We start from the raw sequence: 115343 nt of genomic DNA on the forward strand, positions 1-115343 counted from the left end.
GCACCGAACGATTCGAGACGATCGGTGACCGGGGAGCTCTTGAGGTCAGAGCCAGAAACTTCGTAACCCAGGTTCAGCAGCACTTCGGCAATGCCGCACATGCCCACGCCGCCGATACCGACGAAGTGGATGCGACGGATACGGCGCATTTCAGGTTGTGGCATGGCGCGTTGATTCTCAACCATGAGCCACCTCCACACAGATATCCACAACAGCGTTGGTGGCATCGGGCCTGGCCAGGCGACGTGCAGTGCGGGCCATGCTGTTCAATTGTTCGGGTTGCATCAAAACCTCTTTCAGGCGTGCGGCCATCTCGGCGGCGCCAGTTGTCGCTTGTGGCATGACGAAGGCTGCGCCTTCTCGGGCCAGATAGTCAGCGTTACGAGACTGATGGTCATCAATCGCGTGGGGCAGTGGTATCAGCAACGACGGCAGACCGGCGGCGGCCAGTTCACTGATGGTCAATGCGCCTGCGCGGCAGACCACCAGGTCGGCCCAGCCATAGGCTTGGGCCATGTTCTGGATAAATGGCGCGACTTGCGCCTCGACGCCTGCGGTGCGATAGCGCTCTGCAGTAACGGCGTCATGATTCTTGCCCGACTGATGAAACACTTCGGGCTGGATGTCCTGAGGCAGCCGGGCCAGCGCCTCGGGCAGCAGTTTGTTCAAGGGTTCCGCGCCCAGGCTGCCGCCCAGTACCAACAGACGAGCCTTGCGTCCGGCCAGCGCCTGACGCGGAGTTTCCAGAAACAGCTCGACCCGCACCGGGTTGCCCGTGGTGCGACGCTTGGCAGATGCAGCGAACGTGTTCGGGAATGCTTCGCACACGCGGCTGGCAAACGACGCCAGGCTGCGATTGGCCGTTCCTGCAACGGCGTTCTGCTCATGAATGATCAACGGTACGCCCGCCAGCTTCGCCGCCAGACCGCCTGGGCCTGTGACGTAGCCACCAAAACCGACCACGCAGACCGGCTTTAACTGGCGCACGACCTTGCGGGCCTGCATCAGGGCCTTGAGCAACATCAAAGGGGCCTTGAGCAACGACAAGCGACCCTTGCCACGCAGACCGGTGACGTTGATCAGGTGCAGCTTCAGACCGGCCTGGGGCACCAGCTCGTTTTCGATGCCGCGTGGCGTGCCCAGCCAGTGGACGTTGTAGCCACGTGCCTGGAACTCGCGTGCGCAGGCAAGCGCGGGGAACACATGCCCGCCGGTACCACCCGCCATGATCAGCACGTTAGCGTCCATTGGGCGTGTCCTCGGCGAAATCGCTTTCCTGGAACTCGGCTTCTTCGCTGCCCATGTTGTTGCGCGATTCCCATTCGATGCGCAGCAGCAGGCCCAGGCTTGCACAGCAGATGACCAGCGAGCTGCCGCCATAACTGAGGAAAGGCAGCGTCAGACCCTTGGTCGGCAGCAGACCGACGTTCACGCCGATGTTGATCAGGAACTGACCGATCCACAGGAACGACAGGCCGTAAGCCACATAAGCGCCGAAGAACTGCTTGGCTCTTTCTGCCCACATGCCGATGTACATGCCCCGAATACTGACAAACAGGAACAGCGCGACAGTCAGCAGCGAGCCGACAACACCCAGCTCTTCGGCGAGTACCGAGAACACGAAGTCGGTGTGCGCTTCTGGCAGGTAGAACTGCTTCTGTACGCTGTTGCCCAGACCGACGCCGATCCACTCACCGCGCCCAAAGGCGATCAGCGCCTGGGTCAATTGGTAGCCGGAGCCGAACTGGTCAGCCCACGGGTCAGTAAAGTTGGTCAGGCGCGCCATGCGGTATGGCTGTGCCTGAACCAGCACCACCACCGATGCCACTGCCAGCACCACCATCAGCGAGAAGCGGAACAGGCCGACGCCACCGAGAAACAGCATCGCGGCTGCCGCGCCCATCATTACGACAGTTGCACCGAAGTCTGGCTCCATCAACAACAGGCCAGCCATCGGCAACAGCACGATGAACGGTTTGAAGAAGCCCATCCAGCTTTCACGCACTTCCTGCTGCTGACGAATCAGGTAGCCAGCGAGGAAGATCACCACAAATACCTTGGCGATTTCGGATGGCTGCACGTTGAACGCGCCGAAGCCGATCCAGCGCATAGAACCGTTCACCTCGCGTCCGATTCCCGGCACCAGCACCAGCAGCAACAGGCCAAAGGCACCGAGCAGCATCAGCCAGCCCAGACGTTGCCAGGTGGCGACCGGAATCATCATGGTCACGCCGCAGACGCCCAGACCGATCAGCAGGTACACCAGGTGGCGGGTCATCATGTACAGCGTATTGCCGGACTGCACGGCAGCCACTTCCGACGAGGCAGAAGTAATCATCACCAGGCCAAGGCCCAGCAGAGCCAGACAGCCGACCAGCATCGGGAAGTCGAGGTCGATGCCGCGCCCGCTGATCAGTGGCGATGGATAAGGCTTGATCACACCGAAGATCATGACAAGCACTCCACTGCCTGCGCGAACACACGTCCGCGCTCTTCATAATTCTTGAACATGTCCAGGCTGGCGCATGCGGGGGAAAGCAATACAGCGTCGCCGCCTTGAGCCAGCGATGCGCTGCGCTCTACTGCGGCCTGCAACGTGTCGACGCGGATCAGCGGAACTGCATCCCCCAACACCTGAGCAATCAGTTCGGCGTCGCGACCCAGCAAGACGACCGCGCGGCAATGTTCTATCACTGGTGCGCGCAAACCGCTGAAGTCAGCACCCTTGCCATCGCCACCAGCGATCAGGACCAGCTTGCCATCGATGTCCGAACCCAACCCCTTGATGGCAGCCAGTGCAGCGCCAACGTTGGTGGCCTTGGAATCGTTGTAGTAATCCACACCGTCATGCTCGCGCAGCCATTGGCAGCGATGCTCCAGCCCGGTGAACTCGCGCAGGCTGGCAAGCATGGCCTCGAATGGCAGGCCCACAGCGTGCCCCAGCGCCAGCGCAGCGAGTGCATTGGCCTGATTGTGCGCACCGCGCACTTTCAGATCACGCACCGGCATCAGGTTTTCGAACTGGAACGCCAAGTACTTTTCGCCGTTCTCTTCGCGCAGACCGAAACCGTGAAAATCAGGCTTGTTGAGGCCAAACGTCCAGCAAGGCAGACCTTCGCCGATCAGCGGGCGGGACAGCGCGTCCTGACGATTGACCACCACTTGCCGGGCACCGCGGAATATCCGGTGCTTAGCCTGATGGTAAGCAGGCAGACCGGTATAACGGTCCATGTGGTCTTCGCTGATATTCAGCACGGTCGCCACTTCAGCATTGAGCTGGTCGGTGGTTTCGAGCTGAAAGCTGGACAGCTCCATCACATACAAATCGATGTCATCACTGAGCAGGTCGAGCGCCGGAGTGCCAAGGTTGCCGCCCACCGCGACGCGCTTACCTGCGGCCTTGGCCATGTCGCCGACCAGCGTGGTGACTGTGCTTTTCGCATTCGAACCCGTGATGGCGATAATCGGTGCCTCCGCGTAACGCGCGAACAGCTCGATATCGCCAGACAGCTTCACGCCGCGTGCATGGGCCTGCTGCAGCGCCGGGGTGGCCAGCGCCAGACCGGGGCTGACATACAGCTCGTCGGCACGGCAGAGGAAATCGACGTCCAGCTCGCCACAACGCACTTCCACCTGCGGATACTCACGACGCAAGGTCGCCAGCTCAGGAGGATTCTCCCGCGTGTCGGCCACAGCAAAGGACACGCCCCGGTTCGCCAGGAAGCGAACCAGTGACATGCCACTTTTGCCAAGCCCCACAACAATGCGGAAGCGGTCGGAAACGATCAGGGACACTCGTTTTACCTCAGTTTCAGTGTGGCAAGGCCGATGAGCACCAGAATCACGGTGATGATCCAGAAACGGACGATCACGCGTGGCTCGGGCCAGCCTTTGAGTTCAAAGTGGTGGTGAATCGGCGCCATGCGAAACACCCGGCGGCCGGTAAGTTTGAAAGACGCAACCTGAATGACCACTGAAAGTGTTTCCATCACGAACACGCCGCCCATGATGAACAGGACCATTTCCTGACGCACGATAACGGCCATGGTGCCCAACGCAGCGCCGAGCGCCAGCGCACCGACGTCGCCCATGAAAACCTGTGCCGGATAGGTGTTGAACCACAGGAACCCGAGCCCCGCACCAATCAGCGCGCCGGAGAACACGATCAGTTCACCCGCCCCCGGAACATAAGGAATCAGCAGGTACTCAGCGAACTTCACGTTACCCGACAGGTAGCAGAAGATGCCCAGCGCGCCGCCGACCATCACGGTCGGCATGATTGCCAGGCCGTCCAGACCATCAGTCAGGTTGACGGCGTTACTGCAGCCCACGATCACGAAATAGGTCAGCACGATGAAGCCGATGCCCAGCGGAATACGAACATCCTTGAGCATTGGCACGATCAGCGTGGTTTCAGTTGCTGAAGGCGCAGTCGTATAAAGAAAGATGGCTGCGCCAAGGCCGAACACCGACTGCCAGAAGTACTTCCAGCGGCTCGGCAAGCCCCGAGAATTCTTTTCGATCACTTTGCGGTAGTCATCGACCCAGCCGATGGCGCCGAACAGGAAGGTCACCAGCAACACAACCCACACGTAGCGGTTGCTGAGGTCAGCCCACAGCAAGGTGCTGATGCCGATGGACGACAGGATCAGCGCCCCGCCCATGGTCGGTGTGCCGGATTTCGACAAGTGCGACTGCGGGCCGTCATTGCGGACCGACTGGCCGATCTGGCGCATCTGCAAAGTGCGGATCATCCATGGACCCAGGCACAGCGACAGCGTCAGTGCGGTAAGCACGCCAAGGATCCCGCGCAGAGACAGGTACTGAAAGACCGCAAAGCCTTTGTAGAACTGTTGTAGAAACTCGGCCAACAGCAGCAGCATTAATGTTTCTCCAGGCTAGAACCGCACAAGGCAGCTACGACGTTTTCCATCGCAGCGCTACGCGAGCCCTTGATCAATAAAGTGGTATTAGGGTCCTGCTCGGCGCCCAGCGCTGCGATCAGCTCTGCCTGACTGGCAAAGTGATAGGCATGTTCACCAAAGGCGCTGACGGCATGAGTCATCAGTGGGCCGACGGCATACAGGGCCGACACTTTGCCAGCGGCGTAGGCACCCACTTCGCGATGTCCCTGCTCGGCCCAGTCGCCCAGTTCGCCGATATCGCCCAGCACCAGTACGGTACGGCCGGTGAAACCGGTTAGAACATCGACGGCAGCGTTGATCGACGCAGGGTTGGCGTTGTAGGTGTCATCAATGACGCGAACGCCATTGCTGGCGATCTGCGCGACCGCCCGGCCCTTGACCGGTTGCACGTTGTTCAGACCGGTGACGATGCCTTCCAGCGACACGCCCAGGGCACACGCAGCAGCCGCAGCGGTCAGGGCGTTAGTGACGTTATGCGCACCCAACAGGTTGAGTTGCACCTGTGCTTTGCCCAATGGGCTGTTGAGCGTGAAACCCGGGCAGCCTCTGGCATCCCGGCTGAGGTCACTGGCGTACAGATCGGCGGCCGTGTCAGCCAGTGCGAAGGTCAGCACAGCACGATTGCCTGCACGCTTGCGCCAGATCGGAAACGCCTTGTCTTCCAGGTTCAGCACAGCCGTGCCGGTAGCGTCCAGACCTTCAAGGATCTCGCCCTTGGCCTCGACGATTTTGTCCGGACCGCCGAACTCGCCCACATGGGCAGACCCGGCGTTGGTGATCATGGCCACATGCGGCTTGGTGAGGCTGACTGTGTAAGCGATTTCACCGACGCGCGAGGCGCCCAGCTCAATTACAGCCGAGGTGTATTCGGGAGCCAGCTCCAGCAGGGTGAGCGGCACACCGAGCTCATTGTTCAGGTTGCCACGCGTCGCCAGCACAGGCCCGCGCGTGCGCAGGATGCTTGCGAGCATCTCCTTGACCGTGGTTTTGCCACTGGAACCGGTGACTGCAGCAACAGGCTTGTCGACAAACGCATTGCGATTCATCGCGCCCAGCTGGGCAAGGGCCTTGCGGGTGTCGAGCACAACCAGTTGCGGCAGCGTTGCGCCTTCAACCTCGCGCTCGACCAACGCGCCGACTGCACCTTTGGCCGCTACTTGTTCAAGGTATTCGTGACCGTCGAAACGCGGACCGGTCAGGGCGACAAACAGTTGCCCCGCCTGAATACCACGGCTGTCGGTGCTCACGCCGTCGAAACTGCAATCGCCACCGACCCTGCGGGCATCAAGCGGCACGAGCAACTCAGCGAATGTCATGGGCTTAAGCATTGGCAGCCTCCCACGCGGCAAGCGCTCGGGCAGCTTCTTCAAGATCAGAAAACGGCTGACGCTGGCCGCTGATTTCCTGGTAGTCCTCGTGCCCTTTGCCAGCAAGCACTACAACATCATCAGCGCTGGCACCGGCGATCAACTCGGCAATGGCCTGAGCGCGTCCCTCGATGAAGCTCACCTTGTCGGCGGCCGCAAAGCCCGGACGGATGTCGGCGAATATCTGAGAAGATGATTCGTTGCGAGGGTTGTCGTCAGTGACGCAGATACCGTCGGCCAGTCGCTCGACCACTTCCGCCATCAGCGGACGCTTGCCGCGATCGCGGTCGCCACCGCAACCGAAAAGGCACAGCAAGCGACCTTTGGCATGAGGGCGCAGTGCTTCGAGCACTTTTTCCAGCGCGTCCGGGGTGTGCGCATAGTCAACGACGACCAACGGCTTGTCAGCACCACCCAGACGCTGCATGCGTCCGACCGGGCCTTCGAGTTTTGGCAGTACCTTGAGGATTTCGTCCAGCGCGTAATCCAGCCCCAGCAAAGCGCCGACCGCAGCCAGCACATTGCTCAGGTTGAACCGGCCCAACAGGCTGCTGCGCAGAAAATGCTCGCCTTGCGGCGTAACCAGCGTGGCGCGCACGCCATCGTCATCGAATTTGGCTTCGCGACAATACAGATACGCTGAGCTGTCGAGCTGGCTGTAGGTGATCAGACGCGATTCCTGCTTGAGACCAGCCATCTGACGGCCGAAATCGTCGTCAAGGTTGATCACCCGGCAGTTCAGATTTGGCCATGCGAACAATTTGGCCTTGGCAGCGCCATAGGCTTCCATAGTGCCGTGATAATCCAGATGATCACGAGACAGGTTGGTCAGCACCGCCACGTCGAACGCCAGCGCGGTTGCCCGTCCCTGATCCAGACCGTGGGACGACACTTCCATCGCCACAGCTCGCGCACCAGCTTTTTTCAGGTCAGTCAGCGTCGCCTGAACCGCAATAGGGTCAGGCGTGGTGTGGCGACCGCTTTGCAGCGAACCATAGAAACCGGTGCCCAGCGTGCCGACGATGCCGCAGCGCTGACCCAAGGCGTCAAGCGCCTGGGCAACCAGCTGAGTGACACTGGTCTTGCCATTGGTGCCAGTGACGCCAACCAGGTTCAGCCTGCGGCTTGGATCGCCGTAAAAACGACCTGCGATGTCAGAAAGCTGCGCAGCAAGCCCCTTGACCGGAATCAGCGGCACGTCGGTGAGCGGCAGAACGTTGGAGCCTTCTACCTCATACGCCACTGCCGCCGCGCCGCGCTTGAGCGCATCGGCAATGTGCGCGCGACCATCAGCCTTGATGCCCGGCACAGCCAGAAACAGATCGCCCGGACGCACGTTACGGCTGTCCAGGGTCAACTCGCGGATCAGTGGATCGCGGTCGGTATGATTAGCGAAAATTTTGCTCAGACTCAAGGTCATCAACCACGCCCTCCTTTGGCTGCGGGTGCTGCATTGACTTGCTCCGGTGGCGCAAGGTTGTCAGGCGTCACGTTCATCAGACGCAACGTGCCGGACATGACCTTGCTGAACACTGGCGCAGAAACCAGACCGCCGTAGTAGCCGCCCTTGCTCGGTTCGTCGATGACGACCACGATGGCGTAACGCGGGTTACTCATCGGTCCGAAACCGGCGAACAGCGAGCGATAGGAGTTTTCCGCGTAGCCCTTGGTGCCTATGGACGTCTTGCGTGCGGTACCGCTCTTGCCACCAACGTGATAGGACGGCACACGGGCGCGATACACGCCGCGCGGGTCTTCGATCACCTGCTGGAGCATGCCCTGCAGTGTCTTGGCGGTTTTCTCTGGAATGGCCTGAGTCGACTCTGGCTCTTTGTCTGTCTTCAAAATGGTCAGCGGTACGATCCGGCCGTTGTTGGCCAGCGCGCCATAGGCGTGTACCAGTTGCAACGCGGTGACCGACAGGCCGTAGCCATAGGACAGCGTGGCGGTTTCTGCCTTGCGCCATTCACGGTAGTTGGGCAGGTTGCCAACGCGCTCGCCAGGGAAGCCAAGACCGGTGTACTGACCGAAACCGACACGCTGCATGGCACGGAAAATCGCTTCGCCGCCCACATCGAACGCGACTTTACTCATGCCGACGTTACTGGAGTTGATCAGAATGCCGGTCAGGTCGAGGATCGGCCCTTCGGTCTTGGTCACGTCACGAATGGTGTATTTGCCGATCTGCAAAGTGCCCGGATAAACCTCGACCTTGTCGGTCGGCTTCCAGCGACCGCTGTCCAGCGCTGCAGTCATGGAAATCGGCTTCATGGTCGAACCTGGTTCGAACACGTCAATTATTGCCCGGTTGCGCATGGCGGCGGGCACCATCGTGCGACGGTTGTTCGGGTTGTAGGTCGGCTGGTTGACCATCGCCAGGACTTCACCGGTCTTGACGTCCATGATCACCATGCTGCCGGCCTTGGCCTCGTTCTCTACGATCGCGTTGCGCAGCTCACGGGTTGCCAGATACTGCAGACGCAGGTCAATGGACAACGCCAAGGTCTTTCCGGCCTTGGCATTCTTGGTCACCTGAACGTCCTTGATCAGCCGTCCACGCCGGTCCTTGATGACCTGACGCTTGCCGGGCACGCCGGCAAGCCAGTCGTCGTAGGCCAGCTCTACACCTTCACGACCGTGGTCGTCGAGGTCGGTAAAGCCGACCATGTGTGCGGTCACGTCGCCTGCCGGGTAGAAACGGCGGAATTCTTCGATGCCATAGACACCTGGCACTTTCAGATCCAGCGCAGCCTGACCCTGCTCAGGCGTCATGCCGCGAACCAGATAGATGAACTCCTTGGTGGACTGCGCTTCAAGACGCTCGGTCAGGGCTTTAAGGTCCTGCCCTGTCGCCGCTGCAAGCATTGGCCACTTGGACTTGTCCTGCTGCATTTCGCGCGGGTTGGCCCACAGGGTGGTCACCGGCGTACTCACGGCAAGCGGCTCGCCGTTGCGATCGGTAATCAGACCGCGGTGAGCAGGAATAGGGATATGCCGAAGACTGCGCGCGTCGCCCTGCTCCTTGAGGAAGGTATGGTCGATGACTTGCAGGTCGACGATGCGCCAGCAAATGGCAAGCACCAGCGAGACAAGAAGCCCTACGACTACGCGGAAACGCCACGGATAGAGTGCGCCCTCAAGCTTCATCATGGCGCCACCATCCGTACTTCAGCGGCGCTTGGAATGCGCATCTTCAGTTGCTCGGTGGCCAGTGTCTCGATGCGGCTGTGCGCGGTCCAAGTACTTTGTTCAAGGATCAGACGCCCCCATTCTGCCTGCGCCTTGTCGCGCACGCTCATCTCCGAATACAGCGAGTTGAGCAGTTGGCGGTTCCAATGGGCACTATAGGAAACGCCGATGGCCGAAATCAGGACAGCAATAAACAGCAGCAGCATAATGAAGCTGCCGCCGGGCAGAGGTTTCAGGAACAGCCGGCTCACCTGAGCTTCTCCGCTACACGCATGACAGCACTGCGCGAGCGTGGGTTGGCCTTGGTTTCGGTATCGGAAGCGAATTGAGCCTTGCCGTGAATCTTGATTTTCGGCTCGAATGCCTTGTATTGAATAGGCAGGTTGCGCGGCATGTTGTCAGCTTCGCCCTTGGCGAGCTTACGCATGAACAATTTGACGATGCGGTCTTCAAGCGAATGAAAGCTGATGACCACCAGACGTCCACCCACTTCCAGAGCTTCCATTGCCGCTTCGAGGCCAGCTTCCAGATCGCCCAGCTCGTTGTTGACGTGAATGCGCAAGCCTTGAAAGGCTCGCGTTGCAGGATTTTTGCCTTTTTCCCAGGCAGGGTTGGCCACCTTGAGAACTTCAGCCAAGTCGGCCGTGCGCTCGAAAGGCTGGATTTCACGGCGCTGGACTACGGCGTTGGCCATGCGTTTTGCAAAGCGCTCTTCACCGTATTCCTTGAACACGCGGGCGATTTCTTCGGCGGGGGCGCTGGCAATGAACTCGGCAGCACTGACGCCACGAGTCGGGTCCATACGCATGTCCAGAGGACCGTCATTCATGAAGCTGAAGCCGCGCTCCGGGTCATCCAGCTGCGGGGACGACACACCCAGATCCAGCAGAATACCGCTGACCTTGCCTGCCAGGTCACGCTCCAGAGCTTCCGAACCCAGCTCGGCGAAGCTGCGCTGCACAATGACAAAGCGGCCGTCTTCGGCCGCTAGCGCTTGCCCGGTGGCAATCGCTTGAGGGTCCTTGTCGAAACCCAGCAGCCTTCCGTCAGGACCGAGATGGCTCAGAATAAGACGGCTATGCCCGCCACGCCCGAACGTGCCGTCCAGATAGCAGCCATCAGCGCGCACCGCGAGAGCCTCCACGGCTTCTTCGAGCAGCACGGTAATGTGAGTAAAGCCGCTATTCATAGTCACAGGATCAAGTCACGTAATTCGTCGGGCATCGCGCCAGGTTTTTGAATGGCAGCCAGGTCAGCATCAGCAAGAGCGTTCCAGGCGTCCTCATCCCACAGTTGAAACTTGTTGAGTTGGCCTACCAACATCACGCGCTTGTCCAGCCGCGCGTACTCGCGCAAGCGCGGAGGCACCAGAAAACGCCCGCTGCCGTCCAGCTCCAGGTCGACAGCATTACCAATCAAAAGCCGCTGCAGCCGACGGTTCTCTTCACGAAACGTCGCCAGATCACGAAGTTTTGCCTCTATCAGCTCCCATTCGGACAGCGGATAGAGGCACAGGCATGGGTCTACAGCATCGATGGTCACGATCATTTGCCCCGCGCTACGCGAATCCAACTCGTCACGGTACCGACTCGGCATAGCGAGACGGCCCTTGGCATCGAGATTGATTGCGTTGGCACCACGGAACACAGGCGCATTCTCCGAATATTAGCTTTTTGCGCTAAAAAAACCCACTTCGTGCCACTTTCTGCCACTTGCGCACACTATAGGAACCCGCCTGCCACACCGTCAAGGCACGGTCTTAAGGAAAACCCTTACATTTCGGAGATTTAGAAGCGGTATCGGACGAGAAAGGGTAATTTCACGAAGGTTCTGACGGATTAATCCCACACAGCTCAAACCATTGCGGCTCGAAGTTAATGTGATTTATGAGCTGTAAGATTTTTTTGGTATTACGAAGGGGATTTGCTGCTGAAAAGCGGAGGGTATGAAAAAGGTGGAGAGTCGATCTGTAAGCCGGGTTCTGTCGAGGACAGTCATTCCTCTACGACGGCCATCACTGGACGTCTTTAGCAACCTACCCGGTTCCAGCGCGGGCCACGCCTAGGAACCCTATTTGGTCTTGCTCCGAGTGGGGTTTACCTTGCCACGAACTGTTGCCAGACGTGCGGTGCGCTCTTACCGCACCTTTTCACCCTTACCGGCACCGAAGTGCTTAGGCGGTTATTTTCTGTGGCACTTTCCGTAGGCTCGCGCCTCCCAGGTGTTACCTGGCACTCCGCCCTATGGAGCCCGGACTTTCCTCCCCCCCTTGTTGCGGAACAACAAGAGGCAGCGACTGTCCAATCGACTCTCCGCCGACAAGGTTAGCGGCACACGCCTTCGAGAACAAGCTTTAATAGTACCTCCAGCCCTTCCAGGAACAGCTCGTCAGCCCTTTTGAGCCTCCAGCGCCACCTGATAGAGCAGGTTCTTGCGCACACCGGTGATCTCGGCAGCCAACGCGGCAGCCCGCTTCAGCGGCATCTCTTCGAGCAATAAACCCAGAACCCGGCGGGCCTCCGCCCCTACCACATCGTCTTCTTCCGGCTGCGTCCAGCCAGCCACCAGAACAACGCATTCGCCGCGCTGCTGATTGCTGTCGCTCTCGACGAATGCGCGCAGCTCACCCAAAGGCAGACCCTTGAGTGTTTCGAAAGTTTTGGTTATTTCACGAGCCAGCAGTGCATGACGGTCGGCGCCGAAGACCAGCTCCATATCCTGCAGGCATTCCAGGATCCGGTGCGGCGCTTCGTAATAAATAAGTGTACGCGGCTCTTCCTTCACCTTCTCGAGCTTTGCCCTGCGACCCACGGCCTTGGCTGGAAGAAAGCCTTCGAATATGAAGCGATCAGAAGGCAGACCAGCCGCCGAAAGCGCTGCAATCAGGGCACAGGCACCCGGCACCGGAACCACCGGCACGCCCGCGGCACGTGCCTGGCGCACAAGGTGATACCCGGGATCAGAGATCAGGGGCGTTCCAGCATCGGAAATCAGCGCGATATCGTCGCCCGCCAGCAGGCGAGTGATGAACCGGCTACCCTCGTCCCGTTCGTTATGCTCGTGGCAGGCAGCCAAAGGCGTTGATATCCCGAAGTGCTGCATCAGACGCGCAGAGTGACGCGTGTCTTCTGCCGCGATCAGCGCAACTTCACGCAACACCTTCAGCGCTCGCACGCTCATATCGTCCAGATTGCCGATAGGAGTCGCCACAACATAAAGCGAACCCGGAGTGGAATTCGAAACAACCGGAACAGTCAAAACGCAAACCTCATATGTTAAAGCTGGGTGTGTCTAGTCCTGAAATAGGTTTACACCTGTTTCACGCTCAAAATGCCCGATGCACCGCATCGGGCGTTTTGTATTTCAGAGCTAAGTGTGGCCGCTCCCCATTGTAGATCTGCACTGATTCATCAACCATTTTCACTGCATCTGCCAAGTCTTTAGGGCGACGGAGTAGAAACTCGGTCTTCAAAATCCCGTTTACTCGCTCGGCCATAGCGTTCTGATAGCAGTCATAGCCATCCGTCATCGAGCACCGGATTCCATGCCTGGTATGCAGCTGCTGATAGAGATCGGAACAGTACTGGACGCCGCGATCTGAATGATGAATCAGCATCTGATCGGTTTTTCGCTCTCCTACCGCTTTTTCCAGTGCCTTTATCACCGATTGGGCATGCAGGCTTTCATGCACGTGATGGCCAACGATCTTGCGTGAGTACGCATCTGTTACAAGGCTCATGTAGGCCACGCTTTCCTGCGTAGGCAGGTAAGTTATGTCTGCAACCCAGACCTGTTCGGGTCCATGGGCCACGACTTGTTGCGGACCTGCTTTGAGCAGGTTGGGGTGGCGACGGAAGCGATGATGGCTATGAGTGGTCTTGTGATAAGCCCGTTTGCGCGGAACCAGCTCGCGCGCATCACGAAGGATGGTAAACATACGATCTCTACCCACGCACAACGACGCAGGAGCTTCGACGCTCATCAAGTAGTGCAGCTTGCGCGTTCCCAGCCTGGGCTGGCGACGCCGCTTTTCCAAAACGAAGTCCACCACCTCTTGGTCTCGGCAGACCCTCGCGTCAAAAGCGCGATTACGCTTGTAATACGCTTGGCGCGAAATCCCCATGAACAGGCAAGCCCTGGTAATGCTCAGGTCTTGGATTTGCCCTTGCGAGAGGACTTGCCGGGTCGCTTTTTTACGACAGAAACGCCGTAGTCATTTTTCAGAACGTTGACGACGGCTTCAAAGAACTGAGCCTTCTGGTTGCTCAGCGCCAGCTGTTCTTCAAGCTCTTTAATCCGCTGCTCGGGTGTCGGCGGGAGGGTTGGCTCGGTCATGGACCTGCTCCTCTGCTCTCGAATTGATGCGCCTTGGCTCCAATCCTGTCGACCGTGCTTTCGTAACCAGACCAGCACCGTCGACCGGCCTTGGATGCCATAGCGTCGTTGGGCTTCTTTATAACTCAACTCGCCTTTTTCAACTTGATCTACGACCGATAATTTAAAGGCTAGCGTGTAATCGCGCTGGCTGCGCCTTTTACCCGAATCCATTGAGTCCTCCTGAGGAAAGTTCAGAAGGTGTAAACCTTATTCAGGACGGGACAGTGCCTGGAAAAAAGCATTGTACAGGCTGCGGCCCATATCAACGGTTCGCGCACCAGGGATGCCGATAAAAAGGGAATGAAAACATGATTACGTCCAACCGTGGAGTACGGCATCCCTCTCGAATTGAACGATTTGGCCGACAGATGACCTTAACGCGGCCAATATCATGGCTTTAAACACCTTCGACGTCGCACCCCGGCCGGCGCTTGGGTACAATTCTCCGTTAATTCGCTCGAGTCTCAGGAACATACCAATGATCGCTTGTCTGCGGCTGCTCTCTGCCCTCTGCCTCGCTGCCCTCCTAGCAGCGTGTGCCAGCTCGCCCTCGTCCAGCCTTGGCGAGCTGCCTCGTACTCCTGACGCCAGCATCGAGCAATTGCTCGATCAGGCCGCCAGCGCCAAAACACCCGAGCAGGCCGCAACGCTGCGCTTGAGTGCCGCCGACCTGGCCAGCCGCCAGAATGACGCAGGACGCGCTGCGCAAATCCTCGGACAGGTACAACTCGATCAGCTCAAACCCGGCCTTCAGGTGTATGCCAGCACGCTGTCCGCCGAACTGGCGATGGGCCGCAATCAACCCAAAGCGGCACTGACAGCGCTGAATCACCCAAGCATGCAGCGCCTGGGTGAACTGTCGGTCGAGCAGCAGGTTCGCACACACATGGTCAAAGCCCGCGCACTGGAAGCCGATAACCAGATGCTGGCGGCCGTTCATGAGCGGGTCTATGCAGGCCCGCTCCTGCAAGGCGCGGACGCCAGCGCGAACAACGACGCGATCTGGACACTGGTCTCCGCCCTTCCAGCCGACCAGCTGCAAAGCACAGCAACCGACGACCTGGGCGGCTGGCTGAACCTTGCACGCTCGATCAAAGGCGCTGGCACGCTGGAGCAACAGCAAACCGCCATCGACAACTGGAAAGCGCAAAACCCGAAACACCCCGCCGCACTGCAATTGCCCACCGCACTTGCGAAACTGCGCGCCCTGACCAGCGAGCCAATTACTAAAATAGCGTTACTGCTGCCGCAGGATGGCCAACTGGCAGCGGTTGCCAAGGCGCTTCGTGAAGGCTTCATGGCGGCGCACTTCCAGGCGCAGCAGGCCGGAGAGAATCCGCCCGCCATCCAGGTCTTTGACAGCTCGCGCGTCACGTCCATGGATGAGTTCTACCGTCAGGCTCAGGCCGCAGGCGCGCAACTGGTCGTCGGCCCGCTGGAAAAGAATCTCGTCAAACAACTGAACAGCCGCCAGCAACTGCCGATTACCACCCTCGCCCTGAATTACAGCGACACCAGCACCGAAGGCCCTGCGCAGCTGTATCAGTTCGGCCTCGCCGCCGAAGACGAAGCACGCGAAGTGGCCCGTCGTGCCTGGGCTGATGGCAAGCGCAGCGCCGTTGCGATGGTGCCGAAGGGTGAATGGGGCGACCGCGTTCTGGATGCGTTCCGCAAGAGCTGGCAGGCCAAAGGCGGCACCCTGATCGCTGCCGAGCACGTTGATCAGCCTGTAGAGCTGGCCCAACAGGTTGCCGACCTGTTCCAGCTGCGCAACAGCGAAGGCCGTGCCCAGCGCCTGCAAAGCACAGCTGGCACTCAGGTTGCCGCTCAGCCAAGCCGTCGCCAGGACATCGACTTCATGTTCCTTGCCGCAACACCCCAGCAAGCGCAACAGATCAAACCGACCATGGTCTTCCAGTACGCCGGTGATGTTCCGGTCTACGCCACTTCGCACCTGTTCACCAACAGCAATGATCACGCGCAGTACATGGACCTCAACGGTGTGCGCTTCTGCGAAACGCCCTGGTTGCTCAATGCCGATGACCCGCTGCGCCAGCAGGTCACCGCTCAATGGCCACAAGCAGCGGGCAGCCTCGGTCGCCTCTATGCAATGGGCATCGACGCCTATCGTCTGGCTCCGCGCCTTGGCCAGCTCAAGGCAATGCCAGAGAGCCGCATCGACGGCCTGTCCGGCAGCCTGAGCATGAACCCGGATCGTCGCATCGAACGCCAACTGCCTTGGGCAGAGTTCGTGGACGGCAAAATCCAGCGCCTGCCGGACACAGCCCCTTGATGCAACGCGGCACCCGCCAGCAAGCAGGGCGCGAGGCAGAAGCCTACGCCCTGCAGTATCTGCAACAGCAGGGTCTGCGCCTCATCGAACAAAACTGGTTGTGCACACGCGGCGAGCTTGATCTGGTCATGCTTGATGGCGATACAGTAGTATTCGTCGAAGTTCGCTACCGCCGCCATTCCGGATGGGGCGGCGCGACGGAAAGCGTCGATTTTCGCAAGCAAGGTAAACTCGTCATCGCCGCGCAGCTTTTTCTTCAACATGCACCAGGCTGGGCCAGCCATCCCTGTCGTTTCGATGTGATCGCCATTGAGGGCGACCCTGGCAATGCTGCACCGTTGAACTGGATCAAAAGCGCGTTCGACAGCTGACATGCTCGACGCACGGCAGCCTGAACGCGCTGACGACATGTGCCAGGCTTTTACCTTCATTGATTTCGCTATTTGTTTTGCCGGCTGCACACCGTGTGTGCCGGATAGCGTCCGGGAGAGCCCGGCGCGTCCGCCCCGCCGCCGTACGCTCTAATAAGGTCACATTGATGGACATGCAATCCCGAATTCGCCGGCTGTTTCAGGCCAGCATCGAAACCAAGCAACAGTCGATGGAAGTCCTTGCACCCTTTATCGAGCAAGCCAGCCAGGTGATGGTCAATGCCCTGCTCAATGAAGGCAAGATGCTCGCGTGCGGCAACGGCGGCTCGGCGGGCGATGCGCAGCATTTTTCCTCGGAACTGCTCAACCGCTTCGAGCGCGAGCGGCCCAGCCTGCCTGCCATCGCACTGACCACCGACAGCTCGACGATCACCTCGATCGCCAACGATTACAGCTACAACGAAATCTTCTCCAAACAGATCCGCGCACTGGGTCAGCCGGGCGATGTGTTGCTGGCGATTTCCACCAGCGGCAATTCGGCGAATATTATTCAGGCCATCCAGGCCGCACATGATCGTGAAATGATTGTCGTAGCATTGACGGGACGCGACGGCGGCGGAATGGCCTCGCTGCTGCTGCCCGAGGATGTAGAAATACGCGTACCGGCCAACGTCACAGCACGTATACAAGAAGTCCATCTGCTGGCGATCCATTGCCTCTGCGATTTGATCGACAGCCAACTGTTCGGGAGTGAAGAATGACCCCTAATCGTCTCAGCCTACTGGTTCTGACACTGTGCCTCAGCATCACCGGATGCAGTTCGGTGATCACGGCCTCACGCGACAAACCGATCGAAGACGATCGCGGCACGCGTACCTTTGGCAGCAAGATCGATGACTCACTGATCGAAACCAAAGCAGCAGTCAACATCTCCAAGGCCAACCCGGACCTGGCCGAGGGCTCGCACATCGTCGTGACCAGCTTCAACGGCATCGTGCTGCTCGCCGGCCAGACACCGCGAGCTGACCTCAAGGCCATGGCCGAACAGGCCGCCAGCTCAGTCCAGCGCGTCAAGAAGGTCAACAATGAACTTCAGGTCATGGCGCCGTCGTCCTTGCTGGCACGTAACAACGATGCCTGGCTGACCACCAAGATCAAAGCCGAGATGATCGCCGATGCATCGATCCCCGGCTCACGCATCAAAGTGGTGACCGAGAACGGTATCGTATTCCTGCTGGGCCTGGTGACCCAGGACGAAGCCAATCGCGCCGCCAACCTTGTACAGGGCGTTTCCGGCGTGCAAAAGATCGTCAAACTGTTCGAGTACATCGACTGACGCCCAAAAGGCAGACGTGAAAAAGGCGATCCGAGGATCGCCTTTTTTTATTTCACCACTTTCAGACTCGGCCTGCCGCTTGGACGCGGCGGCTCGCTGTCTGGCGGCGTATCGTCTTCGATCTCGACATCATCAGCCTCTTCCATGGAAGGCTCCAGATCGAAAACCATGCCCTGCCCATTCTCCCGGGCATAAATACCCAGAATGGCGGCAACCGGCACGAAAAGCGTATGCGGCACGCCGCCGAAGCGGCCTTCAAAGCTGACAGCTTCGTTATCCATGTGCAGATGACGCACTGCACTGGGCGACACGTTCAGGACAATCTGACCATCATTGGCAAACCCCTGCGGGACCTGCACAGCGGGATACTCCGCATTGACCAGCACATGCGGGGTGCAATCGTTATCGACGATCCACTCATAGAGAGCGCGAACAAGATAAGGGCGACTGGAGTTCATTAACGGCTCCTTAAGCCTTAGCGCATTTCACGTTCGGCAGCAGACAGACTCGCCTGAAAAGCCTCACGCGCAAATTGGCGCTCCATGTAATCAAGCAACGGCTTGGCAGGCCGCGGCAGTTCAATACCCAAAATCGGCAAACGCCAGAGTATGGGGAGTAGACAGCAGTCAACAAGACTTAGCTCGTCGCTCATGAAAAAAGCTTTTTCCGCAAACAGCGGGGAAACCCCCGCCAGACTTTCACGCAGCTCCTTGCGCGCCTGAACACGGGCCGGCTCTTTGCTGCGCGAGTCGAGAATCAGGTCGACAAGACCGCACCAGTCACGCTGAATGCGATGGATCAACAGACGGCTGTTGGCACGAGTGACAGGATAGACAGGCAACAAGGGTGGATGCGGATAACGCTCATCCAGGTATTCCATCACCACCGTCGACTCGTACAACGCCAGGTCACGATCGACCAGGGTAGGTACGCTGCCGTACGGATTGACTTCAATGAGCTGCGGCGGGTGCCGACCTGCAACAACCTCAATGATTTCGGCGCTGACACCTTTCTCCGCGAGCACGATGCGCACGCGATGGGAATAGTGGTCGGCGGGGTCGGAGTAACAGGCCAACCGGTTGGTCACGCCCATGGCGATCCTCCTCGCTTGTTAAAATTTATCGGACAGACGAACGAACGCGCCTCATGGGCGCCTCCGATAATGAACGCAACAGGACAGGTGTTCGTCGCGGGCGACAAGATAGCTCATTTAGCGAAGTAAATTCTTTAATCTTCGTCGACAGGCGCATAAACATCGCAATATCCACGTTGAACGCCCACCTTGGAAATACCTGACCAGTAAAAATTACACCCATAAAAAAACGCCCAGCCCCGCGAAGGGCTGGACGTTCTTTCTTGAACGAAGAGCGAATTAACGCTTCGAGTACTGCGGACGCTTACGCGCCTTACGCAGACCGACTTTCTTACGTTCAACTTCACGAGCATCGCGAGTCACGAAGCCTGCTTTACGCAGAGCACCGCGCAGCGTCTCGTCGTACTGCATCAGAGCGCGAGTGATACCGTGGCGGATTGCGCCAGCCTGACCACTTACGCCGCCACCGATAACGGTGACGTAGATGTCGAACTTTTCAACGGTCTCGGTCAATTCCAGGGGCTGACGAACTACCATGCGGGCAGTTTCGCGGCCGAAGAAGTTGTCCAGGGAGCGGTTGTTGATCGAGATGTTACCAGTACCCGGACGCAGGAAAACGCGAGCGGTTGCGGTCTTGCGACGGCCAGTGCCGTAATTTTGAGTCGCCGACATAATGAACTATTCCGTTAAAACTTCAGTTCTTGGGGCTGCTGAGCAGTATGAGGGTGTACAGCGCCCGCATAGACTTTCAGCTTACGATACATGTCGCGACCCAGCGGGTTTTTAGGCAGCATGCCTTTGACCGCGGTCTCGATCACGCGCTCAGGAGCTTTGGCGATCAGCTTTTCGAAGTTGATCGACTTGATCCCGCCCGGAAAACCGGAGTGTGAGTAGTAGATCTTGTCGGTGGTCTTGGCACCAGTAACGCGGATCTGCTCGGCATTGATCACGACGATGTAGTCGCCGGTGTCAACGTGCGGAGTGTATTCCGGTTTGTGCTTGCCACGCAGACGGCTCGCGATTTCGGTGGCCAGACGACCCAGGGTCTGACCAGCAGCGTCGACGACGAACCAGTCGCGCTTAACTGTTTCCGGTTTAGCAGTAAAAGTTTTCATTCTTTATAGCCTCAGGGGCCGCCCTGAAAATTAGACGGCGGATCTTACTGAATAGTGCGTACTTTGACAAGTCAAAGGCAGCCGGAAACAGACGCTATCGGGGGCTCGGGTCAGCGCGTCCGTTATACGGCAAGATTCTTCGGCAGACGGCGCATCACTTCCACTGCAAAGAGCTGGCGGATTATACAGACTGCGAAAATAACCTCAACCGGATTTTTTGTTCACACTCTGTTTATTGCCCACGAGGTGGTTATTGGCGGATATTCCCCGGATTAGCACAAGGCCATCATCGCAGATCCGCAAGGGCCGCACCGTGAGGCCACTGGACACGCCTGGCAAAAAATAAGACGATCCAGCCGCTGCTTGACCATTTACCCATATAAGAATAACGATTATGCCGATCCGACACGCCACCCCTCTGCGCCGCGTCAGCATCCTGACCACCGACAAGATGTTCGCGTCGACCGTCATGCAGGCCAAGGACTTCTTCCATCTGGCCAGCCTGCGCTACAGCAAGCAATTGGGCCATGGCCTGATACCCGCCTTTGAAACGCGCCTGATCAGCCCGGACGGCCAGCCTGTCAACAGTTTCAGCGACGTAACGCTGCCGGTCGACGGCGCGCTTTGCCAGAGCGACATAATCGTCATCCCGGCGTTCTGGGACGACTTCGACACGCTGTGCCAGCGCTATCCGCAGGTACTGCCCTGGCTGCGCGAACAGCATGCCAACGGTGCTGTGATATGCGGCGAGGCCACGGGGGTCTACTGGCTCGCCGAGGCCGGGCTGCTGGATGGCAAGGAAGCCACGACCTATTGGCGCTTCTTCAGTGCATTCGCCGAGCGCTACCCCAACGTGCTGCTCAACCATGATAAACACCTGACTGACGCAGACAACGTGTACTGCGCAGGCGGAACCACATCAGCCTGCGACCTGTATATTTACCTGATCGAGCGATTCTGCGGTGCCAACGTCGCTCAGGCTGTAGCCCGGGATATTCTTTATGAAGTGCGCCGCACCTACTCGCCCGGCCGGATCGGCTTTGGCGGGCAGAAGCTGCATCAGGATGTCGTGATTCTGCAGATCCAGCACTGGCTCGAAGACCACTTCGCCGACAAGTTCCGCTTTGAAGACGTGGCCCGCGAGCACGGCATGAGCATTCGCAATTTCATGCGCCGCTTCCAGACTGCAACAGGTGACAAGCCGCTGCATTACCTGCAAAGACTGAGAATAGAAACGGCAAAAGGGTTGTTGTCAGGCACTCGAAAGAGCATCAAGACCATCAGCTATGAGGTGGGCTATGACGACGCCAGCTTCTTCGCGCGCCTGTTCCGCCAGCACACCGGGCTGTCACCCAATCAGTACCGGCAGCAGTTCGAGAGCCCCAGGCTTCACGCTGTGAGCGAGAAGCCTTAGCCAGATCTCTTACGGCGATTCAGGCCCTGTGCGCCCGCGAGAGGAACTCGTGGGACTGCATTTCCAGCAGACGGCTGAGCGTGCGCTGGAACTCGAACATCAATCGACCGCCGGTGTACAGGTCCTTCAGCTCGACTTCAGCCGAGATGATCAGCTTGACGTTGCGATCGTAGAACTCGTCGACCATGTTGATGAAGCGTCGGGCGATGTCATCGGTGGCAACGTCCATCTGCTCGACACCGCTGAGCAGCACGGCGTGGAATATCTTGCCCAGCTCGATGTAATCGTTTTGGCTACGAGGGCCGTCGCACAGCTCGCGAAAATCGAACCACGCAACGTCGTCACAAGTGCGCAGGGCGCGAATCTCGCGATTTTCGATCATCAGCACATCGTTTTCGATGGTCTCGGCGCAATCCGGCGTCAGCGCCTTGAAGCTCTTGCGCATGCTTTCCTGCGCGGCCTCATTGAGCGGGAAGTGGAACAGCTCGGCCTGCTCGAGGTGACGCAGACGATAGTCGACACCGCTGTCGACGTTGACGATATCGGTGTTCTGCTTGATCAGCGCAATGGCCGGCAGAAAACGCGCACGTTGCAGGCCGTCCTTGTACAGACCATCGGGAACGATGTTGGACGTTGCCACCAGCGTCACGCCATTTTTGAACAGTTCTTCCATCAGCGTGCCGAGAATCATGGCGTCAGTGATGTCGGAGACAAAGAACTCGTCAAAGCAGATGACTCGCGCCTCGTCGGAAAAACGCCTGGCGATGATCGTCAGCGGGTTTTTCTCGCCCTTGAGGGTCTTCATCTCTTCGTGTACGCGCTTCATGAAACGGTGGAAGTGGGTACGGACCTTCTCCTTGAATGGCAGCGCTTCGAAGAACGTATCAACCAGATACGTCTTGCCGCGACCCACGCCACCCCAGAAATACAGGCCTTTTACCAGAGTCGGCTCTTTCTTGCCGAACAGCTTGCCGAACAGGCCAGGCTTGCTGTCGTGAGCGGCGACCAGATCGTCGTACAGGCGCTGCAGATGACGCACGGCGTTTTCCTGCGCGGCATCATGGAAGAAGTCCGGGCGTTTCAGATCAGCTTGATATCGTTCTAGGGGCGTCATATTCGTTAGCAGGGCAACAAAAACGGGTCGTCACTGTAGCGACGACCCCAGGGATTGGCAATCAGTCCTGTTGAGGAGCGAGTGCCAGCTTGAGGGTCTGAATGGCGTTGTCACGCGCAGCAGCATCGGCGAATACCGGGCTATCGGCCACACATTCGCCATCCAGCCACAGGGTAAAACGGTCGTTTTCACTGCGCAGGTCGAGCTCACCTCCCTGCTGCAGTTGCTTGCTGACAAGGCCGGCAGCCTTGCCGTCTGCGAAATTGCGCGACAACAGCAACTGCTCGCCATCAGCCGCCAACAGGCGAAAACGGAAGCTGCCGTCGTCTTCACGGAAGCTGACGAAACGAGCGCCCTTGGCGGTTTTTTTCTTGCCGGTGTCGGCGTTCTGCACGACGGTACGAAACGAGCGCAGGCCAACGGCCTCACGCAACTCCTCAAGGAACGGGGTAGCAACGCTACGGGCTTTCTGGGCACCGGCGAGCAGGATGTCTTCGAGGTCAGCCGGGCGTTCGATCAGCCTCAGGTAGTTCTCACGCGCTTCGCTCAACTGCGCATCGAGCAGGGTGAACAGGCGATTCTTCGCCTCACCCCACCCCAGGCCCTGCAACAGGTCGGAACGGAACCCGGCGCACTGCTCGGGCGTCGAGAACGCCTCATACAGGGTAAACAGGTGGGAGTTGTCCGGGTCCTTCGCTTCGCCGGGCGCGCGCGAGTCAGTGACGATGCGCGAGATAGCGTTTTTCATCTCCTTGGCGCTGCTGAACAACGGAATGGTGTTGTCGTAGCTCTTGGACATCTTGCGCCCATCCAGCCCCGGCAGCGTGGCAACGCTCTCCTCGATCAGCGCTTCGGGCATGACGAAGAACTCTTTGCCATTGCCGAACAGGTGGTTGAAGCGCTGACCGATGTCACGGGCCATTTCCACATGCTGGATCTGGTCGCGACCCACCGGAACCTGATGCGCATTGAACATCAGAATGTCGGCGGCCATCAGCACCGGATAGCTGTAAAGGCCCATGGTGATGCCCGCGTCCGGGTCTTCGCCGCCTTCCACGTTCTTGTCTACCGAGGCCTTGTAAGCATGGGCGCGGTTGAGCAGGCCCTTGGCCGCCACACAGGTGAGCAGCCAGGTCAGTTCCGGAATTTCCGGAATGTCCGACTGGCGATAGAAGGTTACGCGATCAACATCAAGACCGGCTGCCAGCCAGGTCGCTGCGATTTCCAGACGCGAACGCTGAATGCGCAACGGGTCATCGCACTTGATCAGCGCGTGGTAATCGGCCAGGAAATAGAACGAATCGAAATCACTCTGGCGACTGGCAACGATAGCCGGGCGAATCGCGCCCGCGTAGTTGCCCAGATGGGGAGTGCCGGTGGTCGTGATACCGGTCAGGATACGAGTGGTCATGGCAGGTCGCTTATCTAAAGGATGCAATACGGGCTGCAATCAGTTGGGAAGTCGCGGCAAGAGCAGATCTTTCAGATCAGTCAGCTTGCCGTGAAAAAAGTGTCCGCATTCTGCCACTTTCAGCAGCTCATGGGGGCGCTGCAACGCGGCAGACCACGCATAAACCGTTTCAGGGTCAATGACTTCATCAGCCTCTGGCTGAATGATCGTCAGCGGGCAGGTCTGTGGCAGCACACTTTGATCCTCGAGCCGTGAGGCCGCTGCCGCAATCAGAAACAGGTGCGTCAGTTTTTCACCCTGCGCCTCGAGCCTTCCGCCCAGATTTGCGGCAACATAACCGCCGAACGAAAAGCCGAACAGCGTCATTGGCAGATCAGGGTGTTGCGCTCTTAACCATTGAGCTGCGGCCTGAGCATCATCGATCTCGCCAGGCCCGGCAACCGAGGTACCGGCACTGGCACCCACGCCGCGATAATTGAAGCGTAACGTGATAAGGCCCTGGTCCCGTGCGGTACGCTGCAACGTCGACACGACTTTATTGAGCATCGTTCCGCCCTGGATCGGGTTAGGATGACAGATCAGCGCAACGCCTCGAGCGTCGGGCACATCCTGATACAGCGCTTCGAGCTGGCCTTCTGGGCCATCGATAAATAATGGGGTTTCACGCATGAGCAAAACAGAACTCCGTGACCTCGAAATGGGTCGACTCGTCTAGCTGATTGTCTGCGACTTGCATATCAACGACACGTCGCGGGTATACAGCGCAGGTTCGAGCCGTTAACGTAAAGCAAAGCCGTTTATAGAGGAAGGACTCGTGGAACACTCGCTCTTAGTCTGGTTGTTGCCGACACTCGCCCTGGTGGCAGGTGTCGTCATTGGTTTCCTGGTGGCACGCCTGCTGCCCAACACCGTTCCGAACAGCACCCAGCGCCAGCTGGACAACATTCAGGAACGTTTCGATACCTATCAGAACGAGGTAGTCACGCATTTCAACAGCACGGCCAACCTGGTGCAAAAGCTTTCGCAGAGCTATCAGGATGTTCAGGAACACCTTGCCGAGGGCGCCAACCGCCTGGCGCTTGACGAGCTGACACGCCAGCGCCTGCTCGCAGCCCTGCACCCAGAGGCCAATCATGCGCACCGCGATCATCGCGACCGCCTGACCCCTCCGCGCGATACCGAAACGCCGAAGGATTACGCGCCTAAGTCGCCTAATTCTCCTGGCATGCTCGACGAGCATTACGGTTTGAAAAAGTAAGCGTTACCGCAACGCAAAAGCCCGCCGCAGAGAACACCTGCGACGGGCTTTTTTGTGGAAGTAAAAACTGCATCGGCTGCTGTACGCAGGGCGTGGGAACTTCAGGAGGTTACGACGGCTGCGATGGGCTGCGAAGCGGCCCTGAAACGAGCCACCTTGGTTGTGCCTGATGTGCCGTAGACACCGATGTTGCTGCCGATTCCCGGCAATTCGCGGACAAGTCCGCTCCTACAGCAGTTCGTCGCCAAGCCCACTCCCACAAGATTGTGTGTAGGAGTGAGCTTGCTCGCCAAGGCGCCAGTACAGACGCTAGAGACTACCGGCCTGTCAACCGGCAGAACTAGATCGCGCCGCGGTTACGCAGCAGGTCCAGCACCTGCCTGACGCTTTCTTCCACGCTGAGTGTCTGCGTATCGACCACCAGATCGGCATTCAGTGGCACGTCATACGGGAAGGACTCACCAGGAATGTTGTCGCCATCAGCAGCGTACAGGCCTTGCGGGTCACGTTCACGGCAGACAGTCGGGGATGCCTGAACATAAACGGTGATCAGACGATCCTTGCCGATCAGCGCCTTGGCACGCTCGCGCCCCTCGGCATCCGGCGCGACAAAGGCAGCCAGTGTCAGCAGCCCCGCTTCATTGAACTGACGCGCCACGTGGGCGGCACGGCTCCAGTTTTCGGTACGACCGGCGCGATCCTGCGGCAAGCCCTTGTTCAGGTCATGACGCAGGTTCTGGCCGTCCAGCACGAACACCGCACGGCCCATGTCGAACAGCTTGCGCTCGACCGCGTACGCCAGCGTGCTTTTGCCCGCGCCGGACAGGCCACTGAACAGCACGGTGGCTGGCTGCTGACCGAAACGCTGTGCACGCTCCTCGGTAGAAACGTGAGCCAGCTCGCCATGATGCTGCGAACCGCCGCCCGACACAGGCTTGGCGATGATCATGCCTGCCGCGACAGTGCCATTGGTCAGGCGATCGATAACGATAAACGAGCCCGTGGTGCGGTTGCTGCTGTAACCATCCAGCGCGATAGGCGCGTCCAGGCTGACTTTGACACGACCGATCTCGTTCAACTGCAACGAGCTGGCAGGGCCTTCTGCCAGCGTGTTCACATCGACCCGATGGGTGATGCTGGCAATAGAGCCCGGCACATAGCTGGTAGCGCGCTTGATGTCGTATTTCTTGCCCGGCAGCATCGGTTCTTCAGCCATCCATACCAGCATGGCGTCGAACGCATCGCTGACCTGCGGGACATTGTCGGCATGCACCAACAGGTCGCCGCGAGAAATATCGATTTCGTCTTCCATGGTCAGCGTCACGGCTTGACCCGGCCCCGCCTGCTCCAGCTCGCCTTCGAACGTGACAATGGACTTCACGCGGCTGCTTTTGCCTGAAGGCAGCACCACGATCTCGTCGCCCTTGTGCACGATGCCGCTGGCGAGCGTGCCGGCGAAACCACGGAAATTGAGGTTCGGGCGGTTGACGTACTGCACCGGGAAGCGCAGGTCGGTGTAGTTACGGTCGTTGGCGATTTCGACGGTTTCAAGGATTTCCATCAGCGACTGACCGGTATACCAAGGCGACCGTTCGCTCTTGTTCACCACGTTGTCGCCTTTAAGCGCCGACATCGGCACAAAGGCCATCGTGGTCGGCTTGAAGGCGATGCCTTCAGCGAACTTCAGGTAATCAGCCTTGATCGACTCGAATACGCTTTCATCGAAGCCGTTGAGGTCCATCTTGTTGATGGCCACGACGATGTGCTTGATGCCCAGCAGCGACGCGATATAGCTGTGACGACGCGTCTGGGTCTGCACGCCATAGCGCGCATCCACGAGGATGATCGCCAGGTCGCAGGTCGACGCGCCGGTGGCCATGTTGCGGGTGTATTGCTCGTGGCCGGGCGTGTCGGCAATGATGAACTTGCGCTTCGCCGTGGAGAAATAGCGATAAGCCACATCGATAGTGATGCCCTGCTCCCGCTCGGCCTGCAGGCCATCCACCAGCAACGCCAGATCGACATCGTCGCCGGTAGTGCCGGACTTCTTCGAGTCACGGGTAATGGCTTCCAGGTGATCTTCGTAGATCATCTTCGAGTCGTGCAGCAGACGCCCGATCAGCGTGCTCTTGCCGTCATCGACGTTGCCACAGGTTAGAAAGCGCAGCATTTCCTTGCGTTCGTGCTGGCCCAGATAGGCGAGGATGTCCTCGCTGATCAAATCAGATTGATGCGACATGTGACATCCTCCTTAGAAATAACCCTGACGTTTCTTTTCTTCCATCGAGCCGGCGCCGTCATGGTCAATGACCCGGCCCTGGCGTTCGGAAGTTCGCGTCAGCAGCATTTCCTGGATGATATCGGTCAGGCTGGTCGCATCGGACTCGACTGCACCGGTCAGCGGGTAGCAGCCCAGCGTACGGAAGCGGACCTTTTTCTTGACGATGCGCGACTTCTCTTCATCGGTCAGATGCTCGAGGATCCGATCGTCGTCGATCATGATCAGCGTGCCGTTCTTCTCGATCACATCGCGTTCGGCGGCGAAATACAGCGGCACGATCGGGATACCTTCGAGGTAGATGTACTGCCAGATATCCAGCTCGGTCCAGTTGGACAGCGGGAACACACGGATCGACTCGCCCTTGTTGACGTTGCCGTTATAAACATTCCACAGCTCGGGACGCTGGTTTTTAGGGTCCCAACGGTGCTTGCTGTCACGGAACGAATAAACGCGCTCTTTGGCCCGGGACTTCTCTTCGTCGCGACGTGCACCGCCGAATGCGGCGTCGAAACCATGCTTGTCCAGCGCCTGCTTGAGGCCCTCGGTCTTCATGATGTCGGTGTGCTTGGCACTGCCGTGGGTGAACGGGTTGATACCCTGCGCCACGCCGTCGGGGTTGATATGGGTGATCAGGTCCAGGCCCATCTCTTCGACCATCTGGTCACGGAAGCGATACATCTCCTGGAATTTCCAGCGTGTATCGACGTGCATGACCGGAAACGGCAGTTTGCCTGGGAAGAATGCCTTGCGCGCCAAGTGCAGCATCACGGCCGAATCCTTGCCGATCGAGTACAGCATCACCGGGTTATCGAACTCGGCGGCGACCTCGCGGATGATGTGGATGCTTTCCGCCTCCAGCTGTTTCAGATGCGTCAGTTTGTCAACCATGGCTACTCACGTTCGTTATGGGCCGGAAAACCGGGGCGGCCTGCGGGCCGTATTCGAGCCGGGCACTTTAACATGCGTGATATCGCTATTCAGCGATGCATCTAGATCGAAACGATCTATGCATATGCCCCGCTGATTGATCAGTCAGATCGGGTTCGGGCAGTCGATGAAGATATGCTCCAGGGCGAAACGGCGGGCCAGATAATCCCCCAGCGCCTGAACACCATAGCGCTCAGTAGCGTGATGACCGGCGGCGATAAAACTGATGTCGTTTTCCCGAGCACTGTGAAAGGTCTGCTCCGACGCTTCGCCACTGAGAAAAAGGTCCACGCCCTCCAGCACCGCCTGATCGATATAGCCCTGCCCGCCTCCGGTGCACCAGCCGACACGACGAACCATCGGGCTGCCCTCCACAAGTAACGGCTCGCGCCCCAGCGCATCCTGTACACGACGGGCGAAATCACGCGGGGTCATGGGCTCTGCCAAGGAACCGACCAGCCCGACAACGCGCGCGTTTTCCGGATCAAGCGGCCCTTCGACCGTAATGTCCAGCTGACGGGCGAGTTGCACGTTATTGCCCACCTCAGGATGCACATCCAGCGGCAGGTGATAGGCCAGCAGACTGATGTCGTGCTTGAGCAAGGTCTTCAGGCGACGCTGTTTCATGCCGACGACACAGGGGTTTTCGCCCTTCCAGAAATAACCGTGATGGACCAGGATCAGATCCGCCTGGGCGTCGACCGCGGCGTCCAGCAATGCCTGGCTGGCCGTCACGCCACTGACGATGCGCATGACCTGCGGGCGCCCCTCGACCTGAAGACCGTTGGGGCAGTAATCCTGAATCCGGGCGCTGTTCAGATAGCGGTCGGCTTCTTCGACCAGAGTGCTGAGAGCAACAGCCATAAAAGACTCCTAAATATGCAGTTCAGAGCTGCGTTGTACTCGTATAATGCCCGCCATTATGGCGCACCCGTGGCTAAACTTTCTGCGCCCGCAACCATCAGGACTTGTTCAATGCTCAAGGCACTGCGCTTTTTCGGCTGGCCATTGCTGGCCGGCGTGCTTATCGCCCTGCTGATTATTCAGCGCTATCCTCAATGGGTCGGCCTGCCGAGCCTGGACGTCAATCTTCAGCAGGCGCCACAGACCACCAATGTCATGCAAGGTCCGTCTTCATATGCCGATGCGGTAATCGCCGCAGCACCGGCAGTGGTCAACCTCTATACCACCAAGATGGTGAACAAAGGCAATAACCCTCTGTTCGAAGACCCACAGTTCCGGCGCTTCTTCGGCGATAACACGCCCAAGCAGAAGCGTATGGAGTCAAGCCTCGGCTCTGGCGTGATGATGAGTCCCGAAGGCTATATCCTGACCAACAACCATGTGACCACCGGTGCCGACCAGATTGTGGTGGCGCTCAAGGATGGCCGCGAAACCGTCGGCAGGGTGATCGGCAGCGATCCGGAAACCGATCTGGCGGTACTGAAGATTGACCTGAAAAACCTGCCAGCGATCACCATCGCACGCTCCGACGGCATTCGCATCGGTGATGTCGCTCTGGCCATCGGCAACCCGTTCGGCGTCGGCCAGACTGTGACCATGGGCATCATCAGCGCTACCGGGCGCAATCAACTGGGCCTCAACACTTACGAAGACTTCATTCAGACCGACGCCGCCATCAACCCCGGCAACTCGGGCGGCGCCCTGGTAGACGCCAGCGGCAACCTGATCGGCATCAACACTGCGATCTTTTCCAAATCGGGTGGTTCTCAGGGTATCGGCTTTGCCATTCCGACCAAGCTTGCGATGGATGTCATGAAGTCGATCATCGAACACGGCCAGGTCATTCGTGGCTGGCTGGGCATCGAAGTTCAACCACTGACGCCGGAGCTGGCCGAGTCGTTCGGATTGAAAGATCGCCCCGGCATTGTAGTGGCGGGCATCTTCCGCGACGGACCGGCGCAGAAGGCCGGGCTGCAGCTGGGTGACGTGATCCTGAGCATCAACGGCCAACCCGCCGGTGACGGCCGCCGCTCCATGAACCAGGTGGCGCGCACCAAGCCCAAGGACAAGATTGCCATCGACGTGATGCGCAACGGCAAGGAAATGCGCCTGAGCGCCGAAGTCGGCCTGCGTCCACCGCCTGCGCCTACCCCTGCAGAAGCGCCGGAGTAATGTGCTAGCGGCTGAAGCCCATGCTCCGCGCTTGGTGTTGTGCACAAACCCGCTTTTGATTCTGCCCGCTAACCAGCGGGCAGAAGCCTGAAGGCCCCGTTTCAGGACTGATCGGCGCTACCCCTTAAATCCCGCTCAGGCCCTCCAGCAAAGCCTGATGCTGCTCTGGCGTACCAATGCTGATACGCAGGAACTGGGCAATACGTTGCTGCTTGAAGTGGCGCACGATCACGCCCTGCTCGCGCAGCTTTGCAGCCAGCGCAGCAGCGTCGTGTTGCGGATGGCGGGCGAAGATGAAGTTGGCAGCCGAGGGCAACACTTCAAAGCCTTTGTCCTGCAACTGCTCGACCAGCGCTTCACGACTTTCGATGACCTTGTTGCGCGTTGACTCGAAATGCTCGCGGTCGTCGAAAGCTGCCGCACCACCTGCGTTGGCCATACGGTCCAGCGGGTACGAGTTGAAGCTGTTCTTGACCCGCTCCAACGCCTCTATCAGGTCGGGATGCCCTACCGCGAGACCTACGCGCAGACCGGCCAGCGAGCGCGATTTGGACAAGGTCTGGGTGACCAGCAAATTGGGATAACGATCGACCAGCGTGATCGCAGTCTCGCCACCGAAGTCTATATACGCTTCGTCAACGACGACCACGGAGTCCGGGCTGGCCTTGATGATCTGCTCGACCTTGTCCAGACCCAGCAGGCAACCGGTGGGTGCATTCGGGTTGGGGAAAATGATCCCGGCGTTCGGCCGGGCGTAGTCTTCAGCACGGATCTGAAACTGCTCGTCCAGCGCCACCGTTTCGTAACCAATGCCATACAGGCCGCAATAAACCGGATAGAAGCTGTAGCTGATGTCCGGAAACAGCAGCGGCGCGTCGTGCTGGAACAACGCGTGAAAGATGTGCGCCAGCACCTCATCGGAGCCGTTGCCGAGAAATACCTGATTGGGCTGAACGCCGTAATAACCGGCAACAGCGTGCTTGAGCAGGTCGCTATTGGGGTCGGGATACAGACGCAATTCGTCGGTCAGCACCGCACGCATGGCCTCGATAGCCTTGGGCGACGGACCGTAGGGGTTCTCGTTGGTGTTGAGCTTGACCAGCTTGCTCAGCTTCGGTTGCTCGCCCGGCACGTAAGGCACGAGACTGCTGACGAAAGGGCTCCAGAATTTACTCATTATTTGCCGTCCTCGATGTTGCCAGCTTTCCAGTCAGGGTCAGTGATTCGGTATTCTGCGCTGCGGGCGTGGCCGCTCAATGACTCACCACGCGCCAGTACGGACGCTGTCTTGCCCAGCTCGGAGGCGCCCTGCGGCGAGCAATAGATGATCGACGAGCGCTTCTGGAAATCATACACACCCAGTGGCGATGAGAAGCGTGCTGTGCCGGAGGTCGGCAACACGTGGTTGGGGCCTGCGCAATAATCACCCAGCGCCTCGGAGGTGTGTCGCCCCATGAAGATCGCACCCGCGTGGCGAATATGCGGCAGCCAGGCTTCAGGGTCGGCGACGGACAACTCCAGGTGTTCAGGCGCGATACGGTTTGCCACTTCGATGGCTTGCGCCATGTCCGCCACCTTGATCAGCGCGCCACGGCCATTGATCGAGGTTTCGACAATCGCCGCCCGGTCCATCGTCGGCAACAGCCGGGTGATGCTGGCGGCTACCTTGTCGAGGAACTCGGCATCCGGGCTGACCAGAATGGCCTGGGCATCTTCGTCGTGCTCGGCTTGGGAAAACAGGTCCATGGCGATCCAGTCAGGGTCGGTCTGACCGTCGCACACCACTAGAATCTCGGACGGGCCCGCGATCATGTCGATACCGACCTGACCGAATACATGACGCTTGGCCGTGGCGACATAGATATTGCCAGGGCCGACGACCTTGTCGACTTTCGGCACGCTTTCAGTACCGTAGGCCAACGCCGCAACGGCCTGCGCACCACCAATGGTGAATACGCGATCCACACCGGCGATGCACGCTGCCGCCAGCACCAACTCGTTGATTTCACCACGCGGTGTCGGCACGACCATCACTACTTCGGTCACACCGGCAACTTTCGCCGGGATGGCATTCATCAGCACTGACGAGGGGTAAGAGGCCTTGCCTCCCGGTACATAAAGACCTGCACGATCGAGCGGCGTGACCTTCTGGCCCAGTACCGTGCCATCGGCCTCGGTGTAGCTCCAGGAGTCCTGCTTTTGCTTCTCGTGGTAGCTGCGCACGCGTTCCGCAGCCTTTTCAAGAGCTTCGCGCTGCACCGGTGTGATGCGGGTCAATGCCAGTTCCAGACGTTCGCGCGGCAAAATCAGGTCGGCCATCGACGCAACCTGCAGCCCGTCGAACTTCTGGGTGAATTCGACCAGCGCAGCATCGCCCCGCTCACGCACAGCCTTGATGATATCGAGCACGCGCTGGTTAACCGAGTCGTCAGACACACTCTCCCAGCTCAGCAGATGATCCAGATGTCGTGCGAAATCCGGGTCAGCAGCATCGAGTCGGCGAATTGCAGTGGGAGTGGTCATAACAGGGCCTCAATAATTGGCGGATGCTCAGGAGCCTAAAGCTACCAAGCTATCCGCGCAGGCACCTGAGAAATTTGGCTATGACACGGATAGCTGGACGCAACTCGAAGTTGCGTGGAGGGATCAGCTGCGGTGTCGAGACTCGACAGCCTTGCGCAAGGTGTCGATAAGGGCCTGGATGCGGGCGTGCTGCATTTTCATGGAAGCCTTGTTCACGACCAGCCGCGAGCTGATGTGAGCGATCAGCTCCTGCGGCTCTAGACCGTTGGCCCGCAAGGTATTGCCGGTGTCGACCACGTCGATGATCTTGTCTGCAAGACCGATCAACGGTGCCAGCTCCATGGAGCCGTAAAGCTTGATGATATCGACCTGACGCCCTTGCTCGGCGTAGTAACGCTTGGCGACATTAACGAACTTGGTGGCCACGCGCAGGCGCCCCTTGGGCTCCACCGCGCCGATGGCACCGGCAGTCATGAGCCTGCACTTGGCGATCTGCAGGTCCAGCGGCTCATACAGGCCCTGGCCGTTGTATTCCATCAACACATCCTTGCCCGCGACGCCCAGGTCGGCGGCACCATGCTCGACATACGTCGGCACATCGGTGGCACGCACGATCAGCAGACGCACGTCAGCCTGAGTCGTGGGGATGATGAGCTTGCGGCTCTTGTCCGGATTCTCGGTCGGCACGATGCCAGCTTCGGCGAGAAGCGGCAGGGTGTCGTCAAGAATGCGGCCCTTGGACAGTGCGATGGTCAACATGGGAAACGTCAGTCCTTATCAGGAAACCTTTGTCACGACGCAAACGGCGCGTGACAACCCTCGGCCCGAGGTCCGAGGTGAAACGAATCAGAAATCACACCCGCGACAGAACAGGCGGCCCCATGCCTTTGGCATCAGGGCCGCAGGTTGCTAGCCCGGAACGCGGCGGATCTTGGCGCCCAGCATTTGCAGCTTCTCTTCGATGCACTCGTAACCACGGTCTATATGGTAAATGCGATCGATCAACGTGTCGCCCTGAGCGACCAGCGCAGAAATCACCAGACTGGCCGATGCACGCAAGTCGGTCGCCATGACTGGCGCGCCCTTGAGCACTTCGGTACCGGTCACGATTGCAGTGTTGCCTTCGACCTGGATCTGGGCGCCCATGCGGTGCATTTCATACACGTGCATGAAGCGGTTTTCGAAAATGGTCTCGATAACCGCGCCCGTGCCTTCGGCAATGGCATTGAGCGAGATGAACTGCGCCTGCATGTCGGTTGGGAACGCAGGATAAGGCGCAGTGCGCACGTTGACGGCCTTCGGACGCTTGCCGTGCATGTTCAGCTCGATCCAGTCTTCACCGGTCGTGACTTCGGCACCGGCTTCCTGAAGCTTGAGCAGCACTGCTTCGAGGATGGTCGGATCGGTGTCCTTGACCTTGACGCGACCACCGGTAACGGCAGCGGCCACCAGGTAGGTGCCGGTCTCGATACGGTCAGGCATGACCTTGTAGGTGGCTGACCCCAGACGCTTGACGCCATCGATAGTGATGGTGTCGGTGCCTGCGCCGTGAATTTTTGCACCCATGGCGATCAGGAAGTTCGCCAGGTCGACAACCTCAGGCTCGCGAGCGGCGTTCTGAAGTACGCTACGGCCGTTGGCGAGGCTGGCAGCCATCATGATGTTTTCGGTACCGGTCACACTCACGGTGTCGAAGAAGAAGTGCGCACCGCGCAGACCGCCCTCTGGGGCCTTGGCCTTGATGTAACCACCTTCGACATCAATGATCGCGCCCATGGCCTCGAGGCCACGGATGTGCAGGTCGACCGGACGCGAGCCAATGGCACAACCGCCTGGCAGGGCCACTTCGGCCTCGCCAAAGCGAGCGACCATAGGCCCAAGCACCAGAATCGACGCACGCATGGTTTTCACCAGTTCGTACGGAGCCACCAGGGTCTTGATGGTACGAGCATCGATCTCGACGCTGAGTTTCTCGTCGATCACCGGCTCGATACCCATGCGACCGAACAGCTCGATCATGGTGGTGATGTCGTGCAGGTGGGGCAGGTTCTGAACGGTGACAGGCCCATCAGCCAGCAACGTGGCGGCAAGGATCGGCAGGGCAGAGTTCTTTGCCCCGGAAATGCGAATTTCGCCATCAAGACGAACGCCGCCGGTAATAATCAATTTATCCATTAGAGTCTCGACACCAATTGGCTCAGGTACGCTCGGCCCACGCAGCGCGGCTGAAAAATTTCATGGTCACCGCGTGGATGCTGCCATCGGCAATCCAGGGGTTCAGATGGGTGTAAATCTGCTGCTGACGCTTGACCGGGCTCAGGCCGGCCAACTCGTCACTGATGATATTCAGCTGGAAGTTACAGCCTTCGCCTTCGACTTCCACCTTGATTTCCGGCAGCTTTCCTTCAAGGAAGCTTTTAACTTCTACAGCCTGCATGCTTAACCTCGATCGGCGCTGTACGCGCGCGGGTCGGCCATCATACAAAAAAGCCCATGTTATGCGAAGCCCGACGAACGGGTCCCGGATAAAGGGCTTTCTCGATGATGCCTGTCAGTGGGTGTCCAGTAGCTCGGTAAGACCTGAAACACGGGCTATCTGGCGCATGTCTTCAGGCAGCGAGCGGACTGTAATCGACTTGCCTGCATCTCGCGCATCGCGCATGAAAGCAAGCAGCAATGCCAATCCTACACTGCTGGACTTCTCGACACCGGAACAATCAAGCGTCAGCTCGGGCAGGTCACCGGATTTGATCAGCGCCGCACCCTGCTTGCGCAATTGCGGTCCGGTACGGTAATCCAGCACCCCAATCAGCTTCAACTCGCCCGGGCCGGCCAGACGGACAGCGGCCTCGCTCATTGTGCCGGCTTCTGCGATGCGTCAACGGTGGACTTGGTCTTGGCAACCTCGCCCGCCCAGTTGTTGATCGTGGTGTCCAGATTATTGCCATTACGCTGCATGGCGTCGGCGAACTGATCACGGAACAGCTTGCCGATGTTGATACCGTTGATCACAACGTTACGGACTTTCCACTCGCCGTTCAGCTTCACCAGCGTGTAGGAAACCGGGTAAACGGCACCGTTGGAGCCCTTCACCTGCATGTCCACGCTGGTACGGTCGTCGCCTTCATCCTTGGCTGGCGCAACGGTGATGCCCTGATTGTTGAATTCAAGCAGTGCGTTTCCGTAGAACTGCATCAGGCTGCGCTTGAAGTTCTCTTCGAAGCGCTTTACTTGCTCAGGCGATGCCTTGCGCGAGTACTTGACGGTCATGATGCTTTTGGAAATGCCATCCGCATCCACCACCGGGCCCACAATGCGGTTCAGCGCATCGTAGAACGCGCTCGGGTTGGACTTGTACTCTTCACGATTGGTCGCGAGATCACTCAGCAGTTCCTTGGTGGTGCGTTCCACCAGATCATGGGCCGAGGGGGTCGCCGCAGCGTTGGCCAGCATAGGCAAAGCGGCCAGCAACACCAGCAGACCACGGCGCAGAATAGAGATCATTTGAAGCTCCTCACTTGGCGTCTTTACTTACTGTATTGAGCAGGAATTTTCCGATCAGGTCTTCAAGTACCAGAGACGATTGCGTGTCATGGATGGTCCCGCCATCCTTGAGAAGCTTATCATCGCCGCCAACACTGATGCCTATGTACTTTTCACCCAGCAGCCCGGCGGTCAGAATCGACGCGGTCGAGTCCGAAGGCAGGTTGTCGACCTTTTTCTGTATTTCCAGAGTGACACGACCTGTAAAGGTGTCGCGATCCAGATCGATCGCGGTCACCTTGCCGACAGTCACGCCAGCCATGCTGACCTTGGCTCTGACAGTCAAACCGGCCAGATTGTCGAAGTAGGCATAAAGTTTATAGGTGTCGGTGCTCGCGCTTGTGCTCAGACCACTGACTCGCAGGGCCAGCAGCAGCAGAGCCAGTATCCCGGCCAGCAGGAAAAGGCCGACACCGGTTTCGATGGCACGGTTTTGCATCAGAAATCTCCAAACATCAAGGCGGTCAAAATAAAGTCCAGTCCCAGCACGGCCAAGGAGGCATATACAACCGTCCTGGTTGTCGCGCGGCTGATCCCCTCGGAAGTAGGGTCGCAGTCATACCCTTGGAAAACGGCAATCCATGTCACCACGAAGGCAAATACGACGCTTTTGATCACCCCATTGAGCACATCGTTCGTGAAAGAAACGCTGTTCTGCATGTTCGACCAGAAAGAACCGTCATAGACTCCCAGCCAATCGATCGCTACCCAGGAAGCGCCCCAGATACCCACCACGCTGAAAATCATCGCCAGAATCGGCAACGAGATAAAACCGGCCCACAAGCGCGGCGCAACGATGTATTTGAGTGGATCGACGCCGATCATCTCAAGGCTCGACAATTGCTCGGTGGACTTCATGTTGCCGATCTCGGCGGTCAGTGCAGACCCTGCGCGACCGGCAAAGAGCAAGGCTGTGACCACCGGTCCCAGTTCGCGCAGCAACGTCAGGGCGACCATCTGACCGACGGCCTGCTCGGAACCGTATTTGGCAAGAATGCTGAAGCCCTGCAGCGCCAGCACCATCCCGATGAATACGCCGGAGACCACGATGATGACCAGAGACATCACACCGACGGAATACAGCTGCTTGATCAACAGCTGAAAACTGCTGCCAGCACCACCACGCCCCAGCAGGGCATGCACCAGAAAAAGGCCGGAGCGGCCCAGAACAGCAACGATATCGATGGCCGAACGTCCAAGCAGACGAACCCGGTCCATCAGTGACTTATTGCGCATCAGCGCTTCCCCAAAAGATCTTCGCGAAAATCCGGCGCCGGATAATGGAACGGCACAGGGCCATCGGGCTCGCCGGTCATGAATTGACGAATACGCGGATTGTCCGAGGACATCAGTTCCTGTGGCGTACCCTGCCCCAGCACTTGTCCATCGCCCACAACATAGAGATAGTCGGCGATGCTCGCCGTCTCGCTGAGGTCGTGAGACACCACGATACTGGTGATCCCCAACGCATCATTGAGCAGGCGGATCAGGCGCACCAGCACCCCCATTGCAATCGGGTCCTGCCCGACGAAAGGCTCGTCGTACATCAGGATCTGCGGGTCAAGGGCAATCGCACGAGCCAGCGCCACACGACGTTTCATGCCACCCGACAGCTCATCGGGCATCAGCTCTACCGCGCCGCGCAGGCCTACGGCCTGAAGCTTGAGCAGAACGATGTCGCGGATCATCTCTTCCGGCAGTTCGGTGTGCACACGCAATGGAAAGGCGACGTTTTCAAAAACGTCGAGATCGGTAAACAGCGCGCCGCTCTGGAACAGCACGCCCATCTGCTTGCGCGCGTCGAACAGGTCGCTGCGCGAAAGATCGGGCAGGTTCTGGCCGTTCACCCACACCTGGCCGGCGCTCGGGCGCAACTGAGCGCCCATCAGGCGCAGCAAGGTAGTCTTGCCACAGCCAGACGGCCCCATTATTCCCGTGACCTTGCCGCGTGGAATACGAATATCGACGTCATTAAAAATGGTGCGCGTACCGCGTTTGAAAGACACACCTTTCAACTCGACCGCATAGGCGTCATCAGAACTCATCTAAACTCCTTGCGATACAGCATCCGCCCTCGGCCACTGAACAGTGGCGGCAGACAAGCTGCCCAGGCAGTCCGAACAAGCCGCGAACTATATCACCGCAGCCAACCGCCCCCAAGAAGAGAACCGACCGGTTCAGGTATTCGCTAAAATATTCTGTACCACAATGTTATGGTCACAGGCTTGAATACAGACCCGCAGTCGCGTAGGAAATTCGTTTAAAAACAACACAACGACGATCAGACGTGAGGGAATCGTTCATTACCGCTATAATCGCCGCCTTTCAGCAGGCTGACCCTTTCCAGACATGAACCAATCCAGTGATCTGATCCACTCGGCGCAACGCACCATTCGTCTCGAGATAGAAGCCATGCAAGGCTTGCTTGAGCGCCTGGACGGGGATTTCGTGCGAGCGTGCGAAATGATCCTGGCCAGCAAAGGGCGGGTTGTGGTGGTCGGCATGGGCAAGTCCGGACACGTTGGCAACAAGATCGCAGCCACACTGGCAAGCACCGGCACCACGTCTTTTTTCGTGCATCCGGCCGAAGCCAGTCACGGCGACATGGGCATGATCACCCGCGATGACATCATTCTGGCGCTGTCCAACTCCGGCAGCACCAACGAGATCGTAACCCTGCTGCCTCTCATCAAACGGTTGGGCATCAAGATGATCAGCCTGACCGGCGACCCCGATTCGATTCTGGCCAAGGCCGCAGACATCAACCTGAATGCCCACGTGGCGCATGAGGCCTGCCCGCTCAACCTTGCGCCGACTTCTTCTACCACCGCCGCACTGGTCATGGGCGACGCCCTGGCTGTGGCGCTGCTCGACGCACGAGGCTTTACTGCCGAAGACTTCGCGTTCTCTCATCCGGGTGGCGCACTTGGCCGACGCCTGCTGCTCAAGGTCGAGAACGTCATGCACTCCGGTGACGCGCTGCCCAGCGTCCAGCGCGGCACCCTGCTCAGGGACGCGCTGCTGGAAATGACCCGCAAAGGCCTGGGCATGACTGCCATTCTGGAAGCCGACGGCACCCTCGCCGGCATATTCACGGACGGCGACCTGCGCAGAACGCTGGACCGCCCTGTCGATATCCGCCAGACCACCATCGATGACGTCATGACGGTTCACGGCAAGACCGTGCACGCAGAGATGCTTGCCGCCGAAGCACTTAAAATCATGGAAGACCACAAGATCGGCGCTCTGGTTGTCGTAGACCGGAACGACCGGCCTGTGGGCGCATTCAACCTGCAGGATCTCTTGCGCGCAGGCGTCATGTAATGGATACCGAAACGATGACACAGGATCTCATGCAACGCGGCAAGGCTATCAAGCTGGCCGTTTTCGACGTCGACGGCGTACTGACTGACGGTCGTCTTTACTTCCTGGAAGATGGCAGCGAAATAAAGACTTTCAGCACACTGGACGGCCAGGGCATAAAAATGCTGATAGCCTCGGGCGTTACTACTGCCATTATCAGCGGCCGTAAAACGTTGATCGTCGAGCGCCGCGCGAAGAGCCTGGGCATCGCGCACCTGTTTCAAGGGCGTGAAGACAAGCTGGTGGTACTGGATCAATTGCTGGCCGAGTTGAAACTTGATTACGAACAAGTCGCCTATCTGGGCGATGATCTGCCAGACTTGCCAGTCATTCGACGCGTCGGTCTGGGCATGGCCGTCGCCAACGCGGCAGGTTTTGTACGCGAGCATGCACACGGGATAACCAAAGCGCGAGGCGGCGAAGGCGCTGCACGCGAATTCTGCGAACTGATTCTGAGTGCGCAAGGCAACCTTGAAGCGGCTCACTCCGCCTATTTATAGAAGCCATTATGTTCACTAAAAAAATTCGGAAGTTCCTGCTTTTCGGGGTACTGGCAGTACTGCTGGCAGCTGTCGGCTACTGGAACGTCAGCCCGGAAAGCTTCATGGATCAACCTGCAGGGTCGGCTGACGACACCGCCATCGACTACTATGCAATCAATACACGCAGCGTGCAGTACTTGCCCGACGGCACACTTCAGTACGACATGACCTCCGACAAGGTAGAGCATGTAAAGGCCACGGACGTGAGCCTGCTGACAATGCCGAATCTGCATATGTACCGTGGTGGCGAGTTCCCTTGGCACGTGCAGAGCAAAAGAGGCGAAGTTTCATCGGCCGGCGATCAGGTCGAACTGATGGACGCCGTTCGTGTGGAGCGCACCGATGAAAAACAACGTACGACCATTATCACCAGTAGTCGCATGACCGTATTCCCTCAGAAGCAATATGCGGAGACCGACCAAGACGTTAGAATCGACGGCGCGGGCGGTGTCACTACGGCCAAGGGAATGAAAGCGTATTTGAAAGACAGCAGGATGGACCTGCTCTCCAACGTAAGAGGACAGTATGAGTCTCGTTAAAACTCTTCCTTTATTGCTCGGCCTGGGCGCAGCACTGGGAAGCGCGAGCGCCTGGTCCCTGCCAACTGACCGCGATCAGCCGATCCACATCCAGTCGGACGATGCCCAGCTCGATGACAAGAAAGGCGTTGCGACCTACAAGGGCAATGTCATCATCACCCAGGGCTCGATGAAAGTGACCGGCAACACGGTAACGATCACACGTAATGCCCAGGGCGAAGTCGACGTTTTCACCTCGGTCGGCAACCTGGCCTATTACGAGCAGAAGCCTGCGCCGGACAAGCCGATCGTGCAGGCGTATGCCGTCACTATTCAGTATTACGCCGGGCAGGACCGCATTGTCCTGATCGACAAGGCCAAGGTTATCAATGACGGCAATACCTCCGAAGGCGAGAAGATCGTCTACGACACGGTCAGGCAGGTTGTCACTGCTGGCCGCGCCAATGGTGGCACCAAGCTGACCACACCACGTCCGCGTATCGACATGGTCATCCAGCCCAAAAAGAAAACCGATCAACCTCAGAAGGCCCAGTAATGGCGACGCTCAAAGCCCAGCATCTGGCTAAAAGCTATAAGGGCCGACAGGTCGTGCGCGATGTGAGCATCTCCATCGACAGCGGCCAGATCGTCGGTCTACTAGGCCCCAACGGCGCCGGCAAGACCACCTGCTTCTATATGATCGTCGGCCTGGTGCGGGCTGATCAGGGTCGAGTACTGATTGATGATCTGGATGTCAGCCATCAACCCATGCACGGTCGCGCCCGCGCAGGTATCGGCTACTTGCCCCAGGAAGCATCGATCTTCCGCAAGCTGTCCGTGTCCGACAACATCATGGCGATCCTCGAGACCCGCAAGGAACTCGATGCCGGAGCCCGCCGCAAGGAGCTGGAAAGCCTCTTGCAAGAGTTCCACATTACCCACATCCGCGACAATCTGGGCATGAGCCTTTCGGGTGGCGAGCGTCGCCGCGTCGAAATCGCCCGCGCTCTGGCCACTGCGCCGAAATTCATCCTGCTGGATGAACCGTTTGCAGGCGTCGACCCGATTTCGGTGGGCGACATCAAGCAGATCATTCACCACCTCAAGGCCAAGGGTATCGGCGTACTGATCACTGACCACAACGTTCGGGAAACCCTGGACATCTGCGAAACTGCCTACATCGTCAATGACGGACAGCTGATTGCAGAAGGTGATTCAGAGACCATTCTCGCGAATCAGCTGGTGAAGGAAGTCTACCTCGGTCACGAATTCCGCCTCTGATCGACTGCCGCCGGCACATCGCGGCAGTGGAAGCCCGGGCAGCGTATTGACATTATTTTATTTGTCATAACGCTCTAGGCAAAGGTACAGGTTTCAGGCATATAATTTGCTTAATGATGGCGCTCCGGCGCCTGTAGTAGATGGCGCGTGTGCGCCGGCGAATAAGGTGTTTAGCCCCTGCCATGAAACCATCGCTAGTCTTGAGAATGGGCCAGCAGCTGACGATGACACCGCAGCTGCAACAGGCAATCCGCTTACTTCAGCTTTCCACTCTGGACCTCCAGCAGGAGATTCAAGAGGCGCTGGAGTCAAACCCTATGCTTGAGCGGCAGGAAGAAGGCGACGACTTCGACAACTCCGACCCGCTTGCCGACAACATCGAACAAAAGCCCAACCCAGATGTTCAAGAACCCACCTATCAGGAATCCGCGCCTACCGTGGACAACCTGGAGGACGGCGAGTGGAGCGAGCGCATCCCGAACGAATTGCCGGTCGATACGGCATGGGAAGACGTTTACCAGACCAGTGCCAGCAGCTTGCCAAGCAATGACGATGACGAGTGGGACTTCACCACCCGGACCTCGGTAGGCGAAAGCCTGCAAAGCCACCTGCTATGGCAACTGAACGTTGCGCCGATGTCAGACAAGGACCGCCTGGTAGCCGTTACGCTGATCGACTGCATTAACAACCAGGGTTATCTGGACGAGACACTCGAAGAAATCCTCGAGTCCTTCGATCCTGAGCTGGATATCGAACTCGACGAAATAGAAGCCGTTCTGCATCGCATCCAGCAGTTCGAGCCGGCAGGCATAGGGGCGCGCAACCTGAGCGAATGCCTGCTGCTGCAGCTGCGCCAGCTTCCGGCCAAAACCCCGTGGCTGACCGAAGCGCAACGTCTGGTTACCGACTACATCGACCTGCTCGGGAGCCGCGACTACGGGCAGTTGATGCGCCGCATGAAGCTCAAGGAAGATGAACTGCGTCAGGTCATCGAATTGATCCAGAGCCTCAATCCACGCCCTGGTTCGCAAATCGAGTCTACGGAAGCCGAATACGTCATTCCCGATGTAATCGTGCGAAAAGACAACGAGCGCTGGCTGGTCGAACTCAATCAGGAATCCGTACCGCGCCTGCGCGTCAACCCGCAATACGCCGGCTTCGTGCGTCGCGCCGATACCAGCGCCGACAACACCTTCATGCGCAACCAGTTGCAGGAAGCCCGCTGGTTCATCAAGAGCCTGCAAAGCCGCAACGAAACCCTGATGAAAGTGGCCACCCAGATCGTCGAGCATCAGCGAGGCTTTCTCGAGTACGGCGACGAGGCCATGAAACCGCTGGTCCTGCATGACATTGCCGAGGCAGTGGGCATGCACGAGTCGACCATCTCGCGGGTGACGACGCAAAAGTTCATGCACACCCCACGCGGTATTTACGAGCTGAAATACTTCTTCTCGAGCCATGTGAGCACCTCCGAAGGCGGCGAATGCTCGTCTACGGCGATCCGCGCGATCATCAAAAAACTGGTCGCTGCGGAAAATCAGAAAAAGCCGTTGAGTGATAGCAAGATCGCTGGTTTACTGGAGGCACAAGGCATTCAAGTAGCCCGTCGCACAGTCGCCAAATACCGCGAGTCACTCGGGATAGCGCCTTCCAGTGAGCGTAAGCGATTGATGTGATGCAGGCCGAGCCACAGCGTCCCGGTGACAGGCATCACGCCTGTCGCTTTATGCACTGGCAAAGGAGAAACTGTATGCAAGTCAACATCAGTGGACACCAACTGGAAGTGACCAAACCCCTTCGCGAATACATTGAGCTCAAGCTCAGGAAGCTCGAGGGGCATTTTGACAAGATTACGAACGTGCAGGTCACGATGGCGGTCGAGAAGCTAAAGCAAAAGATCGAAGCCACGCTGCATATCCACGGTGGAGAGGTCGTTGCCAATGCTCAACATGACGATATGTATGCAGCTATCGACCTGCTCACTGACAAGCTCGACAGACAATTGCTCAAGCATAAGGAAAAGCAGCAAAGCATCCTCAAAGGTGCGGCCGCTCGCTAACGCCCATTTAAATGATCCGAATTGAAAATATCCTGACCGCCGGCCGTTCACTTGTGAACGCGCCGGGCGGCAGTAAAAAGTCTGTACTCCAGGAAATCGCCAACCTGATCGGTCGCGAAGTCCCGACGATAGATACGGACACCGTATTTACCAGTCTCGTGGCTCGCGAAAAGTTGGGATCGACCGGTTTCGGCAATGGCATAGCCATCCCTCATTGCCGCCTTGCCGCCTGCGAGCAGCCTGTAAGTGCCGTGATTCACCTCGCCAACCCGATTGATTTTGACGCCATCGATGGTGCGCCGGTAGACCTGCTGTTTGTATTGCTGGTGCCACAAGCCGCTACCGATGAGCACCTGGAGTTGCTGCGCCAGATCGCCAGCATGCTCGACGATAAAGATGTGCGTAAGCGCTTGCGCAGTGCCACCAGTAACGAAGCGCTTTATCAAGTGGTGCTGGACGTACAGAACGGAAAGACCTGACCATGCGCATGATCATCGTCAGTGGCCGCTCGGGCTCGGGCAAAAGTACCGCGCTGGATGTTCTTGAAGACAGTGGCTTCTACTGCGTCGACAACCTTCCGGCCGGCCTGCTGCCAGAGCTGGCAGAGCGCGCGCTGATCAATACCGAGCTGGCCGAGCCGTTGCTGGCGGTTTCAATTGATGCACGCAACCTGCCAAGCCACCTGACCCGCTTTCCGCAAATGCTCGATGAAGTGCGCGCGCGCAATATCCAGTGTGACGTGCTGTACCTCGATGCGGACGAAGCAACGCTGCTCAAGCGCTTTTCGGAAACCCGTCGTCGCCATCCGCTGAGTACGGCAGATCGTTCACTGGCCGAAGCGATACGCGACGAGACCACCCTGCTCGGCCCGATCATCGACCTGGCCGACCTGAAGATCAACACCACTCACCTGAACCTCTACCAGCTGCGCGATGCGCTCAAACTGCGCTTGCTGAACAAGCCTGAGCCAGGCACCGCCTTCCTGATCGAGTCTTTCGGGTTCAAGCGTGGCATGCCTGTTGACGCAGATCTGGTTTTCGACGTGCGCTGTCTGCCCAACCCCTACTGGAAGCCCGAGCTACGCGACCATTCAGGCCTTGAGCAGCCGGTCATCGACTATTTGTCAGTGCAGCCCGATGTAGAAGAAATGTTTCAGGATATCTTCTCCTACCTCAATAAATGGTTGCCACGGTTCGCTGCCAGTAATCGTTCATACGTTACTATTGCCATCGGCTGCACCGGCGGGCATCACCGCTCCGTCTACCTGACAGAAAGGCTTGGTCAGGTCTTGCAACAATCACTCAAGAATGTTCAGGTTCGCCACCGCGACCTTAGCTGAAAGGATTTTCTCTGCGATGCCCGCCCGTCAAATCACCATTATCAACAAACTGGGTCTGCACGCCCGTGCCGCCGCCAAATTCGTGGGTGTCGCAGGCAAGTTTCCCTGCAAGATCAGAGTCGGCCGCGCGCCGGAAAGCATGGTCGACGGGAAAAGCATCATGGCGGTGATGATGCTCGCAGCGGGCAAAGGCACCGAGATCCATCTGCACACCGAAGGCGAGTTTGAACAGGAAGCGCTGGACGGGCTGGTAGAGCTGATTGATAACAAGTTCGACGAGGGCGAATAAGCCCTCGTACCAGGTACGTCACGCTGATGCTCGATGCATCACCCGCAACACTGCACCTGCAACCAGCTCAGGCCCTGCCCTGCCAGCAGCGCCATTCCCGCCATAAACAGAAGCGCCCCGACAACAAGACGCAACCGCCTCACACGGCTGATAGTAAGCACTTCAGAGCGCACGTGCAGACTCGCCTGATTTGACAGTCAGGCCAGTGCGGCTTCATAGCGTCGGGCAACTTCGTTCCAGTTGATCACGTTGTAAAACGCGTTGATGTATTCGGGCCGACGGTTTTGATACCGCAGGTAGTAGGCATGCTCCCATACGTCCAGGCCTAGAATCGGCGTATTGCCGTTCATCAACGGACTGTCCTGATTGCCGCTGCTTTCAACGACCAGCTTTTTGTCCGGGGTGACACTCAGCCAGGCCCAGCCGCTGCCAAAACGCGTCAATGCCGCCTTGGTGAAAGCTTCCTTGAAACGCTCGAAGCCGCCCAGCTGCTCATCGATTGCAGCCGCGATAGCGCCTTGGGGCAAGCCACCGCCGCCGGGCACCATCACTTCCCAGAACAGCGAATGGTTGGCATGGCCGCCGCCCTGATTGATAACCGCAGGGCGCAGGTTCTCAGGCAGTTGGCTGACGCTGGCCACCAGCTTTTCGACGGACCAGTCGGCAAACTCGGTTCCTTCGACCGCTGCGTTGAGGTTGGTGATGTAGGTCTGGTGATGCTTGGTGTAGTGAATTTCCATGGTTTGCGCATCGATATGCGGCTCGAGTGCATCGTAGGCGTAAGGCAGTGCTGGCAAGGTGTAGGACATATCAATGTGCTCCGTGGAAAAGGCCTGAGGAGGCCGTGGAATCGTGCTGTAGCGACGACCTGAGGCGCTCGCCGTTGCAGTTCAGCAGTCGATGGGTACGCGGATATTCGCCATGTTCACTGATGAAGCTCAGCAGCTCTGCATAGGTTTTGCTGCTGTGGCGCAGTGCAGCCTGGCGCAGGGACGGTGGCAGACGTGGGTTCTGCATGGTCTGCAACAAATGCTGATGGATCGCACAGAGGTACTCCGCGCTCTCCTCCGGCTGACCGAGACTGAGGTGCAGGTCCGCCAGGTTGTGATGGGAGATCACGCAGGCGGCAACGGCTTCGTCGACATCCTTCCAGCGTTCGAACAGCACTTGCGCCAGGGCCAGCGCCTGAAGGTACAACTCACGCGCCTCGACCCACTCACCAAGACTGAAACAGCGATTGGCCTGTTCAATGGTGCGTTTCCAATGCTGCATGACATACCTCCAGAGGCGCTGGCTGAGCGGATCAAATGACACAGGCAGCCAAAATACACCTTCAAATGATACTCATTATTAAATGAGATTCTGACTCAACACAAGCCTGCCGATGAGATTGATTCTTGAACGGGGTAACACAAGAGCGATCAGTCACTCATGAGTTCTGATCATGGAAGGATGATGCGAAGGGAGTGCGGCGGGGATCGTTCAAAAACTGCATGCCAATGCAGCGCATTGGCATGAGGAGTCGCTCAATTGGTGCCGGGGGTTCAGCTTCCCGCCACCATCATCCGTTCGATCAGTACCGAGCCTGTACGGATGTTGCTGCGTAATTCAAGGTCGCTGCCGACGGCGACGATCTGCTTGAACATGTCACGCATATTGCCAGCAATGGTCACTTCCTGAACCGGGAACTGGATCTCGCCGTTTTCGACCCAGAAACCTGCAGCCCCGCGAGAGTAGTCACCAGTCACCATGTTCAGGCCACTGCCCATCAGCTCGGTGACCAGCAGGCCACGCCCCATGCGTCGGATCAGCGCGTCCTGATCTTCTGTGCCGTGAGTGACGAACAGGTTGTGGACGCCCCCCGCATTGGCGGTACTCGGCATGCCCAGCTTGCGGCCGGAATAGGTGCTCAATATGTAGGAAACCAGGTCGCCGTTCTCGACAAACGGCTTGGCATAGGTCGCCAGACCGTCGCTGTCGAACGCCGAGCTGCCCATGGCGTGCATCAGGTGCGGACGCTCGTCGATGGTCATCCACTCAGGGAAAAGCCGTTGGCCCAGCGAACCTTCGAGGAACGATGATTTACGGTACAGGTTGCCGCCGGAAATCGCGCCGAGAAAACTGCCGAACAGGCCACCCGCCAGCTCGGCAGCGAACAGCACTGGCACTTCACAGGTTGGCACAGGACGCGCGCCCAGACGGCTCGCCGCACGCAGTGCAGCCTTGCGACCGATGCTCTGCGCGTCGGCCAATAACTGGCCCTTGCGATTGACGTCATACCAGTAGTCGCGCTGCATCTGGCCGTCGCCCTCGGCGATCATCACGCAACTGAGGCTGTGCCGGGTCGACGCATAGCCGCCGACAAAGCCATTGCTGTTGCCGTATACACGACAGCCCTGATGCGTGTTGAGCGTGGTGCCGTCCGCATTCTTGATGCGGCTGTCGGCGTCGAACGCAGCCGCTTCACAGGTCAGCGCCTGTTCGATGGCCTGTTCGGGGGTGATGTCCCAGGCATGATACAAATCGAAATCCATGACTTCCTTGGCCATCAACGCCGCATCGGCCAGACCGGAGCTTTCGTCCTCGGACGTATGCTCGGCGATCGCCAGTGCGGCAGCGACCGTTTCGCGGATGGCATCGGCGCCTGTTGCCGACGTACTGGCAGAGCCTTTGCGCTGCCCTACGTACAAGGTGATACCGAAGCCCTGATCGCGATTGAATTCGACTGTCTCGACTTCACGCTGACGGACCGATGTCGACAGCCCCTGATCCACCGACACAGCGACTTCGCAGGCACTGGCGCCCTGACGCCTGGCTTCAGCGATGATCTGCTCGACCTGTTCCTGCAGCTCGGGCAAGGCCTGTGGGCCGACGCTTTGGGTTGCACTCATGACTTTCTCCATCAAATTCTTCTTTCAGCACAGGCCGAATACCGACCGGGCCGGACAAGCGGCCCTCGACTGGTTATCATGGCGGCGTTTATTTGCGGACTGCCCCCATGGTTGATTCTTACGACGACTCCCTCGACGGGGAGAAAAGCAAAACCCAGGTCAAACGAGAGCTGCATGCTCTGGTTGATCTCGGCGAGCGACTGACAACACTCAAAGCCGATGTACTGGCCAAGCTGCCTCTGACCGACGCCTTGCGCAAGGCTCTGGCTGAAGCGCCCAAACACACGGCCAATATCGCCCGAAAACGGCATATTCTGTTCATTGGCAAGCTGATGCGCGATCAGGACCAGGAAGCCATTCTGGTGCTTCTGGATCAACTCGACGCATCCACTCGCCAGTACAACGAACGTTTTCATAATCTGGAGCGCTGGCGAGATCGCCTGATCGCAGGTGATGACGCCGACCTCGAGAAATTCGTTGTCGAATACCCCGACGCCGACCGTCAGCAACTGCGTTCGCTGATCCGTCAGGCGCAACACGAAGTTGCACGCAACAAACCGCCGGCCACCAGCCGCAAAATCTTCAAATACATCCGTGAGCTGGACGAACTTCAACGCGGACTGCGTTGATGTCGACCTCGGGGCCGGCAACAACCGGCCCCGACTCACAATCAGTTACCCGTACCGCCAACCGTGATCGCGTCAATTTTCAGCGTAGGCTGCCCCACACCAACCGGCAATGACTGACCATCCTTACCGCATGTACCAACGCCGCTGTCCAGCGACAGATCGTTGCCGACCATCGAAACCCGGCTCATCGCTTCTGGCCCATTACCGATCAGGGTCGCACCTTTGACCGGCGCAGTGATCTTGCCGTCTTCGATCAGGTAAGCCTCACTGGTCGAAAACACGAACTTGCCGCTGGTGATATCAACCTGACCGCCGCCGAGGCTGGCGCAATAGATGCCTCGCTTCACCGACGCGATGATTTCCTGCGGATCGCTCTGCCCGCCCAGCATGTAGGTGTTGGTCATGCGCGGCATTGGCAGATGCGCATAAGACTCGCGACGACCGTTGCCAGTGCTCGCCACGCCCATCAGTCGTGCATTGAGCTTGTCCTGCATGTAGCCCTTGAGCACGCCGTTCTCGATCAGCGTGGTGCATTCGGTTGGCGTGCCTTCGTCATCGACGCTCAGCGAACCTCGACGCCCGACCAATGTGCCGTCGTCAACGATGGTGCAGAGTTTCGACGCGACCATCTCGCCCATGCGTCCGCTATAGGCCGAACTGCCTTTACGGTTGAAATCGCCTTCCAGACCGTGACCCACCGCCTCATGCAGCAAAACACCGGACCAGCCGGAACCGAGCACTACAGGCAAGGTGCCTGCCGGCGCCGGGATAGCTTCGAGATTGACCAGCGCCTGACGTAACGCTTCGCGGGCGTAGCCCATCGCACGATCGTCAGCGAGGAAATAACGGTAGTCGGTACGCCCGCCTCCGCCATGCCCGCCACGCTCGCGACGGCCGTTCTGCTCGACGATAACGCTGACGTTGAAGCGCACCAGCGGGCGCACATCGGCAGCCAGGCTGCCATCAGCGGCCGCGACCAGAATGCGTTCCCAGACCCCGGCCATGCTCACCGACACCTGCTGGATACGCGAGTCCAGCGCGCGCGTCGCGACGTCGATACGCTTGAGCAACTCGACCTTCTCGGCTCGGCTCAGCACTTCCAGCGGGTTATCCGGGGCGTACAACTGGGCGACGTCCTGCGACGTGAACGCCTGTACCCGGCCATTCTGACCAGCGCGGGAGATCGAGCGCGCAGCGCGGGCAGCCGTGAGCAGAGCGTCATGGGTGATAGCGTTGCTGTACGCGAAACCGGTCTTTTCTCCCGACTGGGCACGTACGCCCACCCCTTGATCAAGGTTGAAGCTGCCTTCCTTGACTATGCCGTCTTCGAGTGACCAGGACTCGGAAATCATGCCCTGAAAATACAGATCAGCCGCGTCGATACCAGGACCGGCAAGCTCGCCGAGCACCGATTGCAGGCTGTCGAGGGTCAGGCCGCCGGGTGCCAGAAGATGTTCGCTGACTGAGGACAGATCACTCATATTTACTCCGAAGCAGGCCGCATGGCGTCCTGCGAAAAAAAGCGCCGGTGACTGGACACCGGCATCCGCGCCCGTATGGACGCTTGTTCTTCACTGTCGCGTGTGGCCAGCAGCACGGCTTCACCCTGCGCGTGCTGAGCCAGTACGCGGCCCCATGGATCAACGATGGCCGCGTGTCCGTAAGTCTCGCGAGGCCCCGGATGGACCCCGCCTTGTGCCGCCGCCAGCACGTAGCACTGGGTTTCGATGGCCCGCGCCCGGATCAGGATGTCCCAATGCGCAGCCCCCGTAACCGCCGTAAATGCCGACGGCGCAGTAATCAGTTCAGCGCCCGCTTCACGCAGCGCGGTATACAGCTCGGGAAAACGCAGGTCGTAACAGACCGTCAACCCCAGACGACCGACAGGTGTGTCGGCTACCACCACATTGTTGCCATGCGCGTAGTCGTCCGATTCACGGTAATGGCCTCGATGGTCGGCAACGTCTACGTCGAAAAGGTGCAGTTTGTCATAACGGGCTACCTGCTCGCCGTGCTCATCGATCAGCAATGAGCACGCCGTCACCTTGCCATCAGGTTGACCATCAGGCGGCAGCGGCAATGTTCCGGCAACAATCCATAACTTGAGGTCGCGAGCGGCAAGTTTCAACCATGGCAGGATCGGCCCTTGCCCATCAGCTTCTGCGCGACCGATATCTGCTACGTCGCGACGCCCGATGGCCGCGAAGTTTTCAGGCAGCACAGCAAGCCGGGCACCGCCCTCGGCGGCCTGCTCCAGCAAGCCACGTGCCTTGGCCAGGTTGGCTTCGACGTCGCTCTGGCTGACCATCTGAATCACGGCAAAAGACATTGCGCCCCGCTCCTTGATGACATGGCCACCACTGTACTCCATGAGGCGCTACTGGGGTTTCTCAAATGGCTTGTCGAAGGTGATCCTCGGTTCTTTCCACGGCCCTTCAACCTTGTACTGAACGCTGGCGAAGCGGGCAACCCGGTCGCCCAGCAGCTTGTCGACCAGAAACAGCGCTCCGCCAATGGCCGGCGCGCCGACGATAAGGGCGGCAATCGGCAGGTTGTTGGTCACTGGCAAGGTCACCAACAGCTTGGCATCCACCCGGTCGCGAACCATGTCCAGCGTACCGTTGAGTTCCAGGTTGCTGGACGGTCCGGTCAGGGTAATCGGATTGCGTGTCACGTAAACCCCATCGCTGGCCACCAACAAGCCCTTGACCCGGTCATAGCTCAAACCCTTACCGAGCAGGTCAGAGAAGTCCAGACGCAAGCGACGACCAATGGAATTGAAGTTCAACAGACCGAACACGCGCAACGCCTGGGCACCACCTTCGACCTCGACAAACTGGCCTCTGTTCAACGTGGCATCCAGGCTGCCGGAATAACGCTTGAGGCCTACCCAGGCAGGCGAACCGGGCCAGCGTCCGTCAACATTCAGTTCGAAACGTTCACTGGTAACGGTCGGCGCAAAATTCCAGGCCTTCAGCACATCTGCCAGGTTCTTGCCGGCCAGATGGCCCTTGAACCAACTGCTGCTGGCACCCGGAGCGCCCTCCCAGGCACCGTCGCCCTCAAGCAGGATGCCTTTGAGCCCCAGACTCAGGTCCGACATACGCATGCCGGTGGGCGTCGGACGAATCTTCAGTGCCCAGGCGCCCAGCAGTTGATCGCCTTGAAACAGCTGGGCGATCTTGACGTCCAGCGCCGGAATATTGCGCGGGTCTATGTCCGCCAGCGGATCAGGCGCGTTCTCGATTACGGTGGCATTCGGGTCAGAGGCTGGCAGGCGCACATACAGCATGTCGATGCCGATGGGCGCAGACTTGGCGTCCGGCAGCAGCGCCGTACCTTTGACCAGCGCACTGTCCAGCGACAAGGCCCATGCTGCGGCGTTGCGCTGCAATTGAACACGTACGTCATTCAGCGTGGTGCCCATCGCCGTCAGCTTGCCGATCTGCAGGTCTACGCTGTTGAGCAGCTGTTTGGCGCTACCACCCGCATCACCGCCGGAATAACGTGCTGCCAATTCCTGCCAGGGGGCAACGTCCAGCTCGGACAGTTCACCACGAACTCTCACCCCTTTGGCATCAGGCACGATTGCGCCGCCCCGGCCCAGATAAAGCTCGCCACGCCCGTCGGCGAATTTGCCGCCTGGTGCTGCGAAAGCAAAATTGGCCAGATTGTCATAGGCGGCGCCCAACCGACGCTCGGCTCCTTGAAGGGTCATGCGGAATTCGCTCGGGCGCTCTTCATCTGCCGTCTTGCCGAACGGCGCCGGCAGATCGATCGCCACCCCTTTGAGGGTGGAACTGATCAGCATCGGGCTGTCCTTGCTGTCCAGTGTCAACTGCAACTGATAGGGCAGATCGCCAGACACCGGCAACGGTTGCGTAACGTTCAGCCAGTCAGTCAGTTTCTTCACGGTGACCTGACCGTTAGCCATAATGCGCGTCACATTGGCGCCTGGCTTGCCCTCGGCAGCGATTTCCGCTGTCACCGGACGATCAAATGCCTGTGCCTTGATGCCCTTGCCACTCAGGCCGCTGTTGCTGTCGAACCGGAAGTCGCCCTTGAGTCGGGTCAGTTCCAGCACCGGATCGGCCAGCTTCAAGCGTGCATTGTCCGTGCTGAAATCCACCAGGACTTTGGGCTCGACGCCCTTGGCCAGCGGAATATCCAGCTTCAGCTTGCCATCCAGCGGGCCTTCGCCCTGCCATCCGGCAAACGTGCTGCCGGTGCCGATCGGTGCTTGCTGAAGGATTTTCAGGCCATCGCCCAGGCTTCCGGAAAAATTGCCATCGACCAACAAGTGGCTGTCCTGACCTGACGGGACATGCGGGATATTCACCAGCACATTGCTGACTTTGGTGTTCAGCAATTGCCCCTTGCTCGCCTTGACACGTACACCGCTGTTTTCAACATACACCTTGCCATCCACACCGGTCAGCGAAGGCCAGCCCGGCTGGAACGCCAGCGTTGCATTGCTGACATCAAAAAACAGGCTGATCACACGGGCTGTGTCAGGAGAGCTCTTGTTAAGCGAGCCCTGGTACTGGAAAAAACCTTGCTTGACCGCACCACTCACCACCGCAGTGCGCAGCCAGTGATCGAGTTCCGGGCTGAGCGCGGTCGGCAGGTATTTGCTGGTATAGCGACCGTCGCCATCGACCATGCCGACGCGCAAGTCCATGTAGTCTTCCTGATCGTGACTGAGGTGGATCTTGATCAGGAAGTCCGCAGCTATCTTGCCCTCATCACCCAGCACCTTGATGTAGGGGGCGATCAGGGTGAACGCCTGATCGTCCAGCTTCCAGGTCAGGCGAGCATTGGCCTTCCGGTAAAACCACGGTTTGGCGAAAATAGGGTCCAGGTGCAGCATGAAATCATCGGTATCGAGCCGCAGCTCACCTTGTCCCAGATCGCCGCTGATTGCACCGCTGACATTGCCGGCAGCCGGCGCGCCGCGATAAGCGTTGAAACCGACGTTGTCCAGATTGGCCGCAAACCCGAGGCGCTGGTCGCCCGTGGCTTGCGGACGATAGTCGAGCAACACGTTGCGCAGCCCGCCTGTGACTTTGAGGCCATCAACCACGGCCATGGCTTTTTCCGGCAATGGCGCAAAGGAGTCGATCAACGGTGTGAGCGGCGTAAGGTCGAGGCGGTCAGCCTGTACGTGCCAGAGTTCTTCGCTGTCAGGTGTCGCAGCAGCCTGGGTCAGCTGCAGGCGGCTTTCCCAACGATCGCTGCCGAGGCTCATCGCCAGTGAATCAAGATTAACGTCAAAGCCTGCGTCTGTACGCGCGAACCAGGCGTTAAGTGCCAGATTATCGACCGTCGATGGCTTGCGGCTGGCGTAGGCGCCTTTGATCTGCGGCGCATTGAGGCGCGCGGTGGCGCTTTGGACGGTGCCTTTACCCCAGCTCATCCACACCTCGCCGCCAGCCTGCAGCGTCGACAGGCTCCACTCACGCGTGAGGCTTTTCGGCAACCATTTGGCCCAGTCGCTTTGCGGCAGGCTGGCGTATATATCGGCCTCGCCTTCTTTCCACTGACTGGCCTGAATGCGCGAGCGCACGTTCAGCGCAAACGGCTGACCGTCCGGCAGAGTCAGGCGGGCATCAAGACGCTGGTGATAGGGGCCGGTGGCCAGGCTCAGATCGACATAGGTCAAGGTCATCGGCGCAGCATCATACGGCTGGACCGTCACCTGACTACCAAGCAGCGACAGATGTTCGACCGCCTGCACCTGGTTCAGCACCTGCTCGGGGTCGAACGGGCTGTCGTCACGCACCGGCAAGCCCTGCACTGCCCAATTGCCGTCCTGATCCTGCCTGAGGATGAACTGCAGACCGTCTACCTCAAGGTGAGCGATCCGCACTTCTCGGGCCAGCAGGCTGCCCCATAGATCGGGAACGATCCGCACGCGATCCAGACGCAAGGCTGTCGCCCCTTCGCCGACCATCACATCGTGGGCCAGCAGCACCGGAGCAAAGCGGCTCCAGCTGCCTTCCAGCCGCCCGATGCTCAATGGCATGCCCAGCGCGCTGGTGGCTTTGGTTTCTACATCGACACGGTATTCGGCAACCAGGGGTGTGAGCTGACGTCCGAGGCTGACGTAAAGCGCCGCGAGCACCAGCAGCAGCGCACACAGGCCGAGCCCCCAGCGCGTCAGAGTCGCAATGATGCGAGAAAGGCGCCCCATTTCAGGATGCCCTCCACTGCGGGATGCAAAAACCGGAATCGGCGAATCGATTCCGGCTCAACGGTGCAGGTGCGGTCAGGTACAGGTTTTGCTCGTTCGCCACACATCATTCTCGATAAAACGGCATACCTGCCAAAAACCCTTCGGGCGCTCGTTATAACTTCTCAAAATAACTTTCAAACGGCCAGCATCCTCAGAGCAGCACTACGTCGTATTGTTCCTGCGAGTACATGGTTTCTACCTGAAAACGGATGGTGCGGCCAATAAAGCTCTCAAGTTCAGCCACATTGCCCGATTCTTCGTCCAGCAATCGGTCCACCACACGCTGATTGGCCAGAACCCGATAACCCACGGCCTGATAAGCACGGGCTTCGCGCAGAATCTCGCGGAAGATTTCGTAACAGATGGTCTCGGGGGTTTTCAGCTTGCCGCGTCCGGCACAGCAATGGCAGGGCTCACACAGCACCTGCTCAAGGCTCTCACGGGTGCGCTTGCGCGTCATCTGCACCAGACCGAGCTCGGTGATACCGATGATGTTGGTCTTGGCGTGGTCGCGCTCCAGCTGCTTCTCGAGCGTGCGCAATACCTGACGCTGGTGTTCACCGTCCTCCATGTCGATGAAGTCGATAATGATGATGCCGCCCAGGTTGCGCAGACGCAGCTGCCGGGCAATCGCGATCGCCGCTTCGAGGTTGGTCTTGAAGATGGTTTCTTCCAGGTTGCGATGCCCCACAAACGCCCCGGTATTGACGTCGATGGTGCTCATCGCCTCGGCAGGGTCGATCACCAGATATCCGCCCGACTTGAGCGGCACCTTGCGCTCGAGAGCTTTCTGGATTTCGTCTTCGACGCCATACAGGTCGAATATCGGTCTCTCGCCCGGATAATGCTCGAGTCGATCAGCAATTTCAGGCATCAGTTCAGCCACGAACTGCGTGGTCTTCTGAAAGGTTTCTCGAGAGTCGATACGGATTTTCTCGATGCGCGGGCTGACCAGATCACGCAAGGTCCGAAGCGCTAGCCCCAAGTCTTCGTAAATCACCGTGGGCGGGCTGACAGTCTTTATCTGCTCGGCAATCTGATCCCAGAGCCTGCGCAGGTAACGAATGTCCATCAGGATTTCATCGGCACCCGCGCCTTCCGCTGCGGTGCGCAGGATAAAGCCTCCGGCCTCCTTGATACCCTCAAGGGCCACGCAATCACTGACCACTTTCTTGAGCCGCTCGCGCTCCGCCTCGTCCTCGATTTTCAGGGAAATACCGACGTGGGCAGTGCGCGGCATGTACACCAGGTAACGTGAGGGGATGGATAGCTGCGTCGTCAGCCGTGCGCCCTTGCTGCCGATCGGATCCTTGGTGACCTGCACCACAAGGCTCTGCCCGTCGTGCACCAGCGATGCGATGCTTTCGACCGCAGGCCCTTCGCGCATGGAGATTTCCGATGCATGAATGAACGCCGCGCGGTCCAGGCCGATGTCGATAAACGCTGCCTGCATACCAGGCAAAACCCGTACGACCTTGCCCTTGTAGATGTTGCCGACGATACCCCGCCGCTGGGTGCGCTCGACATGCACCTCTTGCAGCACGCCGTTTTCCACCACTGCTACCCGTGATTCCATGGGGGTGATGTTGATCAGAATCTCTTCACTCATGACTTGTCACCTTCCAGGCATTGCCAGCAGGGTATGCCGAAACGGCCGAGCAGTTCTGCGGTTTCGCACAGAGGCAGACCCACAACCCCAGAATAGCTGCCTTGCAAGGCCTCGACGAAAATCGCCGCCAGCCCTTGAATGGCATAGCCCCCGGCCTTGTCGGCAGGTTCGCCGCTGGCCCAGTAGGCGTGTGCCTCAGGGGCCTGAATCGGGCGAAAGCGCACAAGACTGCTCACGACACGGGTTTCACTGCGTTGCCGGTCACAGAGCGCGACGGCCGTCAGCACGCTGTGTTCACGCCCTGACAAGGCATTCAGCATGGCCAGGGCGTCCGCTTCATCGACCGGTTTGCCGAGAATACGTCCATCCATCACCACTGCGGTGTCAGCACCCATCACACACGCCTGCTGATCGGCTGGCAACAACGCCAGACCGGCCTGGGCCTTTCCGAGCGCCAGACGCTCGACGTAGGCCGCAGGGGTTTCGTGGTCAAGAGGGGTTTCGTCGATCTGAGCGCCCAGCACAGTAAAGGGCACACCGATCTGAGTCAGAAGTTCGCGGCGGCGCGGCGAGCCAGAAGCCAGATAAAGCAAGGGCATAAGGACATCTCCGTGTCTGTGCGGGTGAGCACGAACGACGCAACAGGGCGTCTCGCTCACCTTGCGTTTAATTGATTTTCAAACGTTTGCGCAATCCACGCAGGCCGTAACTTATCCAGGGCCACAACAGCGCACTGACCAGCGCCGGCAGAACCAGCGCCAGAGTGGGCTGACGATTACCCGTCAACGCGCTCAGCCAAAGCTGCGCAAGCTGCGCCAGACCAAACACTACCAACAGCACCAGACACTGCTGCCACATGGGAAACATGCGCAGGCGCTGCTGCAAGGACATCACCAGAAACGTGATCAGGCTGAGGATCAGCGCATTCTGGCCGAGCAATGTGCCGTACAGCACATCTTCCATCAGCCCGAGTATCCACGCAGTGGCCATACCATATTTGTGCGGCAGCGTCAGAACCCAGAAGGTCAGCAGCAAGGCCAGCCACAAGGGCCGGAAGATTTCCATGAACTGTGGCAGCGGCGAAACGCTCAGCAGCAGGCCGATCGCGAACGTCAGCCAGACCACCCAGCCATTGCGTCCGGAAACATGACTAACCATCGATAGGCTCCCGGGCGCCGGAAGGCGTCGTTGCAGCCGGTCGGGACGAGGCAGGCCGGGAGGCGGGCTTCGCTGGCGTGACAGGCACAGCGGCAGGCGCTGGCGTCGTCGGCTGAGCGGCAGATTTATGAGCGGCGGTGCTGCCGGGGAATACCGGGATGCTCGCCTGCGGCCACATCGGGAATGCGGGCGCCGGCGGAGGCAATGTCGCCATCACTGTAGGCTCGATACCCTTGTCGAGCGATTCCTGAGCCTGCGCAGCGTCGGCTGCCCGCTCTTCCGGCGAGCGACCGTCGGAGAACACCAGCAGCAGGTAGCGGCTGCGATTCAGGGCTGCCGTGGGCACAGCGCGAACGATCGCAAACGGCTGGCCGGAATCGTGAATGACTTCCTTGACGGTCGCCACCGGGTAGCCTGCCGGAAAACGCTGGCCGAGCCCGGAGCTCACCAGCAGGTCGCCCTCTTTGATGTCAGCCGTATCTGCCACATGCCGAAGCTCAAGACGCTCCGGGTTGCCGGTACCACTGGCGATGGCGCGCAGACCGTTGCGATTGACCTGCACCGGGATGCTATGGGTCGTGTCAGTCAGCAACAAAACGCGTGAGGTGTAGGGCATGAGCTCGACAACCTGGCCCATCAGACCGCGCGCGTCGAGCACCGGCTGGCCGAGCACCACGCCATCGCGCTCGCCCTTGTTGATGATGATGCGATGGGTAAAAGGGTTCGGGTCCATGCCGATCAGCTCGGCGACCTCGACCTTCTCATTGACCAGTGCCGAGGAGTTCAGCAACTCGCGCAGACGAACGTTCTGCTCGGTCAATGCCGCCAGCTTTTGCAGGCGACCTTGCAGGAGCAGGGCTTCGGTCTTGAGTTTTTCGTTTTCTGCGATGAGCTCGGTGCGGCTACCGAACTGACTGGCAACGCCTTGATACAAACGTTGTGGCAGATCGACGATCCAGTAGGACTGCATGAGCACCATCGACATCTGGCTGCGCACGGGCTTGAGGATCGTAAAGCGGGCGTCGACAACCATCAACGCAACCGACAGAACGGCCAGCACCAGCAGACGAACGCCCAGCGACGGGCCTTTTGTAAAAAGCGGTTTAATAGGCCGCTCCTTCCAGGCATGCGATCGTCGGATCGAACTTCAAATGGCAATTATTCATGCGGTATGTAACCGGCCCGGACAAATGAGAGAGATAGGCACCTGTTTCGGCGTCAGCCTGATGCATACAGGTAGCACATACGCCACCTGCATACAAAAGGCTCCATGAAAGGCACCCCGGCGAATTATTCGCTGGAGAGCAGATCCATGGTGTGCTTATCCATCATTTCCAGCGCACGGCCACCGCCACGCGCCACGCAGGTCAGCGGGTCTTCGGCAACGATCACCGGCAGACCTGTTTCCTGAGCCAGCAGCTTGTCCAGATCACGCAATAGCGCACCACCACCGGTCAACACCAGACCACGTTCGGCGATGTCCGAAGCGAGTTCTGGAGGCGATTGTTCCAGGGCGCTCTTGACCGCCTGAACGATGGTCGCCAGCGACTCCTGAAGTGCTTCAAGCACTTCGTTGGAGTTCAGGGTGAACGCACGAGGCACGCCTTCAGCCAGGTTACGGCCACGGACGTCGACTTCACGCACTTCACCGCCCGGGTAGGCCGTGCCGATTTCCTGCTTGATGCGTTCGGCGGTGGACTCGCCGATCAGGCTGCCGTAGTTGCGACGCACGTAGGTGATGATCGCTTCGTCGAAACGGTCGCCGCCCACACGTACGGATTCGGCATACACCACACCGTTCAGGGAGATCAGCGCGATTTCCGTGGTGCCGCCGCCGATGTCGACAACCATCGAACCGCGAGCTTCCTCTACTGGCAGACCCGCGCCGATGGCTGCTGCCATTGGCTCTTCGATCAGGAATACTTCCCGTGCGCCTGCGCCCAGGGCCGATTCGCGAATGGCGCGACGCTCAACCTGAGTGGATTTGCACGGCACGCAGATCAGCACACGAGGGCTGGGCTGCAGAAAGCTGTTTTCGTGAACCTTGTTGATAAAGTACTGCAACATTTTTTCGCAGACGCTGAAATCGGCGATAACGCCGTCTTTCATGGGGCGAATGGCTGCAATGTTGCCTGGAGTACGGCCCAGCATGCGCTTGGCCTCGGTACCGACAGCGACGACACTCTTCTGGTTGCCATGAGTACGAATGGCGACGACAGAGGGCTCATTCAGAACGATACCGCGCTCACGCACGTAGATAAGGGTGTTGGCAGTGCCCAGGTCGATGGATAGATCACTGGAAAACATGCCACGCAGTTTCTTGAACATGGGAAAGGGACCCTAGGGAACGCGTGGTAAAAAAAGTGCGGCAAACTCTAACAACGACAGGGATTTTGGGCAAGGAGCCAATATGCTAAATTGACGCTTTTCCGAACCCTACCCTCGACGTTAGCGGCTTGAGACAGTCATAACGCGATAGTGTTCCGCAATTGGCAACAAAGCAAATCCGTCAGCCTTCCACTGGAGATACCCCATGGCGCTTGAACGCTCCGACGTGGAAAAAATCGCTCATCTGGCCCGACTGGGGCTCAATGACGCCGATATCCCGCGTACTACCGAAGCATTGAACAGCATTCTCGGCCTGGTCGATCAGATGCAGGCGGTCGACACCACCGGCATCGAACCGCTGGCCCATCCGCTGGAAGCAACCCAGCGCCTGCGCGAAGACGCTGTCACCGAGCGAAATCGCCGCGACACTTACCAAGCCATCGCACCTGCGGTCCAGGACGGTCTGTATCTGGTTCCGAAAGTCATCGAGTAAGGGAAAGCGCCTGCATGCATCAAATGACTCTGGCCGAGATCGCTCGCGGACTCGCCGAAAAAAAGTTTTCTTCTGAAGAGCTGACCCGGGCTCTGCTGTCGCGCATCGCACAGCTTGACCCGCAGCTCAACAGTTTCATCACCCTCACCGAAGACCTGGCCATCACTCAGGCCCAGGCGGCGGACGCTCGGCGTGCAGCTGGTGAGAATGGCGCCCTGCTCGGCGCCCCGCTGGCGCACAAGGACCTGTTTTGCACCCAGGGCATCCGCACCAGTTGCGGGTCTCTGATGCTCGATAATTTCAAGGCACCGTACGACGCCACCGTGGTTTCACGACTGGCTTCGGCTGGCACAGTGACGCTGGGCAAGACCAACATGGACGAATTCGCCATGGGTTCGGCCAACGAGTCGAGTCACTATGGCGCCGTGAAAAACCCGTGGAACCTGGAATGCGTGCCAGGCGGTTCTTCGGGTGGTTCGGCAGCCGCTGTCGCTGCACGCCTGCTACCTGCCGCAACCGGTACCGATACCGGCGGCTCGATCCGCCAGCCTGCGGCACTGACCAACCTCACCGGCCTCAAGCCGACCTACGGTCGTGTGTCGCGCTGGGGCATGATCGCCTACGCCTCCAGTCTCGATCAGGCCGGGCCGATGGCTCGCACCGCAGAAGACTGCGCACTGCTGCTGCAAGGCATGGCCGGTTTCGACCCGCAGGACTCCACCAGCATCGACGAGCCGGTCCCGGACTATTCCGCCAACCTCAATACCTCGCTCAAGGGCCTGCGTATCGGCGTGCCAAAAGAGTATTTCAGTGCAGGCCTCGACCCGCGCATCGCGCAGCTGGTGCATGAAAGCGTCAAGGAGCTGGAAAAACTCGGCGCAATCGTCAAGGAAGTCAGCCTGCCGAACCTGCAACACGCCATTCCTGCCTACTACGTCATCGCTCCGGCAGAAGCCTCGTCCAACCTGTCGCGTTTCGACGGTGTGCGTTTCGGCTACCGCTGCGAAGACCCGAAAGACCTGACCGACCTGTACAAGCGTTCGCGCGCCGAAGGCTTCGGCCCGGAAGTCCAACGTCGCATCATGGTCGGCGCCTACGCGCTGTCGGCGGGTTACTACGACGCCTACTACTTGCAGGCGCAGAAAATCCGTCGCCTGATCAAGAACGATTTCATGAGCGCATTTGCCGAAGTGGACGTGATTCTCGGCCCGACCACGCCTAACCCGGCCTGGAAAATCGGCGCCAAGACTCATGACCCGATTGCCGAATACCTGGAAGACTTCTACACCATCACCGCCAACCTGGCGGGCCTGCCCGGCCTGTCCATGCCAGCGGGTTTTGTCGATGGTCTGCCGGTCGGCGTGCAGCTGCTCGCTCCGTATTTCCAGGAAGGCCGCCTCTTGAATGTGGCGCATCAGTATCAGCAAGTCACTGATTGGCACACTCGCGCACCTGAAGGCTTCTGAGGAGAAACACATGCAATGGGAAGTCGTCATCGGGCTGGAGATTCACACTCAGCTCTCGACCCAATCAAAGATTTTTTCCGGTAGCGCTACCACATTCGGCTCCGAACCCAATACTCAGGCCAGCCTCGTAGACCTCGGCATGCCGGGCGTGTTGCCGGTCCTGAACAAGGAAGCCGTGCGCATGGCCGTCAAGTTCGGCCTGGCAGTTGATGCGGAAATCGGCCAGCACAACGTGTTTGCCCGCAAGAACTACTTCTACCCTGACCTGCCCAAGGGCTATCAGATCAGCCAGATGGAATTGCCGATCGTCGGCAAGGGCCACCTGGACATCACGCTGGAAGACGGCACGGTCAAGCGCGTCGGCATTACCCGCGCGCACCTGGAAGAAGACGCAGGCAAGAGCCTGCACGAAGACTTCCAGGGCATGACCGGCATCGACCTGAACCGTGCTGGCACGCCATTGCTGGAGATCGTTTCCGAGCCGGACATGCGCAGCGCCAAGGAAGCCGTGGCCTACGTCAAGGCGATCCACGCGATTGTCCGCTACCTGGGCATCTGCGACGGCAACATGGCCGAAGGCTCGCTGCGTTGCGACTGCAACGTGTCGATTCGCCCGAAGGGCCAGGTCGAGTTCGGCACGCGCTGCGAGATCAAGAACGTCAACTCGTTCCGCTTCATCGAGAAGGCCATCAACAGCGAGATCCAGCGCCAGATCGACCTGATCGAGGACGGCGGCAAGGTTATCCAGCAGACGCGCCTGTACGACCCGAATACCAACGAAACCCGCGCCATGCGCAGCAAGGAGGAAGCCAACGACTACCGTTACTTCCCCGACCCGGACCTGTTGCCGGTGATCATCGAAGACTCGTTCATCGAAGAAACCCGCGCCACGCTGCCGGAACTGCCACCCCAGAAACGCGAGCGTTTCCAGAGCCAGTTCGGCTTGTCGACCTATGACGCCAGCGTGCTGGCTTCGAGCCGCGAGCAGGCCGACTATTTCGAAAAAGTGGTCAGCATCAGCGGCGACGCCAAACTGGCGGCCAACTGGGTCATGGTCGAACTGGGCAGCCTGTTGAACAAACAGGGGGTCGAAATCGACCAGTCGCCAGTCAGCGCCGAGCAACTGGGCGGCATGCTCAAACGCATCACCGACAACACCATTTCGGGCAAGATCGCCAAAATGGTCTTTGAAGCGATGGCCAATGGTGAAGGTAGCGCCGATGAAGTCATCGAAAAGCGCGGCCTGAAACAGGTGACCGACAGCGGCGCCATCGAATCGATGCTCGATGACGTACTGGCCGCCAATGCGGAACAGGTCGAACAGTACCGCGCGGCTGACGAGGCCAAACGCGGCAAAATGTTCGGCTTCTTCGTCGGCCAGGCCATGAAAGCCTCCAAAGGCAAGGCCAACCCACAGCAGGTCAACGAACTGCTGAAGGCCAAGCTGGAGGGTTGATCGCCTCGTCACTCTAGCGTCTAGCGTCCCCATGCCCTGCCTGGGGACGCCTTTCCGGACGCTCTGCGTCGAGTGTCGAGTACGCGGTGCGACATCGAGTTGTGACGCGGAGCATCACGAAATGCATATCAACGCAGAGCATTGGCACGAGATTCACCTCAATCCCACTGGCACTCAGGATCTCACCCCCATGCGCCGACTTCTTCTTGCCGGCAGCCTGCTGACCTTGCTGGCTGGTTGCGCCAATCACATCATTGACCCTCACGGTTATGACGAGACGGGCACGGCCGCTTATTACGGAGCCCGCCATCACGGCAATCGCACTGCCAGCGGCGAGCCCTTCAATCAAAATGCCCTGACCGCCGCCCATAGGCAGCTGCCGTTCGGGACACGAGTGAAGGTCACCAACCTGAACAACGACAAATCAGTGATTGTGCGCGTCAATGACCGCGGCCCCCACACGCGCGGGCGACTGATCGATGTCTCTCGCGAAGCCGCCGAACAACTGGGTATGCTGCGCAGCGGCACCGCGCCCGTTCGCGTTCAGGCCCTCGATTAAACCCTCAGTCAAGGACACTCCTATTCTCCAGCTATCGGCCCTGCCCGCTCCCGCGCTGATTCAGATGCTCAGCGGTTTGCTGTTGCTGCTGATCGGCGCAGAGCTGTCGGTGCGCTCAGCCGTGCACCTGGCTGCAATTTTCAAGGTCAGGCCCTTGATCATTGGCCTGACCGTCGTGGCAATGGGCACCAGTGCGCCGCAGATGGCTGTCAGCCTGCAAGCCGCCTTCTCGGATAACACAGACATCGCGGTAGGCAGTGTCATCGGTGGCAATATTTTCAATGTGCTGGTCATACTCGGCCTTTGCTCGCTGATCATCCCGCTGCGCGTGGCCCGCCAGGTGGTGCGTGTAGACATCCCGCTGATGATCGGCGCCTGCCTGCTGGCCATCGGCCTTTCGTGGAGTGGCGAATTCAGCAGGTTCGACGGCCTGCTGCTTCTGAGCGGGCTGCTGGCCTGCCTGATAATCATCATCCGTCAAGGCGGGCATGGCCCTCGCCATGGCAACGCCGCCACAGCGGAAAAACCTCGTACCTTCACGCGCATGGCCATGCTTGCCACCGGTTTGCTGATGCTGACTGCCGGCGGCCACTTGCTGGTCGGTGCCTCGGTGGTGATGGCTATTCATCTGGGGCTTTCCGAGCGTATTGTCGGCCTGACAGTGATTGCCATTGGCACTTCGCTGCCTGCGCTGATGACTTCGCTGATAGCGGCGCTGCGCGGCGAACGCGATATTGCAGTGGGCAATGTGATCGGCAGCAACCTGTTCAATCTTCTGGGAGTGTTGGGGCTGACTGCGCTGGTCGCCCCCGTGCCACTGACCATTTCGCCGAACGCGTTGGTGTTCGACCTGCCTGTCATGCTGGGTGTTTCGCTGCTGTGCGTGCCGCTGTTCTATTCCGGCTACCGCATCGACCGTATCGAAGGCCTGCTACTGTTGGCGCTGTACCTGACCTACGGTCTGCATATTCTGGCGATAAGTACCGGCATGGCGCTGGCCAGCCGGCTTGAAGGCGGGATGCTTGCCTTTGTTTTGCCTGTGCTGGGCCTTATCGTTGCCTGGCGCACAGTCAGCGCGTGGCGCCGCCAGCACTGATTTCAACCCGCATCGACCCCAGGAGAAACGCCATGACAGACAAAAAAATCAACGACGGCGAGCAGATCCGCCGCCAGGTAATGGGCGATGTCTACGTCGACCGGGCCTTGGGTAATGCCACCGATTTCAGCCAGCCTTTGCAGGACTTCGTCAATGAACACGCTTGGGGCAGCGTCTGGAACCGTGAAGGTCTGCCGTTGAAGACCCGCAGCCTGATTACCCTGGCCACCCTGACTGCCCTCAAATGCCCGCAAGAGCTGAAGGGCCATGTACGAGGTGCGTTGAACAACGGCTGCACGGTCGAGGAGATTCGCGAAGCATTGCTGCATTGCGCGGTATACGCGGGCGTGCCGGCAGCCATCGACGCGTTTCGTGCAGCGCAGGAAGTGATCGACAGCTACGTCACGTCGGCGTGATCCAGCCACCCCACTGCAGGATGAAAATTCCGACATTGGTGGTCACCGCGGCAGCCAGCGTGGTGATCACGATGATCGCCGCAGCCAGTTCATAGTTGCCGTTGGCAGTGCGCGCCATGATGTAGCTGGCTGCGGCGGTCGGGCTGCCGAAGTAGAGAAACAGAATTCCCAGCTCAGTCCCGCGAAAACCTGCCAGCCAGGCTGCCAGCGTGCAAAGCACCGGCAATGTGACCATCTTCATGACACTCGCGCTGATGGCCAGCTTGCCGCTTTTGCGCAACGACGCCAGCGACAGGGTGCCACCGATGCAGATCAGCGCCAGAGGTAACGTCATCTGTGCCAGATAGCTGCCGGAAGTCTCCAGCCAGGTAGGCAGACCGATGCTGAAGTAGGCGAAGGGGGAGGCAATGAGCACGCTGATGATCAGCGGGTTGGCCAGCACACTTTTGAAGATGCTCCAGGGGTCAGACTTGATCACCGGGCTGTATACAGCCAGCACTACCGTCGACAGCGTATTGTAAAACACGATAACGAGCGCCGCGAGAATCGCCCCCAGAGAAATCCCGGGCGGGCCATACATACTGGCTGCCAGCGCCAGACCAATCACACCATTATTGCCGCGGAACGCGCCCTGGACGTAGATCCCCCGCTCGGCGTACGGGCAGCGCCAGATCGCCCAGCCCCAGGCGAACGCGAAACTGAGCAGCGTCGCGATGCTGAAAAAAATCAGCAGCCGGGGTTGCAACGCGGTGCGCAAATCAGCGTGGATGATGCCCAGAAACAGCAATGCAGGCATGGTGACGTTGAACACCAGCCCGGAAGCGGCGACGATGAAACCGTCGTTGATCGCGCCGATGCGCCTGAGGAACACACCCAGGAACAGCATGGCAAACACCGGGGCGGTGATGTTCAGGGTTTCGAGAAAGATAGCCAGCATGCAACGCATCCGGTCTCGTCGTTAGGTAGCTCATGATAGGCCACCGGCGACAAGCATGTTGCAAGGAATTTCCGAAAAACCTGCCCGCCCCGCTACAGCTGTCTGTCAGACGATTCGGCCGACTTCCACCGTCGGCTGCAATTTGCGCTCAAACACCGACACACCATCAAGATCACGCAGCGCGACGGACATCTCGCCGGTTTGCCCATCGATATTCACTTCACCAAAGAACTGGTAACCCGCGAAAGGTGAAGTGTTCTGTGCAGGCGGCGCCTTCTGGAACACCAGCTCAGGGCCAAACGTATTGTCCAGCACGTTGGGGCCGTAGCTGCCCGCATTCAGTGGCCCGGCCACGAATTCCCAGAACGGGTCAAAGTCCTGAAACACGGCTCGATCCGGCTGATAATGATGCGCCGCGCAGTAGTGGACATCGGCGGTCAGCCAGACACAATCGCGAACCTTCTGCGCGCGCAGGTACGCCAACAGCTCGGCAACCTCCAGCTCCCGGCCGAGCGCCGGGCCATCATTGCCGTTGGCAATGGCCTCCCAACGCGGGACACCGGGGCTCACCTCGCCATCCGGCACGCCCAGACCGATAGGCATGTCAGCGGCAATGACTTTCCATTGCGCACGCGACGCGCTGAGTTCGCGCTTGAGCCAGTCGAGTTGCTCACGACCAAGAAAAGCGGTGGTCGGGCCAGGCTTGTCGGCCAGGTTGGCGTCATTGCCGTCGCGGTAGCTGCGCATGTCGAGGACGAACACATCGAGCATCGGGCCATAGGGGATCTTGCGGTAGATGCGCCCGCCCTTGTCCGCCTCTTGCAGGCGCAAAGGCGCGTATTCCAGATACGCCTGACGGGCACGCGAGGACAGCGACTGAATATCCTTGACCTTGTAACGATCATCCAGCTGTTTGCTGGGCGACCAGTTGTTGGTGACTTCGTGGTCGTCCCACTGCCAGATCTGCGGCACTTCGGCATTGAAGCGGCGCATGTTTTCATCCATCAGGTTGTAGCGGTAATTGCCCCGGTATTCGTCAAGGGTCTCCGCCACCTTGCTTTTTGCCTCGGTGGTAATGTTGCGCCAGATGCGGCCCCCTTCGGTAGTGAGCTGCTCCGGCACCGGACTGTCGGCGTAGATGGTGTCGCCGCTGTGGATAAAAAAATCGGGCAAGCGCAAACGCATCGCTTCGTAGATACGCATGCCGCCAATGTCGGGATTGATGCCAAAGCCCTGCCCGACCGTGTCACCACTCCAGACGAAACGAATGTCACGACGCTGTTGCGGCATGCTGCGCAGATGGCCGAACCATGGTTCGCTGACCACACCGCTCTGTGCATCTTCAAACGAAACGCGGTAGAAAATCGCCTGATCGACCGGCAGTCCGCTCAATTCGACGCGCGCGGTGAAATCGGTGCGCTGATCAGCGAGCGCCGACACCACCCGACGAGGCTGGGTAAACATACTGCGCGTGTCCCACTCAACGACCATGCGCGAAGGCCGATCGCTGCGGCTCCAGACGATTGCCTTGTCGCCGAATACGTCACCGGACTGAACACCGTCAGCCATCTTTGGCCGGTCCTGGACGGATGCGATAACTGCCGGCGCAACGCCCGGCAGCATCAAACCCGCCCCGACGGCCCCGACTGCCTGAATGACACGGCGACGCTTGAGATCGAACTGGCTCACGGTTATCCCCTCACTGACAGGCAAAAAAGCAACTTAGCAGGACAATGTTGGCACTGTGTGACAGCCCCTCCCAGGCTTCCAGACTCTAGAACAGACGGCAAAAACCTCTGGCGACCGGTAACTGGTAAACTCCCGCGCCTAATTCCAGCCCGAGGCGCTCAGCATGTCTTCCTTGAATCAGGCGCTCGGCGTCGCCCTCGACAATCGCCAACCATTGCTTGGCGAACTGCACAGGCAGGGTACGGATTGCTATCGACTGTTTCACGGCAGCCAGGAAGGCGCCAGCGGGCTGACCATCGACCGTTACGGCCCGCAGTTGCTGGTGCAGAGTTTCCACACCCGCCTGGATCGCGAGGCATTGCTCGCCTTGCATGCGCAGGTCAATGCTTACCTGGGGCTGGAAACCCTGCTGGTCTATAACGATCGCTCGCAAGGCAACTCGCGTGTGGACCGTCAAGACACGGTCTACAAGGCTGAAGATGCGGCGCTGGCCGACCATGTCGGGCACGAATGGGGGCTCAATTACCGGGTCCGTGGACGACATGCCGGCCAGGACCCGCTGCTGTTTCTCGACCTGCGCAATACACGTGGCTGGGTGAAGCAGCACAGTGCGGGCAAGCGTGTCCTGAACCTGTTCGCTTACACCTGCGGCGTAGGTCTGAGTGCTGCGGCCGGTGGCGCCAGCGAGGTGTGCAACCTGGATTTCGCCGAAGGCAACCTCGCGGTGGGCCGCGAGAATGGTGCGCTGAACCCCCATCTGCCAACGATGCAGTTCATTCAGTCGGATTATTTCCCGGCGATTCGCCAGTTGGCCGGGCTGCCCATCGCAGCGCGGCGCAGCCAGCAGTTGCCCAGCTACGTAAAGCTGCAACAGCGCCAATATGATCTGGTCCTGCTCGACCCGCCTGCCTGGGCCAAGAGTGCTTTCGGCACCGTTGACCTGCTGCGCGATTATCAAAGCCTGCTAAAACCTGCCCTGCTGACCACAGCAGACGACGGCGTGCTGATCTGCTGCAACAATCTGGCAAAGGTCAGCATGCAAGACTGGCGTGAGCAGGTATTACGCTGCGCAACCAAGGCTGGGCGCCCGGTGCGCGACTGTCAGGAAATGCGCCCCGCCGAGGACTTCCCTTCTCTGGATAATCAGCCCCCGCTGAAAACGCTGATTCTGCAACTTTGATCCGTATTTAATACCGGAAAACTCCTACAAGCCGTGACGGCAGTGCCTTGGGAACCGAACAGGCATGCCATACTCCAAGGGCTTCCAAAAGAGAGAGACGCCGCTGCCCATGTCCAGAGGATTGAAATACACACTTGGCTCCGTGCTGGCTGTGCTTGCGCTCTACAGCTTGCTGGGGTTTTTCATCCTTCCCGGCGTTGCTCTGCGTGTTGCGAATCAGCAACTGGCCAATTACTCGACCGTACCGGCCAGGCTGGAGCGGCTTGAATTCAATCCCTACACGCTCGAATTGACCCTGTGGGGCATGAACATCGGGACGCCGGGCAAGGAGCAGGTTGCGTTTGAAAAGCTCTACGCTAATCTACAAATCGACAGCCTGTGGACACGGGCCCTGCATCTGCAACGTGTCGAGCTGATCAAACCGAAGACCGAGCTGCTGTTCGACAAGCAAGGCAAGCTCAACCTGGCTCAGCTGTTCAAACTGCCAGCCAGCGAACCTAAGCAGGATGAGCCACCCGCCAAGCCGTTCCCGCTGCGCATCGACGAAATAAAACTGGCCGATGGCTACGTTCACTTTCAGGATCTGCGCCCCGGCCAGCCCATCGAGTTTCTCTACGACGCACTCAATTTCGAACTCAAGAACCTCAGCACGCTGCCCGAAGACAATGCCGACATGACACTGGTCGCGGCAGGGCCGGATGGCGGACAGATTGACTGGGTAGGCCGTATCAGCCTGATACCGATCACGTCCGAGGGCACGCTTAAAGTCACCGACGGGAAGATGAAACTGTGGTGGCCCTATGTGCGTGATGCCTTGCCTCTGGCACTTGAGGATGGCGTGCTCAATTTCAGCACCGCTTACAAGCTCGATCTGACCAAGGAAACCCGCTTCCAGTTGACCAACCTGTCAGCCAGCGTCGCGCCCTTTGCGTTGAACACGCCTGACGGGCGACCTCTGGTGCGCCTGCAACGCCTGGACGTCAGCGAAACATCGGTCGACCTGGCAAAGCAACTGGTCAACGTAGGCAAGATCCGCAGCCAAAAGCTGGAAACCTGGGCCGCGCGCGAGGCGGACGGGCAGCTGGACTGGCAAAAATTGTTCGCCAGCCAGCCGGGCAAGCCGGCCCCGCCGCAAAAGCCGGCAGTGGACGAAAAGGCAGCTCAGCCAGCGTCAGCCAGCAGCGCTCAAGCGTCGACGCCGAGCAAGCCATGGCAGGTGCTGTTGCGTGACGTACAGCTGCGCAACTACACGGTCCACCTTGCGGATCGCGTGCCCAAGGAACCTGTTGCGCTGGATGTCGGCCCGCTTAATGTGGATATCCAGAACTTCGACAGCCTGAATAAATCACCCTTTACCCTCAAGCTCGACACCGGGCTGGGTAAACAAGGCACTCTCAGCGCAAGCGGCGACGTAAATCTCAACCCGGTGAGTGCGCGTCTGAACGTGACGACCCGAGACATAGACTTGCGAGTGGCTCAGGCCTATATCAGCCCGTTCATTCTTCTGGAATTGCGCAGCGGCATGCTGGGCAGTGACCTGGCAGTCAATCTGAAGAGTACCGAACCGCTTGCATTCAGCGTGACCGGCAAGGCGCAGGTCAACCAGCTCCATACGCTCGATACCCTCAAACAGCGCGACTTTCTCAAATGGCAACAGCTGGAGCTTGAAGGGCTGGATTACCAGCACGGCACCGGGCTTTCGATCGCCAGGGTGAACATGAGCCAGCCTTACGCGCGCTTCATGATCAATGAGGACCGCACCACCAATATCGATGACCTGCTGATCCCGCAACCGGACGACAAGACTGCAGCGCAACCGAAAACAGCCAAGTCGCCGCCCAGGAAGAACAAGGAAAACCCGCTGGCGATCTATGTCGGTGAAGTGAACATCAAGGATGGCTCGGCCAACTTTGCCGACATGACCCTGACACCTAACTTCGCGACCGCCGTGCAACAACTCAACGGTCGCATAGGCACCATAGACAACCGCAAGGCCACGCCTGCCCCGGTAAACATCGAAGGCAAGGTCGACCGTTATGCACCAGTGACCATCAAAGGCAGCGTCAACCCGTTTGACCCGATGGCCAGCCTGGATATCACCACCAGCTTCAAGCGTGTCGAACTGACCAACCTGACGCCCTATTCCGGCAAGTTCGCAGGGTTCAGGATTCGCAAGGGTCGGTTGAACCTCGACCTGCACTACCTGATCACCAACGGCCAGCTCAAGGCCCAGAACAAGGTATTGATCGAGCAGTTGCAATTGGGCGAACGGGTCGACAGCCCGGATGCACTTGATCTGCCTATTCGCCTGGCCGTCGCCTTGCTCAAGGACACCAAGGGTCGAATTTCGCTTGAGTTGCCGATCGAAGGGGACCTCAACAATCCTCAGTTCAGCGTGATGCCGATTGTCTGGCAAACCCTGCGCAACCTCGTGCTGCGCGCCGCGCAAGCCCCGTTCAAGATGCTCGCCGGACTGGTTGCCGGCGGAAGCTCCGAGGACCTCGGTAGCGTCAGCTTCGCGCCAGGCTCGAGTGACTTGTCGGCAGAAGCGCAAAAGGCCTTGGACAAGCTCTCTGGCGCCCTCAAGGAACGTCCGGACCTCAAGCTTGAGATCGAAGGCACCAGCGCCGCCAGCAGCGACGGTCCGTTGATTGCCCAGCAGAGGCTCGAACGCGAATATCAATACACGTATTACAAGATTCTTCAGCGCCGCGGCGACAAGGTTCCGGCCAAAGCTGGCCTTATAGAGGTTCCAGACGTTGAGAAAGCACCGATGCTGGAAGGCATCTACCGGACTCGCCTGAAACAGCAGCCGCCTGCCGAATGGGCCAGCCTGAGCAAGGACCAGCGTGCCGGCCAGATGCGTGCAGCCGTACTCAAGTTCTGGAGCAGTAACGAAGTATTGCTGCGTGAGCTGGGCCAGAACCGGGCCAGCAGCATCAAGGACTACCTGGTGGACAAGGGCAAACTGGAAGACGCGCGGGTCTACTTTGTGGACGCGCGACTCGGTCAGGCCCAACCGGATGGTAAAGTCATCAGCCCGCTCCACCTGGACAGTGAGTAAATCCGTTGCCACACATGCGAATCAAAATGCTGATCAACCTGTCACTGACCCTGGCAGCAGGATCAGTCGCCTTGCCGAGCCTCGCATCGACCTTGCGTTGCGGCAACCAGCTGATCAGTACCGGGGACAGGACGTTCGAGGTTCAGCAGAAGTGCGGCGCGCCGGCCAGTCAGGAGGTTACCGGCACCCAGGAAACATTCAGCGCCGACTATCGCCGGGCAGAGACCGTCAAAATCGAGGAGTGGATCTACGGTCCAGACAACGGGATGTATCAGTACCTGCACTTCGAAGGCGGACGTCTGGTCCGGATAGACAGCAGGCGCGGTCGCTGATCGCCACAAGCACCTGTCTGTAAAACGGCTGCCCACAATAGAACAGGCCCCAACTCTTCAGTCGGGGCCTGTAATGGCAACATCCTTGTTGCCTCGCATGAACTTTCCATCAATCAATGACTGCGGGTGTTCATGAGGCAGTATTCGATTACTCGGCTTTCAGGCCAGCAGCCGATACGTCTTTAACACCTTTGATTTTCTTGGTGATGGCGACGGCGGTGTTTTTCTGGGCTTCAGTAACTTTTACCATGGAGGACAGGGAAACCACGCCTTTGTTGGTCTCAACCTTGATGTCCGAACCAGGAATGCCTTTTTCAGTCAGCAGGTCAGCTTTGACTTTGGTGGTGATCCAGGTGTCAGAAGTATCTTCTTTGACTTCTTGAGTAGTGGTATTGGCTGCCAGAACCATTGGCGCTTGAGCCGAGGTCTGTGCGAAAGCAGCGTTAACCATGGTCAGAGTCAGGGCAGTTGCGGTAGCGGCAGCGATAGCAAACTTCTTCATACGATAACTCCTGTTTTTCTCAAAAACTGCGCCAGGTGAGTGGCTGCAGGGTTACTGGTTATATCGCAAGCGCTGTGCCAGATACGAGCTCGACGAAAAATCCATATAAATCATATAGTTATATTTTTAGTTAGTTTGCGTAATCGTGCAGATTGCCCGTTAACCAGCTTTAATCCTTGCAAGATGCATGTTTCAAAGATGGCTTTTTGCGCGACGGCGCTGTAACCCCCTAATTGCGCACATAAAAAAAGGACTCCGAAGAGTCCTTTTTCACAAGCGGCTTAAATCAATCAGACGCCCGACGCTTTCGCTGCGGCTACGTCTTTGATCGACAGCTTGATACGGCCGCGGTTATCCACGTCCAGTACCAGTACTTCGACTTCTTCACCCTCTTTCAGGATGTCGGTCACTTTCTCTACGCGAGCGTCGCTCAACATGGAGATGTGAACCAGACCGTCCTTGCCAGGCAGAATGTTGACGAATGCGCCGAAGTCGACGATGCGCTCAACCTTGCCGAGGTAGATCTTGCCGATCTCTGCTTCTGCGGTGATACCCAGAACGCGCTGACGTGCAGCCTCAGCCGCTTCCTTGGATTCGCCGAAGATCTTGATCGAGCCGTCGTCTTCGATGTCGATCGAAGCCTTGGTCTCTTCACAGATTGCACGGATGGTTGCGCCACCCTTACCGATCACGTCACGGATCTTGTCGGTGTCGATTTTCATCGCGATCATGGTCGGAGCATTGGCCGACAGCTCGTTACGCGACTGACCGATGATCTGGTTCATCTGACCGAGGATATTCAGGCGAGCTTCCAGGGCCTGGCCCAGAGCGATCTCCATGATTTCTTCGGTGATGCCCTTGATCTTGATGTCCATCTGCAGCGCGGTAACACCTTTGGAGGTACCGGCTACCTTGAAGTCCATGTCGCCCAAGTGATCTTCGTCACCCAGGATGTCGGTCAGAATGGCGAACTTCTCGCCTTCCTTGACCAGGCCCATGGCGATACCGGCAACCGGCGCTTTCATCGGAACACCAGCGTCCATCAGTGCCAGGGATGCACCGCAGACCGAAGCCATGGAGCTGGAACCGTTGGACTCGGTGATTTCCGACACAACACGGATGGTGTACGGGAACACATCAGCGCCCGGCAGCATGGCCTGTACGCTGCGACGAGCCAGACGACCGTGACCGATCTCGCGACGGCCAGCACCGCCCATGCGACCACACTCGCCCACCGAGAACGGAGGGAAGTTGTAGTGCAGCATGAAGGGGTCTTTTTTCTCGCCTTCAAGGGTGTCGAGCAACTGTGCGTCACGGGCAGTACCCAAAGTGGCAACAACCAGCGCCTGAGTTTCGCCGCGGGTGAACAGTGCCGAACCGTGAGTCTTGGGCAGAACGCCGACTTCGATGTTCAGAGGACGTACGGTGCGGGTGTCACGGCCGTCGATACGCGGCTTGCCGTTGACGATGTTTTCGCGAACGGTGCGGTATTCGATTTCACCGAAAGCCGCTTTGACTTCGCTGGCAGACGGGCTGCCTTCTTCAACAGCCAGCTTGGCAACGACCTGATCTTTCAGCTCGCCCAGGCGCGCATAGCGGTCGGCCTTGACGGTGATGGTGTAAGCCTGGGAGATCGCGTCGCCAAACTCGGCACGGATAGCGCCCAGCAGTGCGGTCGCTTCAGGCTTAGGCTGCCAGTCCCATGTAGGCTTGGCGGCTTCGGCAGCCAGTTCCTTGATGGCGTTGATGACCACCTGGAACTCGTCGTGGGCGAACAGCACAGCGCCCAGCATCTGGTCTTCGGTCAGCTCTTTGGCTTCCGATTCAACCATCAGAACGGCTTCGGAAGTACCGGCCACAACCATGTCCAGGCTCGAAGCCTGCAACTGCTCGTAGGTCGGGTTCAACAGGTAGCCGGTGCTTTCGTGGAAAGCAACGCGCGCAGCACCGACCGGACCGTCGAACGGAATACCGGAGATGGCCAGAGCAGCAGACGTACCGATCATCGCAGCGATGTCCGGATCGATTTTCTTGCTGGTGGAGACGACAGTGCAGACAACCTGCACTTCGTTCATGAAGCCTTCTGGAAACAGCGGACGGATCGGACGGTCGATCAGACGCGAGGTCAGGGTTTCTTTCTCGGAAGGACGGCCTTCACGCTTGAAGAAACCGCCGGGAATCTTGCCGGCAGCGTAGGTTTTTTCCTGGTAGTGCACGGACAGAGGGAAGAAGCCTTTGCCAGCGTCAGCATGTTTGGCGCCGACCACAGTCACAAGTACGCTGACGTCGTCGTCAACGGTGACCAATACTGCGCCAGAGGCTTGACGGGCGATACGGCCTGTCTCGAGGGTTACGGTCGATTGACCGAACTGAAACTTTTTGATTACCGGGTTCACGGTTTCCTACCTTTCTTTGTGGCTCTTGGGGAACTGGTTTCTTGCGAATTCTTGGGCAGCGTGGGGAATCGGCCCCTTCCACAGCCCAGATAAAACTTGAGGCTGGGAGCCTGCCATCACCCCCGGGCAAGCCCGATGGATCATGACAGACAACCAACCTCTAGCAACGTCGTTATTAGCGACGCAGACCCAGACGACCGATCAGGGCGCTGTAACGGCTAACGTCCTTACCTTTCAGGTAATCCAGCAGCTTGCGACGCTGGTTTACCATACGGATCAGGCCACGACGCGAGTGGTGGTCCTTACCGTTGGCCTTGAAGTGGCCTTGCAGTTTGTTGATGTTGGCGGTCAGCAGTGCAACCTGCACTTCTGGCGAACCTGTATCACCAACAGCTTGCTGGTAGTCGGTTACGATCTGAGCTTTTTCTTCAACGCTGAGTGCCATGTGGGCAATCCTTATTTCAGGGAAGCGCTTCCGGAGAAACGTTTCCAACAGGCCGGGGACAAAACCCCGTATTAAAAAATGAGATATGACCGTGCCTGTTGACAGCCATCCTCGTCCCACCCCACTCGCAGGCTAGCCTGCCAATGGACTGGTTTCGGTCACTCTGACCGAATCAATCGACGCGGCGCAATGCGCCCGTCTTCGCTAACTTCACCGATACCGATGAAGCGACCTTCGTGATCCTGCACACGTACCATGCCGAATTGCGGCGCGTCCGGGGCGCGTACTGGCTGACCATGCAGCCAGTAAAACGTACTGTGCTCGGAAAACTTCAGCAGCGGCCAGTCCAGCAAGCCACTGTCCGAAGGCATCAAAAAGCGGTCTACCGCTTCATTGCCGCCGTCGGCATGCACTTGCTCCAGCTCTTCCAGTGTAACTGTTTGTGCCAGCGAGAAAGGCCCGGCCTGGGTACGGCGCAGCTCTGCGACGTAAGCACCACAACCAAGCTTCTCACCAATATCCTCGACCAGCGTACGGATATAGGTGCCTTTACTGCAGTCCACCGAAAAACGGGCTGTCTCGCCTTCGCAATCAAGTAATTCCAGGCGCGCAATAGTAACAGAACGAGGCTCGCGCTCCACTACTTCCCCTGCACGCGCCAGCTTGTAAAGTGGCTGCCCGTCACGCTTGAGGGCTGAGTACATGGGAGGTATCTGGCTGATTTGCCCGCGAAAATGCGGAAGAACCGCTTCAATATCGTCGCGACCAACGGTCACCGGACGGGTCAGCAAAACCTCACCCTCGGCGTCGGCCGTGTTAGTGGTCTTGCCGAGTTGCGCCAGGGTCTCGTAGGACTTGTCCGAATCGAGCAAGTACTGAGAGAACTTGGTGGCCTCGCCAAAGCATAACGGCAGGACGCCGGTTGCCAGAGGATCAAGACTGCCCGTGTGCCCGGCTTTCTCGGCATTGAGCAGCCAGCGGACCTTCTGCAGTGCGGCGTTGGAAGTGAAGCCCAGCGGCTTGTCGAGCAGGATGATCCCGCTGACATTGCGACGTATACGCTTGACCTGAGCCACCGCTTATTCCCCGGTACTTTCAGGTTTTGCGTCTGGCGAAGCAGGGCCTTCCTGATGCTGGCCGTCTTCTGCCACTGCGCGCTCGATCAGGGCCGAGAGGTGCGCACCACGTACGACGCTTTCGTCATAGTGGAAATGCAGTTGAGGCACGCTGCGCAACTTCATTTCACGGGCCAGCTGCATGCGCAGGAAACCTGCTGCAGAGTTGAGCACCTTGATGGTCTGCGCGATATCTTCGGCATTGTCCTGTCCCATGACAGTCATGAAAATCTTTGCATGACCGACATCACGGCTGACGTCTACGGCGGTGATAGTGACCAGACCCACACGTGGGTCCTTGATTTCGCGACGAATCAGCTGCGCCAGTTCGCGCTGCATCTGATCACCGATACGTTGGGTACGGCTGTATTCTTTTGCCATGTTTGTTACCTGTTACTGATCCGGGACCAAACCCTGACCGTCTGAAAGCGGCAAACGCCCGGCCTGACAATTGTCAGACCGGGCGTTGCGTTTAGAGCCCACGCAGGAAACAGGGCATTTGCATGCGACGCTTCCAACGTGGCTCCCGAGGCTCGCGATTTAGAGGCTGCGAGCCACTTGGACCTTCTCGAAGACTTCGATCTTGTCACCGACCTTGACGTCGTTGTAGCTCTTGACGCCGATACCGCATTCCATGCCGGCGCGTACTTCGGCAGCGTCGTCCTTGAAGCGGCGCAGGGATTCCAGCTCGCCTTCGAAGATAACGATGTCTTCACGCAGTACACGGATCGGACGGTTACGGTAGACAGTGCCTTCCAGAACCATACAACCTGCGATCGCGCCGAATTTCGGCGAACGGAACACATCGCGGACTTCGGCGATGCCCAGGATGTTCTCCCGAACGTCGCTGCCAAGCATACCGGTAAGGGCTTTCTTGACGTCTTCGATGATGTCGTAGATCACGTTGTAGTAACGCATATCCAGACCTTCCTGCTCGACGATCTTGCGGGCGCCAGCATCGGCACGCACGTTGAAGCCGAACAGTACAGCGTTGGAGGCCAGTGCCAGGTTGGCGTCGCTCTCGGTGATACCACCGACACCGCCACCGACCACGCGCACTTGCACTTCGTCGTTACCCAGGCCGTTCAAGGCGCCGTTCAACGCTTCGAGGGAACCACGTACGTCAGATTTGAGGACGATATTAAGCGTCTTCTTCTCTGCCTGGCCCATGTTCTCGAAGATGTTTTCCAGCTTGCCGGCATGAGCGCGAGCCAATTTGACCTCGCGGAACTTGCCTTGACGGAACAGCGCGACTTCACGGGCTTTCTTCTCGTCAGCCAGTACCGACATCTCGTCGCCAGCATCCGGAGTACCGTCAAGACCCAGGATTTCGACCGGAATCGAAGGACCTGCTTCTTTGACCGGCTTGCCATTCTCATCAAGCATGGCGCGAATGCGACCGAAGTTCGAACCGACCAGAACCATGTCGCCCTGACGCAGCGTACCGTCCTGAACCAGAACAGTAGCGACCGGGCCACGGCCCTTGTCGAGACGGGACTCGACAACAACACCACGGCCAGGAGCCGAAGGAGTCGCCTTGAGTTCCAGAACTTCAGCTTGAAGCAGAACAGCTTCCAGCAGTTCGTCGACACCAGTACCCATTTTCGCGGAGACCGAAACGAAAGGCGTATCACCGCCCCACTCTTCGGAGGTCACGCCATGGACTGACAACTCGCTGCGAATGCGATCGAGGTCGGCACCCGGCTTGTCGATCTTGTTCACAGCAACGACCAGCGGCACACCAGCAGCAACAGCATGCTGGACGGCTTCGATGGTCTGCGGCATCACGCCGTCATCGGCAGCAACCACCAGGATGACGATGTCGGTAGCCTTGGCACCACGAGCACGCATGGCGGTAAACGCGGCGTGACCAGGGGTGTCGAGGAAAGTAACCATGCCGCGTTCGGTTTCAACGTGGTAGGCACCGATATGCTGAGTGATACCACCGGCTTCGCCAGCAGCTACCTTGGCGCGACGGATGTAGTCGAGCAGCGAGGTCTTGCCGTGGTCGACGTGGCCCATTACGGTCACAACCGGCGCACGAGAGAACGACTCGCCTTCGAACTTCAGCGATTCAGCCAGGGAATCTTCCAGGGCGTTGTCGCTGACCAGCGTGACCTTGTGGCCCAGCTCTTCGGCGATCAACTGGGCAGTTTCCTGATCCAGTACCTGGTTGATGGTCACCGGGGTGCCCATCTTGAACATGAACTTGATGACTTCAGCAGCCTTGACCGACATCTGTGCCGACAACTCGCCGACAGTGATGGTCTCGCCAATGGCAACGTCACGAATAACAGGGCCGGTAGGACTCTGGAAACCGTGCGCGTTACGCTTCTTCAGTTTGCCTTTGCCGCGACCACCACGACGGAAGCTGTCGCTTTCTTCGTCGGTGGTACGAGGAGCAACGCGAGGGGCCGGAGCCTTCTCTTTTACCGAAGCGCGATGCGGCGCGTTTTTACGCTCGCCGTCGCCGCCACGGGCATTGCGGTCATCAGCACGAGGCTTGTCAGGGCGACGCTGTTCGTCACGCTTGCGAGCGTCGGCTGAAGGTGCGGCATTGGCAGGTGCCGGAGCAGCGGCCACCGGTGCTTCACGCACTGGATCGGCAGCAGCGACAGGCTGAGCAGGTGCCGAAGCAGCCTGTTCGGTAGTCTGGGCACCAGCAGGCTGGCTACGCGCATCTTCTTCAGCGCGGCGCTTGGCTTCTTCTTCAGCGCGGCGCTTGGCTTCTTCTTCAGCCTTTTGACGAGCGGCATTTTCTACCGCACGGCGTTCGTCCATCTCGCGCTTGCGCTCGGCTTCGATCTCTTCCGGGCTACGCTGCACGAATACTTTTTTCTTGCGCACTTCAACGCTGATGCTCTTGCTGCCAGCAACGCGCAGGGTGCTGGTGGTCTTGCGCTGCAAGGTAATCTTGCGAGGCTCTTCCACCTTGGCCTTGTGACCACTTTTCAAGTGCGTCAACAAAGCCTGTTTTTCGTTATCGGTCACAACTTGCTCGGCGGCGGTGTGTGGCAGACCTGCCTCACGCATCTGCTGTAACAGGCGCTCTACCGGTGTGTCGACCACTTTGGCCAGTTCTTTCACCGTGACTTGCGTCATGCACTTCTCTCCTCAGGCCGCGCCTACTTACTCGAACCAATGGGCTCGGGCGGCCATGATCAACTTGCCGGCACGATCATCGTCAATGCCGTCGATGTCGAGCAGATCGTCTATAGACTGCTCGGCCAGGTCTTCGCGGGTAATTACGCCGCGCACCGCCAGTTCCATCGCCAAATCCTTGTCCATACCCTCAAGCGAGAGCAGGTCTTCGGCCGGATGGGCGTCTGCCAGCTTTTCCTCTGTAGCGATGGCTTTAGTCAACAAACGATCCTTGGCACGAGCGCGAAGCTCGTTGACGATGTCTTCGTCAAAGCCGTCGATGTTGAGCATTTCTTCCAACGGTACGTAGGCAATCTCTTCCAGGCTGGTAAAGCCTTCATCAACCAGAACCTGTGCCAGTTCTTCATCGACTTCGAGCTCTTCGATGAAATTGCGCAGGATGTCACCGGTTTCAGCTTGCTGCTTGGCCTGGATGTCCGATTCGGTCATTACGTTCAGGGTCCAGCCGGTCAACTGACTGGCCAGACGCACGTTCTGACCGCCACGACCAATAGCCTGGGCCAGGTTGTCCGCCCCCACTGCGATGTCCATTGCATGCGCATCTTCATCTACGATGATTGCCGCTACTTCTGCAGGGGACATTGCATTGATCACGAACTGCGCAGGGTTATCGTCCCAAAGCACGATATCCACACGTTCGCCACCCAGCTCGCCGGAAACAGCCTGAACTCGCGAACCGCGCATGCCGATACAGGCGCCTTGCGGATCGATTCGTTTATCCTTGGAGCGAACAGCGATTTTTGCACGCGAACCCGGGTCACGGGAGGCAGCCATCACCTCGATGAGACCTTCGGCAATTTCCGGTACTTCAATGCGGAAAAGCTCGATCAGCATCTCTGGCGCAGTACGCGACAGGATCAGCTGAGGGCCACGGTTTTCAGTGCGAATTTCCTTGAGCAGAGCACGGACGCGAACACCGACCCGGAAAGTCTCCCGGGAAATGATGTCTTCACGCGCCAGCAATGCTTCGGCATTGTTACCAAGATCAACGATGACATTGTCACGCGTGACCTTCTTAACAGTACCAGAAATGATTTCACCCAGACGCTCGCGGTAGGCATCTACTACCTGCGCACGCTCGGCCTCACGAACTTTCTGCACAATGACTTGCTTGGCAGTCTGAGCCGCGATACGACCGAATTCGATGGAATCAATCTTTTCTTCGATCAGCTCGCCAGCAACAGCACCCGGCCTTTTAGCCTGGGCCTGATCAACGGCCAGCTCGTAAGCCGGATCGTCCAGGTCTTCGTCCTCGACAACTGTCCAGCGACGGAAAGTCTCGTAGTTACCCGTTTGGCGGTTGATCTCTACACGGAGCTCAACTTCATCTTCAAAACGTTTTTTGGTAGCGGTGGCCAGAGCCAGCTCCAGCGCTTCAAAAATCACACTTGCCGGAACGCCCTTTTCATTGGACACCGACTCAACAACCAGCAGTACTTCTTTGCTCATCGTACGCCTCGCCTTTCGCAAGCCATTGGATCCGCGGGATCCGCAATAACCGGCACGTCTCAGTCAAACGTGGGAATAATGTTGGCCTTGTCGATCAAGTCGATCGGCAACAGGAATTCATGGTCTTCAACCTGCACCACGACATCCTGCTCCTCCACCCCGCGGAGAAGGCCTTGAAAGTTGCGCCGACCTTCGAAAGGCGAGCGCAGCTTTATTTTCACTTGTTCCCCGGCGTACGAAGCAAACTGCTCAATAGTGAACAGCGGGCGCTCCATGCCAGGAGAAGACACTTCGAGGGTGTATTCGGTGCTGATTGGATCTTCTACGTCCAACACACCGCTGATCTGGCGACTGACGATTGCGCAGTCGTCCACCAGAACACCACCTTCCTTGTCGATATAAATGCGCAGCACCGAATGCTTGCCCTGGGAACTGAAATCGATCCCCCAGCATTGATAGCCAAGGGCCACGACCACCGGGGCCAACAAGTCCTGCAACTGTTCCAGCTTGCTCGACACCTGAACCCCCTCGTGCATGCTTTAAAAATAAAAAAATGGGCAAAAGCCCATCCCTGAAAACGCCGCTGAACATCGACGTCATGTACTGTCCAGCTAACAAAAAGCCCCTTAAAAGGGGCTCCGCTAAAACTGGTTGCGGGGGCTGGATTTGAACCAACGACCTTCGGGTTATGAGCCCGACGAGCTACCAAACTGCTCCACCCCGCGACAAAGCTGGGGCGGAAGTATACGACCGATCCATTGCTGGGTCAATCCAACATCCACCTACAAGAAAGCCCGCTAATGCGGGCTTCCTTGTTAATTGGTACCGAGAAGGGGACTCGAACCCCTACACCCATTGGGCACAACCACCTCAAGGTTGCGTGTCTACCAATTCCACCACCTCGGCATTACAACTCTTTGGCGATCTCGCAAAAACATCGCCGAATTCTTTTTTACTTTTGCTCGGAAGCTGGAGGTACGTCAGCAGGAACAACTGCTGGCTTTTGCGCTTCGAGCACCGGAACATCATCTGCCGCCGGCTTTTGCTTCACTTCCAGTACTGCCGGGTCTGGCAAACCTGCTTGAGTCAGCTGATGAGCTTTCTCTTTAGCAAAGTAACCTAACCCCAAGCTGGTTATGAAAAAACATGCCGCAAGTATAGCAGTAAACTTACTGAGAAAGGTAGCAGTTCCTTGCCCACCGAAGACGGTATTTGATGCACCGGCTCCGAAAGACGCACCGGCGTCCGCACCTTTACCCTGCTGCAGCAATACGAGAGCAACAACGCCCAGAGCGCCCAACAGGTGAAAAACAATTACGACTGTTTCCAGCATTTTTTCAGTTTCCCGCGGCGCGACAGATCGCACCGAACTCATCTGCATTCAGGGAGGCGCCACCAATGAGCCCCCCATCGATATCCGGCATACTGAAAAGCTCGACCGCATTGGCCGCCTTCACGCTGCCGCCATAGAGAAGCCGCACACCTTGTGCGACTTCGGCATTCTCTTTTGCCAGTTGCGCACGAATTGAAGCGTGCACGTCCTGCGCCTGTTGAGGCGAAGCGGTCAATCCGGTGCCAATGGCCCAGACCGGCTCGTAGGCGATGACTGAATTGATCAGCGCCTTGATGCCAAACTCGGCAATTACGCTGTCAAGCTGACGCCCGACAACTTCAAGCGTCCGACCTGCCTCGCGCTCTTCCAGCGTCTCACCTATGCAAAGCACAGGGGTCAGACCGCTTGCCTGAATGGCTGCAAACTTCTTGTTGAGCACATCATCCTGTTCGCCAATCAACTGACGACGCTCGGAGTGCCCGACGAGTACCAGTCTGCAACCGGAATCAGCCAGCTGGCTCGAAGCAACTTCACCCGTCAATGCGCCCTGCTCGGCCTTGATGGCTGCATCTTGCGCACCAACGATGATGGAGGTCTTCTGCAGCCCCTCGACCACTTGATGAATGAACAGACTCGCAGGCATTACGGCAATATCAACGTTGCCTGGCAACACCTGCGTGCCCAGCCCCTCGATCAGCTCAGCGACGCTGGCGCGGGTACCGTGCATTTTCCAGTTACCAGCTACCATTGGGCGACGCATGCTACACCTCGTGGGTCAAAGTGGGCGCAGATGTTACCCAACACTTCCGACACTGGCAAGCCGAAATCAGGCGCAAACTTCAGCAACCAGTTTTGCAAGCTCTTCGGCGTACGCCCTGACCTGCGCCTCGTCCTCACCTTCGACCATTACACGCACAAGCGGCTCGGTGCCCGACTTGCGCAACAAGACCCTGCCACGCCCCGCCATCTGCTCTGTAACGCGCGCACAGGCCTCCTGCACAGACGGATGAGTAACCGGGTCGACACTTGAGCCCTCGAACCGCACGTTGATCAGGATCTGCGGGCATTTACGCAACTTGAGCCGCGCCTCGGCCAGGCTGATGCCACTGCGACGCAGCGCCAGTATCACTTGTAACGAGGCGATAATCGCATCGCCGGTCGTGGCATGCTGGAAACAGACGATGTGGCCGGAGTTTTCTCCGCCGATCTGCCAGTTGCGCTCGAGAAGCTCGGCGATGACGTAACGGTCACCGACGTTCGCGCGCACGAACGGAATATTCTGCTCGGCAAGGGCCAGCTCAAGCCCCAGGTTGCTCATCAGCGTACCGACGACACCACCCTGCAAGCGGCCACGTTCATGCAGGTCACGAGCAATGATGTAGAGCAGTTCATCGCCATCGACGATGGTCCCGGTATGATCGACCATCAGCACGCGATCGCCGTCACCATCGAAGCCGATGCCCATGTCGGCATGCTCCGCAACCACGGCAGCCTGCAGCGCCTCCATGTGGGTAGAACCGCAATCCTTGTTGATATTGAGCCCGTCAGGCTGCGCAGAAAGCACCACGACCTGAGCACCCAGCTCACGAAAAACGTTCGGGGCAACCTTGTAGGTAGCGCCATGCGCGCAATCGATCACAATCTTGAGACCGGCGAAATCGGTGCTGGTCGGCACGCTGCTCTTGCAGAACTCGATGTACCGCCCTGCGGCGTCGTTGATCCGCGAGACCTTGCCGAGGTTTTCGGACTCGGCCACGGTCATCGGCGCATCAAGCAACTCTTCGATCATCATTTCGATTTCATCCGGCAGTTTGGTGCCCTGCCCGGAGAAAAACTTGATGCCGTTGTCGTAATGCGGGTTGTGCGATGCGCTGATGACAATGCCCGCTTCGGCGTGAAAAGTGCGTGTCAGGTAGGCGATGGCAGGTGTCGGCATCGGCCCCAGCAGCAGCACGTCGGCACCTGCCGCAGAAAGTCCGGCCTCAAGCGCGGACTCGAACATGTAACCGGAAATACGCGTGTCTTTGCCAACCAGAATCCGGCAGGTGCCCATTTTGCGGAAAGCCATGCCTGCAGCCCAGCCCAGCTTGAGCATGAACTCGGGTGTGATCGGGAACTGCCCTACCCGACCACGAATGCCGTCGGTTCCGAAATATTTTCTGGTACTCATGGATGCCCCACTGTTGTTATTCAGCTGCTTCGACAGCTGCGATCATGCGCACCACGTCAGCCGTTTCGGCGACATCGTGCACACGTAGAATTTTTGCTCCTTTGGTCACAGCCAAAGCAGCGAGGGCCAGCCCTCCCGACAGACGCTGGTCTACCGGACGCCCCAATACGGCGCCAATCATACTCTTGCGCGATACACCGACCAACAAAGGCTGACCCAGAACGTGCAGCGCCTCCATCTGCCTGAACAGGCTGAGGTTGTGTTCAAGCGTCTTGGCAAAACCAAAACCCGGATCAAGAATGATCTGATGCAGATGAATACCTGCAGCAACGCAATGATTCATGCGCTCGAGCAGGAACGCACTGACCTCACCCACCAGGTCCTGATAATGCGGATCGTCCTGCATGGTGCCGGGCTCGCCCAGCATATGCATCAGGCAGACCGGCAAACCCGTGCTTGCAGCAGCCTCAAGCGCGCCTGGACGCTGCAGGGAGCGTACGTCGTTGATAAGGCCTGCGCCCAGACGCGCCGCCTCCAGCATGACCTGAGGCGTGGACGTATCGACTGAGATAATCACGTCAAGCTCACGCGCGATGATCTCGACAACCGGCGCCACGCGCTCTACCTCCTCGGCGGGAGATACCGGTCGTGCACCAGGGCGCGTGGACTCTCCACCGACGTCGATCAGAGTGGCACCTGCCAGGACCATTGCTTGCGCATGCCGCAGCGCAGCATCCAGCGTGCCATAACGGCCGCCATCGGAGAAGGAGTCTGGAGTTGCGTTGAGAATGCCCATCACGTGCGTATGAGCCAAATCAAGAACCCGGTTGCCGCAAGGCAACCGGGTCGGGTACAGCGCAGATGTCATGTCAGACCTTAATGCTCGGCAGCCGGACCGCCGATCGGAGTCTCAGGGCGTGGGTCCGGTGTAATCGGCGTACCATTGGTACCCGAGCCACCGCCCCAGTCACGCGGCTCGCGCGGTATACGACCAGTCATGATGTCGTCGATCTGATCGGCATCGATGGTTTCATACTTCATCAACGCGTCGGCCATCGCTTCGAGCTTGTCGCGATTGTCGGTAAGCAACTGCTTCGCAGTACCGTAGCAGTGGTCGATGATGCTTCGTACTTCCGAATCGATCAGCTTGGCGGTATCACCGGAAACGCTGGAGTTCTGACTGCCGCCACGCCCCAAGTAACCTGCATCTTCATCTTCGGAATACATCAGCGGGCCGAGCTTTTCGGAAAGGCCCCACTTGGTGACCATATTCCGGGCAATCTGGCTGGCACGCATGATGTCGTTAGAGGCGCCCGTCGTGACGCCGTCAAAGCCCAGTGTCATTTCCTCTGCGATACGGCCGCCGTACAGCGAGCAGATCTGGCTGATCAGCGCGCGCTTGGACAGGCTGTAACGATCTTCTTCAGGCAGAAACATGGTCACACCCAGCGCTCGACCGCGCGGGATGATCGAAACCTTGTAGACCGGATCATGCTCAGGCACCAGACGTCCTACGATGGCGTGACCCGCCTCGTGGTAAGCCGTGTTGCGCTTCTCTTTATCGGACATGACCATCGATTTGCGCTCGGCGCCCATCATGATTTTGTCTTTGGCCAGTTCGAACTCTTTCATCTCGACGACACGCTTGCCGGAGCGCGCAGCAAACAACGACGCTTCGTTGACCAGGTTGGCCAGATCGGCACCGGAGAAACCCGGAGTACCGCGAGCGATAACGCCTGGATTGACGTCTTCGCCCATAGGCACTTTGCGCATGTGAACTTTGAGAATCTGTTCACGACCGCGAATATCCGGCAGCCCGACTACAACCTGACGGTCGAAACGGCCTGGACGCAGCAACGCAGGGTCCAGCACGTCGGGACGGTTGGTCGCTGCGATAACGATGATGCCGTCGTTCATCTCGAAGCCGTCCATCTCCACCAGCAATTGGTTGAGAGTCTGTTCGCGCTCGTCGTGACCGCCACCCATACCAGCGCCACGATGACGGCCGACCGCATCGATTTCGTCGATGAAGATGATGCACGGAGCGTGCTTCTTGGCTTGCTCGAACATGTCGCGAACGCGGCTTGCACCGACACCCACGAACATTTCGACGAAGTCGGAACCGGAAATGGTGAAGAAAGGCACTTTCGCTTCGCCGGCAATAGCCTTGGCGATCAGCGTCTTGCCGGTACCCGGAGGACCGACCATCAGCACGCCGCGAGGGATTCGGCCGCCGAGACGCTGGAACTTGCCCGGATCGCGAAGAAACTCGACCAACTCGCCAACTTCTTCCTTGGCTTCGTCACAACCCGCAACGTCAGCCAGGGTCGTCTTGACCTGATCTTCGGACAGCAGACGCGCCTTGCTCTTGCCAAAGCTCATCGGGCCGCCTTTGCCACCTGCCCCGCCCTGCATCTGGCGCATGAAGAACATGAACACCGCGATGATGACCAGTATCGGGAAGCTGGCTACCAGCAACTGGGTCCAGATGCTTTGCTGCTCGGGCTGCTTGCCTTCGATCACGACATTGTTGCTGACCAGATCGCCAATCAGACCGTTGTCCGGGATGTTCGGGCGGATGGTCTTGAAGGTATCACCGTCACTGCGTTTGCCCGTGATGACGTAGCCGTCTACAGAAACCTTCTCGACCTTGCCATCCTTGACCTGCTGGATGAACTCGGAATAGTTGAGGTTCTGCGGCTCGTTCGGGCTGGAGAAGTTGTTCATCACCGTCACCAGGACAGCCGCGATGATCAACCACAGGATCAAATTCTTTGCCATATCGTTCAATTAGCTACCCTCTGAAGCAAGCTCCACGCAGCAAGCGTGCCTCGCATGATATTCACCGGCCTAACTTACTACAGAACCTACAGATACGGCAGACACCGTCTGTAACCCTTTGTGAAACTTTGACAACACGATGTTCAGTCATGCTGCATCGATTACGCCATTTGAAAAAAGCTATCGCGCTTCGTCAAAAACGCTCGATGCTGGCTGCACCATCGATTCCACGAAAGCCACGAGCCAGCAGATATTGTTCGCGTGACCTGTCGCGGGACGACGAAGGCTTGCGCATCTGCACCTTGTCGAACAGCTTGCGAATATCCTTGTGGTAGACATCGAAGCCTTCACCCTGGAAGACCTTGATCAGAAAATCGCCACCGGGACGCAGTACCCGACCGGCAAGATCGAGCGCCAATTCACAGAGAAACATTGCACGCGGCATGTCGACAGCGCTCAATCCACTCATATTGGGGGCCATATCGGAAATCACAAGGTCTACCTGTGTATTACCGACCGCCTCCAGAATCTGTTCCAGAATGGCATCCTCGGTAAAATCCCCTTGAATGAAGGTCACATCCGGGATGCTGTCCATCTCGAGTATGTCGGAAGCAATCAGACGACCTTGACCGCCGATCAGACGACTGGTCACCTGCGACCAGCCTCCAGGCGCGGCACCGAGGTCGATAACGGTCATGCCGGGACGAATGATCTTGTCCTTTTCCTGAATTTCTAAAAGCTTGTAGCTGGCACGCGAACGGTAGCCGTCCTTTTGAGCCATTTTGACGTACTTGTCGTCGAAGTGTTCTTTGAGCCAGTTATGGCTTGTCTTGGAACGGGCCACAGGGCACCTCAAAAATAAACGAGTCGTGATTAACTGGGCGGTCCCGGACTCGCTCGGGTAAACTGGCCGCCGCTTTTAAAAGATCAGACGCAGAGGTCAGATTATGCCGCTCACTCCAGAGCAGAAGAAACAATACAAATCCATTGGCCACCATCTGAAACCGGTATTGATCGTGGCAGACAATGGTTTGACTGAAGGTGTGCTTGCAGAACTTGAGCGCGCTTTGAGCGATCACGAGCTGATCAAGATCAAGCTCAATATCCTCGACCGCGAAAGCCGTCTGGGAGCCGTAGCAGAACTGTGCAAGGCGGGCTCGGCCGACCTTGTACAGGTCATCGGCAAGATGGCGCTGATCTACCGCAAGAACCCAAAGGTAAACAAGCTGCTGTCCAACGTCCACCGCGCACACGGATAAAAACAGAAGTCAGGGCCGCCAAAAGCGCGCCCTGACTCTTTTTTACCACTGACTGCGCCCGCCACAGCGGGCGACAGGCATCAGATATGACGCACTTCGATGATTTCGTACCCGATGACGCCACTCGGCGTTTTTACGACAACGACATCACCCTCTTCCTTGGCAATCAAGGCACGAGCGATGGGCGAACCCACTGAAATCTTGCCCTTCTTGATATCCGCCTCGTCCTCACCCACGATCTGGTAGACCACGCTTTCATCCGTTTCGACGTTGGCGATTTCGACTGTCGTGCCGAAAATAACCTTGCCGGTATGCGGGATAGTCGTGACATCGATCACCACAGCGTTCTGCATGCGGCCTTCGATATCACGAATACGTGCCTCGACCATACCCTGCTGCTCACGAGCAGCATGGTATTCGGCGTTTTCCTTGAGGTCGCCCAGCTCGCGCGCAGTACCGATGTCCTGGCTCAACTTTGGACGAATCACCTTGGTCAGGTGAGTCAGTTCTTCTTCCAGGGCGCGAGCGCCCTGAACAGTCATTGGGTATTTGATCATGCCTTTAATCCTGCATGGAGATCCTGCAAGCGACGCACGGTCTTCTCGGGACCGAACTTGAGCGCTTCACAGATCGCTTCGCCCGCTGCAATGGTAGTGGTGCAGTAGATTTTATGCTGCAAGGCGTTGCGACGGATGGAGTAGGAATCCGCGATCGACTGACGACCCTCGGTGGTGTTGATGATCAGCGTGACTTCGTCATTCTTGATCATGTCGACCACGTGTGGACGGCCTTCGGTGACCTTGTTGACGCGACGCACTTTCAGGCCTGCTGCTTCGATCAGCTTGGCAGTCCCCGCCGTTGCGACGATCTCGAAGCCCAGATTGATGAGGTCACGAGCGACCGCTTCAACCAGAGGCTTGTCATCGTCCCGCACGCTGATGAACGCAGTGCCACCCGTCGGCAACACTTCGCTGGCGCCCATCTGGGCTTTGGCGAACGCTTCACCGAAGGTATCGCCTACGCCCATCACTTCGCCGGTCGACTTCATTTCCGGTCCGAGGATCGGGTCAACGCCAGGGAACTTGGCAAACGGGAACACGGCCTCTTTCACACTGTAGAAATTAGGAATGATTTCTTTGGTGAAATTCAGCTCTTTCAGAGTCTTACCCGCCATCACGCGCGCAGCGATCATGGCCAGGGAAACACCGATGCACTTGGACACGAACGGCACGGTGCGCGATGCACGCGGGTTCACTTCAATGACGTAGATATCTTCGCCTTGAAGGGCCAGCTGTACGTTCATCAGACCGACGACGCCTAATTCCAGAGCCATCTTCTTGACCTGCTCGCGCATCTCGTCCTGAATATGAGCAGGCAGCGAGTATGGCGGCAGCGAGCATGCGGAGTCACCGGAGTGAACGCCCGCCTGTTCGATGTGCTGCATGATCGCGCCGATCACCACATCGGTGCCGTCGCAGACCGCATCGACGTCCATTTCGATTGCACAGTTCAGGAAGTGGTCGAGCAATACAGGGCTGTCGTTGGAGACCTGAACCGCCTCACGCAGGTAACGCTTGAGCTCGTCTTCCTGGTAAACGATTTCCATCGCCCGACCGCCCAACACGTAGGACGGACGCACCACCAGCGGGTAACCGATCTTGGCCGCAGCCCGAATAGCTTCATCTTCACTGCGCACGGTAGCGTTTGGCGGCTGACGCAGGTTCAGGCGCTCGACCATGTGCTGGAACCGCTCGCGGTCTTCGGCACGGTCGATGGCATCAGGGCTGGTACCGATAATCGGCACGCCAGCAGCTTCCAGAGCGCGAGCCAGTTTTAATGGCGTCTGGCCACCGTACTGGACGATGACGCCTTTCGGCTTCTCGACACGCACGATTTCCAGCACGTCTTCCAGAGTGACTGGCTCGAAGTACAGACGGTCGGAAGTGTCGTAGTCAGTGGAAACGGTTTCCGGGTTGCAGTTGACCATGATGGTCTCGTACCCGTCTTCACGCAGCGCCAAAGCGGCATGCACGCAGCAGTAATCGAACTCGATACCCTGGCCGATGCGGTTCGGGCCACCACCAAGGATCATGATCTTGTCGCGAGTCGAAGGGTTGGCTTCGCATTCTTCTTCGTACGTGGAGTACAGGTACGCTGTATCGGTGGCGAACTCGGCTGCGCAGGTATCGACACGCTTGTAGACCGGGAACACTTCGAGTTTGTGACGATGCGTACGCAGATTCTTCTCGGTGACGCCCAGCAGCTTGGCCAGACGCGCATCGGAGAAGCCCTTGCGCTTGAGGCGGAACATCAGGTCGCGATCGATAGCCGACAGACCCAGGGTCTTGACCTTTTCCTCGTCCTTGACCAGATCCTCGATCTGAACCAGGAACCAGGGGTCAATCATGTTCATGGCGAAGATGTCTTCGACCGACATGCCCGCACGGAATGCATCGGCGACATACCAGATGCGCTCGGCACCCGGCACAGTCAGCTCACGCTTGAGCGTGCTCATGCTTTCCGGATGGCTCAGGTCCAGCTTCGGATCAAGGCCACAAACGCCCACTTCCAGACCGCGCAGGGCTTTTTGCAAGGACTCCTGGAAGGTGCGGCCGATGGCCATGACTTCACCGACCGACTTCATCTGAGTGGTCAGGCGGGCATCTGCGTTGGCGAACTTCTCGAACGCAAAGCGCGGCAGCTTGGTGACCACGTAATCGATGGACGGCTCGAAAGACGCCGGTGTCTTGCCGCCAGTGATTTCATTCGACAGTTCGTCGAGGGTGTAACCGACAGCCAGCTTGGCAGCGACCCGGGCAATCGGAAAACCGGTGGCCTTGGAGGCCAGCGCCGAAGAGCGCGAAACACGCGGGTTCATTTCGATCACGACCATGCGACCGGTGTCCGGGCAGATGCCGAACTGTACGTTGGAACCGCCGGTTTCAACGCCGATCTCACGCAGTACCGCCAGCGAGGCGTTACGCAGGATCTGGTATTCCTTGTCGGTCAGGGTCTGTGCGGGTGCAACAGTGATCGAGTCGCCGGTGTGCACGCCCATCGGATCGAAGTTCTCGATGGAGCAGACGATGATGCAGTTGTCCTTTTTGTCGCGGACAACTTCCATTTCGTACTCTTTCCAGCCGATCAGAGATTCATCGATCAGCAGTTCCTTGGTCGGCGACAGGTCCAGGCCGCGGGCGCAGATTTCTTCGAACTCTTCGCGGTTGTAAGCGATACCGCCGCCCGTGCCACCCATCGTGAATGAAGGACGGATGATGCAAGGGAAGCCGAGTTTTTCAAGAACCGCGTTGGCTTCTTCCATGCTGTGCGCGATGCCGGAACGCGGGCACGCCAGGCCGATGGACTTCATGGCCTTGTCGAAACGCGAGCGGTCTTCAGCCTTGTCGATGGTGTCGGCATTGGCGCCGATCATCTCGACGCCGAACTTCTCCAGGACGCCTTCGCGCTCCAGGTCCAGCGCGCAGTTCAGCGCGGTCTGGCCACCCATGGTCGGCAGCAGTGCGTCCGGGCGCTCTTTTTCGATGATCTTGGCAACGGTCTGCCACTTGATCGGTTCGATGTAGGTCGCGTCGGCCATCGCCGGGTCAGTCATGATGGTGGCGGGGTTGGAGTTCACCAGGATGACGCGGTAGCCCTCTTCGCGCAGTGCCTTGCAGGCCTGGGCGCCAGAGTAGTCGAACTCACAGGCCTGGCCGATCACGATGGGGCCGGCACCAAGAATCAGGATGCTTTTTATGTCTGTACGTTTTGGCATGGTTGGTCACTCAAATCCGCAGGTTCAGTCGGCAAGCCGTCTTGAACATTTATCTGAGGTGGCCGGGGCGGCAGCAACCGGACATTGGGTCCGGGGCCGCCCTGGGCACCTGCGTATTACAGTCTCAAGGCAACCGGTCAGCGGCGCTTGGCCATGGCTTCGATAAAGCGATCAAACAGCGGCGCTACATCGTTCGGGCCAGGGCTCGCTTCGGGGTGACCCTGGAAGCTGAACGCGCTCTTGTCGGTCAGCTCGATACCCTGCAGGGTGCCGTCGAACAGCGACTTGTGGATAGCGCGAACGTTGCCCGGCAGCGTCGCTTCATCAACCGCAAAACCGTGGTTCTGGCTGGTGATCATCACAACGCCGGTGTCCAGATCCTGAACCGGGTGGTTTGCACCGTGGTGGCCGTGACCCATTTTCACGGTCTTGGCGCCAGCAGCCAGCGCCAGCAACTGGTGACCGAGGCAGATGCCGAATACCGGCAATTCGGTTTGCAGCACTTCTCTGATGGCCTTTATAGCGTAGTCGCAAGGCTCGGGATCACCCGGGCCGTTGGACAGGAAAACGCCGTCCGGCTTGTAGGCAAGCACTTCGCTGGCAGGCGTTTGCGCCGGGACCACTGTCACACGGCAACCGCGCTCTACGAGCATGCGCAGGATGTTGACCTTGATGCCATAGTCGTAGGCGACAACGTGGTAAGGCAGCTCGGAAGCAGCGATCTCAGGGTGGCTGTCGGTCTTCAGATTCCAGACACTGTGGCGCCACTCATAAGTGTCCTTGGTGCTGACTTCTTTCGCCAGATCCATGCCCTTGAGGCCAGGGAAGCCGCGAGCAGCAGCAATGGCTGCCTCTTCCGAAATGTTATCGCCGGCCATGATGCAGCCGTTCTGGGCGCCTTTCTCACGCAGGATGCGGGTCAGGCGACGCGTGTCGATGCCAGCGATGGCAACGACGTTGTTGGCTTTCAGGTAATCACCGAGGGACATCTTGTTACGCCAGTTGCTGGCTACAAGCGGCAGGTCACGAATGACCAGGCCGGCTGACCACACACGATCAGACTCTGCGTCTTCAGGTGTAGTACCGGTGTTGCCGATATGAGGGTAAGTCAGGGTAACGATCTGCTGGGCGTAGGAAGGATCGGTAAGAATTTCCTGATAGCCTGTCATTGCGGTGTTGAACACCACCTCACCAACGGTCTGACCGTCGGCTCCAATGGCTTCGCCGCGAAAAATGCTGCCATCAGCAAGGGCGAGTATGGCTGGCTTAGTCAAGAAGACCTCCCGTAAATAAAACCTGAAAGGGCGATCGCAGGCTGCAAAAAAGCGGAATGACGTAGTAACGTCACCCCGCTTTCTTATGGAATCATCTGCGCGCTTTTAGTGGACACACTAAAGCTGTAGCTTACAGAAAAGGCCCATTTTGGTCTACCACCAATGAGCCTGAAAAGCGGGAAAATGCGACAGGGCCTTGGCCGGCCCTGTAAAAATCAATGCAGACCCAATACATCCTGCATGTCATAGAGCCCTGGAGCCTTGCCTTCAAGCCACATGGCCGCACGGACCGCGCCTTTGGCGAAGGTCATGCGGCTGGATGCCTTGTGAGTGATCTCGACCCGCTCACCTTCAGCTGCGAACAGCACGGTATGATCACCGACCACATCACCCGCACGAATGGTCGCAAAGCCGATGGTCTGGCGATCACGCGCGCCGGTCTGGCCTTCACGCCCATAGACAGCGACTTTTTCCAGATCCCGGCCCAGCGCATTGGCAACCACCTCACCCATACGCAGGGCGGTTCCGGAAGGCGCATCGACCTTGTGCCGATGGTGCGCCTCGGTGATTTCGATATCGACCTCATCACCCAGAACCCGCGCCGCAGTGTCGAGCAGTTTCAGGCAAAGATTCACACCGATGCTGAAATTGGCGGCAAACACGATCGGAATGTCTTTGCCCGCCTCTGCCAGACGCTGCTTTTCTTCGGCACTGAAACCGGTCGTGCCAATGATCATGGCCTTACCTGCCTTGCGGCAGAACGCCAGGTTCTTCAGCGTCACCGACGGATGAGTAAAATCGATCAGCACGTCGAACTCGTCCGCCACTTTTGCCAGATCACCTGACAGCGGCACACCGATACGACCCAGCGCCGCCAACTCGCCGGCATCAGCCCCCACCAGCGTGCTGTCGGGACGATCGACAGCAGCAGTCAGCCCTGCGCCAGGCGCCTGCTGAACCGCTTCGATCAAAGTCTTGCCCATGCGCCCTGCGGCACCTACTACAGCAATACGTCGCATGCTCTGCTCCTGTTTTGTCAGCCTTACAGATCGCCGAAGAAACGCTTCACACCCTCAAACCAGCCACTGGCCTTGGGAGAGTGGGATTCGTCGTTTTCGAGCGATGTGCGGAACTCTTCAAGCAATTCACGCTGACGCTTGCTCAGGTTGACCGGCGTTTCGACTGCCACGCGGCACATCAAATCGCCCGCACCGCCGCCACGCACCGGAGCGACACCCTTGCCGCGCAAGCGGAACTGCTTGCCGGTCTGAGTACCTTCCGGAATCTTCAGTTTGACGCGACCGTCGAGCGTCGGCACTTCAAGCTCGCCGCCCAGCGCTGCATCGGTGAAGCTGATAGGCACTTCACAGAAAAGATGCTTGCCGTCACGCTGGAAGATCGCGTGTTCGCGCACATTGATCACGACATACAGGTCGCCAGTCGGCCCGCCCTGCACGCCCGCCTCGCCCTCACCAGACAGGCGGATACGGTCACCGGTATCGACGCCAAGCGGCACTTTGACGGAAAGCGTCTTGTACTCTTCGACACGACCTTCGCCATGACACGAATCGCACGGGTCGGAAATGATCTTGCCCTGACCATGACAGCGCGGGCAGGTTTGCTGCACAGAGAAGAAACCCTGCTGCATACGCACCTGACCAATACCGCCACAGGTAGGGCACGTCACGGGGGCCGAGCCTTTCTTGGCGCCGCTGCCGTCGCAAGGCTTGCAATTGACCAGTGTCGGAACACGAATATTCACGGTCGTGCCGCGAACTGCTTCTTCCAGATTCAGCTCCAGCGTGTAACGCAGATCGCTGCCACGCTGCGCACCGCCGCGACCACCGCCGCCGCCAGCGCGACCGCCACCGAAGAAATCGCTGAACACGTCGCCGAAGATATCGGAGAAATTGGCGCCACCGGCGCCGCCACCGAAACCGCCGCCACCCATGCCTGGGTCGACACCGGCATGACCATATTGATCGTAGGCAGCGCGCTTGCTGGCATCCGAAAGAACTTCGTAAGCCTCGTTGGCCTCTTTGAACAGTTCTTCCGACGCTTTGTCATCAGGGTTACGGTCAGGGTGGTGCTTCATTGCCAGACGACGGTAAGCCTTTTTCAGGTCTGCCTCGCTGGAGCCTCGCTCCACTCCCAACACTTCGTAATAATCACGCTTTGCCATAGTTCTTCCGTACTCTTGAGGACGTTCGGCAAGACTCTCCTGAGACCTGCCAAACTCGTTGAGCCCAACTCAGGCCCCGGACCCAACTCACGTCGACTCAACGATCCTGGTCTTCATTCAAAAGCCAGATATGACTGACCGGTAAAGCGGCAGAATGAGTCGCTACGCAGGAGCGTAGCGACCTTGCCACATGACATGCGGAGCGACTCCACACGTCGAAATTTTGGGTGTTCCAGACACGCCAACGCGGGAGCAAGCTCCCGCGCGGCGACATCCTACCAGCCACCGCCCGAAAGAGGTCAACCGGCTTTCAAGTGAGCCTGCGCTTACTTGTGGTCTTTCACTTCTTCAAACTCGGCGTCGACGACATCGTCAGCCTTGGTCGCTTCTTCAGCAGGCTTGGCTGCTGCTTCAGGGTTTTCGGCCTGCTCGGCATACATCTTCTGAGCGATTGGCGCGGAAACTTTCGACAACTCTTCGACCTTGGCTTCAATGACAGCCTTGTCGTCGCCCTTGATGGCAGCTTCCAGAGCAACCAGCGCAGCTTCGACGGCAGTCTTCTCTTCGGCAGTGACCTTGTCACCTGCGTCAGTGATCATCTTGCGAGTCGAATGGACCAGTGCATCGCCCTGGTTACGGGCAGATGCCAGCTCTTCGAACTTGCGGTCTTCTTCAGAGTTGGCTTCGGCGTCGCGAACCATCTTCTGAATTTCTTCCTCGGACAGACCGGAGTTGGCCTTGATCACGATGGACTGCTGCTTGCCGGTCGCCTTGTCTTTCGCGCCAACGTGCAAGATGCCGTTTGCGTCGATGTCGAAGGTTACTTCGATCTGTGGCACGCCGCGTGGAGCTGGCGGAATCTCGGCCAGATCGAACTTGCCCAACGATTTGTTCTGAGTCGCCTGCTTACGCTCACCTTGCAGCACGTGAATGGTCACGGCGTTCTGGTTGTCGTCAGCAGTCGAGAACACCTGAGATTTCTTGGTAGGAATCGTGGTGTTCTTCTCGATCAGCGCAGTCATCACGCCGCCCATGGTTTCGATACCCAGGGTCAGCGGGCTTACATCCAGCAGCAGAACGTCTTTGACATCACCGGCCAGTACAGCGCCCTGGATGGCAGCACCCATTGCAACAGCTTCGTCCGGGTTGACGTCTTTACGTGCTTCCTTACCGAAGAACTCGGTAACAAGCTTCTGGACCAGCGGCATACGAGTCTGACCACCGACCAGAATCACGTCGTTGATCTGGCTTCTTTCGATACCGGCATCTTTAAGCGCCATTTCGCACGGTGCGATAGTGCGCTGAACCAGGTCTTCAACCAGTGATTCCAACTTGGAACGCGAGATTTTCACGTTCAAATGCTTTGGACCGGTTGCATCTGCAGTGATGTAAGGCAGGTTGACATCGGTCGACTGGCTGGACGAAAGCTCGATCTTGGCTTTTTCAGCAGCCTCTTTCAGGCGCTGCATGGCCAGCGGATCACCTTTAAGGTTCATGCCGCTTTCTTTCTTGAACTCGTCGACCAGGAAGTCGATCAGGCGAATATCGAAGTCTTCACCGCCCAGGAACGTGTCACCGTTGGTTGCCAACACTTCAAACTGGTGCTCACCATCAACTTCAGCGATCTCGATAACCGAGACGTCGAAAGTGCCGCCACCCAGGTCATAAACGATGACAGTGTGATCGCCTTTGGCCTTGTCCATACCGTAAGCCAGCGCGGCTGCGGTTGGTTCGTTGATGATGCGCTTGACGTCCAGACCAGCAATACGGCCAGCGTCCTTGGTTGCCTGACGCTGACTGTCATTGAAGTAGGCCGGAACGGTAATGACCGCTTCGGTAACCGTTTCGCCGAGGTAGTCTTCGGCAGTCTTTTTCATTTTCTTCAGGATTTCAGCGGAAATCTGAGGAGGCGCCATTTTCTGGCCATTCACTTCAACCCAAGCATCACCGTTGTCAGCCTTGACGATCTTGTAAGGGACCATCTGGATATCTTTCTGAACGACATCCTCTTCGAACTTGCGACCGATAAGGCGCTTCACCGCGTACAGAGTATTGTGCGGGTTGGTGACCGCCTGACGCTTGGCGGACTGACCGACCAGAATCTCGCCATCATTTGCATAAGCGATGATCGAAGGTGTAGTACGAGTGCCTTCGGCGTTCTCGATAACCTTGACGTTACCGTTTTCCAGAATGGAGACGCAGGAGTTGGTAGTCCCCAGGTCGATACCGATAATTCTGCCCATCTTGACTCTCCCGAAACTTGCAAAATTTGAATGTGGTTGCCGCAATTGCGTTTACAACTTGCGGTAGCTCTTAAACGCTTGACCTTTAAATGGGGGCCTTACTGCTTATTTCAAGCCTGCTCGTTGATTGACGGCGTTGCAGGCGACGGTGCCTTGCTGACCACAACCATGGCCGGGCGCAACAGACGACCGTTAAGCTGATAACCCTTCTGGAACACTTTGAGCACCGTATTGGGCTCTACATCAGTACTTTCCTGCATGGCCATCGCCTGGTGCTGGTCAGCACTGAACGGTTGACCGTGCGGATCGATGGCTTCCAGCTGATAACGCTTGAGAGTGTCCTGGAACATCTTCAAGGTCAGCTCGATGCCTTCACGCATCGGACGAATGCTTTCATCGTCCGGACTGGACAGATCAAGGCCTCGCTCCAGACTGTCGATGATCGGCAAGAGATCACCGGCAAATTTTTCCAGCGCAAACTTGTGCGCCTTTTCAACATCCTGTTCGGCACGGCGGCGGACATTCTGCAGATCCGCAGCCACCCGAAGGGATTGGTCCTGCGCAGCAGCCAGTTGCTCTTCGAGCACCTGCACGCGGGTTGTCAATTCTTCACCCGCGCCTGCCTCGGCAGCCTGATCCTGAGCCTGCGCATCCAGATTCTGTTCGTCAGCCATAAGTATTCTCCTCTAAAAACTTCCGCGATCCCGATTCGCGCTTCTGTCCCCTATATGGGACCGGATTTTTCGGCTTCAAGGGTTCCAAGTCATCCAGATACGTATTCCCTGACAAAAAATCCGCCTTCCAGCCCCTCGGGAAAATCGCCTTGGCGAGCAACAGGGACTAAGAACCTCCGGAAACCGATTAAATCGAGCTAAGCAGGGGCATTGTCAGCAACAAGAAAAACACTGTATAAATAACCAGACAAACAGCCCGAGAGCCGCTCAATGCTGGTGCACCTTTCCGTACACAACTACGCCATCGTCGAACACCTTGATCTTGAACTGGATCGGGGCATGAGCGTCATCACCGGCGAAACCGGCGCTGGCAAATCGATCATGCTCGATGCTCTCGGGCTGACTCTGGGCGATCGGGCCGACAGCGGCGTGGTCAGGCCTGGTGCTGACAAGGCCGACATACTCGCCACGTTCGATCTGGGCGACATTCCCGAGGCCGAGGCCTGGCTGAAAGAGCGCGACCTGGACAACGACGGCCCTTGCATCCTGCGTCGCGTGATTACCGCCGAAGGTCGCTCACGCTCTTATATCAATGGTTCGCCCTGCCCTCAGGGCGACCTGAAAGCGCTGGGCGAACTGCTGATCGACATCCACAGTCAGCATGAGCATCAGTCGCTGCTCAAGACCGACACCCATCGTCGCCTGCTGGACGAATACGCTGGCGCAACCGACCTCGCACGTCAGGTCCATCTTGCCGCCCAGCGCTGGCGCCAGACACGCCAAGAGCTGGAGCGCCTTTCCAATTCCGGCGACGAACAACGCGCCCGGCATCAGCTATTGAGCTATCAACTGGAAGAGCTGGAAAGCCTGAGCCTCGGCGAGAACGAGCTTGAACAGCTCGAGCAGGAACACAAGGACCTGACCAACGCCGAAAGCCTGCTGAGCATCTGTCGGCAAGTAGTCGAGCAGTGCAGTGAAAGCGACTCCGGCAATGTGCTGAATGCCCTGACCGCCAGCCTTCACAGGCTCGGCAGTGTCGACCATTCGCCCTCGGCATTGAGCGAGGCGACAGGCTTGCTGTCCAGCGCCCAGATTCAGGTTGAAGAAGCGGTGGGCGAACTGAACCGCTTTCTGGATCATTTCGATGCCGATCCGGCTCGACTGCAACAGCTTGAAGAGCGACTCGATGCTATCTATACACTGGCACGCAAACATCGCATCCAGCCGGGCGAAGTCGCGACACTGCAACAGAAACTGCTGGATGAAATAGAAACGCTGAACGCCAATGACGAATCCATCGAGCGCTTGGAGCATGAAGTCCAGGCCTTCGCTCGGCACTACCAGGAAAAAGCCCGTGAGCTGAGCGATCTGCGCCACACGTCGTCGACAAAACTGGCCAGCGCCGTCGAACAGGAAATTCATCGCCTAGGCATGCCCGGCGGGCGCTTCCAGATCGAACTCAAACCCAATGCCAATGCAGAACCGCTCCCGCATGGCCTGGAGCAGGTAGAACTGCTGGTCAGCGCCAACCCGGGCCAGCCGCTGAAGGCGCTGGCGAAAGTCGCGTCAGGCGGTGAGCTTTCGAGGATCAGCCTCGCCATCCAGGTCATTACTGCGCAAACCTCGCGCGTCCCGACGCTGGTGTTCGACGAAGTCGACGTCGGTATCGGTGGCCCCACCGCTGAAATCGTGGGCCAGCTCTTGCGCCGCCTGGGTGAACGCGGGCAAGTGATGACCGTCACGCACCTACCGCAGGTTGCAGCACAGGGCCATCAGCACCTCTTCGTGCACAAGGTCAGGGACAACGACGCAACGCGCACAGCGGTTTCCAAACTCAGCAAAACTGAGCGCATAGAAGAAGTGGCCCGAATGCTGGGCGGCATCGACCTGACCAAGGAATCCCTGGCGCACGCCAAGAAGATGGTCGTCACGGCCAAAAGCTGAACGATAAAAAGCACAAAGGCGACCCTGGGTCGCCTTCGTTGCTAGTGCTATGCCTTCTTGTTGCGGACGTAGAGCACCAGATTGTGATCCACCAGGTCAAAGCCGTGTCTCTCGACAATGGCCTTCTGAAGCTTCTCGATTTCTTCGTCGAAGAACTCGATCACCTCACCTGACTCCACATTGACCATATGGTCGTGGTGGCCGCCGTCAGCCAGCTCGAACACAGCGTGACCGCCGTCGAAATTGTGGCGAACCACCAATCCCGCAGCTTCAAACTGGGTCAGGACACGGTAAACCGTGGCCAGGCCGACGTCCTCGCTAGCCTCCATGAGAGCCTTGTAGACATCCTCGGCGCTCATGTGGCGCTGCTCGGCAGAATCGAGCATTTGGAGTATTTTAACCCTCGGCAATGTTACCTTGAGTCCTGCTTTACGTAGTTCGCTATTTTCAACCATGGTCAGCTTTCTCGCAGACGCTGCTTCGCAGCTTCTCTTAATGCAGGTATGATCGGGGTTTACGTTGTCCCAGCCAAGATAGTGGAAGTCGCCCACCGATGCAAAACACCAAGCTCTTGCTAACCAGTTTCACCTTCGTGGGACTGCTCGCACTCGCCGGTTGTTCATTCCCCGGGGTTTACAAAATCGACATCCAGCAGGGTAATGTCGTCACGCAGGACATGATAGACCAGTTGCGCCCCGGAATGACCCGGCGGCAAGTACGGTTTATCATGGGCAACCCCCTGTTGACCGACACTTTCCACTCCAACCGGTGGGATTACCTGTACAGCCTGCAGCCAGGTGGCGGTGAACGCCAGCAGGAGCGTGTCAGTCTGGTATTCAACGACAGCGACCAACTGGTCAGCCTGTCAGGTGACTTCATGCCCGGCGTCAGTCGTGATGAGGCCATTCTCGGTAAAGGCAGCGATACCGCGACGCCTGCAGAGAAGCAACCTGAGCAGAAACCAGAAGAGCCAGCCAAACCAGGCTCGCTGCTGGACACTATCCAGAAGGACGTGGACAGCGTTGAGACCGTTCCGGTCCCGACCCAGGAGCCGCTGGACACTAACAACCGTTAGCCTTCAGACGCTCATCAAAAAGCCCGGCGTGCCGGGCTTTTTTGCGGGTTTCTTTCAGCAAATGTTCAGCCAGACAGCCCTCTTTTTTCACGCGCCTTGGCTGCGCGCAGACGTCTGATTTCCATCGGGTCGGCCAATAGCGGGCGATAAATCTCGATCCGCTCCCCTGCTGCCAGCAGACGCTCGGCGGGATTAGTGACCACTTTACCGAAAATACCCACCGGGCATTGAGTCAGATCCAGCTCGGGAAACTCCCGATCCATGCCACACATCGCCAGCGCCTGACTTACGGTCGAGCCGGCGGGGACCTCAACCGTCATCAACACCTGACGCTGTACCGAGGCATACACCACCTCGACCTGAATCGATGCCTCAGCCATGTAGCTCTTTCGCCCGCTGGCAGAACGCATCCACCAGCGTATTGGCCGCCTGATTGAACAGTGGCCCCAAGGTTGCGCGAACGATTGTCCCGGCGTAATCAAACGACAGATCAAGGCTGATCTTGCAGGCTTTCTCACCCAACGGCTTGAAAGTCCAAACGCCGTGAAACTGCTCGAATGGCCCTTCGACCAGATCCATCACGATCGACTCGCCGGGAATCAGCGTGTTGCGCGTCATGAATTTCTGACTCAGACCGCTCTTGGCAATCTCCAGACTGGCGCGCATTTGCGCTTCACTGGCCTCCAGCACGGTGGCAGACGAACACCACGGCAGAAATTCGGGATAACGGGCCACGTCGTTGACCAGGTCGTAAAGAAACCTGGCCGGATAAGGCAATAAGGCAGAACGTTGTATGTGCGTAGTCATGTGAGCGTCATTTCCAGAGCTGAGCGGCAAACACCACAAGAATGCCGAGCGGCGCCACGTAGCGCATCAAAAAGAAGGTCAGGTTGAAGAGCAATGGGCTGCGAATCGACAATTCGTCGCGCACCGCCTCACGGTTCATCACCCAGCCAGCGAATACCACGAAACACAAACCACCCAGCGGCAGCATGATCCGCGAAGTGAAGAAATCAATGACTCCGAAGAAGTCGAGGCCAGTTGATGCCCCCCACTGGTAGAGGTGGAATACGCCCCCATCGTTCACGAAGAACTTCGCTTTTTGCCAAATATTGAAGGAAAACACCGTCCCGAGCCCGACAAACCAGCACGTAAACGCCAACCAGAACGTTACCCAGCCCCGGCGAACGCGGGTGCGTTCGACCAGATAAGCCACCATCGGCTCCAGCAATGAAATGGCCGAGCTCCAGGCTGCGACGGCCACCAATACAAAGAACACGATGCCCATCAACTGACCGAAAGCCACATTGCCGAACGCGTAAGGCAAGGTGACGAACATAAGGCCGGGGCCTTCACTCGGGTTGAGGCCGGCGGCAAACACAATCGGAAACAGTGCCAGCCCTGCCAGCAGCGAGACGAACGTGTCGAGCAATGCAATGCCGACGACGGTTGTGCTGATCGAGGCGTCTTTGGTCATGTAAGCGCCGTAGACCATGATCGAGCCAACGCCGACGCTCAACGAAAAGAACGCATGGCCCATCGCCGGCAGCAAGCCATCCAGCACTTTGTCCGGGTTGAAGTCGAACATGAAATGCACACCTTCCATGAAGTGCCCGGTTGTCAGGCTATAGCCCAACAACGCCAGCATCAGCAGGAACAGCATGGGCATCATGATGCGCAGGCTTTTCTCCAGGCCCGCCTCGACGCCTTTGCCGATCACCACGGCCGATAGCAGCATGAACACGGTGTGCCACAGAATCAGGCGCCACGGGTCGGCAATTACAGCGCCAAAATACGCACCGACCTGATCCGGCGACACACCCTGAAAATCGCCGCGCCCCATGTCGATGATGTAATCCAGCGACCAGCCGCCCACCACGCTATAAAAGGAGAGAATCAGCAACGCCGTAATCATCCCGGCGAAGGCCCCCCAGGACCAGCGCGCCGAATGTCCCGATTCCACCGCCAGGGTCTTGAGCGCATTGGCAGGGCTGAGGCGCGAGCGACGACCGATAAGCGTCTCCGCAATCATGACCGGAATGCCGATCAACGCGATGCACGCCAGAAACACCAGCACAAATGCGCCGCCGCCATAGGCACCGACCATGTACGGGAATTTCCAGATACTGCCCAGCCCCACGGCGGAACCAGTGGCAGCCAGGATGAACACCCAGCGGCTTGCCCAGCTACCGTGGACAGAAACCTTGTCCGTCGACATTATTGAAACGCCCAGCCAAAAAAGATCGCGCATTGTCCGGGATTCAACCTTTGTGCTCAAGCACGCGCTTTCCCGTAGCCGACATTGATGCAACTCCCTATAATGCGCCCCCTATGGCTAAGCTCAAGAAAAATCCCACAGGGACCATCGCGCAGAACAAGAAGGCGCGTCACGATTACTTCATCGAACATAAGTTCGAGGCCGGTCTGGTCCTGGCTGGCTGGGAAGTAAAAAGCCTGCGTGCCACAAAGGTACAGCTGGTCGACAGTTACGTGCTGCTCAAGGACGGTGAGGCCTGGCTGATGGGTTGCCACATCACGCCGCTCAAGACTGCCAGCACGCACGTCATCGCTGACCCGACACGCACCCGCAAACTCCTGCTGAACCAGCGCGAGCTCGAAAAGCTCACCACCGCGGTTCAGCAGAAAGGCTATGCCTGCGTGGCCCTTTCCATTTACTGGAAGCAGCACCTGATCAAGTGCGAAATTGCTTTGGGTAAGGGTAAGAAGGAATACGACAAGCGCCACACCGAGCGCGAACGCGACTCGGACCGCGAGCTGCAACGCGCCGTTCGCTCCAAGGGCAAGGACGAATAAGTCCTGCGACGCGTCCAATGCCATGCCCGTGCATTGGACGCCTCTTCACCTCAGCATTGCCCCCTCCTCCGCTAACAATCCACATCCTCCTCGAAGATCGCCCCACTTTGGTGCCCGAACAGCCCTATGTGGCTTTTTCGCCCCTGTCCAAAAATAAAATAGAACGCCTGCGTTATGACACAGTCAATCCTTTAGGCCCAGCTGTAAAACGGGCTTTCAAAACCCTCGGGCGACGGCGTCAAAGACCGGCCACACCGAGTCCACAGGTTATAAGGAGAGACACATGAAGCGTACCGCCCTCACTGGATTGTTCTTCAGCGCTGCCCTGTTGGCTTCGCCGGTTTTCGCCGCCGATGATTTGTGTGCTGCGAACATCAAGACCATCGAAAATGCCCAGGCCTCTTCCGGCACCAACCTGAGCCCTGAAAACAAGACCATGCTCGAAACCACCGAGAAGAACGCCAAGGCCGCTCAAGCCCAGAACGACGAGAAAAAATGCGTCGAAATCACCACCAAGGTGATCACTTCGCTGAAAAACACTGGCTCGGGTAGCGAAGGCACTAAATAACACCGTCGATCAGGCTGGCTGTGCAGGCTGACCTGATCGATTGCAGCAAACGGGTCGACGTGGCACGCCAATCGGCGTACACTCCGCCCCAGCGATTGCGAAAGCAATCTCGGGGCCGATTTGGATTCGACGCCGGTGATGAAACTTTAGGTGCATGCCGAGTTGGTAACAGAACTCGTAAATCCACTGTTGCAACTTTCTATAGTTGCCAATGACGAAACCTACGGGGAATACGCTCTCGCCGCGTAAGCGGTGCTAGCCTTCCTTCTGGTAGCTTCGGCTCCAGCAATCATCAGGGGATGCCTGTAAACCCGAAATGATTGTCATATAGAACAGGATCGTCGCCTAGTACGTTGCGGACGAAGCGACTAAAACTTACGCAACTCGCCCAAAGCACCCTGCCCGTCGGGTCGCTGAGGGTTAACTTAATAGACACGGCTAAGCATGTAGTACCGACAGCGGAGTACTGGCGGACGGGGGTTCAAATCCCCCCGGCTCCACCATACAAGCGTTACAAATCAAGCACTTAGCGTTTACCGCAAGTGCTTTTTTTGTGCCTTTTTGGGCTGTTTTGGCTCAGTAATGCCAGCTTAATGACAGCTTGGACTTACTTCGCTGGTGCCGCTTCTGCGTTCCCACATGCCACGTGCTCCGCTGCGAGGACACCTCCATCGAGCCCGAGGCTTAGGAAGCTCAACGCCGAGATGCTTAAATGCATGGCTGCATTACCAGCGACGCTCAAGGCGAGACTTATTACTCTCTATGAGAGGAAATTGATAAAAGCCCAGCTAGGATTTTAATGCACACACGGACGCCGATCTTTTGTATGCATCTGGCGGAGGCATCTAGTAGGAAAATTTGTAGGCATCCGACGTGGGTATTCTGACTCTGCGTCGCACTGCCTGAACCACAGGGGAGCGGGAATCATCTAGCACAAGCCTTTCGATTGCCGCTGCCTTAAAGGTTTGGATTCCTTGAAATCACTTTTGACATAACATGGCATAAAGTTTAGCTTCCCAAATTATCCCCCCTTATCCCCCCGAACGCAGGAGCGATGAATGCCTTTATGGACAAGGATTCCCAGTTGGCTCGATATCGAGGCTCATGCAGAACGCCTATTTAGTACGCGCGGCCTAGGGGAGCGCGAAAGGGGCATGAATCCTCTCAGCCCACCCAGTTCCATAAATGTACCTAGTATTGATCTGATCTATCGCCGTGTCAGATGTGTCCGTCGAGCCTGTGATTTGGGCGAAAAAGAGGCCGCCAACAGTATTCTGGAACGCTTTTCTGAACTTGATATTCGAAGCATCCTCGATGAGATGATTAGCACAGTGGCCGACATGGCAATGATCATTATCGGCAGTGCGTTAACCGGCGCCACGATAGGTGGAGGAATCGGATTACTTGCAGGCGGCATCGGCGCGTTCCCTGGCGCGGCGGCAGGAGCCCTGGTCGGTGTGCAAGCGGGAACGTGGATTCTTGGCGTGCTGGGTCTGGCTTCGATTGCTGATTTTTTTACAGAGGGCCTGAAGCCGATAGCTAATGGCTATATTCGTGGAGTTTCCACCGCTTGGAACGGCCCTAGGGAGCGAACCGGTAATCCGTTAAGCTCCTTTTCCGACGACAGCATGGCAGCACAACAAGGTGCGTGGGATATTGCACGCTCTCATGAGGCCGTAGTGATTCTCCTGCTAAGCGCCATCGTTGCTTATCTGACGCGAGGTCGTGGAAGCGTAAGTGTGCTCGCAACCGAAATGCGAGGCAGCGAGCGAGGTGCAAAGCTTGGCCAGTGGATGATCAGGCATGAAGAAGACCTGAAACAGCATCCCGATTTGAAAGCGCCAGAGCCGCCTCGAGGCGCACTAAGTCACCAAGACACGGCGCCGCCGAATCGACCGTCCGGAAAAGACAAAGAGCCTCCCAAGGGGAAGCAGAACACCATGCCGCTCCATGAAGTCGAATGCTTCAAGGCTGACAAGATGCCAGCTTCCAAGATTGGGGAGTTCGAACGGCAGTTGAAGGGGCAAGAGGACGGGCTGAATCGGCTGACAGTTGATGAGTATTTGGCGAATATCGCTAATCCTATAAAACGTAGCAAAGCAGCTGCTACGATGGCTCGAAAAAAACTACAAACCGATCTTCAACAAAGATTTCAAGATGAATTTTCGCAAACTATGGACGTACTTGATGCAGAGGACGCGGCTATCAAAAAAACGAAGGAAGTGATGTCAAACCTTGCAGGGCTGCATAACCCTGACTTGAGTGCTGGCGGCAAGGACGTTATTTCGGACTTTGGTGACAAACAGGTAAATTCAAGTATTGGTCCGCAGTGGAGAAATAAAATAAAAAACTTAAAAAAAGAGGCTGAAAATGTGCCTGGGTCAATGCGAGAATCAACCTTTCTTAATGTAAAACTACATAAATGTTAATTAGTGAGGCCGCGTCAATGGACAGAGTATTCGCTAGATTTATAGAAAAGCTCGGCGGCCCTATTGATCGCCAAGAAGTACCAGTATCAAGTATCAACCGCTATCAAGGCAAGCTACCAAATTTACTCCTGGAGTATTGGGCCGAACACGGCTGGTGCGGTTACGGCGACGGAATCTTTTGGTTAGTAAATCCGCAGGAATATGAAGGTGTAGCGGCGTCCTGGATTGAAGGGACTGAATTTGAAAAACTCGATACTTACCACATAATCGCCCGTAGCGCTTTTGGCGACTTATATTTTTGGGGTGAAAAAACTGGCGCCTCCCTTAATATAACCAGCATCTTATCTAGATATATAGCATTCAACTCAGCGCTCGGATCAGAGCACATGGATAAACAGTTACAGAATTTCTTACTGACCAGAAGTAAAGATAATGACGATTATGGTGGACTTTTTGATTCTGCAAAGAAAAAGATCGGCGTCTTACGTCATGATGAGATGTATGGCTTTGTTCCGGCATTAATGCTTGGCGGGCCGGATACACTTGAGCATCTTGAAAAAGTAAAAGCTGTAGAGCATATAATCTTGCTTTCGCAGATTACAGAGCTTCAGCCTTATAGCTTTTGAGGTATTCATACGGGCGTACCGTCAGAGTACTTAAACCAATTATCACTGATGCGGCAGCAACTGATCGATTTCACTCGCCCGCTGCATCGGAAGTCGCGTGAGGAAATCTTTTAGATACGCATACGGATCATGGCCATTCAGCCACGCAGACTGGATCAAACTCATAATCGCCGCCGCCTGCTTGCCGCTACGCAATGATCCTACAAAAAACTACGAGCTTGGTAAAATAGGCTACATAACGGTGAACACCTACAACTCTATCGTAGATGAACAAGATCAGGTTTTTTTAAAAATGGATAGAAACGATCTGAACCAAGAAATAGTTGACTATCTTGTAGAGAGAGTCTACTTCCATGTTGGATTTGGCCGAAAGGCATTCGAGACCGTCAGCCTAGCTATTAGAGTCAGTTGGGATCTGGGGCTTGACGGTGACGACGCCAGTGACTTTATGGAGGACTTCTTCGAACACTTTGGCGTCGACCCTGGCGACTACGACCACTATCGTTACTTCAAGCCAGAAGGGACTGACATTTTCGTATTCTTCAGATCTAAAGATCGGCGCGCAAAGACGGCAATGACGCTAGGCATGTTGTATAAGGCAGCCCAGACCAAGGCATGGGACTGCGAAGCCCTTGAGAACATTAACTTTAGCACTTTACCACTTTACAATCGAACCGACGAAATCCCTATCGAGGATTTTAGCATAAACACTAGGTAATATCTATATTAGAGGATATTTGAGCAGAAAGCTAAGTAACTGACCTCTTGCAAAAGTGCAGCTCATGCTCGGTATAAACATTTAAACCTTGCGAATCCCAAACTGTGCGACCTTCACCGTGGAGTTCTGCGCCACGCCTGCTGCCAGGTACAGGCCCATGCGCGAGGTGATCACGGTTTCACTCAGGTCAATCGTGCCGCGCTGTGTTTCCAACGCCCCGGAAAAGCTGGCCGGCATGGTGAACGGTTCTTGGTACTTGTCCATCGACCGATAGTAGAACGTGGACGATGCGCCATTGACCGTCTTGGTGATGGTCAACTCAGCCTCCCAAGCCAGAATGCCGCGCGACGACCCCATGATTTCCACCGCCGACACCATTTCGATAACGTCGCCGGCCGCCAGGCTGGTCTGTACCACGTTGGCCGTGGGTTGCATGTAGATGTAGCCGCCCGCCGCCGCCATGTTGCCACGCAGCTCGATGCACTGCGCCTCACCATAGGCGGCAGGCTCCTTGAACCAGCGCGTGGTGATACCGGTCAGGCCAGAGCCCACAGCCTTGTGGCCGTCCGCCAGCACCGACCCGGCCACGGCATTCACGCCTGCCGGTAGCGTGCCGCCAGTGCCCGCCAGCAGCGGGTTGGCATTGAGGCAACCGAACGGGCGGATGGCCGAGTAAACGTCGCCAGCGTCCGTGGGCAGCGGGATGCCGGGGAATTCGAAATTCCCGGTGATGATCGGCACCACCCGCGAACTGATGAACTCGGCACCCAGGAGATTCGGGTGCAGGCCTTCAACGGTCATTGCCTCGGTGAAGCCGTCCCAGATGTTCACGACCGGCACGAACTGGCTGACGTAGCTCAACACCCAGTCTTTGTAAGCGATCGCATCGGCCAGCGCCTGTCCGGTCAGCGCCCTGCTACCGAAGCGCGGCGTACCAGTGCCGACGATCAGGTACTTGCCGGGCGTGTTCAGGAACGCGGTGACGATCTTCATCACGTTGGCTTTCGTGTCGGCCAGGCTCATACCTGCCGTGGTGCTGTCGTTGGTGCGCGACAGCAGCAGCCACAGGTCGGCAGTGGACGACGCAATACAGGCCGGAAGCCTGGCCAGAAACTGCCCGGTGTGGTCGCCGAGCTTGCCCTGGTTGTCGACGTAGCTCGGGAACAGGCCGGTACGCGCCGCGATCCAGCCCGCATAGCCATAGGCCTCGGTGCCAAACGCCGTCGCCGCGATGGTGTGGCAGTTGCCAGAGAAGCTATCGCCGAGCAGGCCCAGGCCACGCCTTATAGGTTGGCGGCGTGGAATCGGGTTGACCAGAAGGCTCATGCGTACACCTCAAACGCAGCGCCAGAAGCGGGCACGATGCGGATGGTCGCCGGCGGAAAGCTCAACTGATAGCCACCGTCTTTCCAGAACGTGTCGGTAGTGATCCAGTTATCACCGGCCTGGATCTGGACCGTCACCGAACCGCCGTTCGCCTTGACCGCCAACGTCACTTTCATCGTGCGGTCGTAGGTTTCTTGCTTCGTTGCTGTCTGCACAGTGCTTCCCCGGCGGCCTACGGCCTGGCTGAATTGGTGGTGTTGGATAGCTCTTCGACAAAGCGGTTACACGCCAGCCCGGCTATTCGGGATTGGTCATAAGCCTTTGCCAGCTCTCCCGCTCGCGCGTCAGCCCGGCCGAGCAGTTCGGAGAGCACCATGGCGGCGCGGCTGGCTGCCTTGCCTCGTTCGGCAGCGCCGGTATCGCCGGGGGCGCAACTTGAGGTAGCTGCCAGCTTTCCGGCTTCGACGCGCAGCCGGTCGCCAGCAGCGTCAGCGACAGCAGCATCAGTAAGCGCAGCGGTCTGTTCTTGTCTTGCATCGTTTGCCACCTGGTTGGCCGCTTTCTGGCGGCGTTGCTCTTCGGTTCGGTACTCGGTGGTCGTGGTGGCCACCTCTTCGGATTGGGTGCTGACTTCCTCGGCCCACTTCGCCTTCCAGGCCAGATCGGTGACGGTCACGCCGTGCAGGTATGCCCCGTACAACGCACCGGCCAGCGCCAGCAGGATCAGCAGCAGGCCGACTGCCTTCCACGGCAGGGCCTTCACGCCAGCACCTCAAGCGCTCGGGCGTACAGCTCCTGCCGATCAGCCAGGCCATTCGTGCCGCCGTTGATACGACGGGTGATCGTCAGAAAATCGCCCTTGTCGGCCAGCGTGTTGAGAGCGGCCCGGTGCCAGAACCACGCCGCCGACATCGCGGCGTGCTGGGCCAGCTCGAGCAATTCTGGATGGTCGATCAGCTCCAGGCCGAGCGCTTCGCCGCAATCTTCGTAATTGGCTCTGCCCGTCACTTGGATCAGGCCACGGCCACGGTATTTCGAGCCGTCCCCCGCAACGGTGTTGCCAAGGTCCTTGCGGCCCTCGTACCCCAACTGCTGCGTAGTCGGCCCCCAAATCTCGCGGACGTAATGCAGCTGACCGGACTCATGGCCGACCTGGGCGATGAACGCCGCGATGCGCAGCTGCGTAACGATCTGGTACTTGCTCATCGCTGTGTTGAGGACGGGTGCAAAAACGCCGGTTTTCTGGCCGGCGTTCGGGAGGATCTGCAGTAGTTGCTGCGCAGTGGTCGGCATTTGGGTTTCTCCAGGCAAAAAAATACCCGCTCAATGGCGGGGTGCGGGTGTTGCTGTGCAGGTGTTACGCGGCGGCAGGTTCTGGGGCCGGCTGGGCCGCGGCCTTGAGTGCAATCACCTCGGCGCGCAGCTCTTTGACAGCGCCCATCAGATCGGTGATCAAGGCCATCGGGTCGAGCTGCTGGATGCGTGCGTTGCCGCTTTCGTCGACGCCGTCCTTCTCGCCGGTCACGGCCAGGGGGTTTACCGCCTGCGCCTCATGCGCGATCAAGCCTTGATAGGTCGTGCCATCGCCTCGGAAGACTGCGCCGAACACCTTACGCTGGTAGTTAACGATTCTGTAGGCGTCGATGCGATCAAGGTATGACGGCACTTTTGCATCGGTGATGTACTTCTTGAACCGGTAGTCAGACCCGAACAGCGTCATGGTCCCGACGTAGGTGTTGTCGATCCACACGTCTACATTTGAGCCGGTCCAGTTGTAGTTATAGACCGTACCGCCGCGACCGGCGCTCAGACCCGCCCGGCACCAAGTGCCCGCCGATGCCAGTCGCCCGGTGACTTCATATGCCCCCTGCAAGGTCAATATGCCTGCAGCAGAGTTTATAAGCCTGACGTCAAAGTCAGCGGCTGATTTGTTGTAATGGAAGTCGATGTAGGGATTTGAGTTGCTGAGTTCAATCCCGGCAAAGGTCGGGGCTGAATCCGTCCCTATGCCCAATGAATTTCGGGCTGTCGCCTGAGTAGTCCCCCCAGTGCCGCCATACGCGATGGCGATAGGCGCTCCGCTAACAACAAGATATGGCACGGTTAGGGTGCCGTCGTAGGCGTAAGTAAGCGGAGGTCCACCCTGCGAGTTGTCTGCGTTCACCGATCGCCAGCTAAAGCCGCCGGCGCCACCTCCCCGGTTGCATATGAAATTCATGCTGCCGGAGAAGTTTTCCCCATTCCAGCCGATATAGCCGCCTTGGACATTGAATCCGACTGCGGTACTGGAGTATGCCATCGAGCCAACTCGCGGATTACCGTAAAGCTCTGCGAAGTTCTGATTGATTTTATTAAAAGCGACAGTTGCAGGCTCACCTCGCTTGCCATTCGCCTGGACGGTCGATTGGTCAATTACTTGTCTTGCCATGACGACACCTAATGTTTGAGTAAAAACCAGTAGACCTAATTACCAGGGACACCGAACAAAGCAGTCCAGCTATAAGACTGATACGCGATTGCGTCATCATCCGCGGTGTAGGTCACCATCAAAAGTTTGTTTGGAAACTCAGCAGTTATACATATCGACATCTGCTGTAGTCGATTGGTAAAGCTCAGCAACCCCGTCATGGAGTTTGCCAGGAAGTAAGCCGTTGCAGGTTCCGGGTAGCCAACTGTGTAGATCAGCACGTTGTGAGAAATGCGTCCTGCGGGTTGAAAGTTGGCGGTCTGTTGCAGAAATTTCACCAGGCGCCAGCCGCTGTCGTACACGATCTGATTCGTCTGTCGGTTTCGAATACGTACACCAACCGTTGCACCTGAGGGGCCGGGAGTTTTGGCGGCGCTGAACCACTGCCCTGACTTCGCCCCGTAAGTGACTTGGCTATCAACCTGAAGTCCCCCAAGACCGATGCTGAACCCGGTCCACGCGCCGGGCTGGCCCTCGACTTGAAAACAACTCATAAACGTCACCGACTGGAGTTTCAAAAACACCAATGGCGCTTCTTGCGTGGTAACGACCTTGGCAAAATTGATCACATGCCGGTTGTAAAACGCGTCCGTGTTGTAAAGGTAGGGATCGGGATTGTTCGCAGCCAAAGCTTGAAGATTTGCGCCGCTGAACGTGCCTTCTTCAAGAACGACGTAGCACGGCGCTGAATCATCGATCTGAACCTGGCCCTGTGAGCCGCGGATTCTGATGCCGTTACTCATGTGTACTTCACCACAATAAGTCTCCACGTTCGTGCTGTGTAGTTCAGGCCCACGAGCCAGTTCACGGTATCTTGGGAAATGCTCACTCGGGGCATCATTGGTCTGTTGCGGCTTACATCCTGCGAATACGTCCGGTTATTGCCCCAGTTATCCACCGTGGTAGGAAACAAAAATGCACCGTAGTTCGTAGCGTCAATCCCCGGAACGCTGTAGGAGCCGCTCCCGGAAATGGTGATGTTTAGTTCCTGGACGATTTTTACGGTGTAGTCCG

At 58.1% G+C, this 115343-nt stretch carries 112 protein-coding genes, 2 tRNA genes, 2 other RNA genes and 1 pseudogene (1 of these 117 running past the window's edge); 36 read left to right on the top strand and 81 right to left on the bottom strand.

Annotated elements, in window-relative coordinates; all coding sequences use genetic code 11:
- The 14 genes from murC to I9H09_RS19430 form a co-directional block, all read right to left on the bottom strand.
- Positions 1-185, bottom strand: the beginning of a protein-coding gene (gene murC / locus I9H09_RS19365; RefSeq protein ID WP_005890176.1) for a UDP-N-acetylmuramate--L-alanine ligase. 1276 nt of this gene lie to the left of the window's left edge; the window shows 185 of its 1461 coding nt (coding positions 1-185); the start codon lies at positions 183-185; its stop codon lies off the left edge, out of view.
- Positions 178-1248, bottom strand: a complete 1071-nt coding sequence (gene murG / locus I9H09_RS19370; RefSeq protein ID WP_053480852.1) for an undecaprenyldiphospho-muramoylpentapeptide beta-N-acetylglucosaminyltransferase — start codon at positions 1246-1248, stop codon at positions 178-180. The genes murC and murG overlap by 8 nt, the downstream gene beginning before the upstream one ends.
- Positions 1238-2452 (bottom strand): putative lipid II flippase FtsW, encoded by a 1215-nt coding sequence (gene ftsW / locus I9H09_RS19375; RefSeq protein WP_122347633.1) that lies wholly within the window; start codon positions 2450-2452, stop codon positions 1238-1240. The genes murG and ftsW overlap by 11 nt, the downstream gene beginning before the upstream one ends.
- On the bottom strand, positions 2449-3795 hold the full coding sequence (gene murD, locus I9H09_RS19380) for a UDP-N-acetylmuramoyl-L-alanine--D-glutamate ligase (protein ID WP_122347632.1): 1347 nt from the start codon (positions 3793-3795) through the stop codon (positions 2449-2451). The genes ftsW and murD overlap by 4 nt, the downstream gene beginning before the upstream one ends.
- A 5-nt stretch (positions 3796-3800) precedes the next feature.
- Complete coding sequence (gene mraY / locus I9H09_RS19385) at positions 3801-4883, bottom strand: phospho-N-acetylmuramoyl-pentapeptide-transferase (RefSeq protein ID WP_122323338.1); 1083 nt, start codon at positions 4881-4883, stop codon at positions 3801-3803.
- Entirely contained in the window at positions 4883-6253 is a 1371-nt protein-coding gene (locus tag I9H09_RS19390; RefSeq protein WP_122323339.1) for a UDP-N-acetylmuramoyl-tripeptide--D-alanyl-D-alanine ligase, read from the bottom strand. Before I9H09_RS19390 ends, mraY begins: the two co-directional genes overlap by 1 nt.
- Positions 6246-7712, bottom strand: coding sequence for a UDP-N-acetylmuramoyl-L-alanyl-D-glutamate--2,6-diaminopimelate ligase (locus tag I9H09_RS19395; protein ID WP_024691039.1), 1467 nt, complete (start codon positions 7710-7712; stop codon positions 6246-6248). Before I9H09_RS19395 ends, I9H09_RS19390 begins: the two co-directional genes overlap by 8 nt.
- Positions 7712-9442, bottom strand: coding sequence for a peptidoglycan D,D-transpeptidase FtsI family protein (locus tag I9H09_RS19400; RefSeq protein WP_005890163.1), 1731 nt, complete (start codon positions 9440-9442; stop codon positions 7712-7714). Before I9H09_RS19400 ends, I9H09_RS19395 begins: the two co-directional genes overlap by 1 nt.
- Complete coding sequence (ftsL, locus tag I9H09_RS19405; RefSeq protein WP_003340690.1) at positions 9439-9732, bottom strand: cell division protein FtsL; 294 nt, start codon at positions 9730-9732, stop codon at positions 9439-9441. Before ftsL ends, I9H09_RS19400 begins: the two co-directional genes overlap by 4 nt.
- Complete coding sequence (gene rsmH, locus I9H09_RS19410; protein WP_005890159.1) at positions 9729-10670, bottom strand: 16S rRNA (cytosine(1402)-N(4))-methyltransferase RsmH; 942 nt, start codon at positions 10668-10670, stop codon at positions 9729-9731. Before rsmH ends, ftsL begins: the two co-directional genes overlap by 4 nt.
- A 2-nt stretch (positions 10671-10672) precedes the next feature.
- Positions 10673-11128 carry a division/cell wall cluster transcriptional repressor MraZ gene (gene mraZ, locus I9H09_RS19415; protein WP_005620303.1) on the bottom strand — a complete coding sequence of 152 codons (456 nt, stop codon included), beginning with the start codon at positions 11126-11128 and terminating at the stop codon, positions 10673-10675.
- 307 nt (positions 11129-11435) lie between these two features.
- An RNA gene (gene rnpB / locus I9H09_RS19420) (RNase P RNA component class A) lies at positions 11436-11793 on the bottom strand.
- A 76-nt stretch (positions 11794-11869) separates the two neighbouring features.
- On the bottom strand, positions 11870-12739 hold the full coding sequence (gene rsmI / locus I9H09_RS19425) for a 16S rRNA (cytidine(1402)-2'-O)-methyltransferase (RefSeq protein WP_024668811.1): 870 nt from the start codon (positions 12737-12739) through the stop codon (positions 11870-11872).
- A 67-nt stretch (positions 12740-12806) separates the two neighbouring features.
- Positions 12807-14029 (bottom strand): IS3 family transposase gene (locus tag I9H09_RS19430; protein WP_183136713.1). Its coding sequence is split into 2 segments (ribosomal slippage): positions 12807-13678 and positions 13678-14029, totalling 1224 coding nucleotides; the frame shifts between segments, so codons are not numbered across the junction.
- A gap of 307 nt (positions 14030-14336) precedes the next feature.
- Here I9H09_RS19430 and I9H09_RS19435 point away from each other — a divergent pair.
- The 4 genes from I9H09_RS19435 to I9H09_RS19450 all read left to right on the top strand — a co-directional run bounded on the left by I9H09_RS19435 (position 14337) and on the right by I9H09_RS19450 (position 17858).
- Positions 14337-16151, top strand: a complete 1815-nt coding sequence (locus I9H09_RS19435) for a penicillin-binding protein activator (RefSeq protein ID WP_024691042.1) — start codon at positions 14337-14339, stop codon at positions 16149-16151.
- The gene (locus tag I9H09_RS19440) at positions 16151-16522 is read left to right on the top strand and encodes a YraN family protein (RefSeq protein WP_005890153.1); all 372 of its coding nucleotides are present in this window, start codon (positions 16151-16153) and stop codon (positions 16520-16522) included. The genes I9H09_RS19435 and I9H09_RS19440 overlap by 1 nt, the downstream gene beginning before the upstream one ends.
- 167 nt (positions 16523-16689) lie before the next feature.
- Positions 16690-17283, top strand: a complete 594-nt coding sequence (locus I9H09_RS19445; RefSeq protein WP_024668808.1) for a phosphoheptose isomerase — start codon at positions 16690-16692, stop codon at positions 17281-17283.
- A complete protein-coding gene (locus tag I9H09_RS19450) occupies positions 17280-17858 on the top strand; it encodes a BON domain-containing protein (protein WP_005890149.1) in 579 nt (192 codons plus the stop codon). Before I9H09_RS19445 ends, I9H09_RS19450 begins: the two co-directional genes overlap by 4 nt.
- Positions 17859-17905: 47 nt before the next feature.
- Here the strand turns inward: I9H09_RS19450 and I9H09_RS19455 are convergent, their stop codons facing one another.
- The 4 genes from I9H09_RS19455 to rplM form a co-directional block, all read right to left on the bottom strand.
- A complete protein-coding gene (locus I9H09_RS19455) occupies positions 17906-18316 on the bottom strand; it encodes a ClpXP protease specificity-enhancing factor (RefSeq protein ID WP_005890148.1) in 411 nt (136 codons plus the stop codon).
- A gap of 17 nt (positions 18317-18333) precedes the next feature.
- On the bottom strand, positions 18334-18951 hold the full coding sequence (locus I9H09_RS19460; protein ID WP_005890147.1) for a glutathione S-transferase N-terminal domain-containing protein: 618 nt from the start codon (positions 18949-18951) through the stop codon (positions 18334-18336).
- A gap of 279 nt (positions 18952-19230) precedes the next feature.
- Positions 19231-19623 (bottom strand): 30S ribosomal protein S9, encoded by a 393-nt coding sequence (rpsI, locus tag I9H09_RS19465; RefSeq protein WP_002555064.1) that lies wholly within the window; start codon positions 19621-19623, stop codon positions 19231-19233.
- Positions 19624-19637: 14 nt separating this feature from the next.
- Complete coding sequence (gene rplM / locus I9H09_RS19470) at positions 19638-20066, bottom strand: 50S ribosomal protein L13 (protein ID WP_002555065.1); 429 nt, start codon at positions 20064-20066, stop codon at positions 19638-19640.
- A gap of 493 nt (positions 20067-20559) precedes the next feature.
- Between rplM and I9H09_RS19475 the strand changes: the two genes are divergently transcribed.
- Positions 20560-21480, top strand: a complete 921-nt coding sequence (locus I9H09_RS19475; protein ID WP_162234344.1) for a GlxA family transcriptional regulator — start codon at positions 20560-20562, stop codon at positions 21478-21480.
- Between the two features lie 19 nt (positions 21481-21499).
- On the opposite strand, the gene zapE is transcribed toward I9H09_RS19475, so the two are convergent.
- The 3 genes from zapE to I9H09_RS19490 all read right to left on the bottom strand — a co-directional run bounded on the left by zapE (position 21500) and on the right by I9H09_RS19490 (position 24674).
- Positions 21500-22594 carry a cell division protein ZapE gene (zapE, locus tag I9H09_RS19480; protein ID WP_005890143.1) on the bottom strand — a complete coding sequence of 365 codons (1095 nt, stop codon included), beginning with the start codon at positions 22592-22594 and terminating at the stop codon, positions 21500-21502.
- Positions 22595-22655: 61 nt separating this feature from the next.
- The gene (locus I9H09_RS19485) at positions 22656-24005 is read right to left on the bottom strand and encodes a tryptophan--tRNA ligase (RefSeq protein ID WP_122347392.1); all 1350 of its coding nucleotides are present in this window, start codon (positions 24003-24005) and stop codon (positions 22656-22658) included.
- Between the two features lie 39 nt (positions 24006-24044).
- Positions 24045-24674, bottom strand: a complete 630-nt coding sequence (locus I9H09_RS19490; protein WP_005890141.1) for an alpha/beta hydrolase — start codon at positions 24672-24674, stop codon at positions 24045-24047.
- A gap of 145 nt (positions 24675-24819) precedes the next feature.
- Between I9H09_RS19490 and I9H09_RS19495 the strand changes: the two genes are divergently transcribed.
- On the top strand, positions 24820-25263 hold the full coding sequence (locus I9H09_RS19495) for a Z-ring associated ZapG family protein (RefSeq protein WP_005890140.1): 444 nt from the start codon (positions 24820-24822) through the stop codon (positions 25261-25263).
- A 340-nt stretch (positions 25264-25603) separates the two neighbouring features.
- Here the strand turns inward: I9H09_RS19495 and cysN are convergent, their stop codons facing one another.
- From cysN to I9H09_RS19510, 3 genes are all read right to left on the bottom strand, one after another.
- Positions 25604-27502, bottom strand: a complete 1899-nt coding sequence (gene cysN / locus I9H09_RS19500) for a sulfate adenylyltransferase subunit CysN (protein ID WP_055003479.1) — start codon at positions 27500-27502, stop codon at positions 25604-25606.
- 12 nt (positions 27503-27514) lie between these two features.
- Complete coding sequence (cysD, locus tag I9H09_RS19505; protein WP_005889074.1) at positions 27515-28432, bottom strand: sulfate adenylyltransferase subunit CysD; 918 nt, start codon at positions 28430-28432, stop codon at positions 27515-27517.
- 144 nt (positions 28433-28576) lie between these two features.
- Positions 28577-29335: a Nif3-like dinuclear metal center hexameric protein gene (locus I9H09_RS19510; RefSeq protein WP_005889073.1), complete on the bottom strand. Its 759-nt coding sequence runs from the start codon at positions 29333-29335 to the stop codon at positions 28577-28579.
- Positions 29336-29446: 111 nt separating this feature from the next.
- Here I9H09_RS19510 and algW point away from each other — a divergent pair, with 111 nt between their 5' ends.
- Positions 29447-30607, top strand: a complete 1161-nt coding sequence (gene algW / locus I9H09_RS19515) for a Do family serine endopeptidase AlgW (RefSeq protein WP_005889072.1) — start codon at positions 29447-29449, stop codon at positions 30605-30607.
- A gap of 124 nt (positions 30608-30731) precedes the next feature.
- Here algW and hisC read toward each other — a convergent pair whose 3' ends face one another.
- From hisC to I9H09_RS19565, 10 genes are all read right to left on the bottom strand, one after another.
- Entirely contained in the window at positions 30732-31784 is a 1053-nt protein-coding gene (hisC, locus tag I9H09_RS19520) for a histidinol-phosphate transaminase (protein ID WP_122347393.1), read from the bottom strand.
- On the bottom strand, positions 31784-33130 hold the full coding sequence (hisD, locus tag I9H09_RS19525; RefSeq protein WP_024668802.1) for a histidinol dehydrogenase: 1347 nt from the start codon (positions 33128-33130) through the stop codon (positions 31784-31786). The genes hisC and hisD overlap by 1 nt, the downstream gene beginning before the upstream one ends.
- Before the next feature lie 123 nt (positions 33131-33253).
- A complete protein-coding gene (gene hisG / locus I9H09_RS19530) occupies positions 33254-33889 on the bottom strand; it encodes an ATP phosphoribosyltransferase (RefSeq protein ID WP_122347394.1) in 636 nt (211 codons plus the stop codon).
- A 150-nt stretch (positions 33890-34039) separates the two neighbouring features.
- A complete protein-coding gene (gene murA / locus I9H09_RS19535; protein WP_005889067.1) occupies positions 34040-35305 on the bottom strand; it encodes a UDP-N-acetylglucosamine 1-carboxyvinyltransferase in 1266 nt (421 codons plus the stop codon).
- Positions 35306-35327: 22 nt separating this feature from the next.
- Positions 35328-35567 carry a BolA family protein gene (locus I9H09_RS19540; protein WP_005889065.1) on the bottom strand — a complete coding sequence of 80 codons (240 nt, stop codon included), beginning with the start codon at positions 35565-35567 and terminating at the stop codon, positions 35328-35330.
- A gap of 114 nt (positions 35568-35681) precedes the next feature.
- On the bottom strand, positions 35682-35987 hold the full coding sequence (locus tag I9H09_RS19545; protein WP_005889063.1) for an STAS domain-containing protein: 306 nt from the start codon (positions 35985-35987) through the stop codon (positions 35682-35684).
- The gene (locus I9H09_RS19550; protein WP_005889061.1) at positions 35984-36634 is read right to left on the bottom strand and encodes an MlaC/ttg2D family ABC transporter substrate-binding protein; all 651 of its coding nucleotides are present in this window, start codon (positions 36632-36634) and stop codon (positions 35984-35986) included. Before I9H09_RS19550 ends, I9H09_RS19545 begins: the two co-directional genes overlap by 4 nt.
- A 10-nt stretch (positions 36635-36644) precedes the next feature.
- The gene (gene mlaD, locus I9H09_RS19555; RefSeq protein ID WP_005889059.1) at positions 36645-37112 is read right to left on the bottom strand and encodes an outer membrane lipid asymmetry maintenance protein MlaD; all 468 of its coding nucleotides are present in this window, start codon (positions 37110-37112) and stop codon (positions 36645-36647) included.
- Complete coding sequence (gene mlaE, locus I9H09_RS19560) at positions 37112-37909, bottom strand: lipid asymmetry maintenance ABC transporter permease subunit MlaE (RefSeq protein WP_005889057.1); 798 nt, start codon at positions 37907-37909, stop codon at positions 37112-37114. Before mlaE ends, mlaD begins: the two co-directional genes overlap by 1 nt.
- On the bottom strand, positions 37909-38718 hold the full coding sequence (locus I9H09_RS19565) for an ATP-binding cassette domain-containing protein (protein ID WP_005889055.1): 810 nt from the start codon (positions 38716-38718) through the stop codon (positions 37909-37911). Before I9H09_RS19565 ends, mlaE begins: the two co-directional genes overlap by 1 nt.
- A 304-nt stretch (positions 38719-39022) precedes the next feature.
- Here I9H09_RS19565 and I9H09_RS19570 point away from each other — a divergent pair, with 304 nt between their 5' ends.
- The 10 genes from I9H09_RS19570 to I9H09_RS19615 all read left to right on the top strand — a co-directional run bounded on the left by I9H09_RS19570 (position 39023) and on the right by I9H09_RS19615 (position 46064).
- Positions 39023-39997: a KpsF/GutQ family sugar-phosphate isomerase gene (locus tag I9H09_RS19570; protein WP_024668801.1), complete on the top strand. Its 975-nt coding sequence runs from the start codon at positions 39023-39025 to the stop codon at positions 39995-39997.
- Complete coding sequence (locus I9H09_RS19575) at positions 39997-40536, top strand: KdsC family phosphatase (RefSeq protein WP_024690099.1); 540 nt, start codon at positions 39997-39999, stop codon at positions 40534-40536. The genes I9H09_RS19570 and I9H09_RS19575 overlap by 1 nt, the downstream gene beginning before the upstream one ends.
- Positions 40537-40544: 8 nt before the next feature.
- Positions 40545-41117: an LPS export ABC transporter periplasmic protein LptC gene (gene lptC, locus I9H09_RS19580; RefSeq protein WP_005889048.1), complete on the top strand. Its 573-nt coding sequence runs from the start codon at positions 40545-40547 to the stop codon at positions 41115-41117.
- Positions 41104-41652: a lipopolysaccharide transport periplasmic protein LptA gene (gene lptA / locus I9H09_RS19585; RefSeq protein WP_005889046.1), complete on the top strand. Its 549-nt coding sequence runs from the start codon at positions 41104-41106 to the stop codon at positions 41650-41652. Before lptC ends, lptA begins: the two co-directional genes overlap by 14 nt.
- A complete protein-coding gene (lptB, locus tag I9H09_RS19590; protein WP_005889045.1) occupies positions 41652-42377 on the top strand; it encodes an LPS export ABC transporter ATP-binding protein in 726 nt (241 codons plus the stop codon). Before lptA ends, lptB begins: the two co-directional genes overlap by 1 nt.
- A gap of 182 nt (positions 42378-42559) precedes the next feature.
- Positions 42560-44053, top strand: coding sequence for an RNA polymerase factor sigma-54 (locus I9H09_RS19595; RefSeq protein WP_005889042.1), 1494 nt, complete (start codon positions 42560-42562; stop codon positions 44051-44053).
- A gap of 74 nt (positions 44054-44127) precedes the next feature.
- Complete coding sequence (hpf, locus tag I9H09_RS19600; protein WP_005889040.1) at positions 44128-44436, top strand: ribosome hibernation-promoting factor, HPF/YfiA family; 309 nt, start codon at positions 44128-44130, stop codon at positions 44434-44436.
- A gap of 11 nt (positions 44437-44447) precedes the next feature.
- A complete protein-coding gene (gene ptsN, locus I9H09_RS19605; RefSeq protein ID WP_005889038.1) occupies positions 44448-44915 on the top strand; it encodes a PTS IIA-like nitrogen regulatory protein PtsN in 468 nt (155 codons plus the stop codon).
- A 2-nt stretch (positions 44916-44917) separates the two neighbouring features.
- Positions 44918-45775 carry an RNase adapter RapZ gene (rapZ, locus tag I9H09_RS19610; RefSeq protein WP_005889037.1) on the top strand — a complete coding sequence of 286 codons (858 nt, stop codon included), beginning with the start codon at positions 44918-44920 and terminating at the stop codon, positions 45773-45775.
- 16 nt (positions 45776-45791) lie between these two features.
- Positions 45792-46064, top strand: coding sequence for an HPr family phosphocarrier protein (locus tag I9H09_RS19615; RefSeq protein WP_005889036.1), 273 nt, complete (start codon positions 45792-45794; stop codon positions 46062-46064).
- Positions 46065-46261: 197 nt separating this feature from the next.
- Here the strand turns inward: I9H09_RS19615 and I9H09_RS19620 are convergent, their stop codons facing one another.
- From I9H09_RS19620 to pmbA, 3 genes are all read right to left on the bottom strand, one after another.
- The gene (locus tag I9H09_RS19620) at positions 46262-46873 is read right to left on the bottom strand and encodes a superoxide dismutase (RefSeq protein ID WP_024668799.1); all 612 of its coding nucleotides are present in this window, start codon (positions 46871-46873) and stop codon (positions 46262-46264) included.
- A 1-nt stretch (position 46874) separates the two neighbouring features.
- Positions 46875-47336, bottom strand: a complete 462-nt coding sequence (locus I9H09_RS19625; protein WP_005889034.1) for a DUF2753 family protein — start codon at positions 47334-47336, stop codon at positions 46875-46877.
- Positions 47337-47608: 272 nt separating this feature from the next.
- Positions 47609-48955, bottom strand: a complete 1347-nt coding sequence (pmbA, locus tag I9H09_RS19630; RefSeq protein WP_005889033.1) for a metalloprotease PmbA — start codon at positions 48953-48955, stop codon at positions 47609-47611.
- 107 nt (positions 48956-49062) lie between these two features.
- Between pmbA and yjgA the strand changes: the two genes are divergently transcribed.
- Positions 49063-49584 (top strand): ribosome biogenesis factor YjgA, encoded by a 522-nt coding sequence (gene yjgA / locus I9H09_RS19635; RefSeq protein ID WP_003364101.1) that lies wholly within the window; start codon positions 49063-49065, stop codon positions 49582-49584.
- 41 nt (positions 49585-49625) lie between these two features.
- Here yjgA and tldD read toward each other — a convergent pair whose 3' ends face one another.
- From tldD to mreB, 8 genes are all read right to left on the bottom strand, one after another.
- Positions 49626-51065, bottom strand: coding sequence for a metalloprotease TldD (tldD, locus tag I9H09_RS19640; protein ID WP_024668797.1), 1440 nt, complete (start codon positions 51063-51065; stop codon positions 49626-49628).
- Between the two features lie 2 nt (positions 51066-51067).
- Positions 51068-51913 carry a carbon-nitrogen hydrolase family protein gene (locus tag I9H09_RS19645; protein ID WP_122347395.1) on the bottom strand — a complete coding sequence of 282 codons (846 nt, stop codon included), beginning with the start codon at positions 51911-51913 and terminating at the stop codon, positions 51068-51070.
- A gap of 48 nt (positions 51914-51961) precedes the next feature.
- Positions 51962-55777, bottom strand: coding sequence for a YhdP family protein (locus I9H09_RS19650; RefSeq protein ID WP_122366338.1), 3816 nt, complete (start codon positions 55775-55777; stop codon positions 51962-51964).
- Positions 55778-55970: 193 nt separating this feature from the next.
- Positions 55971-57428 (bottom strand): ribonuclease G, encoded by a 1458-nt coding sequence (gene rng, locus I9H09_RS19655; RefSeq protein ID WP_005889028.1) that lies wholly within the window; start codon positions 57426-57428, stop codon positions 55971-55973.
- Complete coding sequence (locus tag I9H09_RS19660; protein ID WP_005889026.1) at positions 57425-58027, bottom strand: Maf family protein; 603 nt, start codon at positions 58025-58027, stop codon at positions 57425-57427. Before I9H09_RS19660 ends, rng begins: the two co-directional genes overlap by 4 nt.
- A 67-nt stretch (positions 58028-58094) precedes the next feature.
- Positions 58095-58586 carry a rod shape-determining protein MreD gene (gene mreD / locus I9H09_RS19665; RefSeq protein ID WP_024668794.1) on the bottom strand — a complete coding sequence of 164 codons (492 nt, stop codon included), beginning with the start codon at positions 58584-58586 and terminating at the stop codon, positions 58095-58097.
- Positions 58579-59646, bottom strand: a complete 1068-nt coding sequence (gene mreC / locus I9H09_RS19670) for a rod shape-determining protein MreC (RefSeq protein WP_024690096.1) — start codon at positions 59644-59646, stop codon at positions 58579-58581. The genes mreD and mreC overlap by 8 nt, the downstream gene beginning before the upstream one ends.
- 230 nt (positions 59647-59876) lie before the next feature.
- Positions 59877-60914, bottom strand: a complete 1038-nt coding sequence (gene mreB / locus I9H09_RS19675; RefSeq protein WP_002555108.1) for a rod shape-determining protein MreB — start codon at positions 60912-60914, stop codon at positions 59877-59879.
- Between the two features lie 205 nt (positions 60915-61119).
- On the opposite strand from mreB, the gene gatC reads away from it, so the two are divergent.
- The 6 genes from gatC to I9H09_RS19705 all read left to right on the top strand — a co-directional run bounded on the left by gatC (position 61120) and on the right by I9H09_RS19705 (position 66400).
- Positions 61120-61407 carry an Asp-tRNA(Asn)/Glu-tRNA(Gln) amidotransferase subunit GatC gene (gene gatC, locus I9H09_RS19680; protein ID WP_002555109.1) on the top strand — a complete coding sequence of 96 codons (288 nt, stop codon included), beginning with the start codon at positions 61120-61122 and terminating at the stop codon, positions 61405-61407.
- Positions 61408-61421: 14 nt separating this feature from the next.
- Positions 61422-62873, top strand: a complete 1452-nt coding sequence (gatA, locus tag I9H09_RS19685; RefSeq protein WP_122347293.1) for an Asp-tRNA(Asn)/Glu-tRNA(Gln) amidotransferase subunit GatA — start codon at positions 61422-61424, stop codon at positions 62871-62873.
- Between the two features lie 10 nt (positions 62874-62883).
- Positions 62884-64329 (top strand): Asp-tRNA(Asn)/Glu-tRNA(Gln) amidotransferase subunit GatB, encoded by a 1446-nt coding sequence (gene gatB, locus I9H09_RS19690; RefSeq protein ID WP_024668791.1) that lies wholly within the window; start codon positions 62884-62886, stop codon positions 64327-64329.
- A 190-nt stretch (positions 64330-64519) separates the two neighbouring features.
- The gene (locus I9H09_RS19695) at positions 64520-64888 is read left to right on the top strand and encodes a septal ring lytic transglycosylase RlpA family protein (RefSeq protein ID WP_005889011.1); all 369 of its coding nucleotides are present in this window, start codon (positions 64520-64522) and stop codon (positions 64886-64888) included.
- A 64-nt stretch (positions 64889-64952) separates the two neighbouring features.
- Positions 64953-65984 (top strand): calcium/sodium antiporter, encoded by a 1032-nt coding sequence (locus I9H09_RS19700; protein ID WP_005889010.1) that lies wholly within the window; start codon positions 64953-64955, stop codon positions 65982-65984.
- A 32-nt stretch (positions 65985-66016) separates the two neighbouring features.
- The gene (locus tag I9H09_RS19705; RefSeq protein ID WP_054997873.1) at positions 66017-66400 is read left to right on the top strand and encodes a carboxymuconolactone decarboxylase family protein; all 384 of its coding nucleotides are present in this window, start codon (positions 66017-66019) and stop codon (positions 66398-66400) included.
- On the opposite strand, the gene I9H09_RS19710 is transcribed toward I9H09_RS19705, so the two are convergent.
- Both I9H09_RS19710 and I9H09_RS19715 read right to left on the bottom strand, forming a co-directional pair.
- Positions 66387-67337, bottom strand: coding sequence for an AEC family transporter (locus tag I9H09_RS19710; protein WP_005889008.1), 951 nt, complete (start codon positions 67335-67337; stop codon positions 66387-66389). The two genes, I9H09_RS19705 and I9H09_RS19710, sit on opposite strands and share 14 nt — an antisense overlap.
- A gap of 105 nt (positions 67338-67442) precedes the next feature.
- Positions 67443-69026: an alkaline phosphatase D family protein gene (locus tag I9H09_RS19715; protein ID WP_236502324.1), complete on the bottom strand. Its 1584-nt coding sequence runs from the start codon at positions 69024-69026 to the stop codon at positions 67443-67445.
- Positions 69027-69189: 163 nt separating this feature from the next.
- Here I9H09_RS19715 and I9H09_RS19720 point away from each other — a divergent pair, with 163 nt between their 5' ends.
- The 3 genes from I9H09_RS19720 to I9H09_RS19730 all read left to right on the top strand — a co-directional run bounded on the left by I9H09_RS19720 (position 69190) and on the right by I9H09_RS19730 (position 73602).
- A complete protein-coding gene (locus I9H09_RS19720; protein ID WP_053931508.1) occupies positions 69190-70206 on the top strand; it encodes a class I SAM-dependent rRNA methyltransferase in 1017 nt (338 codons plus the stop codon).
- 109 nt (positions 70207-70315) lie between these two features.
- Entirely contained in the window at positions 70316-73270 is a 2955-nt protein-coding gene (locus I9H09_RS19725) for a DUF748 domain-containing protein (protein WP_183136734.1), read from the top strand.
- A gap of 26 nt (positions 73271-73296) precedes the next feature.
- Positions 73297-73602: a DUF2845 domain-containing protein gene (locus tag I9H09_RS19730; protein ID WP_054997871.1), complete on the top strand. Its 306-nt coding sequence runs from the start codon at positions 73297-73299 to the stop codon at positions 73600-73602.
- 148 nt (positions 73603-73750) lie between these two features.
- Here I9H09_RS19730 and I9H09_RS19735 read toward each other — a convergent pair whose 3' ends face one another.
- The 16 genes from I9H09_RS19735 to rlmE form a co-directional block, all read right to left on the bottom strand.
- On the bottom strand, positions 73751-74104 hold the full coding sequence (locus I9H09_RS19735) for a BON domain-containing protein (protein ID WP_054098144.1): 354 nt from the start codon (positions 74102-74104) through the stop codon (positions 73751-73753).
- 290 nt (positions 74105-74394) lie between these two features.
- Positions 74395-76500: a polyribonucleotide nucleotidyltransferase gene (gene pnp / locus I9H09_RS19740; protein ID WP_024668788.1), complete on the bottom strand. Its 2106-nt coding sequence runs from the start codon at positions 76498-76500 to the stop codon at positions 74395-74397.
- 175 nt (positions 76501-76675) lie between these two features.
- Positions 76676-76945, bottom strand: coding sequence for a 30S ribosomal protein S15 (gene rpsO / locus I9H09_RS19745; RefSeq protein ID WP_002555121.1), 270 nt, complete (start codon positions 76943-76945; stop codon positions 76676-76678).
- Between the two features lie 158 nt (positions 76946-77103).
- Positions 77104-78021, bottom strand: a complete 918-nt coding sequence (gene truB, locus I9H09_RS19750; protein ID WP_122347294.1) for a tRNA pseudouridine(55) synthase TruB — start codon at positions 78019-78021, stop codon at positions 77104-77106.
- Between the two features lie 3 nt (positions 78022-78024).
- On the bottom strand, positions 78025-78441 hold the full coding sequence (rbfA, locus tag I9H09_RS19755; protein WP_005888997.1) for a 30S ribosome-binding factor RbfA: 417 nt from the start codon (positions 78439-78441) through the stop codon (positions 78025-78027).
- Between the two features lie 159 nt (positions 78442-78600).
- The gene (gene infB / locus I9H09_RS19760; protein ID WP_236502325.1) at positions 78601-81162 is read right to left on the bottom strand and encodes a translation initiation factor IF-2; all 2562 of its coding nucleotides are present in this window, start codon (positions 81160-81162) and stop codon (positions 78601-78603) included.
- A gap of 27 nt (positions 81163-81189) precedes the next feature.
- A complete protein-coding gene (gene nusA / locus I9H09_RS19765) occupies positions 81190-82671 on the bottom strand; it encodes a transcription termination factor NusA (RefSeq protein WP_005888993.1) in 1482 nt (493 codons plus the stop codon).
- Positions 82672-82730: 59 nt separating this feature from the next.
- Positions 82731-83189 carry a ribosome maturation factor RimP gene (gene rimP / locus I9H09_RS19770; protein WP_005888991.1) on the bottom strand — a complete coding sequence of 153 codons (459 nt, stop codon included), beginning with the start codon at positions 83187-83189 and terminating at the stop codon, positions 82731-82733.
- 130 nt (positions 83190-83319) lie between these two features.
- A tRNA-Met gene (locus I9H09_RS19775) sits at positions 83320-83396 on the bottom strand.
- A 95-nt stretch (positions 83397-83491) separates the two neighbouring features.
- Positions 83492-83577 (bottom strand) — tRNA-Leu (locus I9H09_RS19780).
- Positions 83578-83623: 46 nt separating this feature from the next.
- Positions 83624-84004, bottom strand: a complete 381-nt coding sequence (gene secG, locus I9H09_RS19785; protein ID WP_024668786.1) for a preprotein translocase subunit SecG — start codon at positions 84002-84004, stop codon at positions 83624-83626.
- Between the two features lie 4 nt (positions 84005-84008).
- Positions 84009-84764: a triose-phosphate isomerase gene (gene tpiA, locus I9H09_RS19790; protein WP_005888987.1), complete on the bottom strand. Its 756-nt coding sequence runs from the start codon at positions 84762-84764 to the stop codon at positions 84009-84011.
- A gap of 66 nt (positions 84765-84830) precedes the next feature.
- The gene (glmM, locus tag I9H09_RS19795; RefSeq protein ID WP_005888986.1) at positions 84831-86174 is read right to left on the bottom strand and encodes a phosphoglucosamine mutase; all 1344 of its coding nucleotides are present in this window, start codon (positions 86172-86174) and stop codon (positions 84831-84833) included.
- Positions 86175-86190: 16 nt separating this feature from the next.
- The gene (gene folP, locus I9H09_RS19800; RefSeq protein WP_122323347.1) at positions 86191-87042 is read right to left on the bottom strand and encodes a dihydropteroate synthase; all 852 of its coding nucleotides are present in this window, start codon (positions 87040-87042) and stop codon (positions 86191-86193) included.
- Positions 87043-87050: 8 nt separating this feature from the next.
- The gene (ftsH, locus tag I9H09_RS19805) at positions 87051-88955 is read right to left on the bottom strand and encodes an ATP-dependent zinc metalloprotease FtsH (RefSeq protein ID WP_122323348.1); all 1905 of its coding nucleotides are present in this window, start codon (positions 88953-88955) and stop codon (positions 87051-87053) included.
- 193 nt (positions 88956-89148) lie between these two features.
- Positions 89149-89799, bottom strand: coding sequence for a 23S rRNA (uridine(2552)-2'-O)-methyltransferase RlmE (gene rlmE, locus I9H09_RS19810; RefSeq protein ID WP_005888982.1), 651 nt, complete (start codon positions 89797-89799; stop codon positions 89149-89151).
- 103 nt (positions 89800-89902) lie between these two features.
- On the opposite strand from rlmE, the gene I9H09_RS19815 reads away from it, so the two are divergent.
- On the top strand, positions 89903-90214 hold the full coding sequence (locus I9H09_RS19815; protein ID WP_005888980.1) for a YhbY family RNA-binding protein: 312 nt from the start codon (positions 89903-89905) through the stop codon (positions 90212-90214).
- Between the two features lie 80 nt (positions 90215-90294).
- Here I9H09_RS19815 and greA read toward each other — a convergent pair whose 3' ends face one another.
- The 7 genes from greA to grpE all read right to left on the bottom strand — a co-directional run bounded on the left by greA (position 90295) and on the right by grpE (position 100362).
- A complete protein-coding gene (gene greA / locus I9H09_RS19820) occupies positions 90295-90771 on the bottom strand; it encodes a transcription elongation factor GreA (protein WP_122347295.1) in 477 nt (158 codons plus the stop codon).
- Positions 90768-93989: a carbamoyl-phosphate synthase large subunit gene (gene carB, locus I9H09_RS19825; RefSeq protein WP_005888978.1), complete on the bottom strand. Its 3222-nt coding sequence runs from the start codon at positions 93987-93989 to the stop codon at positions 90768-90770. The genes greA and carB overlap by 4 nt, the downstream gene beginning before the upstream one ends.
- Positions 93990-94126: 137 nt before the next feature.
- Positions 94127-95263: a glutamine-hydrolyzing carbamoyl-phosphate synthase small subunit gene (gene carA / locus I9H09_RS19830; protein ID WP_005888976.1), complete on the bottom strand. Its 1137-nt coding sequence runs from the start codon at positions 95261-95263 to the stop codon at positions 94127-94129.
- Between the two features lie 215 nt (positions 95264-95478).
- Positions 95479-96282 carry a 4-hydroxy-tetrahydrodipicolinate reductase gene (dapB, locus tag I9H09_RS19835; protein WP_005888974.1) on the bottom strand — a complete coding sequence of 268 codons (804 nt, stop codon included), beginning with the start codon at positions 96280-96282 and terminating at the stop codon, positions 95479-95481.
- Between the two features lie 23 nt (positions 96283-96305).
- Positions 96306-97445: a molecular chaperone DnaJ gene (gene dnaJ, locus I9H09_RS19840; RefSeq protein ID WP_122347297.1), complete on the bottom strand. Its 1140-nt coding sequence runs from the start codon at positions 97443-97445 to the stop codon at positions 96306-96308.
- A 326-nt stretch (positions 97446-97771) separates the two neighbouring features.
- A complete protein-coding gene (gene dnaK, locus I9H09_RS19845; RefSeq protein ID WP_005888970.1) occupies positions 97772-99688 on the bottom strand; it encodes a molecular chaperone DnaK in 1917 nt (638 codons plus the stop codon).
- Between the two features lie 110 nt (positions 99689-99798).
- On the bottom strand, positions 99799-100362 hold the full coding sequence (gene grpE / locus I9H09_RS19850; RefSeq protein WP_005888968.1) for a nucleotide exchange factor GrpE: 564 nt from the start codon (positions 100360-100362) through the stop codon (positions 99799-99801).
- 270 nt (positions 100363-100632) lie between these two features.
- Here grpE and recN point away from each other — a divergent pair, with 270 nt between their 5' ends.
- On the top strand, positions 100633-102306 hold the full coding sequence (recN, locus tag I9H09_RS19855; protein ID WP_005888965.1) for a DNA repair protein RecN: 1674 nt from the start codon (positions 100633-100635) through the stop codon (positions 102304-102306).
- 47 nt (positions 102307-102353) lie between these two features.
- Here recN and fur read toward each other — a convergent pair whose 3' ends face one another.
- Positions 102354-102761, bottom strand: a complete 408-nt coding sequence (gene fur / locus I9H09_RS19860; RefSeq protein ID WP_002555142.1) for a ferric iron uptake transcriptional regulator — start codon at positions 102759-102761, stop codon at positions 102354-102356.
- A gap of 98 nt (positions 102762-102859) precedes the next feature.
- Here fur and I9H09_RS19865 point away from each other — a divergent pair, with 98 nt between their 5' ends.
- A complete protein-coding gene (locus I9H09_RS19865; RefSeq protein ID WP_005888962.1) occupies positions 102860-103381 on the top strand; it encodes an outer membrane protein assembly factor BamE in 522 nt (173 codons plus the stop codon).
- Positions 103382-103446: 65 nt separating this feature from the next.
- On the opposite strand, the gene I9H09_RS19870 is transcribed toward I9H09_RS19865, so the two are convergent.
- The 3 genes from I9H09_RS19870 to I9H09_RS19880 are packed head-to-tail and all read right to left on the bottom strand — an operon-like array spanning position 103447 to position 105599.
- Positions 103447-103761 (bottom strand): RnfH family protein, encoded by a 315-nt coding sequence (locus I9H09_RS19870; protein ID WP_005888960.1) that lies wholly within the window; start codon positions 103759-103761, stop codon positions 103447-103449.
- A complete protein-coding gene (locus tag I9H09_RS19875) occupies positions 103754-104188 on the bottom strand; it encodes a type II toxin-antitoxin system RatA family toxin (protein WP_005888959.1) in 435 nt (144 codons plus the stop codon). The genes I9H09_RS19870 and I9H09_RS19875 overlap by 8 nt, the downstream gene beginning before the upstream one ends.
- A gap of 7 nt (positions 104189-104195) precedes the next feature.
- Positions 104196-105599 (bottom strand): sodium-dependent transporter, encoded by a 1404-nt coding sequence (locus I9H09_RS19880; protein ID WP_054991352.1) that lies wholly within the window; start codon positions 105597-105599, stop codon positions 104196-104198.
- A gap of 113 nt (positions 105600-105712) precedes the next feature.
- On the opposite strand from I9H09_RS19880, the gene smpB reads away from it, so the two are divergent.
- The 5 genes from smpB (at position 105713) to I9H09_RS19905 (ending at position 109818) form a co-directional block, all read left to right on the top strand.
- A complete protein-coding gene (smpB, locus tag I9H09_RS19885) occupies positions 105713-106195 on the top strand; it encodes an SsrA-binding protein SmpB (RefSeq protein ID WP_005888957.1) in 483 nt (160 codons plus the stop codon).
- A gap of 283 nt (positions 106196-106478) precedes the next feature.
- The gene (locus I9H09_RS19890) at positions 106479-106763 is read left to right on the top strand and encodes a potassium-transporting ATPase subunit C (RefSeq protein WP_005888956.1); all 285 of its coding nucleotides are present in this window, start codon (positions 106479-106481) and stop codon (positions 106761-106763) included.
- A gap of 111 nt (positions 106764-106874) precedes the next feature.
- Positions 106875-107266: a transfer-messenger RNA gene (gene ssrA / locus I9H09_RS19895) on the top strand.
- Positions 107267-107821: 555 nt separating this feature from the next.
- Positions 107822-109192, top strand: a complete 1371-nt coding sequence (locus tag I9H09_RS19900; RefSeq protein ID WP_024668777.1) for a DUF6861 domain-containing protein — start codon at positions 107822-107824, stop codon at positions 109190-109192.
- A 17-nt stretch (positions 109193-109209) separates the two neighbouring features.
- Positions 109210-109818, top strand: a complete 609-nt coding sequence (locus I9H09_RS19905) for a GAD-like domain-containing protein (protein ID WP_024668776.1) — start codon at positions 109210-109212, stop codon at positions 109816-109818.
- A 42-nt stretch (positions 109819-109860) separates the two neighbouring features.
- Here the strand turns inward: I9H09_RS19905 and I9H09_RS19910 are convergent.
- A pseudogene (locus I9H09_RS19910) lies at positions 109861-110025 on the bottom strand (transposase domain-containing protein); the annotation flags it as partial.
- An 85-nt stretch (positions 110026-110110) separates the two neighbouring features.
- Here I9H09_RS19910 and I9H09_RS19915 point away from each other — a divergent pair.
- Positions 110111-110536, top strand: a complete 426-nt coding sequence (locus I9H09_RS19915) for a DUF1493 family protein (protein WP_032618292.1) — start codon at positions 110111-110113, stop codon at positions 110534-110536.
- A gap of 81 nt (positions 110537-110617) precedes the next feature.
- On the opposite strand, the gene I9H09_RS19920 is transcribed toward I9H09_RS19915, so the two are convergent.
- From I9H09_RS19920 to I9H09_RS19945, 6 genes are all read right to left on the bottom strand, one after another.
- The gene (locus I9H09_RS19920; protein ID WP_236502326.1) at positions 110618-111862 is read right to left on the bottom strand and encodes an SGNH/GDSL hydrolase family protein; all 1245 of its coding nucleotides are present in this window, start codon (positions 111860-111862) and stop codon (positions 110618-110620) included.
- Positions 111859-112038 (bottom strand): hypothetical protein, encoded by a 180-nt coding sequence (locus I9H09_RS19925; RefSeq protein ID WP_032618345.1) that lies wholly within the window; start codon positions 112036-112038, stop codon positions 111859-111861. Before I9H09_RS19925 ends, I9H09_RS19920 begins: the two co-directional genes overlap by 4 nt.
- Before the next feature lie 56 nt (positions 112039-112094).
- The gene (locus I9H09_RS19930; protein ID WP_122267793.1) at positions 112095-112625 is read right to left on the bottom strand and encodes a DUF2514 domain-containing protein; all 531 of its coding nucleotides are present in this window, start codon (positions 112623-112625) and stop codon (positions 112095-112097) included.
- Entirely contained in the window at positions 112622-113155 is a 534-nt protein-coding gene (locus I9H09_RS19935; protein WP_236502327.1) for a glycoside hydrolase family 19 protein, read from the bottom strand. The genes I9H09_RS19930 and I9H09_RS19935 overlap by 4 nt, the downstream gene beginning before the upstream one ends.
- 64 nt (positions 113156-113219) lie before the next feature.
- Complete coding sequence (locus I9H09_RS19940; RefSeq protein ID WP_235662903.1) at positions 113220-114290, bottom strand: tail fiber domain-containing protein; 1071 nt, start codon at positions 114288-114290, stop codon at positions 113220-113222.
- Positions 114291-114325: 35 nt separating this feature from the next.
- Complete coding sequence (locus tag I9H09_RS19945; protein ID WP_122346325.1) at positions 114326-115072, bottom strand: hypothetical protein; 747 nt, start codon at positions 115070-115072, stop codon at positions 114326-114328.
- Positions 115073-115343: the final 271 nt, after the last annotated feature.

It is taken from the genome of Pseudomonas tremae, assembly GCF_023278125.1.
GTDB classification, from domain to species: Bacteria; Pseudomonadota; Gammaproteobacteria; order Pseudomonadales; family Pseudomonadaceae; genus Aquipseudomonas; species Aquipseudomonas tremae.

Bases quoted from the DNA above. Each gene is read 5' to 3' on its own strand.
- murG (WP_053480852.1), bottom strand. From the start codon at position 1,248: ATGGACGCTAACGTGCTGATCATGGCGGGTGGTACCGGCGGGCATGTG.
- ftsW (WP_122347633.1), bottom strand. From the start codon at position 2,452: ATGATCTTCGGTGTGATCAAGCCTTATCCATCGCCACTGATCAGCGGG.
- mraY (WP_122323338.1), bottom strand. From the start codon at position 4,883: ATGCTGCTGCTGTTGGCCGAGTTTCTACAACAGTTCTACAAAGGCTTT.
- I9H09_RS19390 (WP_122323339.1), bottom strand. From the start codon at position 6,253: ATGCTTAAGCCCATGACATTCGCTGAGTTGCTCGTGCCGCTTGATGCC.
- I9H09_RS19395 (WP_024691039.1), bottom strand. From the start codon at position 7,712: ATGACCTTGAGTCTGAGCAAAATTTTCGCTAATCATACCGACCGCGAT.
- I9H09_RS19400 (WP_005890163.1), bottom strand. From the start codon at position 9,442: ATGATGAAGCTTGAGGGCGCACTCTATCCGTGGCGTTTCCGCGTAGTC.
- rsmH (WP_005890159.1), bottom strand. From the start codon at position 10,670: ATGAATAGCGGCTTTACTCACATTACCGTGCTGCTCGAAGAAGCCGTG.
- I9H09_RS19435 (WP_024691042.1), top strand. From the start codon at position 14,337: ATGATCGCTTGTCTGCGGCTGCTCTCTGCCCTCTGCCTCGCTGCCCTC.
- I9H09_RS19440 (WP_005890153.1), top strand. From the start codon at position 16,151: ATGCAACGCGGCACCCGCCAGCAAGCAGGGCGCGAGGCAGAAGCCTAC.
- I9H09_RS19445 (WP_024668808.1), top strand. From the start codon at position 16,690: ATGGACATGCAATCCCGAATTCGCCGGCTGTTTCAGGCCAGCATCGAA.
- I9H09_RS19450 (WP_005890149.1), top strand. From the start codon at position 17,280: ATGACCCCTAATCGTCTCAGCCTACTGGTTCTGACACTGTGCCTCAGC.
- I9H09_RS19455 (WP_005890148.1), bottom strand. From the start codon at position 18,316: ATGAACTCCAGTCGCCCTTATCTTGTTCGCGCTCTCTATGAGTGGATC.
- I9H09_RS19460 (WP_005890147.1), bottom strand. From the start codon at position 18,951: ATGGGCGTGACCAACCGGTTGGCCTGTTACTCCGACCCCGCCGACCAC.
- rpsI (WP_002555064.1), bottom strand. From the start codon at position 19,623: ATGTCGGCGACTCAAAATTACGGCACTGGCCGTCGCAAGACCGCAACC.
- rplM (WP_002555065.1), bottom strand. From the start codon at position 20,066: ATGAAAACTTTTACTGCTAAACCGGAAACAGTTAAGCGCGACTGGTTC.
- zapE (WP_005890143.1), bottom strand. From the start codon at position 22,594: ATGACGCCCCTAGAACGATATCAAGCTGATCTGAAACGCCCGGACTTC.
- I9H09_RS19485 (WP_122347392.1), bottom strand. From the start codon at position 24,005: ATGACCACTCGTATCCTGACCGGTATCACGACCACCGGCACTCCCCAT.
- I9H09_RS19490 (WP_005890141.1), bottom strand. From the start codon at position 24,674: ATGCGTGAAACCCCATTATTTATCGATGGCCCAGAAGGCCAGCTCGAA.
- cysN (WP_055003479.1), bottom strand. From the start codon at position 27,502: ATGTCGCATCAATCTGATTTGATCAGCGAGGACATCCTCGCCTATCTG.
- cysD (WP_005889074.1), bottom strand. From the start codon at position 28,432: ATGGTTGACAAACTGACGCATCTGAAACAGCTGGAGGCGGAAAGCATC.
- I9H09_RS19510 (WP_005889073.1), bottom strand. From the start codon at position 29,335: ATGGCTGTTGCTCTCAGCACTCTGGTCGAAGAAGCCGACCGCTATCTG.
- algW (WP_005889072.1), top strand. From the start codon at position 29,447: ATGCTCAAGGCACTGCGCTTTTTCGGCTGGCCATTGCTGGCCGGCGTG.
- hisC (WP_122347393.1), bottom strand. From the start codon at position 31,784: ATGAGTAAATTCTGGAGCCCTTTCGTCAGCAGTCTCGTGCCTTACGTG.
- hisD (WP_024668802.1), bottom strand. From the start codon at position 33,130: ATGACCACTCCCACTGCAATTCGCCGACTCGATGCTGCTGACCCGGAT.
- hisG (WP_122347394.1), bottom strand. From the start codon at position 33,889: ATGTTGACCATCGCACTGTCCAAGGGCCGCATTCTTGACGACACCCTG.
- murA (WP_005889067.1), bottom strand. From the start codon at position 35,305: ATGGATAAATTGATTATTACCGGCGGCGTTCGTCTTGATGGCGAAATT.
- I9H09_RS19540 (WP_005889065.1), bottom strand. From the start codon at position 35,567: ATGCAGGCTGTAGAAGTTAAAAGCTTCCTTGAAGGAAAGCTGCCGGAA.
- I9H09_RS19545 (WP_005889063.1), bottom strand. From the start codon at position 35,987: ATGAGCGAGGCCGCTGTCCGTCTGGCCGGCCCGGGCGAGTTGAAGCTG.
- I9H09_RS19550 (WP_005889061.1), bottom strand. From the start codon at position 36,634: ATGATCTCTATTCTGCGCCGTGGTCTGCTGGTGTTGCTGGCCGCTTTG.
- mlaD (WP_005889059.1), bottom strand. From the start codon at position 37,112: ATGCAAAACCGTGCCATCGAAACCGGTGTCGGCCTTTTCCTGCTGGCC.
- mlaE (WP_005889057.1), bottom strand. From the start codon at position 37,909: ATGCGCAATAAGTCACTGATGGACCGGGTTCGTCTGCTTGGACGTTCG.
- I9H09_RS19565 (WP_005889055.1), bottom strand. From the start codon at position 38,718: ATGAGTTCTGATGACGCCTATGCGGTCGAGTTGAAAGGTGTGTCTTTC.
- I9H09_RS19570 (WP_024668801.1), top strand. From the start codon at position 39,023: ATGAACCAATCCAGTGATCTGATCCACTCGGCGCAACGCACCATTCGT.
- I9H09_RS19575 (WP_024690099.1), top strand. From the start codon at position 39,997: ATGGATACCGAAACGATGACACAGGATCTCATGCAACGCGGCAAGGCT.
- lptC (WP_005889048.1), top strand. From the start codon at position 40,545: ATGTTCACTAAAAAAATTCGGAAGTTCCTGCTTTTCGGGGTACTGGCA.
- lptA (WP_005889046.1), top strand. From the start codon at position 41,104: ATGAGTCTCGTTAAAACTCTTCCTTTATTGCTCGGCCTGGGCGCAGCA.
- lptB (WP_005889045.1), top strand. From the start codon at position 41,652: ATGGCGACGCTCAAAGCCCAGCATCTGGCTAAAAGCTATAAGGGCCGA.
- I9H09_RS19595 (WP_005889042.1), top strand. From the start codon at position 42,560: ATGAAACCATCGCTAGTCTTGAGAATGGGCCAGCAGCTGACGATGACA.
- hpf (WP_005889040.1), top strand. From the start codon at position 44,128: ATGCAAGTCAACATCAGTGGACACCAACTGGAAGTGACCAAACCCCTT.
- ptsN (WP_005889038.1), top strand. From the start codon at position 44,448: ATGATCCGAATTGAAAATATCCTGACCGCCGGCCGTTCACTTGTGAAC.
- rapZ (WP_005889037.1), top strand. From the start codon at position 44,918: ATGCGCATGATCATCGTCAGTGGCCGCTCGGGCTCGGGCAAAAGTACC.
- I9H09_RS19615 (WP_005889036.1), top strand. From the start codon at position 45,792: ATGCCCGCCCGTCAAATCACCATTATCAACAAACTGGGTCTGCACGCC.
- I9H09_RS19620 (WP_024668799.1), bottom strand. From the start codon at position 46,873: ATGTCCTACACCTTGCCAGCACTGCCTTACGCCTACGATGCACTCGAG.
- I9H09_RS19625 (WP_005889034.1), bottom strand. From the start codon at position 47,336: ATGCAGCATTGGAAACGCACCATTGAACAGGCCAATCGCTGTTTCAGT.
- pmbA (WP_005889033.1), bottom strand. From the start codon at position 48,955: ATGAGTGCAACCCAAAGCGTCGGCCCACAGGCCTTGCCCGAGCTGCAG.
- yjgA (WP_003364101.1), top strand. From the start codon at position 49,063: ATGGTTGATTCTTACGACGACTCCCTCGACGGGGAGAAAAGCAAAACC.
- tldD (WP_024668797.1), bottom strand. From the start codon at position 51,065: ATGAGTGATCTGTCCTCAGTCAGCGAACATCTTCTGGCACCCGGCGGC.
- I9H09_RS19645 (WP_122347395.1), bottom strand. From the start codon at position 51,913: ATGTCTTTTGCCGTGATTCAGATGGTCAGCCAGAGCGACGTCGAAGCC.
- I9H09_RS19650 (WP_122366338.1), bottom strand. From the start codon at position 55,777: ATGGGGCGCCTTTCTCGCATCATTGCGACTCTGACGCGCTGGGGGCTC.
- rng (WP_005889028.1), bottom strand. From the start codon at position 57,428: ATGAGTGAAGAGATTCTGATCAACATCACCCCCATGGAATCACGGGTA.
- I9H09_RS19660 (WP_005889026.1), bottom strand. From the start codon at position 58,027: ATGCCCTTGCTTTATCTGGCTTCTGGCTCGCCGCGCCGCCGCGAACTT.
- mreD (WP_024668794.1), bottom strand. From the start codon at position 58,586: ATGGTTAGTCATGTTTCCGGACGCAATGGCTGGGTGGTCTGGCTGACG.
- mreB (WP_002555108.1), bottom strand. From the start codon at position 60,914: ATGTTCAAGAAACTGCGTGGCATGTTTTCCAGTGATCTATCCATCGAC.
- gatC (WP_002555109.1), top strand. From the start codon at position 61,120: ATGGCGCTTGAACGCTCCGACGTGGAAAAAATCGCTCATCTGGCCCGA.
- gatA (WP_122347293.1), top strand. From the start codon at position 61,422: ATGCATCAAATGACTCTGGCCGAGATCGCTCGCGGACTCGCCGAAAAA.
- gatB (WP_024668791.1), top strand. From the start codon at position 62,884: ATGCAATGGGAAGTCGTCATCGGGCTGGAGATTCACACTCAGCTCTCG.
- I9H09_RS19695 (WP_005889011.1), top strand. From the start codon at position 64,520: ATGCGCCGACTTCTTCTTGCCGGCAGCCTGCTGACCTTGCTGGCTGGT.
- I9H09_RS19700 (WP_005889010.1), top strand. From the start codon at position 64,953: ATGCTCAGCGGTTTGCTGTTGCTGCTGATCGGCGCAGAGCTGTCGGTG.
- I9H09_RS19705 (WP_054997873.1), top strand. From the start codon at position 66,017: ATGACAGACAAAAAAATCAACGACGGCGAGCAGATCCGCCGCCAGGTA.
- I9H09_RS19710 (WP_005889008.1), bottom strand. From the start codon at position 67,337: ATGCTGGCTATCTTTCTCGAAACCCTGAACATCACCGCCCCGGTGTTT.
- I9H09_RS19720 (WP_053931508.1), top strand. From the start codon at position 69,190: ATGTCTTCCTTGAATCAGGCGCTCGGCGTCGCCCTCGACAATCGCCAA.
- I9H09_RS19725 (WP_183136734.1), top strand. From the start codon at position 70,316: ATGTCCAGAGGATTGAAATACACACTTGGCTCCGTGCTGGCTGTGCTT.
- I9H09_RS19730 (WP_054997871.1), top strand. From the start codon at position 73,297: ATGCTGATCAACCTGTCACTGACCCTGGCAGCAGGATCAGTCGCCTTG.
- I9H09_RS19735 (WP_054098144.1), bottom strand. From the start codon at position 74,104: ATGAAGAAGTTTGCTATCGCTGCCGCTACCGCAACTGCCCTGACTCTG.
- rpsO (WP_002555121.1), bottom strand. From the start codon at position 76,945: ATGGCACTCAGCGTTGAAGAAAAAGCTCAGATCGTAACCGACTACCAG.
- rbfA (WP_005888997.1), bottom strand. From the start codon at position 78,441: ATGGCAAAAGAATACAGCCGTACCCAACGTATCGGTGATCAGATGCAG.
- infB (WP_236502325.1), bottom strand. From the start codon at position 81,162: ATGACGCAAGTCACGGTGAAAGAACTGGCCAAAGTGGTCGACACACCG.
- nusA (WP_005888993.1), bottom strand. From the start codon at position 82,671: ATGAGCAAAGAAGTACTGCTGGTTGTTGAGTCGGTGTCCAATGAAAAG.
- secG (WP_024668786.1), bottom strand. From the start codon at position 84,004: ATGCTGGAAACAGTCGTAATTGTTTTTCACCTGTTGGGCGCTCTGGGC.
- tpiA (WP_005888987.1), bottom strand. From the start codon at position 84,764: ATGCGTCGCCCAATGGTAGCTGGTAACTGGAAAATGCACGGTACCCGC.
- glmM (WP_005888986.1), bottom strand. From the start codon at position 86,174: ATGAGTACCAGAAAATATTTCGGAACCGACGGCATTCGTGGTCGGGTA.
- folP (WP_122323347.1), bottom strand. From the start codon at position 87,042: ATGACATCTGCGCTGTACCCGACCCGGTTGCCTTGCGGCAACCGGGTT.
- ftsH (WP_122323348.1), bottom strand. From the start codon at position 88,955: ATGGCAAAGAATTTGATCCTGTGGTTGATCATCGCGGCTGTCCTGGTG.
- I9H09_RS19815 (WP_005888980.1), top strand. From the start codon at position 89,903: ATGCCGCTCACTCCAGAGCAGAAGAAACAATACAAATCCATTGGCCAC.
- greA (WP_122347295.1), bottom strand. From the start codon at position 90,771: ATGATCAAATACCCAATGACTGTTCAGGGCGCTCGCGCCCTGGAAGAA.
- carB (WP_005888978.1), bottom strand. From the start codon at position 93,989: ATGCCAAAACGTACAGACATAAAAAGCATCCTGATTCTTGGTGCCGGC.
- dapB (WP_005888974.1), bottom strand. From the start codon at position 96,282: ATGCGACGTATTGCTGTAGTAGGTGCCGCAGGGCGCATGGGCAAGACT.
- dnaJ (WP_122347297.1), bottom strand. From the start codon at position 97,445: ATGGCAAAGCGTGATTATTACGAAGTGTTGGGAGTGGAGCGAGGCTCC.
- dnaK (WP_005888970.1), bottom strand. From the start codon at position 99,688: ATGGGCAGAATTATCGGTATCGACCTGGGGACTACCAACTCCTGCGTC.
- grpE (WP_005888968.1), bottom strand. From the start codon at position 100,362: ATGGCTGACGAACAGAATCTGGATGCGCAGGCTCAGGATCAGGCTGCC.
- recN (WP_005888965.1), top strand. From the start codon at position 100,633: ATGCTGGTGCACCTTTCCGTACACAACTACGCCATCGTCGAACACCTT.
- fur (WP_002555142.1), bottom strand. From the start codon at position 102,761: ATGGTTGAAAATAGCGAACTACGTAAAGCAGGACTCAAGGTAACATTG.
- I9H09_RS19865 (WP_005888962.1), top strand. From the start codon at position 102,860: ATGCAAAACACCAAGCTCTTGCTAACCAGTTTCACCTTCGTGGGACTG.
- I9H09_RS19870 (WP_005888960.1), bottom strand. From the start codon at position 103,761: ATGGCTGAGGCATCGATTCAGGTCGAGGTGGTGTATGCCTCGGTACAG.
- I9H09_RS19875 (WP_005888959.1), bottom strand. From the start codon at position 104,188: ATGACTACGCACATACAACGTTCTGCCTTATTGCCTTATCCGGCCAGG.
- I9H09_RS19880 (WP_054991352.1), bottom strand. From the start codon at position 105,599: ATGTCGACGGACAAGGTTTCTGTCCACGGTAGCTGGGCAAGCCGCTGG.
- smpB (WP_005888957.1), top strand. From the start codon at position 105,713: ATGGCTAAGCTCAAGAAAAATCCCACAGGGACCATCGCGCAGAACAAG.
- I9H09_RS19890 (WP_005888956.1), top strand. From the start codon at position 106,479: ATGAAGCGTACCGCCCTCACTGGATTGTTCTTCAGCGCTGCCCTGTTG.
- I9H09_RS19900 (WP_024668777.1), top strand. From the start codon at position 107,822: ATGCCTTTATGGACAAGGATTCCCAGTTGGCTCGATATCGAGGCTCAT.
- I9H09_RS19905 (WP_024668776.1), top strand. From the start codon at position 109,210: ATGGACAGAGTATTCGCTAGATTTATAGAAAAGCTCGGCGGCCCTATT.
- I9H09_RS19915 (WP_032618292.1), top strand. From the start codon at position 110,111: ATGGATAGAAACGATCTGAACCAAGAAATAGTTGACTATCTTGTAGAG.
- I9H09_RS19920 (WP_236502326.1), bottom strand. From the start codon at position 111,862: ATGAGCCTTCTGGTCAACCCGATTCCACGCCGCCAACCTATAAGGCGT.
- I9H09_RS19925 (WP_032618345.1), bottom strand. From the start codon at position 112,038: ATGAAAGTGACGTTGGCGGTCAAGGCGAACGGCGGTTCGGTGACGGTC.
- I9H09_RS19935 (WP_236502327.1), bottom strand. From the start codon at position 113,155: ATGCCGACCACTGCGCAGCAACTACTGCAGATCCTCCCGAACGCCGGC.
- I9H09_RS19940 (WP_235662903.1), bottom strand. From the start codon at position 114,290: ATGGCAAGACAAGTAATTGACCAATCGACCGTCCAGGCGAATGGCAAG.
- I9H09_RS19945 (WP_122346325.1), bottom strand. From the start codon at position 115,072: ATGAGTAACGGCATCAGAATCCGCGGCTCACAGGGCCAGGTTCAGATC.